The following is a 115,343-nucleotide window of genomic DNA, read 5'->3' as shown; positions in this document are numbered from 1 at the left end:
AATAAAAATGACGGATGAGCTGAGCCTTACCCCGCACGGCTTATACATGCGCCAGGGAAATGCCGAGGAAAAAGTACTGGGTGTGTACGGCCAATATGCCGTTAATCCCGAGTTTGACCTGCTGGCCGGTGCTACCTATCGCTTTGACGACTCCGTGATACCCTTTGCAGGGTTTCATTACAAGAGTTTTGTATTAGGGCTGAGCTATGACGCCAATGTTTCCAACATGCAACGGTTGGTAAACGGCAGCAACAGCTTTGAGATATCACTCTCCTTTATCAGCCGCAAACGCAGGGTGCTGACAGAAGAGTACTTTATCTGTCCCAGGTTGTAAAGGAAGCAAGCACAAAAAACTTTTTAAATGGAACCTCGCATGATAAAATTTATTACACGCTGCTGGCTGATCCTGTTTTTATGGGGCGCTCACACGGCCCATGCACAGTATGTATATGATTACCGGCACACGGCCGATATATACTACAACGCCAAGGATTATTATTCCGCCGCACAGTACTACAGCAAAGCGCTGGGTACTTTCAAGATAAAGCCCGAGAATGTGCTGCCTTATGCCGTGAGCGGAGCCGGCAAGGAAAAGAGCAAGAAGATCAAGGATTATGAAACAGTAGTATACCGGCTGGCAGAGTCTTACCGTCACTACAACGACTTTGGCAATGCAGAAACCTATTACGGCCAGGCTGCCACCTTCAATAACCCGGCCTTTCCGCTGGCCCGTTTCTGGTACGGCATATGTCTCCGCGCCAACGGAAAGTATGAAGAGGCGCTGGAGCAGCTAAAGCAATTCCGCCAGGATTATACCAATGCAGATGAAATAGCCAACCGGGCGGCGCTGGAAATAGCCTCCTGCGAGTTTGCCCTGTCCGAGGCCAAACGGGCTCCCCGCTACAGCATCGCCAAAGTAGACGGCAGTGTGAATGGCGGTGGCGCCAACTACGCGCCGGTAGCGCTGAACAGCAATACCCTGCTCTTTACCTCCTCCCGCCCGGAAACAAACCTGGATGATAAGAAGAAGGAAAACCCTTATGTGAATGATCTCTATATAGCACAGGGCCGCGGTGTGGCGTTCGACAGCAGCCAGAAACTGTCCATCCCCTCCGCCAAAGGTGTGGACCAGGGCGCTGCTGCACTGAGCCCGGATGGCAACACCCTCTATCTTACCCGCTGGACCAGGAACGGCGTAGATAAACATACGGATATCTATACCAGCACCCGGCAGGGAAGCGGCTGGTCCGAACCTAAAAAATTAGGTCCCAATGTAAATGCGGAAGGCTTCAACTCCATGCAGCCTTTTGTAACGGCAGATAATAAATACCTGTTCTTTGTGTCCGACAGGCCAGGCGGCATGGGCAAACATGACATCTGGGTAAGCCAGTTGCAGAACGGCACGCCCGGCGCCCCCAGGAACCTGGGCACCGGCATCAATTCCCGTGAAGAAGACCAGGCGCCTTACTATGACAGCAAGAACGGCATACTCATATACAGCACTAATGGCCGGGTAGGCCTGGGCGGGCTGGACTTTTTCATGAGTAAGGGCAACGGAAGCGACTGGTCGACGCCGGAGAACATGGGCGCACCACTCAACTCGTCCAAGGATGATATTTACTATTCGCCGGTGGACAATGCCAACCCCTTAAGGGGTGGTTATATCAGCTCCGACCGCCAGTCTGTATGCTGCCTGGAGCTGTTCTCCGTGAAGAAGAACGCGAAAATAGCCGGCGGGCAGATACTGGACTGCGATGGTAACCTGCCGCTGACAGGGGCGACCGTTACCCTGCTGGATACCATACGGCAAAAGGTGCTGCAGCAGATCACCGTGGATGAGACCGGGCATTACAGCTTTGACGTGGAAATGCAACAGAATTACAAGATCATGGCGGAAAAGGAGAACTACTTCTCCAAGGCCATCTATTTTAATACCGATGAGCTGACGCACACGGACTCTCTAATGAATCCCACCATCTGCCTGAAGCGCTACGAAATAGGCAAGCCCGTTATTCTTAAAGACATCTACTACGATTTCAACAAAGCCACGTTAAGGCCCCAGTCGCTGATCGTGCTGGATACCGTAGTAGCCATTATGCAGGATAATCCCAACATCATTATAGAAATGGGTTCGCATACGGACAGCAAGGGCACCGATGCCTACAACATCAAGCTGTCACAGGCCAGGGCGCAGTCCTGTGTGGATTACCTGGCCAGCAAAGGCATTCCCGTTTCCCGTATGGTAGCGAAAGGATATGGAGAATCAAGGCCCATTGCCCCCAACACCATGCCTAACGGCAAGGATAACCCGGACGGCCGCCAGTTGAACAGAAGAACCGAATTCAAGGTATTGCGTATACAACCGCAACTGGATTAGTTGCGCTGTTGTTGGTATTTTAACCATATCCTATAAAAACCAAGGAACCACAAAAAAGCAATAGCCGGCATCATGCCGGCTATTGTGTTGATATCATTCTTTACTACCCCTTATGGGCCTGTTTATCGTGCGCCTTTCAGGATGATGTTTTCTGAACATAAGCATGGGTTCAGCGCATCTGCTCATTATTTTATTACCTTTGCCCCTGTTTTACCAATAACTGTTAAACCAACAAGCAAATATGTCGCTCATTGTCGTAGGCTCCATGGCGTTTGATGAAATAGAAACGCCCTTCGGGAAATCAGGAAGGATCATTGGTGGCTCTGCCACCTTTATTGCCTGGACTGCTGCTAATTTCGTGCAGCCCATTAACCAGGTATCCGTTATAGGCGGTGATTTTCCGCAGGCCGATCTGCATGCCCTGGCTGCCAAGGGAGTGGCATTGGACGGCGTACAGATTATGAAGGACCGCCCTTCCTTTTACTGGGCCGGCAGGTACCACATGGATATGAACACCCGCGATACCCTGGTAACGGAGCTGAACGTACTGGGCGATTTTCAGCCGGTGATCCCCGAAAGCTACCAGGGCAGTGAGTTCCTGGTGCTGGGCAACCTTTCCCCCCAGGTACAGATCAGCGTGATCAACCAGTTGCAGGAGCGCCCCAAGCTGATCGTGCTGGATACGATGAACTTCTGGATGGAAACCGCCCTGGATGACTTGAAAAAGGTGCTGACCATGGTGGACGTACTGCTGGTGAATGATGGGGAAGCCCGCCAGTTGAGCGGGGAGTATTCCCTGGTAAAGGCGGCGCGTAAGATACTGACCATGGGTCCGCGTTACCTCATCATTAAGAAAGGGGAGCACGGTGCGCTGCTGTTCCACGAGAACCATGTGTTCTTTGCCCCGGCATTACCGCTGGAAGACGTATTTGACCCCACCGGCGCCGGGGATACCTTTGCCGGCGGCTTTATAGGCCACCTGGCCAAAACCAAGGATATTTCCTTTGAGAATATGAAAACGGCCATTATCGTAGGGTCTGCCATGGCCTCCTTCTGCGTCGAGAAATTTGGCGTCAGCCGGCTCCGTGAGATCACACAGGAAGATATCAGCGCCCGCCTGGAACAGTTTGTGGAGTTGGTGAATTTTGATATAGACCTTGTGTAGAAAGTTCCAAATTCCAAAATCCAAATCCCAGGCGCGTTGCTACCAATTTGGGATTTGGATTTTGGGATTTGGAATTTATTTAAATATTTCATTCAGCACCGCTGCCAGCCTCAATCCCCCTTTCAGCAATTGCTGGTTCAGGCTTTCCTGGAACCAGTAGTTATAACGGTAGCTGAGCTTGTCTCCCTTTTTGGTTTTTGCATATACTTCATCCGCCAGCAGGTGCGATTCAAACATCCAGTCCGCTATGCTGCCGCTTTGCAGCCGGCGTACAGTAGCCGCCGGCGCTATATCCAGCCATTGCGCATATTCCGTATAGCTGAGCTGCTGGAAATCGATCAGGTGCTCATCCCATACCCGGTGCAGGTTGGTGGCCCGGTCAAACCAGTACACCGTGATCCTGTTGCCGCCCTGGTCTTCATCCCGGCCCACGTGCAGGGGCTGGTGCATGTCTCCCAGCAGGTGCACCAGGAAGGTCAGCGCAAACACTTTCTCCGCCCGGGGCGTGGAGGATGATTTTAGCTGCTGTATCAGCGCCTGTGTTTGTGTGTACAGGTTCTCCCCCGTTTGCGCCTGCAGGATGCGGTCAAATGTTGCCCGGCTGGCGTGCGCAGGAAAATCCAGGTAATGCCAGCGGGAGGTGTGATCATACCGGTGGGTGGTATCGGATTTAATAAAGTCGGGCCAGTTGGACACCATAGCCAGGCTTTGGCGGCCCAGCAGCGCCTCAATGGCCTTGCGGGCCCTGGGCGTAAGGTGATGGCTGGCTATTTCCGCCACCACGCGGTGGCCGGTAGGTCCCCAGCAATAGCCGGAGAGCGGTAACAGGGGCAGCAGGATGCCCAGTAAAAGACGGTAAAAGAAAACGGGACGCATACAAAAAATAAAGGACCAAGATAGACAAAATTAGGCGCTCAAATTCCGGGCATTTGTATTTTAACAATGCCCGCAAGCAGGAAAGCTACCAATTTCGTAATTTTGATAATTGCGGTTACAACAAGCGCCGTACGCCATTATGCCATTTAAGATACATTCGCCATATCCGCCCGCCGGGGACCAGCCGGAAGCCATTCGACAGTTGACAGAAGGATTGAAAAAGGGAGAGCCCTTTCAGACCCTGCTGGGGGTGACCGGCTCGGGTAAGACATTTACCATGGCCAATGTGATACAGAATATCCAGAAGCCCACCCTGGTGCTTACCCACAACAAGACCCTGGTAGCCCAACTGTACGGCGAATTCCGGCAATTCTTCCCGGAAAATGCCGTGGAGTATTTTGTATCCTATTATGATTATTACCAGCCCGAGGCCTATATGCCCGTGAGCGACACCTATATAGAAAAAGACCTGTCCATTAACGCCGAGCTGGACAAGCTGCGCCTGCGGGCCACTTCCAACCTGCTGAGCGGCCGCCGGGACATTATTGTAGTGGCCAGCGTATCCTGTATATATGGTATGGGTAACCCTACCGAACTGGAGAACGGGATACTCCGTATCCACCGGGGGCAGACCATCGGCCGCAATACCCTGCTGCACGGCCTCGTCAATTCCTTATACATGCGTACCACCGCGGATTTTACCCGCGGCTCCTTCCGGGTGCAGGGCGATACGGTGGACATTAACCTGCCCTATGTGGATTATGGCTACCGGATCACCTTTTTCGGCGATGAAATAGAGGAGATAGAAAGCTTCGACACCGCTACCGGTAAACGGATAGGCACCATGGAAAATGCAGCCATATTCCCGGCCAACCTGTACCTGGCGCCCAAAGACATGATGCAGCAGATCATTTTCGAGATACAGGACGAATTACTGGCGCAGGTGGAGTATTTCCGTTCCCAGGGCAAGCACCTGGAGGCCCAGCGCCTGAGCGAAAGGGTAAATTATGACCTGGAAATGATCCGCGAGCTGGGCTATTGCAGCGGTATCGAGAACTATTCCCGCTTCCTGGACCGGCGCCTGCCGGGCACCCGTCCCTTCTGCCTGCTGGATTATTTTCCCAGGGATTTCCTGCTGGTAGTGGACGAAAGTCACCAGACCATCCCGCAGATCAGCGGCATGTATGGCGGCGACCGCTCCCGCAAGCTCACGCTGGTGGATTTTGGTTTCCGCCTGCCCTCTGCCATGGACAACCGCCCGCTGAACTTCTACGAGTTCGAGAACCTGCTGAACCAGGTGGTGTTTGTAAGCGCCACCCCCGGCGAGTATGAGCTGAAGCAGACGGAAGGCGTGGTGGTAGAGCAGGTGGTGAGGCCTACCGGGCTGCTGGACCCTCCCATTGAAATAAGGCCCAGCGTGAACCAGGTGGACGATCTGCTGGATGAAATAGACCGCCGGGTACAGAAAGGCGACCGCGTGCTGGTGACCACCCTGACCAAGCGCATGGCGGAGGAAATGGATAAGTACCTGCATCGTATTAATATTAAGTCCCGCTACATCCACTCCGAAGTAGATACCCTGGAACGGGTGGAGATCCTGCGCGACCTGCGCCTGGGTAAAATAGACGTGCTGGTGGGCGTGAACTTGCTGCGTGAGGGCCTGGACCTGCCGGAGGTATCGCTGGTAGCCATACTGGACGCCGATAAGGAAGGTTTCCTGCGCGATGAGCGCTCCCTGACGCAGACCGCCGGGCGCGCCGCCCGTAACGTGGACGGCCTGGTGATCTTTTATGCAGACAAGATCACCGAGAGCATGCAGCGCACCATCGATGAGACCAACCGCCGCCGGGAAAAGCAGATCGCTTACAATACCCAGCATCATATTGTACCCAGGACAGTACGTAAGTCCATAGAGCAGATCATGGGGCAAACGTCTGTGCTGGAGATCAAGAGCTTTGACGAGCGTTCGCCTTACGCCGTGCATGAGGAGGTTTCACTGGTGGCCGAAGATGCTATGACATACGCCAAAGGGGAGGTGGCTACGGCCAAGACCATCCCGCAGTTGGAAAAGGCCATTGCCCGCATTAAGAAAGATATGGAGAAAGCTGCCAGGGACCTGGACTTTATGGAAGCTGCCCGCCTGCGTGACCAGATGTTTGCCCTGCAGCGGGAGCTGGAGGAAATGAAACAGGCCGGTTAGCGATTTTACCCATTTTTCACATTTAATTATTTACAATATATCATCTCAATATACGATTCCCAAAAGATACAACATATAGAATTGAATATATTAGTTATTGATATATTGTTTGTTACAAGCATTTCCCCCGGCTTCCTGTAGCATGCCCGCAGGCTGTGTTAGAAAATTGTTAAACGTAAATTTTACCGCTAAGTAGTAAGTTGATAACTAACTACTTACGTAGTCTTTTTTGCTAAATTCCCGCCTCTGATCTTTCTCCAAATCAAAATCATATTATAGATAAAAATAATTTAGTTGATTTTATGTCAATATTGCCTGTTTTTATTCAATCATTTCTATTTTTATGTGCTTTTGTTTGAGCAATTGAATTAAATAGATACTTTTATTGCAAGAAATTTAAAATTATACGCTATGAAGAAAACTGCCTTTCAGGATTACCTGCCTTTCATTTTTCTGGCCGTTATAGCAATAATTGGTATGTTTTTTCCGACAGCCGCCAATTTTGTTGATGATGCCGGTAAGTACAACTTCGGTGATGTGGCCTGGATATTAGTGGCCACCTCCCTGGTGTTTTTAATGACACCCGGTCTGTCCTTCTTTTATGGAGGTATGGTAAACCGGAAGAATGTCATTAATACCATGATGCAAAGCTTTATAGCCACGGGGCTTATAAGCGTATTATGGGTTGTAGTTGGTTTTAGCCTGGCATTTGGTGATTCTGTAAATGGGCTGATCGGTAACCCCGCTACCTTTTTCTTCTTTAAGGGGGTACCTTCAGGAGAGCCCTGGGCTGCAGCGCCTACTATTCCCTTGCTGCTGTTTGCCCTGTTCCAGATGAAATTTGCCATTATCACCCCTGCGCTGGTGGTGGGTGCTACGGCAGAAAGGATCCGGTACACCTCCTATATATTATTCATGGTATTATTCAGCCTGTTTGTATATGCGCCGATCGCGCACTGGACCTGGCACCCGGAAGGCATCCTGTTCAAGATGGGCGTACTGGACTTTGCCGGTGGCACCGTAGTGCATATCTCTGCCGGTTGTGCCGCCCTGGCTGGCGCCCTGGTATTGAAACGCAGGAAAGATCATATTGAAAAGAAAGAGCTGCAGCCTGCCAATATTCCCTTCGTATTGATAGGTACCGGATTGCTGTGGTTTGGCTGGTTCGGTTTTAACGCCGGCTCCGCAGTAGCTGCCAACCAACTGGCTGTTTCCGCCTTTGCAGTTACTAATACGGCAGCCGCCACCGCTGGTATGGCCTGGGTATTCTTTGATGTGATCCGTGGTCGGAAACCTTCAGCCTTAGGCTTCTGCATCGGCGCTGTAGTAGGCCTGGTGGCCATTACGCCTGCCGCCGGTTTTGTAGCTGTTCCGCAAAGTGTTTTCATCGGTTTTGCCGCCGCTATTGTATCTAACCTGATGGTGTACTGGAAATCCAAAACCAGCATTGACGATACACTGGATGTATTCCCCTGCCATGGTGTAGGTGGTATGAGCGGTATGCTGCTCACCGGCGTGTTTGCCTCTACCGCTATCAACAGCGCCGGCGTAGACGGTTTGTTCTATGGCAACTTTGAGCTGTTCAAGAACCAGTTGCTGGGTATGCTGCTGGTAGTGGCCTACAGCTTCACCGTTTCTTACGCGCTGTTCAAGCTGATCAACTTCATCCACCCGCTGCGTGTAAGCGACGAGGAAGAAGTACTGGGCCTGGATGCTTCCCAGCACAACGAGCATTACCATCCTGCGCCGCTGAGCGTAAATGGTAAGGGCACGCTCCGGGAAGAAGGCATTGTACAACAGTAGTATAATCTATCAAGTAAGCAATACAGTTTCAACATTTAAAAATTAATAATTAATAATGAATAATTAATAGTCGTTACAAGCATGTTTCATGGAAACAGTTATGTCCAGTATTATTAATTATTCATTATTAATTATTAAATGACCCCAGGGGGGCATACCCAAAGCAAGCAAAAGAAAGGTAGCACCAGAAGATTCGAGTTCCACACCATTTTATCAACCAAATTTTTCATTATATGAAGTCGTCATGAATAAAATAGTCATTTAGCACCGGGGCATTGGTGATGATTATTTTATTCATAAAGATAGCGTCATTGAAAGCAATGATGACGCTACAGGGGCTTCATGTGTCAATGAAAAAGTAAAACCTAAACGGATGAAAAAATTTATTATGACTACGTTCGCTGCCTGTATTTTTTTTGCTGCCTTCGCCCAGTCAGCGGACACCACACAGCCACAGGAAGCTTTTAAATTATCCGGTTCGGCGGATGTGTATTATAAGTATAACTTCAACAGGAACCTCACGGACAACAAGACCAGTTTTACCAATTCACATAATTCCTTCGAGCTGGGCATGGTATCCCTGAAAGTGGAGCACGGTTTCAAGAAAGGAAGCATCGTAGCGGATCTGGGCTTTGGCCGGCGTGCCGCGGAGTTTTCCTACAACGATGTGGTGGACAGCAAGAACGGCCTGGCAGTAGCCATCAAGCAGTTGTATGTAGGCTACCAGGCTACGGACAAGATCAAGATCAGCCTGGGCAGCTTTGCCACGCACGTAGGCTATGAGCTGGTAGATGCTTACCTGAACCGCAACTACAGCATGAGCTACATGTTCAGCAACGGCCCCTTCTTCAGCACGGGCGCCAAAGTGGATTATGCGATCACGCCTTACCTGAGCGCCATGGTAGGCGTATTCAATCCTACAGATCTGAAATCCGTTGACTTCAGCGATCATAAATATATTGGCGCGCAGGTAGGCTTTACGCCCACGGAAGCGCCCTTGAAACTGTACCTCAACTACCTGGGCGGAAAAGACACGGCCGGTATCCAGAACCACCAGTTGGACCTGGTAGCCACCTACCAGGTAAATTCAGTGCTGGGACTGGGATACAACGGCACCTACAGCCGCTACCATAATACGATCGAAAAAAATGGCAACGGCGAAGAGCCCGAAAGCGCCAAATGGTGGGGCTCTGCGCTGTATGTCAACCTGGATTTCACCGAAGATTTTGGCCTTACGCTCCGGGGAGAATACTTTGATGACAAGGACCGCCTGAAAACTTTTGCCAGCGCAACGGAAGGCGGCAGGATCATGGCCGGTACCCTTACCTTCAGCTATAAGACCGGCAACCTGGTAATTATGCCGGAATTCAGGATCGACAACGCTTCCAGGGATATCTTCAACAAGCATTCCGGCGAAGCGACCGGCACTACTTCCAATGTGCTGCTGGCAGCAGTGTATCACTTCTGAGATTAAGCCCCCGGCTCATATAAGAAAAGCAATACGTACGTATGTATATACGTACGTATTTTTTGCTATATTGTACGCTAAAACCTACAAAGCATGCTGCAGGCCACCACGTTGAAATTTCTGAAAAACCTGGAAAAAAATAATAATAAGGAATGGTTTGACGAGCACAAGCCTGCTTACCTGGATGCGAAGGCGGATTATGAAAGCATGGTGCAGCAGTTGATAGACGGACTGGCCAGGCAGGATAACGAGATTACCGGGCTACAGGTAAAGGACTGTGTTTTTCGTATATATAAAGACGTTAGATTCTCAAAAGACAAGACGCCTTACAAGGCGAATATGGGCGCCGCCTTTTCACCGGGCGGCCGTAAATCACCCAGGCCGGGCTACTACTTCCACCTGCAGCCTGGTGGCAAAAGCTTTGCCGGCGGCGGCATATGGATGCCTGCTGCGGACGTGCTGAAAAAAGTAAGGCAGGAAATAGATTACAACTTTCCCGAGTTCCAGCAGATCATCAGCAACAAGGACTTCATAAAATATTTTGGAAAGATAGAGGGGGAGGCGTTGAAGACAGTGCCGCAGGGCTATCAGCCGGATAACCCTGCCATTGCGTATCTCAAGCTGAAAAGCTTTACCGTGTGGCACAGTTTTTCAGACGAAGCCTGCATGCAACCTGCGCTGGTGCGCGAAATACTGAAGGTATTTGCCGTGATGCAGCCTTTTGTAAAATTCCTCGACAGGGCGCTGCATGAATAAGCAGGTGCCTGCGTGTACATACTACATCCGGAGAAAAAGGAGAAAAGGCGCCAGCCTTTTCTCCTTCATTCAATCTCTTCTGTTTTTCCCTTAAATTAATTCTTGTGTATCAAAAACTCAAAAGGGCGGGCTTTACGGTTCTTCAATAAGTTTTCTTTGTCCGTTCTGGTATGCGCAAAACGCTGGTTGTAAACATTGGCTACCTCGATGATAGGAATGATACCGTCCAGGGTGTCCTGCTGATCAACAATGTTCATGATGCGGGATACCTGTGAAGAGAAGTTGCTGCTCCACTCTTCCGTGAATTTGTGCATCAGTAATAGCTCGCGATTGGTGTTGGTTTTCATAGGATTAAGGGTGTTTACAGATTAGACAAAATATTCGGTTGCTGCATAGCACTCTCTCTAATATTGGCATAAAATTGGTTTAGTTTCATAGAAGCAAGTCGGCATAGGATTATGATACCAAAATCCAATTTTATACAGCAGTAATCAATACTACTTCCGTGTAATTTTTAATTGCACAGTGCTTTGCATTGTTGATATTTAATTAAAAAGTCCCGGCGTAATGCCGGGACTTTCAATTACTTATACTGAAAAATCGTATATGCATGTATGAAAGTCCGCAGCCCAATCTGAGGGGTTACTGCGGCAGGCACAATACCGGTTATACGAAAACACATTCCATGCAGGAACTGCTTCCGCTTACCCGGCTCAGATCCACTTTTGCTGATGCAGGTATTCTGCTATCTGTACTGCGTTGGTGGCGGCTCCTTTACGCAGGTTATCCGCTACTATCCACAGGTTCAGCGTTTTAGGCTGTGTTTCATCACGGCGTATACGTCCCACAAATACTTCGTCTTTTTCATGTGCATCCTTAGGCATTGGGTACTGCTGGCGGGAAGGGTCGTCTACCACAATTACACCCGGGGTTGCTGCCAATGCTTTACGAACTTCATCCAGTTCGTATTCTTTTTCAAACTCAATGTTCACGGATTCACTGTGTCCTCCCATTACGGGTATACGAACAGTAGTAGCGGTAACGGCTATATGATCATCTCCCATGATCTTCTTGGTCTCGTTTACCATTTTCATCTCTTCTTTCGTGTAGCCGTTATCGAGAAATACATCTATTTGCGGTATAACATTCAGGTCTATCGGATAAGTATATGCCATTTCGCCGCTCACGCCCTTGCGCTCGTTCATCAGTTGGTTCACCGCCTTTACACCGGTACCGGTTACAGACTGGTAGGTGGATACCACCACGCGGTTTATTTTATATTTTTCGTGCAAAGGGCTCAGCACCAGCACCATTTGTATGGTGGAGCAGTTGGGGTTGGCAATGATCTTGTCTTCGGGGGTTAATGCCTTCCCGTTGATCTCCGGTACTACCAGTTTTTTGGAGGGGTCCATTCTCCAGGCGCTGGAGTTATCGATCACGGTAATGCCGGCTGCGGCAAATTTGGGGGCCCATTCCAGGGAAGTGCTGCCGCCGGCGGAGAACAGGGCTACGTTCGGCTGCATAGCAATGGCCGTATCAGCATTTACCACCTTATATGGTTTGCCCTTGAATGTTACTTCCTTACCAACAGACTTCTCAGAAGCTACAGGAATCAGTTCTGTAACCGGGAAATTTCTTTCCGCTAACACTTGTAACATTTTTGAGCCTACCAGTCCGGTAGCTCCTACTACGGCAACTTTCATCTGGAATAATATTTGATTTTTTAGTAATCAGATGGAACCGTGCATCTAATACTCCCTGAACAGGAGCAGTCTCTCATGCCCGGTTTCATTTTGTAATGGAATTTGTTTTTTACATTTTGAATTTTTGGAAGCGCAAAAATACTACGTAATTCTTTATATTCGCAGCCCAACCAACCATTTATTTTTATGCGAGTGCTCACCGTAATGGCGGTGCTGCAGTTGTGCTTCTCTTCTCTCTCTCATTCTCAGATCGTTGAGCATTTTAATGCCCCTCCGGTTCCCTGGCAGGGTACGGATACGGCCTGGCAGGTCAGCAACGGGATGTTGCAGAGTAATTGCCTGCAAACCAACAGCCGTTTCTGGTTATGGACGCCTGCCGGCATCTCCCTCCCTGCTGCCTGGGAATGGTGGATGCAGTTGGATTTCAACACCTCGTCCAATAATTACGTGGATGTGTTCCTGGCGGCGGACAGCAGTGCACTGCTACACCCCGGCCTGTCCGGCTGCTTTGTGCGCATTGGCGGGAAAAATGACGAGGTATGCCTCTATGCCTGCACTCCTGCCGACCGGGAGCGCCTGCTGATAGACGGGCGGGATGGCCTTACGAACAGGAGCGCCTCCGTTCTGAAGGTCAGGGTAACCTGCGACGAGGCGCACCATTGGCGCCTGTGGACAGACAGCACCGGCACGGGACTGCATTATGTGCCTGTGGGCGGCGTTACAGACAGCAGCATTGCCGCTGCGCCGGGCTACGGGATCGTGGTTCGCCAGTCTACCGCCAGCTTTTTCCGGAAGCATTTTTTTGATGAAGTGGAGGTGGCCCGGCTGGTAAAGGATACCCTGCCCCCGGCGCCGGTATCGCTGGCCGTGCTGGGCGACCGGGAGCTGCTGCTGCAGTTCTCCGAACCGGTAGACAGCGTTACCGCCCTGGCCACTGCTGCCTACCAGCTAAGCGGTACGGCGGCACACCCGGTACGGGTAGCCCTGGAAGGTGCCGGCGTGCACCTGTTCTTTGCAGCGCCTTTTCCCGGCGGGGATAGCCTGCAACTGCAGGTGGCGGGTGTGCGGGATGTGGCTGGTAACGAAATGCGCGCGGCGGCCCTACGGTTCCTCTTTTACCGGCCCCGCGCTTATGAAGTGCTGATCCAGGAGATACTGCCGGACCCGGAGCCGGCGCCGGGACCGCTGCTGGCCGAGTTCGTGGAGCTGCGGAATACCAGCGCCTACCCGGTGCAGCTAAGGGACTGGCAGCTTCGTACCAGGGGAGGAACGGTAAGGTTGCCGGCCTGCCAATTGGAGCCGGACAGCCTGGTGCTGCTTTGCCGGAAGGAGATGACCGACCTGTTTGCCGGCAGCGGCGCAGTATTAGGCCTGGATCGTTTCCCGGCATTGTACAACGAGTCCGATACCCTGATGCTATATGACGCAGACGGCGCGGTGATGCACGCCGTGGCTTATAATAAGAACTGGTATGGAGATGAGGAGAAGAAAAACGGTGGCTGGAGCCTGGAAATGATATCGGCGGCAGCACCCTGCACCGGTGCGGCCAACTGGCGTGCTGCGCTGGACCCTGCCGGCAGCACGCCGGGCCGCCCGAACTCCGTGGCCGGGCCCGGGGACACTACAGTGCCCCGCCTCGAACATGCCTCCCTGCAGGATAGCGCAACTATTTTGCTGCGCTTCAGTCATGCACTGGATAGCGCGCAGGCGGCCCAATCGGCCGGGTACCGCCTCCTGCCCGGCCCGGTAAGCATTGCCAGGGCGGTTCCGTTGTCACCCTTGTTCCAGGAAGTACAACTACATTTATCCAACCCCCTGGGCCTGGAAGGCGTGTACACGCTGGAAATGGCCGGACCAACAGACTGTAAAGGCGTACCTGTAACCGCCACTGCCACCCTGGCCCGGGCAGCAGCGCCGGATAGCGGCACGGTGCTGATCAGCGAGCTGCTGTTTGATGCCCGCTCACCTGCCCCGGAATTCGTGGAAATACATAATCCCGGCGCCCGGGCCATTGACCTGCAGCAACTGTATATCGCCCTGCTGGACGAGGATAGCCTTCCGCGCAGCAGCATGGCGGTAGGCACAGCCGGCGGCTTATTGCTGCCGGGGCAGTACCTGGCCCTTACGCGCGATCCGGCCGCCTTGTGCCGTTACTATACCTGCAAGGCATTTGATAATATACTGCAGGTGCCCGCCCTGCCCGCATTTCCCAATGAAGGAGGCACACTGGCATTGTATAACGGAGCCGGCCGCAGGGTGGATATCATGTTCTACTCGCCGGATATGCAACTGCCGCTGGCAGACAATGCCAAAGGCGTGTCCCTGGAGCGGCTCAGCTTCCAACGGCCTGCGCAGGACCCGCACAACTGGCATGCCGCCGCCGCCACCGCCGGCCATGCCACCCCGGGTAGCCCGAACTCCCAGCAACTGCTGCTGCAGGAGCTGCCGGGGGAGGTTACGGTACAGCCGGCCCTTTTCTCGCCGGATAACGATGGCATGGAGGATATGGCCGTTATTACCTGCCGCCTGCCCCGGCCCGGGTTTATTGGTAACATCACCGTATTCGACGCCCAGGGCCGCCCGGTGCGCCAATTGCTGCGCAATAGTGTGCTGGGCAATGAGGATACTATTATCTGGGACGGGCTTGGGGAAAATAAACAGTTGTTGCCTGTCGGTATATATATTATTTTTACTGAAATATTTGACCTGGAGGGAAGGATAAAGCGCTGGAAGCTGCCGGTAGCTTTGGTAAGAAGGATGAGTTAGGAGGTAGGAACCAGGACTTAATTTAATTTTTTATATTTGCGCTCCTAAAAATTTGAACATGCAGTACAGAGAAATTGTTGCAGTGACCGGTTTAGGCGGTTTGTTTCAATTAATAGCCAGTAAACAGGATGGCGCTATTGTCCGTTCCCTGGAGGACAAAAGCACCCGTTTTGTTTCATCCCGCGTCCATAACTTTACCCCGCTGGAAAGTATTGAAGTATTTACCACTGGTGATAATGTAAATCTTGCCGCCGTTTTCAAGGCCATGCAGGAAAAGGAAACTGAATTTCCGCTGGCAGACGCCAGGGATAATAATGCGATCAAAGCTTATTTCCGGAACGTGTACCCCACTTTTGACGAAGAAAAGGTGTACGTAAGCGATATGAAGAAGATGGTAAAATGGTATGCCATCCTCAAAGCCAATGATCTGCTGAAATTTGACGAGATACTGGCGGATGGCGAAGAAGCAGCAGAAGCAGCGGAAACGCCTGCTGCCGAACCTGCTGCAGAGCAGCCGGCCGCTGAAGCGGAAAAGCCGGCCAAAAAGGCCAAAGCGCCGAAAGCTGCCGCCAAAGAGGCAACAGCGGCGGACGCCGGCGACGCTCCTGCTGAAAAGCCCGCCAAAAAAACCAGGGCTAAGAAGGAAGAAGCGCCTGAAGGGGAAGCTGCACCTAAGAAAACCACCCGTAAGAAGAAGACGGAAGAATAATAGAAGAATATTAAATGATAAATGTAAAATTTCAAATGTAAAAGTTGGAGGACATGTCTTAATACAGCTTTACAGTCTTAATAGAACATAGCTACCAACTTTTACATTTTACATTTGAAATTTTACATTTATCATTTCTTCCCCTCTCTTTCCAAGCGTTATGCTTGGAATTTTTTATTTTAGTAAGATGGATACATTAAACGCAAATATTGAGAAACAACCCCGCAAATTTTTGCCGGAGAACTTTACGGTTACCTCCTGGGAAATCCTGCAGCCTTACTTTGAAGCCCTGCAGCAACGCCCGCTGAACAGCGTGCCGGACCTGGAGCAGTGGTTAAAGGACCTCAGCGAGCTGGATGCAGTGGTCAGCGAGGACGCCTGCTGGCGCCAGATCCGCATGACCTGCGATACTACCAATAAACAGTACGAAGAAGCTTTCACTTATTTCTGCATGGAAATACAGCCCCGGCTGCAGCCCTTTGCAGATGCGCTGAACCGTAAGCTGCTGGACAGCCCCTTGACCAAGGAGCTGGGCGCCGGCTATGACACTTACCTGCGCAGCGTGCGCAAGCAGGTAAAGCTGTTCCGCGAACAGAACGTGCCCCTGCTGGCGGAGCTGAGCGTAATGGCCCAGCAGTACGGCGTGGTGTCCGGTAAAATGACCATCGAGGTGAACGGGCAGGAATACACCCTGCAACAGGCCGCCAAGTTCCTGGAGAACAGCGACCGCGCCCTGCGGGAAGAAGTGTTCCGCAAAACCAATGAGCGCCGCCTGCAGGACCGCGATACCCTGGACCAGCTATATACTTCCCTGATAGGGAAGCGCGACCAGGTAGCCCAAAATGCCGGCTTTGCAAACTACCGCGACTATAAATTTGAAGACCTGGGCCGCTTTGACTATACCAAGGAAGACTGCTTCCAGTTCCACGCAGCGGTAAAAGAGCATATGCTGCCCCTGGTAAAGAACATCCTGGAGAGGCAGAAAGCCAAGCTGCAGCTCGATACCCTCCGACCCTGGGATACAGATGCCGAGCCGGCCGGCGTAAAACCGCTGGAGCCTTTTCAAACCGGCGAGGAGCTGATCACCCGGGCCATCGCCTGCTTTGACCAACTGGGGCCCTTCTTTGGCAACTGCCTGCGGGTAATGCAGCAAATGGGCCGGCTGGACCTGGAAAGCCGCAAAGGCAAAGCCCCCGGCGGTTACAACTGCCCCCTGGCGGAAACCGGCGTGCCATTTATTTTCATGAACGCGGCCGGCCAGATGAAAGACCTTACCACCATGGTGCACGAAGGCGGGCATGCCGTACATTCCTTCCTGAGCCATCACCTGCCGCTCAGCGCTTTTAAGGAATACCCGATGGAAATAGCGGAAGTGGCCAGCATGAGCATGGAGCTGTTCACCATGGACTACTGGGATATTTTCTTCAGTGATAAGGAGGAGCTGCGCCGTGCCAAAAGGCAGCAACTGGAGCGCGCCATCACCATCTTCCCCTGGATAGCCACCATTGACAAGTTCCAGCACTGGGTGTACGAGCATCCGCAGCATACGGTGGCAGAGCGTACCGATGCCTGGTTGGGCATCCTCAGGGAGTTCTCCCCGGAAGTAGTGGACTGGAGCGGGCTGGAAAACTACCGGGCCATTGGCTGGCAACGGCAGTTGCACCTGTTTGAAGTACCTTTCTATTATATTGAGTACGGCATTGCCCAGTTGGGCGCTATTGCCATGTGGAAGCAGTATAAGGAGAACAAACAGCAGGCCCTGGACAATTATGTAAAGGCACTGAGCCTGGGAAACACTAAAACATTACCGGAACTGTATGCAACGGCCGGTATCCGTTTTGACTTTTCACCGGCTTATGTGAAGGAGCTGGCGGATTTTGTACAGCAGGAAATGGAGGCGATTGGCTAATATACAGATGTATACTATTTACATTGTTTACATACCCCGCTTACCACTACCTCTACATTATGCGCGGCATAGCCTTTGGGAAGCGTGATGGAAGGTACATCTGTCTCGTCCAGGCAAAGCGTGTTGCCGCATTCCTCGCACCTGAAATGGATGTGATGGTCATGGTGATGATGTTCCGTGCATTCCGACTTGCACAGTGCATATCGCACGGAGGTATCTGTAGTAGGTATCTTATGGATAATGCCTTTATCCAGGAAAGCCTGGAGGGTACGGTAAATGGTTACCCTGTCAAAAGCCTGTCCCTGCAGCTTTTTTTCAAAATCGCCGTGCTCCAGCGCGCCATTACTTTTCATGAACAGATCCAGTATCTTCACCCGCGTTTCCGTAACGCTCAGGTGACTGCTGCGTAGTAACTGGTGGATCTGTTCCCTGTTATTTTTAGTCATGATAAAATTTAATTAGCTTCTTCTTCCATCAGCCGCCCGATGTCCCCGATCAGTTTATCTACATCTGGCTGTTTGGTGCCTTCGTATAATCCTCTCACGCGGCCTTCCCCGTCTACCAGTGCAAACCACTGGGTGTGCACAAAATCTTCCTCGCCGGTATAGGTGCCGTCATCTACCATGTAACCCTGCCGGGCCAGTTTGTACAGCTCTTTTTTGGTGCCGGTCAGGAACCACCAGTTGCGGGCGTCCGCGCCATGTTTGGCGGCGTAAGCCTTTAATACCGGTACGCTGTCATGGTCCGGGTCCACGGTATGGGAAAGGATGCGGAATTCCGGTTTGTCCTTGTAGGCGGCATATACCTTTTCCATGTTCTTGTTCATTTTGGGGCATATACCGGTACAGGTGGTAAAGAAATATTCCGTTACGTATATTTTTCCTTTCACATCGTCATCAGTAATGGTCTTTCCCTCCTGGTTGGTAAACGAAAATCCGCCCACGGTATGGCCCGGGCTACCCAGCACGGGTAGTTTTTCCTTGCCAAAAAAGCTGCCTGTTTCGTCCATGATCACGAATCCTGCGTATCCCAGGAAAGCAATGGTCAGCAGCACAAAGAAAGTAGTATAGAATATCGCCTTTTTTGACATAAGCCCTGCTAGTTGATTACCTGCAAAGGTACGACAAAAACAGTTGGCCGCTACTGTGTTGCTTCCGCTCCGTCCAGGTTGTAATACAGCTCGTAAATATTTTTTTCATTCAGGCGCAGCCGGCCGGTAAAGGTCAGGTAATCATCCGTTTTGAACCGGGGATGTCCCGGTTTCAGTTGCAGGGCCATCACGGATTCCGGGCCGGCGCCTCCGCAAAAGAAGCAGGCGTTATTGGGGTTGGCGGAGAGCACGTAGATGCCGCCCTTTACATCCAGGGGTATCACATAACCGGAAATGCGGATGTAAGCTCCGTTCAGGGATTTGATGCCCCGGCTGAACTGGGGGTACAGCATGGGCATGTCCAGTTTGTCGTCCCAGATCCGGTTGAACACCACGTCTTTCAGTTGCCGCCAGCTAACGGGCCGGGGATCTTTGTCCTGCTCAGGAGCAGGGTCGGGCGGCGGCGCTGTTGTAGTATGCCATGGCAGGGGCGACGCGGCATACCGGTAAGCCGGGGCGGACAGGGCTGCTTCCCGCAGCAGCAGGAACCGCTGCAGGTAACTGCTGCCGGCATGGCGGCAGTAGCGGGACAGGTCGGTACAGGCCACCAGCAGCAGTGCGGCGGCCAGCAGCAGGTAACGTTGTGTGGTATTACGCATGGGACAAAGTTTTTGAAATGTTCAGCCGGAAGGCCCGGATACCGGGCAGCAGGGCGGCCAGCAGGCATACCAGCAATACCAGCAGCGCTATGCCGGCTTCCCCGGCACCGGGCTGCCACCAGTGCTGCAGCACGTAATGGAACTGCTGCGCCAGTCCCGGTTGCAGGGCAGCCAGTATGCCCCTGCTCAGGAGATAGCCGCCGGCAATGCCCGCCACTCCCAGTAAGGCAGCTTCCGTAAGCACTAGCGCCAGCAATCGCGCGCGGCCGGCGCCCAGGCTGCGCAGCAGGGCCAGCTCATAACGCCGCTCCTGTAAGGATTGCAGCAGCATAAAGAAGATGCTGCAGGCGGCCAGCGCCATCAGCAGCCAGCCTATCAGGCGCAGTAGCTGTATGCCGCTGCCCATCAGGGACAGCAGCCGGTTCACCTCGATGGCCGGTACGGCCGCCTGCAGGCGCGTATGGGTATTGATCCAGCGGGGCAACTGCAGTTGCGCCATCGGGTTACGGAATTGCAGCAGCACGGCCGTTACCTGGCGGGCGCTGTCGCTGGCAGGCTCCCCTGCTTCCGTGTGGTGCTCCTCCTCCTCCTGGTGATGATGGTCATGGATGTCCCATACGCTGTTGAGGGAGGTGAGGATCACCTGGTCCAGTACATTACCCGCCGGGGCCAGTATGCCGCTTACCGTGTAAGGATGGCCTTCGTGCACATGCCCTTCTGCGCCCAGGCCATGCATGCCGTTGAACCGGTCGCCAATGCCCAGGTGGTAACGCGCCGCCACGGCGCTGCCCAGCACCGCTTCCATGGAATGGCGGAACATCCGCCCCTGCGCCATCTGTCCGCCGTAGTGGCGGATGTAGTCAGGAGTGGTGCCCACAATCCGGAAGCCCTGGTAGCTGTCGCCCAGCGACAGCGGGATGGCGGCGCGCACCATGGGGTGCTGCATCCAGGGCTGCGCCTCCCGCAGGGGGATATTCCCGGTAGGCGCATCGATATGGTAAACGGATGAAAGGATCAGTTGTAAAGGGCTGCCTTTGGCCCCCAGCACCATGTCAATGCCGGCTACGTTCTGTTCAAACTGCCGGCCGGCCTGTGCCTGTACCAGCAGCAGTAATGCCAGCATGCCGCTGGCGCAGGTAAGCAGCAGCCAACTGGTAATGCTGCGCAGCGGGCGGTGTAATAAGTTGCGGACGGCGATAGTAAGGATCATCATAATGGTAATGCAGCCAGGCCGGCCTGCGGCTCCGGCATTGCGGTTTGTTGATGGAATAATGCTTTCAGGCGGTTGTCGTGTGTAACGATCACCAGCGCCGCCTGCTGTTGCCGGGCCTGTTGCTGCAGCAGCCGGGCCACTGCCATGCAATTGTCATCATCAAGGCTGGCGGTAGGCTCGTCCGCCAGTATCAGCGGGGGCGCCGGCAGCAGGGCGCGGGCGATGGATACCCGCTGCTGCTCGCCCTGGCTCAGGCGGGCAGGGTATTGCCGCAGCAGTTGATGGATGCCCAGAGCGCGCGCCAGTACTGCTACCTGTTTGGATGCGGCCGGCTGCCGGGCCAGGCGCGCTGCCAGCAGCAGGTTGTCCCGCACCGTCAGCGCAGCCATGAAATGGGATTGCTGGTAAACAATGCCGATGTGCCTGCCCCGGAAGCGGTCCATTTGTGCAACCGGTAAGTTGTTAATAACAGTATCGTCTATACGTATTTCTCCTGCGTCCGGCAGCAGCAGCCCTGCCAGCAGGTGCAGCAGCGTGGTTTTGCCGGAGCCGGACGGGCCGGTGATCAGCAGCACCTCCCCGGCGCTGCATTGCAGGGGCGGGAACGTAAATGCCCGCTGCCCGTAATGGTATTGCAGATGCGTGGTTTGCAGCATGGTACCTGGTATTTGATGGCTGCTGTAAAAGTAGTCAAAAAAAATTTATTTGCAACAACGTTGCAAAAAATACATAGTTTTGCGAGGTAAATAAACTGATCATATGCCATATAACCGTTTGCGAAAACTGAACCTGGATGCGCTGGGCATCGGCGCTTCCCTGATCTGCGCCATACACTGCGCCGTGCTGCCGCTGCTGGTCACCATACTGCCCCTGTTAGGACTGGAAATACTGGAGAACGAAAAACTGGAGTACGGCCTGCTGGCCTTTACATTGTTTGTAGGCGGGGCCTCGCTGTTCAGGGGGTACCGCTACTGCTACCATCATGTAAGGCCGCTGCTGTTGTTTGCCCTGGGCTTCCTCCTGTTACTGTCCGGGCATTTCCTGGCAGCCGGTCATTGGGAGCCGGTGTTCATTTCCACCGGCGCGCTGCTCATTATTACCGCGCATACCTGGAACCTGCGGGCCTCCCGGCACTGCAAAGTATGTAACCACGATCACAACAAATAATGAAGATCAATCCAGGCACGATACTGTCAACAAAAATTTCTTACGAATGAAAAAATTACCCGTTACCGTATTGAGCGGTTTTTTAGGCGCGGGGAAAACCACCCTGCTGAACCATGTGCTGCACAACCGCGAGCAGTTGCGCGTGGCCGTCATTGTAAACGATATGAGCGAGGTGAACATAGACGCGCAAATGGTAAAGAACCAGCAGGTGCTGCACCATACCGAAGAACAGTTGGTGGAAATGAGCAACGGCTGTATATGCTGTACGCTGCGGGAGGACCTGCTGCGCGAGGTGGCCGCCCTGGCAGCGCAGCAGCGGTTCGATTACCTGCTGATAGAATCCAGCGGCATATCGGAGCCCCTGCCCGTGGCGCAGACTTTCTGCTACCAGGATGAAAGCAACGGTATAGACCTCAGCCGCGTAAGTCGCCTGGATACCCTGGTAACGGTGGTGGATGCCTATAACTTCAGCCGCGACTATAACAGTATTGCGCTGCTGCAGGACAGGGGCCTGACGGACGATGCGGAGGACCGGCGCACTATTGTGAACCTGCTTACGGAACAGGTGGAGTTTGCCAATGTAGTTGTGCTGAACAAATGCGACCTGGTAACGCCCACCTTGCTGAACACCCTCAAGGCAGTGCTGCGCAAGCTCAATGCCTCCGCGCGCATTATCGAGGCGGTGAATGGCGCAGTGCCTTTGCAGGAGATACTGAACACCGGCCTGTTTGATTTTGAAAGTACTGCTCAGAGCGCCGGCTGGATAGCGGCCCTGGAAACCGACCACACGCCGGAAACAGAGGAATATGGCATTTCTTCCTTTGTATACCGCAGCCGGCAGCCCTTTCACCCGGAGCGCCTCTGGCAGTATGTGAATGAAGCATGGCACGCCAACATCCTGCGCAGCAAAGGGTTGCTGTGGCTGGCCTCCCGGCCGGATGTAGCGGTGAACTGGAGCCAGGCCGGCGGCTCCTTACGGGCAGACAGGGCGGGCTACTGGTGGTGCGCTATTCCCCGTCACCGCTGGCAAATGGAGGGGGCGGACTATGAGCAACTGATGCAACGCTGGCACCCCGTGTTTGCAGACCGTTATAACGAGATCGTGATCATTGGGCAGGAACTGGAGCAGGAGCGCATTCAACAGGAGCTGGATGCCTGCCGTTGCTCCCCGCAGGAAGTAGCGCTGTGGCAGCAGGGGCATGCTTTTAAAGACCCGTTCCCGGCATTATGACCTTTTTTTATAGGCAGTAAAAAGCGTGCTTTTCAAAGCCCGGTGGGCAATAAGCGGATCAAGAGCACGGTAAAATTTAGGCTAACCTAAAAATAAATTTAGAATAACTGTAGTTTAAAATATAATTTTAACGCAGAAAAAATTTGATATGGTTAAATCTATACGCCTGATACTATGCTTATGCCTGCTGACCGTTACTGCCGCACAGGCGCAAAACGCCTCCACCGGGCGGCTGAAAGGTTCGGTGCAGGCGGACGGTAAGCCGGTGCCCTTTGCCAGCATTGGATTTACAGGTATGAAGACCGGTACGGTCACGGACAGCGCCGGGGTATATGAGCTGGCAGCCCTGCCGGCCGGCCGGCATGTGCTGCAGGTGAGCGCGGTGGGTTATGTAAAGTACGCGCAACCGGTGCAGGTGAAGGCTGGTGGCACCACCCGCCTGGATGTGCGGCTGCAGCCCACCGCTTCCAGCCTGAACGAGGTAGTGGTGACCGGAACGCTGAAGCCGGTGTCCAAAATGGAAAGCCCCGTGCCGGTGGATGTGTACACCCCGGTGTTCTTCCGCAAGAACCCTACGCCCAGCCTTTTTGACGCCCTGCAGAATATAAACGGGGTAAGGCCGCAACTGAACTGTAACGTGTGCAACACCGGCGATATCCATATCAATGGCCTGGAAGGTCCCTATACCATGGTGATGATAGACGGCATGCCGATTGTGAGCGCCCTTTCTACCGTATACGGCCTGTCGGGTATTCCCAACAGCCTGGTAGAGCGGGTAGAGATCGTGAAAGGCCCGGCCTCCACCTTATACGGCTCGGAAGCGGTGGCGGGGCTCATTAACATTATTACGAGGGACCCTGCTACCGCCCCCTCGCTCACCGCCGACGTGTTCAGCACTTCCTGGCGCGAGTATAATGCAGACCTGGGCCTGCGCCTGAAAGCCGGCAAGGCCCGGGGCCTGCTGGGGGTAAACTACTTCAACTACCAGCACCCGGTGGACAATAACGGCGACGGCTTTACCGACGTGACCCTGCAGCATCGCATCTCTGTTTTCAACAAATGGATCTTCCCCCGTCGCCATCACCGGGTGGCGTCCCTGGCGGCCCGTTATTACTACGAGGACCGCTGGGGCGGGCAAATGCAGTGGGATTCGCACTGGCGCGGTACAGACAGTGTTTACGGGGAAAGCATCCGCACCAACCGCGTGGAGGTGATCGGCGCTTACCAGTTGCCCCTGCGGGAAAAGATCATGCTGCAGTACTCCTTTAATATACATGACCAGAATTCTGCCTATGGCAACACCTGGTTCCTGGCCAATCAAAAGATCGCCTTTGCGCAATTGACCTGGGACAAGCAGTTGGGCCGTCACAACCTGCTCACCGGTATTCCCTTCCGCTATACTTATTATAATGACAATACCGTAGCTACGCCTTCCGCTACTAATACCTACCTGCCGGGCGTGTTTGTGCAGGATGAGCTCAAACTGCACCCGCATCACACGCTGCTGCTGGGCATGCGGTATGATTATAATTCCGTGCATGGCAACATTTTCACGCCCCGCTTTGCCTACAAGTGGGCGCCTACGGACCAGGATGTGCTGCGCCTCAACTTTGGCACCGGCTACCGCGTAGTGTCTGTTTTCACGGAAGATCATGCCGCGCTGACGGGCGCCCGCACCGTAGTGATCACCGAAGACCTGCGGCCGGAAAAAAGCTGGAACCTGAACCTAAACTATGTGAAGAAGATCAGCCTGAACAATGCCTTCCTGGGCCTGGATATGTCTGCTTTCTACACCCGCTTCAGCAACAAGATCATCCCGGACTATGATACCAGCCCGGACTCCATCATCTACAGCAACCTGAACGGGCATGCCATTTCCCGGGGCCTGAGCCTGAATGCAGACCTGGCCTTTTCCTTCCCGCTGAAAGTGCTGGCCGGCGCTACGCTGATGGATGTGTATACGGTGGAGAATAACGGGGGAAAAACCGTGAAGGAACGGCCCATGCTCACGGAAAAGGTAGCCGCTACCTGGACGGTGTCCTACACCATTCCCAACTGGGCGCTTAGCATCGATTATACGGGTAACCTGTACGGGCCTATGCGCCTGCCCCTGCTGGGCGACCTGGACCCCCGGCCCGCGAACTCGCCGGTGTGGAGCCTGCAGAACATCCAGTTGACCAAAAGATTTGCCGGTGGCTGGGAAGTATATGGAGGGGTGAAGAACCTGCTCAATTTTACGCCGCGTAAAGACGCTATTGCCCGGCCTTTCGATCCATTTGACAAGCATGTTAGCTATGACCGGGACGGGAATGTGCTGCCTACGCCGGATAACCCTTATGCGCTCACCTTTGATCCCAGCTACGTGTATGCGCCTAACCAGGGGATCCGCGGATTTTTAGGAGTGAGGTGGACAGTGGTGAAGTAAAAGGCTACATTTTCAGTCCCAGCTTAATGCCCAGTTGCAGGCTTGGCAGCACGCTTACCAGCCGGCCATCATCCTTTTGTACCGTACCGCTGTTGTTGTTGAAATTGGTGTAGTGGTATACCTTGCTGCGGATACCCAGGCCCAGGTAGGGGTCAAAAACGATCTTGCCGCGGGTAAACTGTCTCCCCAGCAGGAACTGCAGCCCATATACGTTCTTGCTGGCGGATTCTTTGTACATGGCGTCGTTGATCTCTACGTCCTCGTTGGGGTAAAATATCTTTTTGTAGAACAGTACCGGTTGAAAATAGGTACCGCCTGCCCGGGATGCGCCTTCGTAAATGGAAAAGATGTACCAGCGCAGCCCGGCCCGGAAGCCCAGGCCCCGGCCTTCCACGAACTGTTCCGTGCTGATGTCGGGTTTCTTTTGCCCGAAATCTATCTTTTTAGCCAGTATATAGTCCGGGTAATCTGTATAAATGCCGGTAACGCCCAGCTCCACGCTCAGTTTTTCCGTCAGCTCCTGTTCAATATAAATATCCAGTTCATTGATCAGGGTGGTTACGTTGGCTTTTATATAAGTACTGTTGCTGAAGGTAGTAGGTTTGTGCTGTGCCCGGGAGAGCAGGCTGCAGCAACATAGGAATAATAAAACTGGTAGCGTTCTTTGCATAGCATCAGTTAAAAAGCGGCTAACAGCTAACTGTTAACAGCTTCAGTTAAGACAATAATCGTTCCACAATTAGCGGGTACCAGGTATGTTCCAGCAACTGTATTTTCTGCGCTAGGCTGGCCGCCGTATCCTCCGGCAACACTACGCAACGTTCCTGCAGTATGGTAGCGCCGTCGTCATACTTTTCATTCACGTAGTGAATGGTGATGCCGCTTTCTTTTTCGCCCGCGGAGATCACAGCCTCATGCACGAAATGTCCGTACATGCCTTTACCGCCATACTTGGGCAGCAGGGCAGGATGTATATTAATAATACGGTTGGCAAATGCCTGCACCAGGTTGGCCGGCACCTTCCACAGGAACCCTGCCAGTACGATCAGGTCTATCTGCTCCTGCTGCAGCAGCTTTACGTAATGATCGGTATGGAAGAAAGGCTCCTTTTCAATCAGTATGGCCTGAATGCCCTCTTTTTCTGCAATCTGCAGCACACCCGCCCCTGGTTTATTGCACAGGATCAATGTAACCCTGGCCATGTCGGAATGCTTGAAATGATCGATTATCTTTTGAGCGTTGCTGCCTGCGCCTGAAGCAAAAATGGCGATATTTTTCAATGCGGATACAATTTTGCGAGAGCAAAATAAATGAATAATTAATAATTAAGAATTAATAATCGTAACACCAGCCTTTCAACGAAACACCGGTGCTACAAGTATTATTAATTGTTAATTATTAATTCCTACAGGGACTCTCCACAACCCGTGTAAGTCCTATCCTTAAACTGCACCTCTACGGTGTAGGGGCGCATAAAACCGCTCATATCGTCCATGCAGGCACGCTGGCGGATGGTGAGGATCAATTCGGCCTTTTCCGTTTTGGCGGTGTATACCTGCAGGGTATCTGTATTGGGCCGGGGCCGTGGCGTAGGTGCGCGGAGGGAGTCCCCTTCCTGGTTGAGGAAGAAGAGCGTTTTTTGCCGGTCCAGCTCCAGTGTCCAGCCCGGCTCGTTGCCTACCGCCCAGAAATCGGCCCCGGCCGCCGCCTTTTCCTGAAGCCGGGCATAATTGCCGCCGCCTTCCACCGGCCTTAATATATAATTATCTGCCAGCATCCCGGTGATGCGGTGACCTTCCTGGTCCAGGTGATAGAGTTTCCCATCCTGGAACAGGAACCGCTGCGGTTGCTCCCGCAGCAGGCGCACAATGGAGTCGTTCTCCAATTGCCAGCGGCCGGTATCAATGAAGGCCTTGTGGTGGTTACGGTCGCGGTATGCCCGTAATTCCCGGTAGTGATGATCTTCATACAGGCTTAACTGGTAATCAATGCCCGGGCAGTCTGCACAGGGCAGTACACCCTGGTAGCTGCCGGCAGCTTTGGCGGAGGGGCCTGTAATGCCGGCTCCGGGGGAGGCAGCGGCGCTGCTGTCTGCCTGCTCCTGTTCCCGGGGACCGCCGCTGTTGCAGGCTGTTAGTATGCCCAGCATGACTGCTAAAAGAAGGGTTTGGTAATGCATGGGGGAATATTTTTTTAGCGGGTTTATTAAAATTACGTGAATTAGCGGTAAAAATCATGCAGCGGACACACCATATTAATATAGGGAAGCAGGAGCCTTATATAAATATTTTCATTACATGATATTTATCATAAAATAATCCCTTTAAAGTTGTTATGTATAGATAAAACACTCAACAATGCAACTAATAAATTTTTTAATTGTTGATAAATTGTCAACATTGTGTCTTATTTTTGCTGGCACTTTTAAGAAACTAAGGTCAAATCTAAACTTAATAGGCTGTGTATCGTCGTGTTTCCATTCGTTTGCGTAAGCATTTTGTGAGTGTTCTTATCCTATGCGCGGGTCTTGTACTCTCGGTTTCAACAACAGTTAAAGCAGCAGATCCAAGCGCGGGTAAAACACTATTCCAGCAGAATTGTGCATCCTGTCATAATGTACATAAAAGAGTGACAGGTCCTGCGCTGAAAGGGGTACAGGAGCGGTGGCCCAGCGGTGAGCTGTTGCACCAGTGGATCCGTAACTCTGCTGCGGTACTGGCTACCGGGAATGAGTACGCAACAAACCTGTACAACGAGTACAACAAGCAGGCCATGCCTGCCTTCCCTTCTTTTACCGATGAAGATATTGATAATATCCTGGCCTATATAGCACAGGAAAGCACTAAGGAGCAGGGCGGCGCGCAGGCAGGTACCGGTGCTGCTGCCGGTGGTGCAGCCCAGGACTCAGGCGACAACAGCCTGCTGTTCGGCATTATTACCCTGGTACTGGCCATCGTAGCGCTGATACTGATGCAGATCAACAGCAACCTGAATAAGCTGGCTGCTGATAAAGAAGGCGTAGCTACCCCGGAACCTGTACCTTTCTACCGCAATAAAGCCTACATCGCACTGGGCATTGTGGTGTTGTTCATTGTAGGCGGTTACTTCACTATTAACGGCGCTATCGGCCTGGGCCGCCAGAAAGGCTACATGCCGGAGCAGCCCATTCACTACTCTCACAAGGTGCACGTAGGCATGAACCAGATCAACTGCCTTTACTGCCACGCCGGCGCTGAAAAGAGTAAGCACGCCATGATCCCTTCCGAGAATATCTGTATGAACTGTCACAAGGCCATCAGCGAGTACACCGGCCCGGACCTGTTCACCGCAGAAGGCAAGAAGATCAATGGCACCGCGGAAATACAGAAACTGTACGACTACGTAGGCTGGGACCCGCAGCAGCAACAATACACCAAACCCGGCAGACCTATAGAATGGACCCGGATCCACACCCTGCCCGACCATGTATACTTCAATCACTCTCAACACGTAGTGGCCGGCAAACAACAATGCCAGACCTGCCACGGACCTATACAGGATATGGACGAAGTGCACCAGTTTGCCGAGCTGTCCATGGGCTGGTGTATCAACTGTCACCGTACTACCAAAGTGCAGTTCGCCGAGAACAAGTATTACAGCATTTTTGAGAAGTTCCACCAGGAAGTTAAAGACGGCAAGATCGACAGCGTTACCGTTGAAATGGTGGGCGGCACAGAATGCCAGAAATGTCACTATTGATCAATAAGAAACAAGAAAAAAGAAATAAGAAGTAAGAAGTACGAAATAGGAAGTACCACTTAAAATTCGCGCTACCGTCCTACATCCTACTTCATACATCCCATATCAAATTAAAATCATGGAGCAGAAAAAGTATTGGAAAGGCTTGGAGGAGTTGAACGATACCAAAGGGCATCAGGAGATTGTGAAAAATGAATTCCAGGAAGACCTGCCGTTTGCAGAAGGAGAAAGCCTGTTGAACGCTACTACGCCTCGCCGGGATTTCCTGAAGTACCTGGGTTTCACCACCGCTGCCGCTACCATTGCCGCTAGCTGTGAGATACCGGTTAAAAAGGCCATCCCTTATGTTAACAAGCCGGAGGAGATCACACCCGGCGTACCGAACTATTATGCTTCTACCTATGCAATAGACGGTGAATATGTGCCTGTAGTGGTAAAAACCCGCGAAGGCCGTCCTATAAAAATAGAAGGTAACACGCTCAGCTCCGTAACCGGTGGCTCTACTACCGCCAGGGTGCAGGGCGCTGTACTGAGCCTTTACGATACCGCCCGCCTGCGTTATCCTACCATTAACGGTACGGAAACCACCTGGGCAGAGCTGGACAAACAGGTGAGCGCCGCCCTCAACGGGCTGGGTGGCCGCCCGGTAGTGGTGCTTAGCTCCACGATACTCAGCCCCTCTACCAAAAAGCTGATCGGCGAGTTCCTGTCCAAATATCCCGGCTCCCGCCATGTTACTTACGACGCAGTGTCTTACTCCGGTATGCTGCTGGCCAATGAGGCCGCCTACGGTAAAAGGGCGCTGCCTTCCTACCACTTCGAGAACGCAAAAGTGGTAGTAAGCCTGGCCGCCGATTTTCTCGGCACCTGGTTAAGCCCTGCCGAATTCTCCAAACAATACGGCGCTACCCGCAAGATCAACGCTGAGAAGCCGGAAATGAGCAAGCATTTCCACTTCGAAAGCATGATGAGCCTCACCGGCGCCAATGCGGACGAAAGATATACGCACAAACCTTCTGAGACCGGCGCTGTAGCCCTGGCCCTGTATAACGCCCTCAGCGGCGGCACGGTAAGCGGCATTGCAGACAAACGCCTGGCGGAAGGCATACAGAAAGCCGCCAAAGCGCTGCAGGCCAACCAGGGCAAAGCGCTGGTAGTGGCCGGCTCCAATGACGTGAACGTACAACTGATCGTAAACGCCATCAATAACCTGGTAGGCGCTAACGGTACCACCATTGACTGGGCTACTACCTCCAACTACCGCCAGGGCATAGACAGCGATATGGCGCAGTTGGTGAACGACCTGAATGCAGGCAGCATCGGCGCCCTGCTGATCAACGGCGTAAACCCGGTGTACGATTACTTTGACGGTAAGAAATTTGTCGACGGCCTGAAGAAAGCCGCGCTGACCATTACCTTCAACGATAGAAAAGACGAGACTTCCGAGCTCTGTAAATATGCCGCTCCCGACCATCACTTCCTCGAAAGCTGGAACGATGCGGAAGGCAAAACCGGCTACTACAGCTTTACACAGCCTACCATAGCGCCCCTGTTCAAAACCCGCGCCTTCCAGGACTCCCTGCTGGTATGGGGTGGCAACAGCACCTCCAACTGGGTGGATTACCTGAAGGGCGAATGGATGACCAGGCTGGGCGGCCAGGAAGCATGGGATAAAGCCCTGCAGGATGGCGTGATAGAGCCCGCTACGGCTCCCGCCCTGGCAGGCGCTGCCTTTGCCGGCGATGTAGCTGCTGCTACTGCTAAGATCAGCAGCGCAAAGAAAGGCGGCAAGCACGAGCTGGTGCTGTATGAAAAAGTAGCGATCGGTAACGGTAAGATGGCCAACAACCCCTGGCTGCAGGAAATGCCCGACCCGATCACCCGCGCTACCTGGGACAACTACGCCTGCGTATCCAACAAACTGGCGCAACAGTATGGTATGGAGCTGGGCGACGACTACGAGATCAATGCCGGTAAAAAGGTATTGAAGATAAAAGCGAACGGTAAGGAAATAGCACTGCCCCTGCTGATAGTGCCGGGCATGCATCCTGACGTGATCGCCATTGCAGTGGGCTACGGCCGCAACAAGAATGCGGGCAAGGCTGCCGGCGAGGTAGGTAAGAACGCCTATCCCCTGGTAAGCTACAACGGCCAGACCTTTGACTACTTTGCGCCTGATGTAACGGTAGAAGCTACCGGCGAAAAGTACGACATCGGCATGACGCAAACCCACAACAGCTACGAAGGCCGTCCCATCATCAAGGAAACCACCCTCGAAGAGTTCATCAGGCACCCGAAAGCCGTGAACGAAGACCGCGAGGAGCTGGCCAAATACGGTAAGGATTTTCGTGCAGACGCTACTTTATATCCCGACTACCCTTACCCGGGTATCAAATGGGGCATGTCCATAGACCTGAACACCTGCTTTGGCTGCGGCGCCTGTACCATTGCCTGCCAGGCAGAGAACAACGTGTCCGTAGTAGGGAAGGAGGAAGTGATCAAGGCGCACGAAATGCACTGGATCCGCATTGACCGTTACTTCAGCGGCGATGTGGATAACCCGGAAGTAGTGTTTCAGCCCATGCTGTGCCAGCACTGCGATAACGCGCCCTGTGAGAACGTTTGCCCGGTGGCAGCTACCATGCACAGCTCTGAAGGCATTAACCAGATGGCGTACAACCGTTGTATCGGTACCCGCTACTGCGCCAACAACTGCCCGTATAAAGTACGCCGCTTCAACTGGAGGGACTGGAATGGTGCAGACAGCTTCGAGAACAACCTGTACGATGTATCCGATATGAACGACAACCTTACCCGCATGGTGCTGAACCCCGATGTGGTGGTTCGCAGCCGCGGTGTAATGGAAAAATGCTCCTTCTGCGTACAGCGCCTGCAGGACGCCAAGCTGGCCGCCAAGAAAGAAGGCCGCCCGGTGAAAGATGGCGAGGCAAAAACCGCCTGCCAGCAAGCCTGCGCCGCAGACGCCATCGTATTCGGTAACGTGAACGATAAGGAAAGCCGCATCGCCAGAATACGTAACGAAGAGCAGAAAGAAAGGCTGTACTATGTACTCGAAGAGATCCATACCCTGCCTTCTGTTAACTACCTGGCGAAGATCAGGAACAAGGATGCCGCTCCGAAAGCTGCAGCCGGTCATCATGAAGAAGCGCATCACGGATAGGATGCAGGAAGTAAGAATTACGAAGTTTGAAGTAAGTAGAAAAAGCGATCATAAAAAAGATAAGGGCTGAGAGCTAAATGCTACGCAGCTACACAGCTAAAAGCTTTAAGAATCATGCATTTAAAGTACGAATCCACACTGAGAGAACCTTTAGTTGATGGGGTAAAGGATTATCACAAGGTAACCGAAGATATCATCGGCCCCATTGAAGCCAAGCCCGGAAAATTGTGGTATGTGGGCTTTTTCATATCGCTGTCGTTATTGGCCTTCGGCGCGTTCTCTGTATTTTGGGAAGTATACTTCGGGATTGGTGTGTGGAATCTGAACAGAACCATAGGCTGGGGTTGGGATATCACCAACTTCGTATGGTGGGTAGGTATCGGCCACGCCGGTACGCTGATCTCCGCCATCCTCCTGCTGTTCCGCCAGGGATGGCGTACCGGTGTGAACCGTGCGGCAGAGGCCATGACCATCTTTGCGGTAATGTGCGCCGGCCAGTTCCCCATCTTCCACATGGGACGTGTATGGATGGCCTTCTTTGTGCTCCCTTATCCTAACACCCGCGGCCCGGTATGGGTAAACTTCAACTCTCCGCTGCTGTGGGACGTGTTCGCAATCTCTACCTATTTCACCGTATCACTGCTGTTCTGGTACTCCGGCCTGCTCCCTGACTTTGCTACCGTGCGTGACAGGGCAAAGACCAAGCTCCGCAAGCTGCTGTATGGCATCGCTTCTTTTGGCTGGACCGGCTCCACCAAGCACTGGCAGCGTCACGAAGCATTATCGCTGGTACTGGCCGGTTTGTCCACTCCCCTGGTACTTTCCGTACACACCATCGTATCCTTTGACTTTGCTACCTCTGTAATACCGGGCTGGCACACCACCATCTTCCCTCCCTACTTTGTGGCGGGCGCCATCTTCTCCGGTTTTGCCATGGTGCAGACATTGCTGATCATTACCCGTAAAATATTACACCTGGAAGATTACATCACCATCGGTCACATGGAGGCCATGAACAAGGTGATTGTGCTGACAGGCTCTATCGTAGGTTGCGCGTACCTTACCGAGCTCTTCATGGCCTGGTACGGCGCGGTGCCTTACGAGTTCGATACCTTCTATAAATACCGTGCGGCAGGCCCCCTGGGCTGGTCTTACTGGATCATGATGACCTGTAATGTGATCACCCCGCAGGTGTTCTGGTTCCGTAAAATGAGAAGGAATATCATGGTGACCTTCATCATGTCCATCATCGTGAACATCGGTATGTGGTTTGAGCGCTTTGTGATCATCTGTACCTCCCTGTACCGCGATTACCTGCCCTCAAGCTGGTCTTACTACCGTCCGTCCTGGCCAGAGGTGGGCTTCTACCTGGGAACGTTTGGCCTGTTCTTTACCTGTTATTTCCTGTTTGCCAAATACTTCCCGGTAATTGCCGTAGCGGAGATCAAGCATGTGCTGAAGACTTCCGGCGAAAGCTTCAAGAACGATATGACGAAATACGAACAGGAAAGCGCGGATAAGTTTGCGCATGACGTAGCGCATGCACACTAAGCCTTCAATTTGGAATTTGGGCTTTGGAATTAGGAATTTGTTACTTGTTTTCTGGAATTTGAATTTTTTAAAAATATGGCTGCAAAAAAATTTGTTGTAGGTTGTTTTGATGATGAGGCGGTGTTGTTTCCGGCAGTAAAGAAAGTACGTGCCGCAGGGTACAAGATCCATGATGTATACACCCCCTTTCCGGTGCATGGCCTCGATCATGCCATGGGCCTGAGAGAGACCAGCCTGCATACCGCTGGGTTCATATACGGTATTACCGGTACTACCACAGCCCTGTCTTTCATGAGCTGGGTGTTTACCACGGACTGGCCGATGAACATAGGCGGTAAGCCGCACTTCTCCCTGCCGGCGTTCATACCGATCACTTTCGAGCTGACGGTACTGTTCTCCGCCGTAGGTATGGTGCTTACTTTCTGCTACCTGTGCCAGTTGGCGCCGTTTGTAAAGAAGCACGTTTTCCATCCGCGCCAGACCGATGATAAATTTGTAATGGCCATAGAGGTGACCGGCAAGACCGGCGCAGATGAGCTGAAGAATTTCCTCACCGCCGCCGGCGCGCATGAAGTGCATGAGCAGACCGCTGAAACCGGCTGGTGGCTGGGCCGCTTTGACCGTGAGGACCGCCTGTTCAACGAGCAGCCGGCCCCGCTGAACGCATAAAATTTGTAAAACGAAAGACGAAGAACATTCTGATAAATAAACAGATGAAAAGGACTTCCAACATATTAGTATTTGCTGCTTTGGCAGGCGGAGCTTTACTGGCGGCCTGTAACACAGGCGAGAACCACAGAAAGCCCGGCAGGATCTATATGCCGGATATGTATGATTCCCGTGCGTACGAATTTTACAGCCCGCGCCTGGCCGGCCTCAAGCCGGTGGAAGGTACGGTGAAGAGAGGAGAGCTGCTGCCCTACCACGTAAAAGAGGGCGATACTGCGCTGGCCAATACTATAAAGAATCCGCTTACCAACATTACCGAGGCTGACCTGGCAGAAGCAAAACGTATATACAATATCTATTGCGGTATCTGTCATGGCACCAACCTGGATGGTAACGGCCCCCTGTACAAGGGCGGGGAGGGTCCTTTCCCGGCCGCTCCGGCCAACCTGGCTGCCGGCGGTCCCAAGGCGCATTTAACGCAGGGACGCCTGTTCTACGTAATGACCTATGGCTGGAATACCATGGGCAGCTACGCCAGCCAACTGGACCGGGAGCAACGCTGGAAAATTGCCGCTTACATCAAGAGCGTGCAAGGTGAAAAAATAGTGCCTGCCCCGGATGCGGCTCCTGTTACAGAAACGGCATCACCGGCGGCATCCGACGGCGATACCACCCAGGTAAAAGAATAGGCAATAATATTTAGCCAGGTTTAAAACAAAAAAAGAGAAAAAGTTAACAGAACTACATTTGAAACCAATCCGCCGGCTTGCGGAGACGTTCCATCTGACCAAATAAAAAGACAAATTAGCAACAGATGAAAGACCAATTTGTAGTACCAGCAAAATTGAGAACGGCCAGTTTCGTGTTAATGGGCATTGGCGTACTCACATTATTGATCGGTTTAGTGGCCCTGGGAGGCGAGCATGGCGCTACCCGTTTTTGGGCTGGCATCCTGCAGAACAGTACTTTCTTTTTGCTGGTAGCACTGGCCAGCACCTTCTTTATTGCAGCTACTACATTGGCGCATGGCGGTTGGCAACTGGCCTTCCGTCGCGTACCGGAAGCTATCTCCATGGCAGTGCCGGTGCTGGGTGCTATTGTTTTTATCGTGCTGATGATCATCGTGTTCGGTGGCAAGGATCATATCTACCACTGGTTAGATGCGGAGCATGTAAAGCATGACCGTGTGCTGAGCTGGAAATCCGCTTTCCTTAATAAAGGTTTCTTCACTACCGCTACCGTGATCACGATCGGGCTGTGGGCTTTCTTTACCGTGAAGCTGCGCAACATGTCCCTGCAGGAAGATACCTGGGATCTTTCTCCTGATACCGGCCGCCGCATACTGTGGAGGAATACCGTATGGTGTGGCGGGTTTGCCGTGATATTCGCCCTGAGTGTAGGTTCCACTACCCCCTGGTTGTGGCTGATGAGCATAGACGCGCACTGGTTCTCCACCATGTATAGCTGGTACACTTTTGCCAGCACCTGGGTATCTGGGTTGTCACTGATCGCGCTGTTCGTTATTTACCTGAAGAAGAACGGGTACCTTACTTTCGTGAATGAAGAGCACCTGCACGACCTCGGCAAGTTCATGTTTGCCTTCAGCATCTTCTGGACTTACCTCTGGTTCTCCCAGTACATGCTGATCTGGTATGCCAATATGCCGGAAGAAACCGCTTACTTCCAACCCCGCGTATGGGGTGAGTGGCGCCCGGTGTTCTTCCTGAACCTGATCCTGAATTTCATTTTGCCGTTGCTATTGCTGATGAAGCGCGATACCAAGCGTAACTACACGGCAGTAACCTATATAGCCATATTGATTATATTTGGTCACTGGCTGGATTTCTTCCAGATGGTAATGCCCGGAACCGTGCGTGAGTTGCACTTCCCCTGGTACGAGCTGGGGCTGGGCCTGGGTTTTGTAGGGCTGACCATATTCCTGGTCATCAACCAGTTGGCGAAAGCGCCCCTGGTACCCAAGAACCATCCTTATCTGAAAGAAAGCATCGTTCACCACACCTAGGCGTGGGAATAGTAACAACAAAAGCACATTAGATAACTTAATTATTTCAAATAGCAATGTCAGGTTTTTTAGCAGTCTTAGTTGTTGTGCTCATATTCGTAGTCATCTTCCAGATCGCGAAGGCGAGCGAGTATGTGTCCATATTGAAGGGAGAAAAGAAAGCCCGCCAGCAGAACAACCGTATTAACGGCTTTTTGCTGATCGCTTTCCTGGTGTTGGGATTGATAGGAGTATATTACTGTAATGAACTGTTGAAAGGTAAGATATTAGGGGAGCCGGCCTCCGAGCAGGGAGAGTCTATCGACAACATGATCATGTGGACCCTGGTGATCACCGGTGTGGTATTCGTCATTACACAGATACTGTTGTTCTGGTTCGCTTTCAAATACCAGGAAAGGGAAGGCCAGAAAGCCTTTTACTTCCCGCACAATAACAAGCTGGAAGTGATCTGGACCGTGATCCCTGCCATTGCCCTCACCATCCTGGTGGCCATCGGCCTGCGGCACTGGTTCCGCATTACCTCCGAGGCGCCCAAAGACGCCATGATCGTGGAGATCACCGGCAAGCAGTTCAACTGGCTGATCCGTTACCCCGGTAAGGACGGCAAGCTGGGCAGCAAGTACTACAAGAACATTAACGACGCTACCAACCCTGTAGGCCAGGATTGGGACGATAACCTGAACAGGGACGACTTTATGGCTACCGAAATGCACATGGTAGTGGGTAAGCCCGTGAAGCTGATCATTGGCTCCCGCGACGTGGTGCATGATGTGGGCCTGCCGCACTTCCGCATGAAGATGGACGCAGTGCCCGGTATCCCTACTACCATGTGGGTGACGCCTAAATTCACCACCGCCCAGATGAAGGAAAAGACCGGCAACCCGGATTTTGTGTACGAAATTTCCTGTGACCAGATGTGCGGTTCCGGCCACTACTCCATGAGAGCCATTATAGTAGTGGAAACCCAGGAAGAGTTTGATGCCTGGACGGCCAAGCAGAAGTCCCAGTATGAACTGGCCCATGCTGCGGAGGCGCCCGCCGCTCCCGAACAGGAAAAGCCGGCAGCAGACAGCACACAAAAAGCAGTGGCCGCTAATATTCAGTAAGGCGTAAATTTGTAAAATAATACTAAAAGAAGCCGATGCCTTGCACTCCCAGGTGGTAGGCTTTATAATAAACAGAACCGATTATGAGTAACGACGCAACCTTGCACAGTCATCAACAGGAGTTAACGCACGGCGCAGTGGCGCATGACGACCATGGCAACGGGCATGAGCATCATCATGAAGACAGCTTCATTTCGAAGTATGTGTTCAGCATGGACCATAAAATGATCGCCAAGCAGTTCCTGATAACAGGGATCATCTGGGCTATCATCGGGGCCGGGTTTTCGGTAATATTCCGTTTGCAACTGGCTTTCCCGGACACCGCTTTCCCCTGGCTGGAGACCATCCTGGGCCATTGGGCCAAGGGAGGCCGCATTACGCCGGAGGCTTATTATGCCCTGGTAACCATGCACGGTACCATCCTGGTGTTCTTTGTACTGACTGCGGGGCTGAGCGGTACGTTCTCCAACCTGCTCATTCCGCTGCAGGTAGGTGCGCGCGATATGGCCTCTCCCTTTATGAACATGCTGAGCTACTGGTTCTTCTTCCTGGCCAGCATGGTAATGATGGCGTCCCTGTTTGTGCAAACAGGCCCCGCTTCCGGCGGCTGGACGGCTTATCCTCCGCTGAGCGCCCTTGGCGATGCGTCTATCGGTTCCAGGATCGGTATGGACCTCTGGCTCACCAGCATGGCGCTGTTCGTGGTGTCACAGTTGCTGGGCGGCCTGAACTATATTTCCACCATCCTGAACATGCGTACCAAGGGTATGAGCATGACCCGGATGCCGCTGCCGATATGGTCATTCTTCTTTACCGCCGTGCTGGGCGTACTGTCCTTCCCGGTGCTGCTGTCAGGTTTCATCCTGCTGCTGTTTGACCGTCATGCAGGCACCAGCTTCTACCTGAGCGAGCTGTTCGTAGCCGGTAAAGCCCTGTCCAACGAGGGCGGTAGCGCCATCCTGTACCAGCACCTGTTCTGGTTCCTGGGCCACCCGGAAGTGTACATTATCATTCTCCCGGCCATGGGTATGGTGTCTGAAGTGCTGGCGGTAAATTCCCGCAAGCCCATCTTCGGTTACCTGGCTATGGTGGGCTCCCTGTTCGCCATCGCGATCCTGGCCTTCCTGGTATGGGCGCACCACATGTTCGTAACGGGGTTGAATCCCTTCCTGGGCGCGTTCTTCGTACTGTTAACGCTGCTCATCGCGGTGCCTTCCGCCATCAAGGTGTTCAACTGGATCACAACTATCTGGAAAGGGAACATCCGCTTTACGCCGGGCGCCCTGTTCAGCATCGGTTTTGTGAGCACCTTTATCTCCGGTGGTCTGACCGGTATCTGGCTGGGTAACTCCTCTATTGATATTCACCTGCACGACACCTACTTCGTGATCGCGCACTTCCATATTGTAATGGGCGTGTCTGCCTTCTTCGGCATGTTTGCCGGTATTTACCACTGGTTCCCGAAAATGTACAGCCGGTATATGAACAATACGCTGGGCTACATTCACTTCTGGATCACCCTGGTAGGCGCCTATTGCATCTTCTGGCCCATGCACTACGAAGGTATGGCCGGTATGCCCAGGCGGTATTATGACTACTCTAGCTGGGAGTCTTTCAAACAGTTTGTAGAGCTGAACAAGTTTATCAGCATCGTGGTGGTGGCTGTATTTGCTACCCAGTTGCTGTTCGTGTTCAACTTCTTCTATAGCATTTTCAAAGGCCGGAAGCTGACCACTACCAACCCGTGGAACGCTACCACGCTGGAATGGACCACCCCCATTCACCCGGGGCATGGCAACTGGCCTGGCGAAATTCCGGAAGTGCACCGCTGGCCGTATGACTACAGCAAGGATGGAAAGGATTTCATCCCGCAAACGGTGCCGGTATCGCCGGATGAATCGAAACATTGATAAGAATAGTTAGAAAATAGTGTTGCAAGAAAACTCCATAAAATTGTCGTTATCGTATGCAGTAGCCAGCAAAGCAAGGGATTACTTCCAGCTCATGAAGTTCAACCTTACCTTTATGGTGGTGTTCTCCTGTGCCTGGGGCTACCTGCTGGTACCGGAAGTGGAGTTTGGCTTATTGAAAGTTCTTTTATTATTCGCAGGTGGATTGCTGGTATCCGGATCGGCCAATACCATTAACCAGGTATTGGAGAAGAATACGGACAAGCTGATGGCTCGTACAGCCAGCCGTCCTTTGCCGGCGGGTCGCCTTTCCGAGCGGGAAGCCGCACTGGTGGCGGTGCTGACGGGTGCAGGCGGTATTGCCATTATGGGGCTTTGCTTCAACTGGCTAAGCGCTGTGCTGAGCCTGGTATCGCTGATCCTGTACGGGTTTGTATATACGCCCTGGAAAAAATGGAACTCCCTGGCCGTACTGGTGGGCGCCATTCCCGGCGCCATGCCGCCCCTTATCGGGTGGGCCGCCGGTGCAAACCACCTGGGCGAGGGCGGATGGGCCTTGTTTGCCATCCAGTTCCTGTGGCAGTTCCCGCATTTCTGGGCCATTGCCTGGATAGCGCACCAGGATTACACCCGGGCCGGCTTCAAGCTGCTGCCGGCCGCCGGCGGGCCTAATAAGATGACGGCCCTGCAGGCAGTCACCTACGCGCTGCTGCTGATTCCCGCGGGTATTGTGCCTTACCTGCTGAAGATCACCGGCAGCATATCAGCCATCATCGCCATCCTGGCAGGCATATTTTTCCTGTACCGCGCTATTATGCTGTACCGGAAATGCGATGTGCCGTCTGCCCGGAAGCTGATGTTCGGCTCTTATATTTACCTGACAATTGTACAGCTAGCGCTGCTGGCTGATAAAGCATAAAAACAAAGAGGAGTGATGCAGGCAATGAGCGTACAGCGAAAGAAAATACATCCGCATAAATATTCCCTATGGATTGCTATGGGCAGCATTTCCATGATGTTCATAGGGTTTACCAGCGCGTATGTGGTGAAGCGTGCGCAGGCTAACTGGCTGGCGTTTGAGCTGCCGCATATTTTCTGGATATCCACGGCGGTGATCCTCGTGAGCAGTGGCACCATCCAGATGGCGGTAAAGCAGTTCAAGGAAAGGAACATGCGGCGCTACAAGCAATTGATCACCATTACCGCCCTGTTAGGTGTGGTATTTGCGGCATGCCAGTGTTTCGGGTTTGCCCAGATGAGCAACCACGGCTTGCCGCTGAGCGGGCCGGTATCCGCTTCCTTCATCTACGTAATAGTAGGCGTGCACATGCTGCACGTGCTGGGAGGCGTGGTAGCCCTGCTGATCATGTTTGCCAGGGCGTACAGAACACGGGTGCGGGTGTACAGCCCGGTGCCCATAGAGGTAGCCTCGCTCTACTGGCATTTTGTAGACGCCCTGTGGATCTACCTGCTGATATTCCTGAGTATCGCCAGGTAAGCTGAAAAATTATTTAACTGTATAAGAACATAACAACGAATTCAATTAAAAAAATGGATACAGCAGTTACAGCGAAGAAAAAATGGTGGGGTGGAGGATACTCTCCCTTTAACGTGAGCTACGGAAAGTTGATGATGTGGTACTTCCTGATGTCGGATGCTTTTACCTTTGGCGCATTGCTGATATCATACGGAACGATCCGCTTTATGAGCACTTCCTGGCCTGACCCGAACGAAGTGTTCAAGTCCGCCCCGTTAATGGGACATGCCAACCTGCCGCTGGTGTTTGTGAGTATCATGACCTTTATCCTGATCATGAGCTCTGTGACCATGGTGCTGGCCGTACATGCCGGTCATCAGCGGAACCAGAAAGCAGTAACGAAATGGCTGGCCTGGACCATTGTAGGCGGCGCCGCCTTCCTGGCCTGCCAGGCATGGGAATGGACGCACCTGTACCATGAGGGCGCCTGGTGGGGCCGCAATCCCTTCCTGAACGTGGACGGTACACCCGCTTCTACCAACTTTACCAACTTCTTCTTTACCATTACCGGCTTCCATGGCCTGCACGTAACTTCCGGTGTGATACTGAACATCGTGATCCTGATCAACGTGCTGAAAGGCACCTACGAGCAGCGCGGCCATTATGAAATGGTGGAGAAAGTAGGACTGTACTGGCACTTTGTAGACCTGGTATGGGTATTTGTGTTCACCTGCTTCTACCTGCTGTAAACCATAGCAGGCCGGGTGAACCGCTATCATTCGTAACTTTGGATTTTTGAACTGAACTGATTTAAAATAAACAAGCGTAATGGAACATACACAAACTGCAGCAGTAGATGATGCGCGGCATGGACACGGGGATACTTCTACCAAAACCATCTGGAAAACCTTCTGGATATTACTGTGTGTGACAATCGTGGAAGTGGCCCTGGCCTTCCTGCACCTGGAAACCGGTTTTCCCAGCAGGCTGGTGCTGAACGCCATCTTCATCGGCCTCACCATTGTAAAGGCCTTCTTCATTGTAGCGGAATTTATGCACCTGCGCCATGAGATCAAGAACCTGATCCTGACCATCCTGATCCCGCTGATGCTGTTCGTATGGTTTATCATTGCTTTCCTGGCAGATGGCGATTCCTGGAAGAACATGCGCAAGGATCTGTCTCCCGGCACGCCTAAGCAAGCTACTACGGTGACCAATGAAGCCAGTCACCACTAAAGGATTGATTTTGAACGTAAACATATAAAAGTAACTAGGTTATCTCTCGCAGGGCAGTCATAGGAGTTTTGTTGGCAGTGTTGGTTCCGCTCACAGGGTACCTGATAGTAGATCATTACAGTAAAGACGTGGTACCCATACCACGTTTTTATATTCCGGAAAGGGTAGACACCGTGGTGAAGAACGGGGAAGTGCATTACGATACCGTTTTTCATACCATCCGTAACTTTGAGCTGACCAACCAGTTCGGGAACAAGGTGAGCCTGGAGGACCTTTCCGGGAAAGTGCTGCTGGTGGATTTCTTCTTTACCTCCTGCACCAGCATTTGTCCCACGCTTACCAGCAACATGAAAAAGATACAGCAGGCGTATGTACAGAACGATACCCTGCTGCAGTTGCTCTCCTTCTCTGTAGACCCGGTGCGAGATTCCGCAGAACGGCTGCGCAGCTATGCCAACCGCATGGGCATTAACCCGGATAACTGGTGGCTGCTGACCGGCGACAAGAAAGAAATATATGACCTGGCCCGGCACGAATTCTTCGTATCGGTAACCGAGGGCAACGGCGGCCCGGATGATTTTATCCATACCGAAAAGCTGGTGCTGATCGATAAGAACGGCCACATACGCGGCTACTATAACGGGCTGGACAGCAATGCCATCCGGCAGTGCGCCAACGACATTGCCGTGCTGCACCTGGAGAAGGAAAAGAACCGGCCGCCCTTCTGGAAGCGGCTGTTTTCCAGTAGTGAAAAGTGAAAGCAAAGGGAATACTATGAGTATCAAGAACAAGAACCTTAACCTGCCTATTGCCATCGTATCCATCGTGATACCGGTGGTGGTGGCGATACTGTTTTACCTGCCCCGGCCGGAGATGGAAGCAGGCTTCAACGTACAGATACTGCCGCTGTTCCATGCCATCCTGAATTCGGCTACGGCTGTGCTGTTGCTGGCCAGCCTGTATTTCATCAAGAACGGGCATGTACAGGCGCATAAAGTGACCAACTTAACCGCCGTGGTGCTGAGCGCCCTCTTCCTGGTGTCTTATGTTACCTATCATTTCTTTACCGAGTCCACCCGCTTTGGCGACGCCAACCACGACGGGTTGGTGGATGCGGCCGAGAAAGCCATGGTAGGCGGCAGCCGGTACGTGTATTATTTTATCCTGCTTACTCATATTGTGCTGGCGGTGGTGATAGTGCCGCTGGTGCTCTTTACCCTGCTCCGGGGCCTGCAGTCTGATTTTGCGCGGCACCGGAAAATAGCCCGCATCACCTGGCCTATCTGGTTCTATGTGGCCATTACCGGTGTGGTCGTGTATGTAATGATATCTCCCTACTATTAAGGGGCTTCCGTTAATTTCTGTAATTTTGCTGTATGAAGAAGATCGGGCCTTTGTTGATGATATTATTATGCAGCGTGCAGGCAATGGCACAATGCTCCCTGTGCACCAAAACCGCCCAGCAACTGGGCGAAGGCCCCGCCAAAGGGCTGAACAGCGGTATCCTCTACCTGGCGCTCACCCCCCTGCTGATCATTGGCATACTGGGCTTCCGCTGGTGGCGCAGCAACAGGGAACAATGAGGTAAGAAGTAAGAAGCAGGATTGTAGCCCATCAATACCTCGTGCGAACACCGCCTCCTTAGTATTAACTATTCATTATTCATTATTAGTTGGTAACTGGAATTCCGGGCAGTCCACCCGCAAATCGCCGGATTGCAGGGCCGCTTTTACGAGGTTGCAATAGTGGCCGCCGTCCTTTTGGGTATAGAAGCGGCAGTTGAGGCACATGGTCTGCGGGGTGATCACTAACTGCTGGTTCAGGTGGTAGATGAGGGACAGCAGGCATTCCAGCAGTTCCTCCTGTTTGCCTCCTGGCAGCAAGGTGACGGATTCCCGTATAGGGTCGGCAAACTTTTCTATTTTCCGGGCCAGTGTTTTTCCTTCTTTTACCAGGTGCAGGGTATGACTGCGGGAATCGCCGCTCATAGCCTTCCGGACCAGTAACTGCTTGCTCTCCAGTGATTTAATGGCATCGCTGATGGTAGCCTTGGTCATATTAAAATAGGAGGCCAGGAATGTAATGGTCCTTTTAGCGGGCGGGTAGTGTAGTAAAAAAATGAGCAACTGTACCTGTATGGGGCTCAGGCCATGTTGTTTGCCCTCATTCCAGAGCAGCACGCGAAAAGCTTCTGACAGCCGCTCCAATGCGGCTACCACTTTACTGGACACATTACCTGCCTGCTGTACGGGGTTGAATATGGCAACTTTCCCCATGGTACTGTTTTCCTGCTCTTTTTTTGTAACCGGCTAATATACGAAACCTCCACGGATTTTCATGCCACCGGGTGGATAAAGAGGATGCATCGGGGTATTGGAAAAACATAAGCCTGCGAAACAGGTTATATGCGGACAAAAACTTGAGGCTACTAGAACTCCAATGTTAATGGCAGCCCTCAATTTCGTGAATGTAGTAGCCCTGTTGTGCAATGGTTTTTTCCCAGGTAGGCACTACCTCTTCCAGGTGACAGAAACGGCATTCCCGGGCGGATATATATGGGGTGGCCTGTACTTTGGTTTGTAAATAAGCTTTGCCGAAGGTCAATACGTGCTCATAATGGGTGTCGGCAGCAACGATGATGTCAAAATGCATGTAGCCTCCGTTCTTCTTTTTTACATAGGTATCAAAAACAGCAACTTCCATATCGGGTTAGTTTATCAGGGTATGGTACAAGGGTGTATATCGGTGGTTCAGATCAACAGATCTCCTGTGCTGCGGGGTCCGGGTAGGTCCATAGTATTACGCTCAGGCTAACGGCTTTAAACCAGGCTTGATGCATTTTTTCCACTTCTTCCGGCCGGTGACCGTCCTTGGCGAGAAAGGGCCGGATAGCATTGGTAACGGGGTAAATGAAAGTAACCAGGTAACGCAGGAATACAACCGGCACATCCGCCATTTCCGCAGTGGGCAGCGACTGTTGCTGGTATCTTTGCGCAATAGCCTGTTCGTACTGCGACCACTGGGTGTTATAGGGTCGCTGGCAGAGCTGTCTGATCCAGTTGCCAAACCGGGGGCGCAGGGTATTCAGATAATCCGCGTCCGGTTGCCCGTCTCTGGCAAAATAATGTGCCAGGTAATCGTTGGCAACCATGTGATCATACCAAATATCCAGGATCGCTTCTGCCTGATCTGAAAGTATCTCGCCAGCCATCTGCAGGTAACGTTCATCTTCCCGGGTAAACAGCAACATGCGCTTGAGTAAAACGAGGTCACGTAAACTTAAAGTTGATGAGGTCATACCGGCCGACGTACTTTCATAACGCTTGCCATTTATCATAAATATATATTTAATTGGAGTAGCAACACAAATCTGTACCTTACAAATATAATAAGGGTTCCTAACTAAAAAAATTTTTAACAATTCATTCACTGCCCTGTTTTCCCTATATATCAGCAAATTAGTATGTAAAACCTGCTTAATTGCAACTAGTAATATCACGTAACTTCAGGATTGTCCATTTTAGCAATTATTTCTTGTTAACGAGCTGTTAACTCAATTTGTCGTTAAAAATTCGCCATATGTCGTTATGTAGAAGCCATCTGCCTACATGAAGAAAACATGTTATATATAAAAAAACATTGGCATCTATTTGTTTTCGATTGTATTTTTGCCCCCTGCACATTGAAGATCACCCGCACATGAAGCATATTTTTTCTACGCTGACCAGGGGCAGCATACCCGTATCCCCTTCCATGGACCCGGCATTGGCAGACAACCAGACCGCAGCGCCCGCCGGCATCAATCCCGGCAGGGTGCTCTACCTGTCTGTATTAACGGTTGTGAACGCAGCGATCATCAGCCTGATCGCCAAGGTTTTGCTGCTGCTCATCAACCTGATCACCAATGTTTCCTTTCATGGCAGCTTTTCCGTGGAAGAAGCCTCCCCGTTGCATCACCGGCTGGGTGGCTGGGTAGTGCTGGTGCCGGTAGCGGGTGCGGTAGTAGTGGGCCTTATGGCCCGGTATGGCGCCGCGGCTATCCGCGGACATGGCATCCCGGAAGCCATGGAGCAGGTGCTGACCAACAAGAGCCGGATCAAGCCCATCATCACCTTCCTGAAGCCTTTGTCGGCCGCCATTTCTATCGGTACGGGCGGGCCTTTCGGATCAGAAGGACCTATTATCGCTACGGGCGGGGCCTGGGGCTCTTTCATCGGCCAGGTGCTGCGCGTCACGGCGGGAGAGCGGAAGATACTGCTGGCGGCCGGCGCCGCCGCCGGTATGTCCTGCATATTCGGCACCCCCCTGGCCGCGTTGATACTGGCCATTGAGCTGCTGTTGTTCGAGTTCTCTCCGCGCAGTATCATCCCCGTTGTCCTGGGCTGTATTACCGGCGCGGCATTTCACTACCTCTACTGGGGCGGCGCGCCGGTGTTTCCCATGCCGGATGTGGAGGCGCCGGGCAATGCGGCGCTGCTGGCCTATTCTGCCATCGGCGTTGTAATGGGCCTGCTGGCGGTGCTCATTACCAAAGCGGTATACGCCATCGAGGACGGCTTTGAAAAGCTGCCCCTGCACTGGATGTGGTGGCCGGCCATTGGCGGTCTCGTAGTTGGCGTGGTAGGTTATTTTGCCCCGGAAACGCTGGGCGTGGGCTATGAGAACATCCATAACCTGCTGATGGGAAAAGTGACCCTGCAGATGTTATTTGTGCTGGGCGTGCTGAAATTTATTTCCTGGGCCTTTTCCCTGGGCAGCGGCACCTCCGGCGGTACGCTGGCGCCCCTGCTGACCATGGGCGGCGCCTTTGGCGTGTTTACGGCGCTGATAGTGCAGGCTGCCTTTCCGCAGGTGCAGATCAGCTTTTCCATTGCCGCCCTTATCGGCATGGCGGCCATGTTTGCCGGGGCTACCAGGGCTTTGCTTACCTCCATCATATTTGCACTGGAAACCACCCGCAATGCGGACACCCTGCTGCCGCTCATCGGCGCCTGTGCAGCGGCCTGTTTTGTTTCCTACTTCCTGATGCGCAATACCATCATGACGGAAAAGATAGCGCGCCGGGGCATCCTTACGCCGCACACCTATCAGCCGGACCTGCTGGAAGCCATCCTGGTAAAGGAAGCCATGATGCAGCACCTGGTAATGGTGAGCCAGGAAAACACTATCAAGGAATTACGTAACTGGCTATACGAAAATAAACTGGGACCCTGCGAGCTGGCCTATCCCGTGGTGGATGCCCACCAGCAACTGGCGGGTATTGTCCGGACGGCGGATGTGCTGGACCTGAGCATACCTGAGCATGCCAGCGTTACCTACATTATGCACACCAATATGGCCACTGTTCAGGAGAACAGCTCCCTGCGCGCAGCAGTCAACCTGATGGCCCGTCACCAGCAGGACATTCTGCCCGTGGTGGCTTCGCAGCAGGATAGCGCCTTACTGGGGCTTGTTGACTACCGGGCGGTGTTTGCCGCCTACCGGCAGGCCCGGGAAGCGGAAGATACCAGCAGCCGTAATATTTCCATCAAGCGCCAGGTAATGAAAATGCTGATCCGGAACGGGATGTTGAAATAACCGGCGTTCTATGCAGAAACGAACTTCAGCCCCACAATGGAGCCTATCAGCATAACGAGGAAGAACAGGCGCCAGAATGCCGCCGGCTCATGGAACAGCAGCATACCGGCAATGGCCGTGCCGGCCGCCCCGATGCCGGTCCATACGGCATAAGCGGTACCTATAGGAATGCCGTTGCTGATCGCTTTATTCAGGAAGAAAAAACTGAGCGAGATACAGATAGCAAAACTGACGGACGGCCACAGCTTTGAAAAATTTTCCGAGTATTTCAGTGAAATGGTAAAGCCGATCTCAAACAGGCCGCCAATAATAAGAAATAACCAAGCCATAATCTAAGGTTTAAAAATCTCCTACCTCCTACCTCTTACTTCTTACTTCCTCCTTCATACTCCCCCACCAGTCTGTATAAATTAAAAGTGCCTGCCTGCAACTGCTGCAGCACCTGCTGCTGTAACTGTTTCTTGTCCAGGTCTTTCATGCGCCGGTGCTGTATCAGTTGCCAGGCTTTTTCCGTGAGCAGTGCCGCATGCCTGCCGGAATGGTCTGTTTCCTGCTGATGCTTTTCAATGGCCTGTATCAGCGGTGTTATGCCTTCATTGCGCGTGGCCACCGTCTTCAGCACCGGTATCTGCCAGTGGCCGCTGCCCCGCCTTTCGGCAGACAGCAGGCGCAGGTTTTTAACAAACGCATCTGCATGGTCGCGGTCCGCTTTGTTCACCACAAAGATATCAGCTATCTCCATCAGGCCCGCTTTCATGGTCTGTATCTCGTCGCCGGCCTCCGGCACCAGCACTACAACAGTGGTATCTGCAATGCCGGCTATGTCCACTTCGCTCTGGCCCACGCCTACTGTTTCTATGAACAGGTAGTCGAACCCCGCCGCCCGGATCACATCGCTTACTTCAATGATCTTGGGGCTTAAGCCGCCCAACTCGCCGCGGTTGGCCATGGAGCGGATGAATACCTGCGTGTTGTTAAAATGCTGGCTCATCCGGATACGGTCGCCCAGCAGGGCGCCGAAGTTAAAAGGGGATGAAGGGTCTACCGCGATAATAGCTACCCGCTTTTGCTGCTCCAGCAGGGTTTGTATCAGTGTATTCACCAGCGTGCTTTTGCCGGCGCCCGGCGGGCCGGTAATGCCCACCACGCGGGTGGTGCTGCCGCCGGGAAGCTGCTCCAGCAGTTGCTCGTAGCCGGGCGCTTCGTTTTCCACCAGTGAAATGCGGCGGGCCAGCGCCTTTATATCATCCGTATCTGCCAGCTTTTGTAACATATAACCGGGGGCGTTGCCAATTTCCTTGCAAAATAAGGACTTCCCTACTGTTTACGTGCGGTTTTTTATACCTTCGCCCCGGCAGCTTGCAGTGCTGCAAATCTTATGTCAGATGAAAGTAGCGGGATTTACCTTTGTACGCAATGCCGTAAAATATGATTACCCGGTAGTAGCGGCCATCACATCCATTCTTCCTTTATGCGATGAAGTAGTGGTGAGCGTAGGTAACTCCGACGATCATACGCTGGAGCTGATCCAGTCTATCGCTTCTCCCAAAATCCGCATTATCCACTCCATATGGGACGATTCCCTGAAAGAAGGCGGGCGCGTGCTGGCCGTGGAAACCGACAAGGCCTTTGCCGCGGTAAGCCCGGATGCCGACTGGGCCTTTTACATACAGGCCGATGAGGTGGTGCATGAAAAGGATTATGATAAGATCCGCGCCGCCATGCAGCAGTACAGGGATGATCCGCGGGTGGAGGGGCTGCTGTTCAACTACGTGCATTTTTACGGCAGCTACGACTATGTAGGGGATTCCCGCACCTGGTACCGGCATGAGATCCGCGTGATCCGCAATAACAAACAGATCGCTTCCTACCGCGATGCGCAGGGCTTCCGCCGGCAGGGACAAAAGCTGCATGTGAAACCGGTGCAGGCGGATATCTATCACTATGGCTGGGTAAAGGACCCCGCCCTGCAGGCCCGTAAGCAGAATAATTCCCAGCACCTGTACCACGGCAATAATGAACAGGCGCTGCAACAACGGCTGGTGGCCGGGGAGTTTGATTACAGCGGCATTGATTCACTGGCCCTGTTCCAGGGTACGCACCCCGCCGTGATGCAGGACAGGATCGCCGCCAGGAACTGGCAGTTTGAGCATGACATCAGCCGCAAGCATTTTTCCTTTAAGGACGGCCTTTTGTACTGGATAGAGCAGAAAACAGGGAAGCGCCTGTTTGACCATCGCAATTACAGGATCATCAGGGGGTAGTGCGCCCCTTCCTTTGCAATAGCCACAGCTTGGCGTATTTGACCAGCACATAACAGGCGGCCAGCGCCGCCAGCAGGAAGCCGTGCCGCCCCTGCAAAAAGCCGGCCCTGAAAAAATAGCCTTTTATGAATGTGAACCAGGGACTGAACACCAGCTTGAAAATGCTGGCCCGCTTGCCCCGCCGGTACAGGCTTTCCGCCGCCAGGCTGGTGTAGTTGTTGAATTTGGTGAGATAGCTGCTGAGATCATCGTAGCTGTAGTGGTAAAGGTAGCCCGGCAGCACGGTGGTCCTGTCGCCGGCAGGCAGGCCTTCCAGTGCTTCATGTACAGGACTGTCGTTCCATTTTACTTCCTGCCGGTTAAATATCCTCACCTTTTTATCCGGGTATTCCAGGCCATGCCTGGCAAATTTGCCGAAGAAATTATTGAGCCTTTGCAGCACATAGGCGCCTTTGAAGCCCCGTTGCTTTTCCTGCAGGATAGCCGCTGCCAGCGTTTCGGAAAGCGCTTCGTCCGCATCCAGGGAAAGTATATAGTCATGCATGGCCAGTTGTATGCCGGCGTTCTTTTGCGGGCCGTATCCCAGCCAGGGCTGGAACACAAAGCGCAGGCCCGGGTACTGGCGGCAGATGCTTTCCGTGCTGTCCGTGGAGCCGCTGTCCACCACGATGATCTCGTCCGCAACGGGCGCTGCGGACTGCAGGCAGCGGCCGATGTTCTTTTCCTCGTTGTTGGTGATGATCACTACAGAAAGTGTATGCATATCAATACAAGCTTCGGTATATCTCCAGGTAATCGGCCGCCATGCGTTCCCAACTGAACTGCCGGGCATGGGTAATGATGGCGCCGGCCGGCTGCTGCTGCACATAATGCGCCATGCCTTCCTCAAATACCTGCTGCATATGGGCCGGCTCAAAATGGCGGAAGTAATAGGCCAGGCAGCCGCCAACTTCCGGCAGGCTGGTCTTATCGGACAGGAACACCGGCTTGCCGAAGTGCATGGCCTCTATAGGCGGAATACCGAAACCTTCCGCGATAGAAGGGAACACAAAGGCCCGGCAGTTTTTCAGGTACCAGTATTTGTCTGCTTCGCTGATGGCGCCCAGTAGCTTCACCCGGTCTGCAGCGCCGTAGCGCTTAGCCTCTTCCATAATGCGCTGTTTGTAAGCCTCGTTATTGGCCGTGCCGGCAATGATCAGTTCTGTATCATTATGTTGCAGCAGGCAGGGGATGGTATGGAAGTTCTTTTTAGGCATTACCACGCCAATGGTGAACAGGAAGGGCCGCTGCGGCCGGTAGCAGGGCTGGTCAAACCCGGGAAACTCCTTCACGGTAGCGCCGTTGTATACTACTTTGCAGGGTTTGTTGCCTACATCCAGGTAATGCAGCACATCGTCTCCCACGAATTTTGAAATAAAGGTGATGTAGTCTGCCCGGTTTACATTGCGTTGCGCATGGGCCAGGTACATTTTTCTTTTGCCGGGGGTTTTATCTTCATGCATGAAGTTCAGGTCATGAATAGTGAGCACCCTTTTGGTGCCTTTCCGCAGGCTGCGGTAACCAGAGAGCTGGTAGGTGGTGTGCCAAATGTCGTATGTACGCCTGTGCGGCAGGTACAGCTTGTGCATGCTGCGTTGCCACAGGTAGCCCACCTTATTGCCGAAGTGCTTCCCCAGCTTGGGAGGCAGGTAAAAGTTCAGTTGCTCGTCAGGATGTACCTGCTGCAACAGGGCGTTACCCAGTTCATTGCAATAAGTAAAAAGGCCGGTATTGGCATTCTTCATTTTTTCGCAATCTATCAATAGTTGCTTCATCCGGTTTTCCGCTTTATGGGACAGAACATAAGTACCCGCTATGCCCGTTTGCCGGCAAACAGCATATAGCACCCGTTTTCAAGTTCATAATTGTTCCAGGTAAAGCCTACAGATGTAAGGTAGGCGCCCAGGCTGGCCACGTTGCGTTTCTCCCCGTCCAGGTTATGCACTTCAATGGCCATACGGTCTATCTTTTCCCAGAGTTGTGGCGCCGTCTCATAAATAATAGGGTATTCGCTGCCCTCACAGTCCACTTTTACGAGGTCTACTTTGACCAGGTTATTGGAAAAGAGTATTTCAGACAGGGAAATACAGGGTACTTTGGCTGTGTATGTATTGTCCTTTGTAAAATCATTATAAACGGAGGCGGTCACCGAGTTTTCCTCCGGGGTTTCCAGGTGCAGTGTAACGGTAGCCTGCGGCGATCCGGTAACGGCTTTATGATGTAGTTGTACCATGCTTTTGAGTGGCGGGTTCATGTCCAGGTGCCTGGCAAACAACGCACAGTTGGCGGCGATAGCCTCGTAGGCATAAATGCGCGCCTGCTTTTTCCGGGACAGGAGGAACAGGGAAAAATAGCCGGCGTTGCCTCCTATATCTATCACTACGGGATGCTCCGGTAAGGCGGCAGCCAACTGATCCATGTTATAAACATCCGCCAGGAAGATCTCCTTGAACACCAGGTATAGCGACTTGGCAGGGGTGGTAAATGATATGCCTTTATTCCGGATATGAAACACCAGCTTGTTATACGGTACATTGAATTTTCTACTGAAATACAGGTGCCAGTTGGAAATGTTGCGTATAAGATTGGCATATTTTGCAAGCGTGCTGTTTACCATCCCTTAATTTAATCGATTTTTCTTTCAAAGATAGCTTTTCTGTTTTTTTATTGCCCCGCCGCCGGCCATACACTTAATACAGAAAGACTTAATTTTAGGGTTGACGCAGCAACAGGAGCATTACTTATGACCAATTTCATTCCCATATTTCCTTTAGGCATAGTCGTTTACCCGCAGGAGCAACTGAACCTGCACATTTTTGAGCCCCGGTACAAACAGCTCATCAGTGAATGCCTGGCAGAGCAGAAACCTTTTGGCATACCCACGGTCATCAATAAAAAAATAGTGGAATACGGCACTCTTGTGGAAGTGGTGCGCGTGGAAAAGACATACGGGAACGGTGAAATGGACATCGTCACTAAAGGAAGAAGCGTGTTCCGCATACTGGAAGTGATCCGGTCTATCCCGGAAAAGCTATATGACGGAGCTATCGTCAACTACCCGGAGAACCATGCTAAAACCCATGCCCGCCTGCGCCAGCAGGTGCTGCACGCTATACGGGAGCTGCACCATATCCTGCAGATCAACAAGCAGTTCCCTAAAAAAGATGAGGAGCTGAGCGCCTATGATCTGGCCCACCATGCCGGTCTTTCCCTGGAAGAAGAATATGAATTACTGCACCTGTTCCATGAAATGCAGCGCCTGGAATACCTGAAGCGCCACCTGCTAAAAGTGATACCCCTGATGGCGGAAATGGAAAAGCTCAAGGAGCGGGTAAAACTGAACGGTCATTTCCGAAATTTATCTGCGGATGGCCTATAAAAATGGCTGAACGGCCACTTTTTAACGACCTTTTAACAGGAGCGTATTTGGTTTTTTTTGCTTCCCAGCCTAAAAATTAGATATTTGCAGACTCTAAATCAATAACAGATCAACTCAATGCATAGGACCAAAGCTGGCATATTTTGCTTACTGGCTTTTATTTTGCTGATAGCCAACAATGTTGCAGCACAGGATAATTCTCCATATTCCCGCTACGGTCTGGGTGACCTGAATATCAACCAGCATGTGATCAACCGCGGCATGGGCGGCGTTTCCCAGGCCTATAACGATCCACAGTCCGTAAACTTTGTGAATCCCGCCAGCTATTCGAACCTGGTGCTCACTACTTTCGATATTGCAGTGGAGGGCGGCGCCCGTACTATTTCCAATGCAGACAACCAGCGTTTCCGCTCCGGCCTGGGCTCTATTTCCTACATACAACTGGGTATTCCTATCCGCCCGAAACTGGGGGTGGTGATGGGGCTGCGCCCGGTTACCAGGGTATCTTACAACGTACTGCAGAACGGGGAAATTACTTTTTTTGATACCCTGAAGATACCCGTGGCCTACCAGTATGAGGGCAACGGGGGCCTGTACCAGTTGTACGCCGGCGGCGGCGTGGGTATCGGGCCTGTGAGCATCGGCTTTAATGCCGGGTACCTGTTTGGCAATATCGAGAACAGCACCAAGGCCATTTACCCGCCCAGCCAGTACATATTCCCCTCCCGGCATTCCCGGCGGGTGAGCTACGGCAGCTTTTTCTACAATATGGGCCTGCAGTACCGGGCTAAGCTGGGCAATGACCTGGACCTGACCTTTGGCGCTACCGGCAGCCTGAAGCAGACTTTGTCCGCAAGGCGGGAGTCCATGCGCGAAACCCTCATATACGACGCTTCTTCCAACGACTATACCACCCAGGACACCGCTTTTTACGCCAAGGGCGAACGGGGGGATATTACCTATCCCCAGCAATTGGGCGGCGGCATTATGCTGCGCAAGCTGGACAAGTTCACCATCGGGGCGGACTTCACCACCGAAAAGTGGGAGGAGTACCGCAATTATGGCGAACAGGACTCCGTACGCAACTCCTGGAAAATGAGCCTGGGCGGGCAGTTTGTACCCAACCCCCGCGCTACCAGCGGCTACTGGAACAGGGTTACTTACCGGCTGGGTGCTTACTACGGTACCGACTATCTTAAGCTGAACGGGCAGGACATGACCATGTACGGCTTTTCCGTCGGCGCAGGGCTGCCTGTACGCCGGCAGGCTTACTCCAACCAGTTCTCCGTTATCAATGTAGCCTTTGAGATCGGGCACCGCGGCAATAACGAGACCGTGCTGAAGGAAACCTGGTACCGCGTGGTGCTGGGCTTTACTTTGAACGACCGCTGGTTTATTAAGCGGAAATATGATTAATTTGCGGGCTTGAACAGCAATGATTCCTGTATGACCGCTCTCCGGAAAATGATAGGCCCCGCCATCATCCTGCTGGCTTTATATGCCTGTGAAAATGACATGCAGGCCATTATGAAGCTGGACCAGAAAGCCGCTGCGGTAGAGGAGGGCGTGGAAATAGAAAGCTTCTTCAGCCAGGGCGGCAAGGTAAAGGCCAAGCTCACCGCCCCTACCATGGACCGGCACCTGGACCGTCCCGCTTATGTAGAATTCAACGATGGCTTAAAGGTATATTCCTATAATGACAGCCTGCAGGTGGAAAGCACGGTAACGGCCCGCTATGGCAAGTATTTTGAGCATGATGAGAATGTATTCCTCCGCGACAGCGTGGTGGTGGTGAACAAGGAAGGGAAGCGGCTGGACTGCAATGAGCTGAACTGGGACTCCAAACGCGGAAAATTTTACTCCAACAAGGCGGTGCGCATCAGCACTCCTACAGATACTATTTATGGCACCGGCCTGGAATCCAACCAGGACTTCTCCGATTATAATATTATTAACCCCCAGGGCCAGGTACTGGTCCAGGACAGCACCCTGCAATAACGGAACGGCTTACACGAAAAAAGCCCATCCGGTAATCACGGACAGGCTCCTTTCGCTTTAACCTATTTTTTAACCTAAAATTTGACGTATAGGCGTCAATAACTGTGCCAAGCTGTGCCATAGCGCCCCTGTCATACCGGCTTTTTTTGAGTAAATTTCAGGAAATAAACCGTTTGATATGGAATACAGAAGATTAGGAAAAACAGGATTACAGCTAAGCGTATTGTCTTTTGGCAGTTGGGTCACCTTTCACAAGCAGATAGATGACAAATTGGTAGACCGCCTCATGGGTATAGCCTACGATAATGGTATTAATTTCTTTGACAATGCCGAGGTGTATGCCCTGGGAGAGTCCGAGAAAATGATGGGGCGGGTGCTGCGGCAGAAAAAATGGGACCGTACTTCTTATACGGTATCCAGCAAGGCGTTTTTTGGCTGGCGGGGCAAGCAGAACAAGCCTAACCAGACGGGCCTTAGCCGCAAGCACCTGGCAGAAGCCTGCCAGGAGGCGTTGCAGCGCCTGCAGGTGGATTACCTGGATATGTTCTTTTGTCACCGGCCGGACAAGCACACGCCCATAGAGGAGGTGGTATGGACCATGAACCTCCTGATACAGCAGGGAAAGATATTATACTGGGGCACTTCAGAATGGAGCGCACAGGAGATCATGGAGGCGCACATGGTAGCGCGGGAATATCGCCTGATTGGTCCCGCCATGGAGCAGCCCGAGTACAACCTCTTTAACCGCCGGCGGATGGAAAGGGAATACCTGCAGATATTCCGGAATATCGGGTTGGGCACTACTATCTGGAGCCCGCTGGCTTCCGGCCTGCTCACCGGCAAATACAACCAGGGCATACCGGCTGCATCCAGGATGGGTATGGCCGGTTTTGAATGGCTGAAGGACCGGCACCTGGTGCAGGATAAGATAGACCGGGTGGTAAAGCTGGAAAAGGTGGCTGCCGGCCTGGGCACCTCCCTGGCAACGCTGGCCATTGCCTGGTGTATCCGCAACCCGAATGTAACCACCGCCATACTGGGCGCTACCCGGGAGGAGCAGCTAACGGAAAACCTGAAAGCACTGGATATTTATCCGGCCCTTACCCTGGATGTAATGGAAGAGATAGATGGCATTATGGGAACGGCGCCGGAGCAACCGGAGTACTAAGAATGAGGCTGCTCGCAGGTATCTAGTTTACAAGCCGCTTAATATTAATAATTTATAAAATTATTTTCTGAAATAATATGATATTTTTTATAATGGATTAACATAATACCCAATCTTCCATTTTTACGAACTATTTTTCATCGTTCACGGAAATGAGAGAAAAACCTATATATGCTGGTCTATCTTTGATCCAGGTTTTTCATAGGATATGGTTAAAATTATTACAAGGGCGGTATTCTTACCACCCTTTTTCTTTTTATACCCCCGGAAACTCCTTTTGTACGTTCGACCGGCAAATACCGGGATTCACCGGACAATTTGCTTCATACTGTCCGGGCTCTGCCAGGAGGTGTTTTTTCATAAGTTGTTGTATATCAATAATTAGAAGATTTTGACCCGTTTGGGGCTACCAGCAGACCCGGCGGGAGGTCGCTGCGTTTATCTGCAGATTTGATACGTTCCCCAAGAAAAATATAGCATTCACTAGAATGGGGGTGGTGATAATTAAATAAAGATGATCTTTGTTACAGGTTTTTCAATAAAGATATGGTTAAAATTTTTCGGGGCTGTAGTCTTGCAGCCCCGTTTCTTTTTTAAGAAACTGTCATCTGCCGTCTCAACATTTGATTTCATATAAAGTGCAGGCCGTTCCGGATCATTTCCCGAACGGCCTTTTTCTTTTTTACCAGCTACAAGCCAAATGCTACCATCCGTTAAAGGAAAGACTGCGGTTAGTAAGTATCATATGGGCGTGTCGGGCGGAATATTAATTTTGAACTGGTTTTCATAGGATATGGTCAAAAAAAGTAAAGGGGATGTAGTCTTACACCCCCTTTTTATTTAGAGACCTGACTGGTTTTTTAAAACCTGTCAGGTTTACCCCCTGCGTTATAATTTCTCCGGTTTCATCTGCGGGAAGAACAGCACATCCTGTATGGAAGGCTGGTTGGTCATCAGCATGGTCAGCCGGTCCATACCGATACCGATGCCGGACGTAGGCGGCATACCATATTCCAGCGCGCGCAGGAAGTCATAATCTATATACATGGCCTCGTCATCGCCCCGTTCCATCAGCTTTACCTGCTCCTCAAAGCGCAGGCGCTGGTCCAGGGGGTCATTCAGCTCGGTATAGGCATTGGCGATCTCCTTGCCATTGACCATCAGCTCAAAGCGTTCTACCAGCCCCGGCTTGCTGCGGTGCTTCTTGGTAAGCGGGCTCATTTCCACCGGGTAATCAATGATAAAGGTGGGCTGTATATAATGCGCCTCGCATTTCTCGCCGAATATTTCATCCACCAGCTTGCCCTTGCCCATGTTCGGCTCTACATGAATGCCAAGTTGTTTGCACGCATCGCGCAGGGCGTCTTCCTCCATACCGCTAATGTCTATGCCGGTATGTTCCCGGATGGCATCGTACATGGTCACGCGGCGGAAAGGGGCCTTGAAGTCAATGACCTTTTCGCCTACCTGCACCTGGGTGGTGCCGTGCAGGGCCAGGGCCACTTTTTCCAGCAGGGTTTCCGTGGTGCGCATCATCCACTCATAGTCCTTGTAGGCCACGTACATTTCCATTACGGTGAATTCCGGGTTGTGGGTGCGGTCCATACCTTCGTTGCGGAAGTCCTTGGCAAATTCATACACTCCTTCAAAGCCGCCTACGATCAGGCGTTTGAGGTACAGCTCATTGGCAATGCGCAGGTACAGCGGTATGTCCAGCGCATTGTGATGGGTAACGAAGGGCCGGGCCGTGGCGCCGCCGGGTATGGGCTGCAGCACGGGCGTTTCCACCTCCAGGAAACCGAGGTTGTTGTAAAACTCCCGGATGGTCTGGTATATTCTGGTGCGTTTTACAAACACGTCTTTCACCTGCGGGTTAATGATCAGGTCTGCATAACGCTGCCGGTATTTAAATTCCGGGTCGGTAACTGCGTCAAAGGTCTCCCCTTCCTTTTCCTTTACTATGGGCAGGGGGCGGAGGGCTTTGGACAGCATGCTCAGCTCCTTTACATGAATGGAGGTTTCGCCGGTCTTGGTAATAAAGGCATATCCCTTCACCCCGATAATGTCGCCGATGTCTGTCAGCTTTTTCCAAACGTTGTCATACAGCGTCTTATCCTCGCCGGGGCAGATCTCGTCGCGGCGGATATATGCCTGTATGCGGCCGGCATGGTCCTGGATCACGGCAAAGCAGGCCTTGCCCATATCACGTATGCTCATGATGCGGCCGGCCAGGCATACTTCCTGGAACTGGTCTTTGGTAGCTTCCGAATAATGCGTTTTAATATGCACGGAAGTATTGTTCACGGGGTATGCTGCGGCCGGATAGGCATCAATGCCTGAATTTTGCAGCTCCTGCAGCTTTTCCCGGCGTATGATCTCTTGCTCGGATAATTGTGTCATGTATTATTCAAATGGAGTGCAAAAATAAGGGTAATAGTCGATAGTCCATAACCTGCCGCTACAGCGGTCCGCCATGCGCGGGACTTTTTGGCATTAAATTTTCTTTATTGGCAGAGTATGGTGCTGTTATACCGGGCGATAACCCTAACTTTACAATGTGCGAAGGGATAAGATATTTTAAGAAATAACCATGTGAAGCAGGGTGCGAAGTTCTTTAAAAAAATTAACCAGATGAAAACGATCATTGTTCCCACGGATTTTTCCGAGACCGCTTATAATGCGGCGCGTTATGCCCTGGGGCTGGCCGGGCAGATGAGCACTTCCCGCATTGTGCTGTACCATGCATACGAGCTGATAGTACCCATCCCTGATGTGCCTACCTCCGTACCGGTGGTCAACCCGGAAGAACTGCGCAGTGCCAGCCTGGAAGGGCTGGACAAAATGAAACGGGAGCTGGGGCCCCTGATGCCGGAGGATGCGGCGCTGGAATGCAGGGCGGAGAACCACCTGCTGCCGGCCAATATAGACGAGGTGTGCAAGCGGGAGCAGGCAGACCTGGTGGTGATGGGCATTACCGGCGGCAGCCAGTTGGAAGAGATCCTGGTGGGCTCCAACACGATAGACGTGGTAAAGCATACGACCTGCCCGGTGATCATTGTGCCGGCTGACGCCCGTTTTAAACCCATCCGTAGGATCGTGTTTGCCTGCGATTTCAGGAAAGTGGTGGAAACCACGCCCGTACAGCCGCTGAAAAAGCTGCTGGACGTATTCCGGCCGGAGCTGCACGTGCTGAATATAGATCATGAAAGCAAGCACTTCACATCAGATACGCCTTATGAAACGTTGATGCTGGATACCCTGCTGGAAGGCTACAACCCGCAGTTCCATTTTATAGACCATACCAACGTGGTAAAAGGCATTACGGACTTTGCCGAAAAGGAGCAGGCGGACCTGATCCTCATCATCCCGAAAAAGCATGGATTGTTTGAGCATATCTTCAAGCGGAGCCGTACTACACAGTTGGCTTTTCATACGCACATACCCTTGCTGGCCATACACGAGTAATAATATTTTGAGTATTTTTAATATATGAACCATAACATTATGAAGAAAGGGATACTTTTCCTGCTGCCTGCGCTGTTGACCGTACAATTGAGCCAGGGACAGCTTTTGAAGAAACTGGGCAAAGCGCTGGAGGATGCAAAATCCGGCACTACGGGCACTACCTCCACTACCGGCAGCAACGTAACGGAAGCAGAAGCCGGGGCCGGCATTAAGGAAGCCCTGGCCAAGGGGGTGAACGCCGGTATTGCCGCCCTGAGCAAAAAGGACGGTTTCTTTGGTAATGAAGCCTATAAAATGTTCCTGCCGGAAGATGCGGTAAAGATCGAGAAAACGCTGCGCAGTATAGGATTGGGCAGCCAGGTGGATAAAGCTATCCTGCAGATCAACCGGGCGGCGGAAGGCGCCGTAAGCCATGCCGCGCCCATATTTGTAGACGCCATCAAACAGATGTCCGTCACCGATGCGCTGAAACTGATCAGCGGGGGAAATAATTCCGTTACCAACTATTTCAAGGAAAAAACCTCCGACCAACTGAAAACGGCTTTTGCGCCGTCTATCAAAGGCGCGCTGGACAGCACCAGCGCCACCCGCTACTATGGCGATATCGTGAACACGTATAATAAACTACCCACTACCTTTAACAAGGTGAATCCCGACCTGCAGGACTATGTGACCACCCGCGCCGTGGCCGCCCTTTTTGACCAGATCGGCAAGGAAGAGGCCAACATCCGCGAAAATCCCGCCGCCAGGACGACGGATCTGTTGAAGAAAGTTTTCGGTAAATAAGTGTGAGAAGTACGATGTAGGAAGTACGATGTAGGAAGTAAGACGCCTACATCGTACTTCCTACATCGTACTTCTTATTTCCTACTTCCTACATCTTTCTTCATCCCTCATACAACAAGACCTGCCACGCTTCCCGCACCTTGCCCGCTTCCAGTAACTGCTGTGCATAACGGTGCAGTTCCTGCTCCATTTCTTCGGGCGTAATGCTGTAATACTGTATAATATTCTTGAGCTGTTCGTCCTCAAAAGCAGGATCCACGGCGGGCATTTCATGTACATTGCCTAACATGCCCAGGTTGTTGCCCGTAAGGATGCGGCTGTTGCGGATAGCCGCCGGCAATGCATCTACGCCGATGCCCAACTGCAAATTGGGTTTGGGCACTTCAAACACAGCGGCCCCGGAAGCGCGGCAGTAGTAGTCCGCGCCCATACGGCCCACCAGGTCTATCTTATGCGGGTCTATGCGGCCGTGCTCGTTCAGGATATTTTCGCTGATGTGCAGCAGCACCGGTTCACAGATCACCAGGTTACCGGCGCCTCCGCCCTCCCCGGTTTCGATCACCTGCTTCACCACGCATTCCATTTGCACCGGGCTCTCCTTTACCCGGGGCGGCTTTACTTTTTCGGATGGCAGCGCGGTAAACCCGGCTTTCTCAAATTCACTCACCCCCGGGGGGTATTCGCAACTGGCCAGGGAGGCCTGCTGTACCATGGCATAGGTCACTACATTGATCACCACTTCCCTGGTGGCATAGATATTTTCCAGTGTATGCTTGATCGTATTATCGCGCACCCGCCTGGAAGGTGAAAAAACAAGCGTGGGCGGGTTGCTGCCAAATACGTTAAAAAAGCTGAACGGCGACAGGTTGGGCTGTCCTTCGGCATTAACGGTACTGGCAAAGCAAATGGGCCGTGGCGCTACTGCGCCCACCAGGTGGGCATGCAGTTCGGCAGTTTTTACCTGCCCGGGTATTATTTGCAGCATTTTACTTTTACGTTTAATGTTGATAGAACTCCCTTAATACAAAGCTACCGTCTGAAAGCTGATTCAGCGCTTTAATTAAATAATAGCGATGTAAGAATCCCGTTAATACTACCATGTTCTTTCCCTGGTATTGCCGGGCGTATTGGAAGATATGCTTTGCCATGGCCTGGTTTCTCGTATCCCAGAAGCCGGCCCATAAGCGGTATCCTTCCCGGTAAGTGATGGGTGTTCCATCGGGTTTGGAGAAGGTATGGGTGGCAAATTCCGGCCTGTTATTAATGATCTTCAGTAATCCGTGATGTTGTATATCCTGCCTTCTTTTGCAGATGCTGTCTGTTACCGGGTTGTTGAAATTTTCGGGGCTTTTCTCCGCCAGCCGCATTAATGTAGCGGTAACCTCTTTGTACTGCTCGTAGATATCCTTTTCCTCCTTTGTCAGCAGATCCTGTTTATACAGGCTGTCTATCAGCTTTACAGATAAATTATCAGCAGGCACCATGCCTTTTTCCTTCCTGTAATCATTTCTCCCTTCAAAATCAAATGGCAGTCTTTTCGTGCCCGGGTACTTTTTCACATACCGGTTGGAAGCAACAATTTCATTTCCTTTTACGGAGGGATTGGCAAAGTAGTCTTTCGCCATTGCAGCATCCACTTCATGCAGAATAATGTCCGGCTTTACATCATCCAGTATATTGAAAAGTATCTGCGGATGATAGTTCGGCAAGCTGTCATGAATATTGCCAATAATTACGATCCCGGTTTTTTTAAGATGCTGGGCGGATAAGGTTGTACTGATAAAAAACAGGAATATGACCAGTTGTATTGATCTCATTATACTTTCTTTAGCTTCAGCAGGGAAAAATCCGACTCTTCTTTTTCCATGGTACTTTGCAACATCCCTAATCCCTCTATTTCCATTTCCACCACATCGCCCGGCTGCAGCCATTGCTCCTGGTAGTTGGGGTCCTGCAGTTTACCGGTGCCGTTCAGCTCCAGGAAGCAGCCGGTGCCCACGGTGCCGCTGCCGATGATGTCGCCGGGCAGCAGGTTTACCCCGTATGCGCAGCGCTCTATGATCTCGGCAAAGGTCCAGTCCATATCTCCCATGTTGCCTTCGCTTACCTGCACGCCGTTTACGCGGCAGGTCATTTTCAGGTGGTAGTTGTTGCCGGTATGGCCTGGCTTGGGTGGCGCTTTAAAGGCTTCCAGCTCGTCCGGCGTTACCAGCATGGGGCCTATTACGGTGCTGAAGTCCTTGCCCTTGGCCGGTCCCAGGTTCAGCTTCATTTCCTCCATCTGCAGGGTGCGGGCGCTCAGGTCGTTCATGATCATGTAGCCGCCAATGTATTCATCCGCTTCGGCAGCGGTAATGTTGCGGCCCGGCTTGCAGATCACCACGGCTGCTTCCAGCTCAAAGTCCAGCTTGTCAAAATGGTCCGGCATGCAGTATACCTTGCCGGGGCCCTGTATGGCGTTGTGGTTGGTGAAATAGAAGATCGGGTATTGATCGAACTCCGGGATCATGTCTACTTTACGGTTGCGGCGGGCGGCGGCCACGTGCTGCCGGAAAGCGTAACCATCGCGGCAGGAGGTAGGGAAAGGCACCGGCGCCAGCACCTGCACGCTGTCATACGGAATGCCCATGGCGCTACCCACATGCTGCCCGCTTTTCAGTTGCTCGTCCACATGCCGGGCAATGTCTATCACTTCTTCCCACATCAGCAGGAACATCTGCATATTGTTGGGCAGGTCCGGGTGCAGGTCCTGGGTATTGTATAACAGTCCGTTCACTAAAATGGCCAGTTGGTCGGCTTCATCTCTCAGGTAAGTAACAAGCTTCATCTACTAGATAATTTTTTTGCGTTAGGTGTATGATAGCCAAATATATTATTTTTATTTTTGAAGATATGCCACGTATTCCACTCACCATCCTGACCACGTTATTATCCCTGTGCGCATGGGGGCAGCCACGAACGGACAGCCTGCTGGAAAACCTGGTACGGCGGCATGCATCTCCCAACCTGCAGCACGTGCTGCAGCACCCCGACTCTTTTCGCTACCAGCTTATTTACACGCAGATAGACCGTGATAAGCGGAACCGGCCGCATTTCCGGAATTATTATTTTCATGTGGATGCAGACAGTTACTTTAACCCTGCCTCCACGGTAAAGCTGCCCATTGCCGTGCTGGCGCTGGAAAAGCTGCATGAGCTGCGGGTGCGCGGGCTGGACAGGTATACGCCCATGCTTACGGACAGCGCCTACAATGGGCAGGTGACCGCTTATACCGACAGCACCTCGGAGAACGGGCTGCCTTCCATTGCCCACTACATTAAAAAGATATTCCTGGTAAGTGATAATAATGCGTATAACCGCCTGTACGAGTTTGTGGGCCAGCAGGCCATTCATGAAAAATTGTGGGCCAGGGGCTACCCCGGCGTGCGCATTGTACGGCGATTTATGCCCCTGGACGAGGAGGGCAACCGGCATACCAACCCGATCCGTTTTGTGCGGGAGGATGGCAGCCTGGTGTACGCGCAGCCAGCCGCCTATTGCACCCTGCCTTTTGATTTCAGTAAAAAGATACTGATCGGCAATGCGCACATGAACCGGGATGAGCAACTGGTGCACGCGCCTTTTGATTTTACGAAGCAGAACTATTTCCCGCTGGAAAGCCTGCAGCACCTGCTGCAAACCGTGCTGTTCCCGGAATCGGCGCCCCGGTCGCAGCGCTTTAAGCTGACAAGGGACGATTACCGTTTCCTGTACCATTATATGTCCGCCTATCCTTCCGAGGCGGATTACCCGCACTATGACCGGAAGCAGTATTTTGACAGCTACACCAAGTTCTTCATGTTCAAGTCCGGCCAGCGCGAAATACCGCCGCATATACGGGTGTTCAACAAAACCGGCTGGTCCTTCGGCTTTTTAACGGATGTGGCCTATATTGTAGACTTCAAAAACAACGTGGAGTTCATGCTTACGGGCACCCTGTATGTGAACCGCGACGGGGTGCTGAATGATGACCGCTACGAATATGAAACGGAAGGGTACCCATATTTTAAAGAGGTGGGGAACATCATTTACCAGTACGAGCTGGAACGTAAGCGGGAGCACGCGCCGGATCTGAAAAGGTTTGCCAATGCAAGAAAGGACAACTAATATGCAAATGTGCAGATATGCAGATGTGCGAATGTGGGGAATAATATCATTTTTTATCTTCGCCCTCCTTCATCCGCACATCTGCATATCTGCACATCCGCACATCAATGACTCCTCCTGGATCAGGATCAACCAGCTTGGCTATACGCCGCAGGGCGTTAAAGTAGCCGTATGGTGCGCAAAAGCGGCGCAGGATGCCGCTACCTTTACCCTGCATGACGCGAACAGCGATAAAGTAGTTTGGAAAGGCCGCAGCAGCGGTGACTTCGGGGCTTACGGACCTTTTGCCCACACCCGGCGGCTGGATTTTACGGCATTCCGGCGGCCGGGCACTTACTACCTGGCCTGCGGCGGCAGCCGCTCCCCCCAATTTCGTATAGGCCGGGACGTGTACAAAGGCACGGCCGATTTCTGCCTGCAGTACATGCGGCAGCAGCGCAGCGGCTATAATCCTTACCTGGAAGATTCCTGCCATACGCAGGACGGGTTTACCGTGTACGGCCCCATGCCGGATGGCACGCATGTAGACGTAGCCGGCGGCTGGCATGATGCCAGTGACTACCTGCAGTATGTAACCACTTCCGCCAATGCCACCTACCACCTGCTGGCCGCCTGGCGCGATTTTAAACCCGTGTTTGGGGATAGATGCCAGGCCAATGGCACAGGCGGCCGCAACGGCGTGGCGGATGTGCTGGACGAAGCCCGCTGGGGGCTGGACTGGCTGCTGAAAATGCACCCCGCCCCGGACCAGTTGTACAACCAGGTTGCCGACGACCGCGACCATAGCGGTATGCGCCTGCCTACAAAAGACACTACCAGCTACGGCAAGGGCCTGGAGCGCCCGGTGTATTTCTGTACGGGGGAGCCGCAGGGCCTGAAAAAATATAAGAATCGCAGCACCGGCCTGGCATCCACTGCCGGCAAGTATGCCAGCGCTTTTGCGTTGGGCGCCGCACTGTACCGGGATGCAGACAGCAGTTACAGCCGCCTGTTGCAGGGCAAGGCGGCATCGGCGTATGCGCTGGGCGCCGCCCGTCCCGGTGTATGCCAGACGGCACCCTGCGGTGCGCCTTATTTTTACGAGGAGGATAACTGGAGGGACGATATGGAGCTGGGCGCCACCATGCTGGGCAGGTTGTCCGGGCAGCAGGCGCTGCTGCGCCAGGCTACTGACTGGGCCCGGCAGGAACCGCTTACCCCCTGGATGGGGGCAGATACCGCCCGGCACTACCAGTGGTATCCCTTTCACAACTTTGGCCATTATGAGCTGGCGTCGGCCAGCCCGGCCCTGCAGCCCGCCATGATGGGCTACTACCGGCAGGGGATCAACGCTGTTTGGGAAAAAGCCCGGCACAATGCTTTTTACCGGGGCATTCCTTTTATCTGGTGCTCCAATAATCTTACGGTGTCCTTCGCTATACAGTGTAACCGTTACCGTTATCTAACAAAGGATCACCGTTATCGGGAGTTGGAGCAGGCATGTATTGACTGGCTTTTTGGTTGCAACCCCTGGGGCACCGCCATGGTGGCGGGCCTGCCTGCCTCCGGCGATCACCCGGAAGACCCGCACAGTTCCTTCAGCCACCTGTACGGCTACCCGGTTAGCGGCGGGCTGGTAGACGGCCCGGTATACGGCAGCATCTACAAAAGCCTGATCGGCATTACCCTGCATAACGGGGACGAGTATGCGCCTTTCCAGTCTGACCTGGCGGTGTACCACGACGATTTCGGGGATTACTCCACCAACGAGCCTACCATGGATGGTACGGCCAGCCTGGTATACCTGCTGGCCGCGCAGGACTATGAGGCCCGGGATGCATTTACCTGCAGCCACGGCGCCATTATTCGCGGAGACAGCACCCGGCGGCAACTGGCCCTGGTATTTACCGCCGACGAATTTGCCGACGGCGGCGAAGCCATTGCACAGGTGCTGCAAAAGCACCAGGTGCCGGCCTCCTTCTTTTTTACGGGCCGCTTTTACCGCGATCCTGCGCATACGGCGCTGATACAGCGGCTGCGCCGTGCCGGCCACTACCTGGGCCCGCATTCCGACCAGCATTTGCTGTACTGCGACTGGAACAGGCGGGACAGCCTGCTGGTAACGCAGCAGGAGTTCAACACGGACCTGCAGCATTGTTACCAGGCCATGGCAAAACAGGGCATTTCCCGTGGAAGCGCCACCTGGTTCCTGCCGCCCTACGAGTGGTATAATGATACCATTGCCGCCTGGGCCTCCGCCCGGCAACTGCAACTGGTGAATTTTACCCCCGGCACCCTCAGCCATGCGGATTATACCTGGCCACAGCTAAGCCGGTACCGGAGCTGCGACACCATCCTGCAGTCCATTATGGATTATGAAAAGCAGCACCCCGCCGGCCTGAACGGCTTTATGCTGCTGATGCATGCCGGCGTGGATCCCCGGCGCACGGATAAATGCTGGGAGCGGCTTGATAATTTGCTGGCCTGGCTGCAGGAAAAGGATTACAAAATGGTAACAGTCCCCCGCTTGCTACAGGAGCGTAAATAACTGTCCTTTAACTTCGTATATACGGAAATACCCGTTACGTTTATATACAATATTGATGTAATTTTGTGTAAAACCCAGGGGTCTATGAAGTTCGACAAGATAAAGAATAAAGGACAGGCCAGATTGTTTGAAAGTAAGTACCTGGAAATGTTGACCAAAACGCATCCCCTGATCATCTGGGGCATGTACCTGCCCATCATTGGCTGGATGCTGTATTACAGCAACCAGGGGTTAGGGTTCAGTCCGGGCACCATAGCGATGATCTTCTTCGGCGCTATGTTCTTCTGGTCCTTTTTCGAGTACATCATGCACCGTTTCATGTTCCATTTTGCCACTGAAAACCCCAGGCTCCGGCGGGTGGTATATGTCATGCATGGTAATCACCACGAGTATCCCCGCGACAAGCAGCGCTTGTTCATGCCCCCGGTGCCCAGCCTTATATTAGCTTCCGCTATTTTTGCTGCACAGTACCTGTTCCTGCGCCAGTATACGTTCCCCTTCTTCCCCGGTTTCCTGCTGGGCTACCTCATGTACGGCAGCATGCACTACGCCATACATGCCTGGAACCCGCCGTTCAGGTTCATGAAGCCCCTGTGGCGCAACCACCACCTGCATCATTACAAGAGCGATGAAAAAGGCTTTGGTGTAAGTTCTTCCTTATGGGACCGCGTGTTCGGCACCGGTTTTGACCTCAGCAAGGAGCAGGAAGACAAAGCCAGGGTGAAGGAACTGATGTTCGAGAAAAGCGAAAGGCTGAAAGCAGAAAGCTAAAAGCTCATTACTGCGGATAAATTTCGCGAAAATAGCTTTTAGCTTTCAGCTTTTTGCTCCCCTCACCAGTCAGCGTCCGGTGGCCGGGTCTTAAAGGTTTCCCTCGTCCGGATCTTTTGCAGTTGCCTGTCTATCAGCAGGGCGGCTATTTTATGATAAGCGCCGGCGCCCGCATCCTGGTCCAGTATGGTGCGTATCTGGCTTTCCGGTACGTCAATACGGTACAGCAGGAACACGAACTGCTCAAAGTGATGGCTGATGAGCGCTTCCAGCCGCCGGGCCAGTAATGTCTCCAGGGTTTCCCGGCTGACGGTGTCCGGCAGCTCCAGGGCCAGGGTGTCGCCCAGTTCCCTGGCGGCGGTTTGCAGGTATTGTCCGGGAACGGGCGGCATTATTTCATTTGCTTGATCTTATAGGAAGCGTTGGTGATCACTTTTACCGGTACTTTCAGGTCGCGCTTGATGCGTTTGGCTTTATTGGCCTTGTAGGTATAATCGCCGCTCATTTCCAGGTTCTGTACGCAAATGCTGGGCAGCCCGCTGCTGCGGTTGATCAGGTAGTTGCTTTGCATGGTGCCCTCTATTTCCGCGGTGGCCTGTATGCCCTCTTCCAGGGTAAGCGGTTCCAGCTTGTCTGTTTTCACCTTGCCGGTAGCGCCTATCTTGGCTGTCTGGCTGTCCCAGGTCTGCAGGTTCCAGTAAAGGTCCATGCGGCCTACCAGGCCAGTGCGCAGGGGCACGCTTTCTTCCCACTGGGTGCCGGTTTTGATGCCATGGGCCGGGTATATTACCAGTAGCTGTTCCAGCCAGGAGCGGAAGGCATTGGTGCCAAACTGGTCTTTCATCAGCTTTTTATAAGCCTCCTGCTCATCCTTCTTCAGGCTGGTAAAGGCGGCGGAAGCGGCGTCCAGCAGCTTGTCCAGCCCGTCTACTTTGTTGATATAACCAGTATTCTGCAGCTCCACGGTAAAAGGCTGGTCCAGGATGTTCTTCAGTGCGGCCTGGAAAGGCTCTTTGTCGTTTGGCACCTTGGCGTCCACGAAAATATTCTGGTTCTTGCTGTTGAAATTAAATTTCAGCTCCTTATAGCGGAAGGTCAGCACGGTGCGGCCCGGCTGGGCATCCGTTACTTCAATGGCGATGGTGTTGTTAAAATCCCGGGTTACCCGTTGCACCACTTCGTCTACCGTGGTATAGGTTTCGCTGCGGCTTTCCTGCTGCAGCTCAAACTGTTCGCCTGTCTTGAAACTGTAGCCCAGCTCCACGTACTCCTGTGCGGCGGATATGAAGGGAGCCGCCAGGGCCATCAGTGTGAGGAATATCTTCATGTGCTTCATATTTATGATTTCCTATTTCCTGCTTCTTATTTTTCTCATACATATTTTTCAACAACCCCCAGCCCGAACAGTGCAAAATCATATTTGACCGGGTCTTCCGGGTCCATTTCCCGCAGGCGTTCCGTAAGCGCCAGCGCTGTTTTCCAGTTGGACTTGTTCTCACTTATCAATCCCAGGCGGGTGGCCACCCGGGCTACATGCACATCCAGGGGGCATACCAGTTGGGCGGGGGAAATATGCTGCCATAGACCAAAATCCACGCCATTTTTATCTTTCCGCACCATCCAGCGCAGGTACATGTTCAGCCGCTTGCAGGCGGAGTTCTTTTCCGGCGTGGACACGTGCTTGCGGGTACGCTCCGGGTGCTCCAGGGCAAAGAACATTTTATGGAACCCGATCAATCCTTTTTCCACTGTTTCATCCTCCGGGCTCATATGCCCGCTGAAGGCAAATTCCAGGGAAGTAACGTTGGTATAGTAATGTTGCAGGTATTCTATGAAATACAGCAGGTCCAGGCCGTTAAAGGTGCGGTGGCAGAAGGGCATCAACTGCAGGCGCTCCCTGGGCTGGTGGTGGCGTATGTAATCATAGGGAGCATTGTCCATCATGGCCAGCAGCTCCAGGCATTTATTGATAATGGTGGTCCGGTTGCCCCAGGCCAGGGTAGCGGCAAAAAGCCCGGCAATCTCAATGTCCTGCAGTTGGCTGAACCGGTGTGGAATGCTTACCGGGTCGCCGGCAATAAAGTCAGGATGGTCATATTGTGCCGCCTTGGCGTCCAGGTATCGCTTCAGTTCCAGGAATTTCATAGCATCGGTTATAGGGATCATGTGATGGCGTTGTCCAGATCGGCCAGCAGGTCGTCGACATCCTCAATGCCTACGCTCAGGCGTATGAGGGAGTCTACCAGGCCGTTCTGCAGGCGTTCCTCCCGGGGAATGGAAGCATGTGTCATGCTCGCGGGGTGCCCGATCAGGGATTCCACGCCACCCAGGGATTCCGCCAGGGAGAAGAGGTGTGTGCTGCTAAGCACTTTCATAGCGGCTTCCATGCTGTCATTTTTAAGCGTAAAGGACATCATGCCGCCAAACCCGCGCATTTGCTGTTTGGCAACATGGTGGTTGGGATGGTCCTCAAACCCGCACCAGTATACTTTGTCCACTTTCGCATGCCGGCGCAGGAAGTTGGCTACGGCAGCGCCATTCTCGCAATGGCGCTGCATGCGTACGTGCAGCGTTTTAAGGCCGCGCAGTACCAGGAAACAGTCCTGCGGGCCTGGTACGGCCCCGCAGCTATTCTGTATAAAATATAATTGCTGCGCCAGTGCTTCGTCCTTCACCACTACGGCGCCATGCACCACGTCGCTGTGGCCGCCCAGGTACTTGGTGGCGGAATGCACCACGATATGGGCGCCCAGGTCCAGGGGCTGCTGCAGGTAGGGGGAGGCGAAAGTATTGTCCACGCTCAGCAGCAGATTGTGCTGTTGCGCTATCTGCGCGCAGGCGGCAATATCTATCACTTTCATGAGCGGGTTGGTAGGCGTTTCAATCCAGATCATTTTCGTTTGGGCGTTCAGGTACTTATTAATGTTCCCTGCATCCTGCATATCAATGAAATGGAATTTGAGGCCATACCGCGCAAATACTTTGGTGAATATGCGGTAGGTGCCGCCATAGAGGTCGCTGGAAACGATGATTTCATCTCCCGGGTTCAGCAGTTTCATGATGGCGTCGGTAGCCGCCAGGCCGCTGCCGAAGCAGATACCGTAGTTCCCGTTCTCTATGGCCGCGAGCGCCTGTTGCAGGGCGTCGCGGGTAGGGTTTTGTGTGCGTGCGTATTCATAGCCTTTATGCTGCCCGGGCGCGCTCTGTACGTAGGTGGAGGTTTGGTAGATTGGTGTCATAATGGCGCCCGTAGACGGGTCTGGCGCTACGCCGGCATGTATGAGCTTAGTTCCCAGCTTCATTTCTCTAAGTATTTTATAATGAGTTGTTTATTCCCGATGAATGTACCAAAGGTACTAAAAGGCGCTGATAATGAAGTAAAACGGGATTTCTACGCAGGAAGGCTATACGTAGAAATACGTATGCCGGGAGGGGAACTGCAACAGAAATGATCAATTATCATGCTGATACCGGGAAAATTTATACACTTACGAACATTTTTACAGCGTTGGCCAAAACCGGGAAAACCCGTGTATGCATTCCCATTAATTTTGGAACAGGTTTTTCATAGGATATGGTTAAAATTATTACAAGGGCGGTATTCCTACCGCCCTTCATTATTTTATTTCCTTCCCAGTGTTCTTTCGTTGAATTTAACCGGTACTGATACCATCACTTCATCCCAGGCCATTACCAGCCTGGCGCCGCCATCGGCTTTTTCAAACGCCATGGTAAACGCTTCCACAGGGGTATCCAACTTGGTGACCGGTACGGTGGTCCTCAGCAGGTCCATGGAGGCATTATATTTATAAGCGCCCCAGATATCGGTTTCCTTGTTCAGGATAACGGTCCACTTGCTTTCCTGGGGAATGGCGTACAGGGTGTAACGGCCCTTGGGCACCTGCCTGCCGCCGATGTTCACGGGGATGAAGAACTCCACTTCAGTAGCCTCGTTGGCGCCCAGGCGCCATACCTTGCCATATTCTTCCAGGTTCCCGAATATGGTCCTGCCCTTTTTCTGGGGCCGGCTGTACACTACCCGGGCTACCAGCGTACCGGGCTCCCCTTTTACTTTTACAAGGTAAGGATATACCGGCGGGTAGTAGGCCATGTCCATGGGGCTGGCGTCCAGCGGCGGTAATTTTTTATCCTGTGCGGTTGCAGATTTTAACCCGGTACCTAATAACAAGATCATCACGGCAAAGAGAAAAGTTTGCTTCATTGGTGGCATATAGTTTTTTTGAGAAAATAATCAGTATCAAACTTAGTAAAAAAAGACAAGAAGCCAGGCCCGGCTGCCGCTTAACCGCCTGCTTTTATCGCTGTTTTTACGAAAGTTTCCAGTTCAGGAAAAAAGGCGGCATAATATTCCGCCAGCTCCTTATAATGGTTTTCCAGTACGGCAAAGGGCACATCGGCGCTTACATCCAGGTACCTGGCGCGGCGCACCAGCCCGCTAAAGGAGCGGTAAATGCCTTCCTCCGTACGGTAGTTGTACAGCCAGTTCTGGGTGCGCATAAAGTGGAATACCTGCAGAAAATCCGTGGGAAGCTCGCTTTTCCGGTTCTCCAGCAGCCGGTAAACGGATTGGGCGAAATGCCCTAACTGCTCGTCCGTAAAGCGCGTTTCGTCCCTGGCCAGGAAATGATCATACGCCACGTCTATAAATACGGCCCCATAGCGGCCGCAGGAGGCCTGGAACAACCGGGTGGCCGCCCGGGTAAGCGGGTGCTCGTCTGTAAATGCGTCTATGGCGCGGTGTATACGGATGCCCTGCTGTATGTCCTCCCCGTACTGGAGCAACTGTTTGCCTTTCACAAAGTCTGCGATCATATTACCAATGGTCAGCGAAGGATCATTGTAGGAAAGATATGCATGGGCGAGAAAATTCATAGTGGTGTGAAGATCGGCATTTATTAGTTAGCACATGCGCATACCGGCGCCCGGGCGCTTCCGCTCATCCATCACTCTTCCACTTTAACAAAAGCTTAACGCCGGCCGGTGCAACATTCGCGCAGTGGGCGCAAACGCAGCAGGGAAGCCTTGTTCTGAAGGGAAAAGTAACATATTCGTTGTAGGTGTTGCAACATGCATTGTACTGAACTGATCAAGCTATACCATTAGCAAATATTGGGTTGCCGGCGGTTACCGGCCATCTTACCTTTGGTGTATTGATTTAAAACAAATCAACTTTAAAATCTTCCGCCATGAAAAAAATGTTCTTAATGCTATGTGTAGCAGCCGCCTTAACCGGTGGTTCAATCGTGCAGGCCAGCGCCGCCCACATTACAGAAACGGAGGCCACTGCCAGGCTGAAAGAAGCCTTAAACAGATCTTTTGCCAACGTTACCAAGGTACGCTGGTATACGGATGATCACAAGATCTTTACCGCAAAGTTCCTGGCAGGTGAAAACCTGGTGACCGCCTACTTTAATGCAGAAGGCACCCTGCTTTCCACCCGCCGTTATATTACTGAAGACCAGTTGCCGCTGGCCGTGATCACCCGGATACAGAAACGTTATCCGGATACCTGGATCCGTACCGCTGTAGAGTTTGATGCCGGTAACGTTACCACCTATTACGTTACCCTGGAAGGAGCCGAAAACTGGGTAGTAGTAAAGTCCGACAGTAACGGCCAGTTGAGCGTATACCAGAAGCTGAAAAAAGCATAGTCAGTCTCACAGCCATTCTATAAGCTGTCGTTTTGTTCCGGTCCATAGTGGTGTTGCTATGGACCTTTTTTTTGCTGCTAACTAAATCTTACCTTTGCCCCTTGTTTCAGTACTAAATCTTTGAATGATAATGAATAAAGGGCCCATTTCACAGTTTATCCAGCACCATTACCGGCACTTTAATGCCGCCGCGTTGGTAGATGCCGCCAAAGGCTATGAAACGCACCTGCTGGAAGGCGGAAAAATGATGGTGACACTGGCCGGCGCCATGAGCACTGCCGAGCTGGGTATTTCTTTTGCCGAAATGATCCGGCAGGGCAAGGTGGATATCATATCCTGCACAGGCGCCAACCTGGAAGAGGACATCATGAACCTGGTGGCGCATACCCATTATAAAAGGGTGCCTAATTACCGGGACCTGAGCCCGCAGGAAGAATGGGAGCTGCTGGAAAAAGGCTTTAACCGGGTAACGGATACCTGCATTCCCGAAGAAGAGGCTTTCCGCCGCATTCAAAAGCATATCTACAAAATATGGAAGGATGCGGAGAGCAAGGGAGAGCGCTATTTCCCCCACGAGTACATGTACAAGCTGCTGCTGAGCGGAGTTATGCAGGAGCATTATGAAATAGATCCCAGGCATAGCTGGATGCTGGCTGCGGCGGAAAAGAACATTCCTATTATTGTGCCGGGCTGGGAAGACAGCACCATGGGCAACATCTTTGCCTCCTATTGCATCAAGGGCGAGCTGCAGGCGTCTACCATGAAGAGCGGTATCGAGTACATGGTATGGCTGTCTGACTGGTACCGCAAAAATTCCTCCGGCAAGGGCGTGGGCTTTTTCCAGATAGGCGGCGGCATAGCGGGCGATTTCCCCATCTGCGTGGTGCCCATGATGTACCAGGACCTGGAGTGGCATGACGTGCCTTTCTGGAGCTATTTCTGCCAGATATCCGATTCCACCACCTCTTATGGTTCCTACTCCGGCGCTGTGCCCAATGAAAAGATCACCTGGGGCAAGCTGGACATCCATACGCCCAAATTTATTATTGAATCCGACGCTACGATCGTGGCGCCGCTGATATTTGCCTACCTGCTGGGCTGGTAATTTTTAAAGTGCTGGTGTGCTGTATTGGCGCATCAGCACATTTTAGAAGACCCCCTGATCACCAGTTTTCCTTCCAGTACTTTTTTCTCTGTAGCCGGCGGTTTTTGTTCAATGTGACGGATCAGCATTTTAAGTGCTTCCCGGCCTACCTCGTAGCCGGGCTGCACCACGGTGCTGAGGGCCGGGTCCACCACTTCCGCCACGGGATCGCCGTTGAAGCCCACAATGGCAATGTCTTCCGGTACGCGGTATGCCGTTTGCTTCAGGTAGTTAATAGCAATTACGCCCGAGGGGTCGTTGATGGCGAAGATGCCGTCGGGCTTCAGCTTTAGCAGCTTCTTCAGCGCTTCCAGCGCATTGAGCTGGAACTTTTCACAATGCACAATATGTTTGGAGGTATAGGGAATGCCGTATTTCTTCATGGCGTCCTCGTACCCGCGCAGGCGCTCGTCTGATACGGACAGCCCTTTAGGGCCGGCCATGTGCACAATATTGCGCCGTCCCTGCCTGATCATATGCTCCACTGCCTTGAAGGCGCTTTTGTACTGGTCCACTATTACGCGGGAAGCCGTTACATGCCGCAGGTCGCGGTCAAAGAACATGAAGGGAATGCCTTTCTGCTGCAGTTTCAGGAAGGGCGCGGCATCCTGGGTTTGCTTGGACACGGATATCAGCAGGCCGTCTATACGGCAGGACACCAGTTGCCGGATGCCCTCCGCCTCCTGCTGCGCATTTTCATTGCTCTGGCAGAACATCAGGTGATACCCGTGCTCATTGGCCACCTCGTTCATGCCGCTCAGCGCATTGGAAAAGAAATGGGTGGCTATCAGGGGCACAATCACCCCCACAATGCGGGTTTGCTTGTTAATAAGGCTCTGTGCAATGTAGTTAGGCTCATAGTTCAATCCGGCGGCCAGCTCCAGTACTTTCCGCCTGGTATCTTCATTAATGTCCGGCAGGTTTCGCAATGCCCGTGAAACAGTGGATACAGACAGGCGTAGCTTCCTGGCTAAGTCCTTTATGGTTACCTGCTTGTTCTTCATCCTTGATGATGCGGTTTGGTAATAGTTTCGGTTAATTTGAGCAACGGGCCTGTCCAAACGACAAATAAAATAAATTCCCCTTAAGTACGCATACTATATTTCATAAGCGGTACCAACAGATGACGCGGCTACATTTCACCCAAATACAAATGCAATTTAAATTATGTTTTTATCTAATGCAAACGTTACCGGTAACGTTATTTTAACGGCGGCCATGTAAATCCGGGTATGAGCTGCTATTTTGCAGTGCTATACTACACAATGCATTACCTTCCATAGGTGTAATGCAACTTTAATGGATAAAGGCCAAAATATTACGGCCGGGAAAATCATTTCCCGGCTTTTTTATGCCTGCTGGTACCCGGTTTCGCACATTAAACGTATATTGTACCCTTGTAAATTACTACGATATGAAAAATCTGCTTTCACTGTTAACGGTAGCCGCTGTAATCGGTACAAGCGCCTGCCAGTCCGGTTCCAACACAAACAACAATTCATCTGATAGTATGCGCACAAATCAAGACATTGAAACCCTGGTGCCTGCTGCCAACTTTGACAGCACTATTGACGGTAAGCAGGTACAGTTATTTTACCTGAAGAGCAGTGGCGGCGTACAGATGGCCGTTACCAATTACGGCGCCAAAGTAGTGGCCCTGCTGGCCCCTGACCGGGACGGGAAACTGGAAGATGTGGAGCTGGGCTACGACAAGCTGAGCAGCTACGTCAGCACCAATGACCGGTATTACGGCGGCGTGGTAGGCCGGTATGGCAACCGCATTGCCAAAGGCAAATTCAAAGTGGATGGCCAGGAATACACCCTGGCGGTTAATAACGGCGTAAACCACCTGCATGGCGGCAAAGTGGGCTTTAATGATGTGGTATGGGACGCCAAACAACCCAACGACCATACCGTGGAGTTTCACTACCTGTCCAAAGATGGGGAAGAAGGCTATCCCGGCAACCTGGACGTGACCATGACCTATGAGCTGACGGACAGCAACGAATTCAAGATCAGCTATAAGGCCACTACAGACAAGGCAACGGTAGTGAACCTTACGCATCACTCCTTCTTTAACCTGCATGGCGCCGGCAACGGGGATATCAATGACCATGTGCTGATGATCAACTCGGATAAATTTACCCCGGTAGACAGCGGCCTGATACCTACCGGCAAGCTGGAGGATGTAAAGGGTACGCCCATGGACTTTACCACGCCTACGCCTATCGGCGAAAGGGTGAACGCCGATTTTCAGCAGCTCAAGTATGGCAAGGGCTATGACCATAACTGGGTGCTGAACAAAAAAGGCGATGAGCTGTCGCTGGCCGCCACCGTACTGGAACCGCAGAGCGGCCGTTATATGGAAGTATGGACCACCGAGCCCGGTGTGCAGTTCTATGGCGGCAATTTTATGACCGGTGATACCGGCAAGCAGGGCAAAGTATACGTGCACCGCGGCGCGCTGTGCCTGGAAACGCAGCATTTCCCGGATTCGCCCAACCAGTCTGCATTCCCCTCCGTAGTGCTGAAACCCGGCGAAACCTATCAACAGACCTGTATTTATAAGTTCGGTGTAAAGTGATAATTTTAATGCGCGTATATGCGGATGTGCACATCCGCATATACGCGCACCTGTTTTATTTCTCCACGTTATAAACCTATCACTCATGGTACGTAGATTCCTTACACTATGTTGTGCCGTACTGTTAGCAAACATCCTTCACGCACAGCAACAGCCGTTCAACGGGCTGAACATGAACATGGGCAACCTGTTCTATCTTTCCGACGCCAAAACCCGGAGCATCAGCCCGGAAAACTTCAGTGGTGAAAAAGGCAAGGGCGGCATGGCCACCCTGGAACAGGGCCTGGCCCGCAATGCAGCCCGGGACCTGGGCCAGGGATGGAAGGTAAGCCCCTACATCCACATTGAGCCGGGGCAAACTTATACCCTGGCGGAAATAGAAGGGCCCGGCGCTATCCAGCACATCTGGATGACGCCTACCGGCAACTGGCGCTTTTCCATTCTCCGCTTTTACTGGGATGATGAGAAGGAACCTTCCGTGGAAGTGCCCGTAGGCGATTTCTTCGGCATGGGCTGGGGACAGTATGCGCAGCTTAGCTCCCTGGCGGTATGCGTAAACCCGGGCAGCGCCTTTAACTGCTACTGGACTATGCCTTTCCGTAAAAAATGCAGGATCACCATGGAGAACATCAATACGGAGCGAATGACCCTGTACTACCAGGTGGACTATACGCTGACCGATGTACCGGAGAATGCCGGCTATTTCCATGCGCAGTTCCGCCGCAACAATCCCACCAAAGGCGGCAGCTATACGCTGGTGGATGGCATCAAAGGTAAAGGCCAGTATGTAGGCACCTACATGGCCTGGGGCGTGAATAACAACGGCTGGTGGGGCGAAGGCGAGATCAAGTTCTTCATGGACGGCGATAACCAGTTTCCCACTATCTGCGGTACGGGTACGGAAGATTATTTCTGCGGCTCCTACAATTTTGAGAACCGCGCCACCCGCCAGTACCAGGAGTTCAGCACACCTTACACCGGTCTGCACCAGGTGATCCGGCCCAACGGGATGTATGATTCACAGCAACGTTTCGGGTTGTACCGCTGGCACGTTACCGACCCGGTACGGTTTGACAAAGACCTCCGGGTAACCATCCAGGACCTGGGCTGGCACAGCGGCGGGCGTTACCTGCAGCAGCAGTCGGACATCAGCTCCGTGGTATACTGGTACCAGTCGGAGCCGCACAACCCGTTCCCGAAGCTGCCGTCAAAGGATCTGCTGGAGGTGAATTAATTATTTCCTTCTCTGCTCAAAGAAAGTTTTCACTAACTGCAAGCTCTCTTCCCCGCCGGGGCCCTGCTCCAGCCTGGTCTTGGGGTGGAAGGGAGACTGTTGCCCGGTGGAGCGGCGGTAGCTGTGCCGCTCATCCGGGGCAGCGTATACAATGCGGCCTATCTTGCTCCAGTATAATGCGCCGGCGCACATCAGGCAGGGCTCCAGGGTTACGTACAGGGTGGCTTCCATCAGGTATTTGCTGCCCAGGAAGTTAAATGCGGCGGTGAGGGCCAGCATTTCCGCGTGCGCGGTGCTGTCGTTCAGGCGCTCTACCTGGTTGTACCCGCGCCCTATCACCTGGTTGTTGGCCACCACCACGGCCCCTATGGGCACTTCACCGTCGTCAAAAGCCTTGCGCGCTTCTTTCAGCGCCTGCTGCATGAAATATTGGTCGTCCATTAGCCTATTCAATCATTTTAATAAACTGGTCCTCCGTCAGAATGCGGATGGTATTGATCTTCTTGGCCTTTTCCAGCTTGCTGCCGGCATCTTCGCCCACCACCAGGTAGTTCAGCTTGCTGCTGACGCCACTAAGTATTTTCCCGCCCTGCTGCTCTACTTTCTCCTCTGCCTCGCTGCGTTTCAGCTTGGACAGGGTGCCGGTAAAGAGGAAGGTTTGTCCTTCCAGGCTGCCGCCCCCCTGCTGTGAGGACTTGTCGTTCTGCAGGTTCACGCCCAGTTGCTCCAGGCGCGACAGCATTTGTATATTGGCGGCATTGCTGAAGAAGAGGCGGATGGAACCCGCTACTTTCGGTCCTATGTCCTCCAGCTCCAGCAATTGCTCTTCCGTCCACTCCGTATAGTCCGTCAGGTGGTGAATGGCATTGGCCAGTGTTTTAGCGGTAGTTTCGCCTACGTAGCGGATGCCCAGCCCGAATATGAGGCGGTGCAGCGGCTGTGTTTTGGAATGTTCGATAGCCGCCTGCAGGTTGGCCAGCGATTTTTTGCCGAAGCCTTCCAGCTCCTCTATTTTGCTGAAGTCCAGCTCATAAATGCCGGGAATGTCTTTCAGCAATCCCAGGTTGTAAAACTTGCGCACATTGCTTTCACCCAGGCTGCGGATGTCCATGGCGTCCTTGCTTACAAAATGGATCATGCGCTCTATTACCTGCGCTTCGCAATTGATGTTGGGGCAGCGCCATACGGCTTCCCCTTCCGGTTTCTCCAACTGGCTGTGGCATACCGGGCATTTTGTTGGAAATACGATCTCTTCTTCGGAGCCGTCGCGCAGGTCCGCTACGGACTTCACGATATAAGGGATCACGTCGCCGGCTCTTTCCACCAGTACGGTATCGCCTATCTTCAGGTCCTTTTCGCGCACCACATCTTCGTTGAACAGGGAGATAGAGCCTACCGTTACCCCGCCGATGGGCACCGGGTCTATTTTGGCTACAGGGGTGATGGAGCCGGTGCGGCCTACCTGGAACTCTACCTTACGCAGCTTGCTGGTAGCCTGGCGGGCCTTGAACTTGTAGGCCATGGCCCAGCGCGGGTGGTGGGTGGTCATGCCCAGGCGGTCCTGCAGGGCATAGTCATTCACCTTTATCACCAGGCCGTCTATTTCGTAGGGCAGGTTATCGCGCTCCTGCTCAAAGGTGTGGCAGTAGTCGATCACCGCCTGTATGCCTTTTAGTACTTTCTTCTCTTTGGCCGGGCTGCGGAAACCCAGTTGGGACAGCAGCTCCAGCGTATTGCTGTGGGTTTGTATCTCTACAGGCTCCGCCTGGCCTTTTTCCATTACATGGTAGCTCATGTGGTACAGGAAAGCTTCCAGTCCTCTTTTGGCCACTTCGCGCGGGTCCACCATGCGCAGCGAGCCGGAGGCCGCATTCCGCGGGTTGGCCAGTGGGGGCAGGTTCTCTGCGGCGCGCTGGTCATTAAATGCTTTAAAGGTGCTTTTCTTGATCAGTACCTCGCCCCTGATCTCCATGGTCTGGATACCATAGGCGCTGAAGTTGGCGGAGAGGGGAATGGATCGTATCTGCCGGATATTTACGGTAATATCTTCCCCGGATACGCCATCGCCGCGGGTGGCGCCCCTTACCAGCCGGTCATGCTCATATATGAGGGAGATGCTGGCCCCGTCAAACTTGGGCTCTATGCAATATTCTATATCGGTAAGGCCGGAAATTTCGCGTGCTTTGCGGTCCCAGTCTACCAGGTCGTCTGCATTGTAGGAATTGTCCAGGCTCAGCATGGGCACCAGGTGCTGCACGGTAGGGAAGGACTTGCTCAGTCCCTGGGCCACGCGCTGGGTGGGCGAATCCGGGCTTACCAGGTGCGGGTTTTCCTGTTCCAGTTGCTTCAGCCAGGCATATAGCTGGTCATATTCATAGTCGCTCAGCACGGGGTCGCTTTGCACATAGTAGCGCCAGTCGTTGTACAGGATCACGCGCTGCAGTGCTTCCAGCGTTTCCTCGGGGTTGTTGAGCAACTGCTGTTTGGCTAATTTGCCCAGCAGCTCCTTGGCCAGTTTGGCAAGGGCCAATTCTATTTCCTTCGTATACATATTATTCAAAACTGTGCGTAAATTTAAGCTATAGCTTTTATAGACCTGTCAGGTTTTTAAACATCCCTTATGCAACTACGCCTACCTGTTTATTGTTTAGTACTTCTTTGCCTGGGCTGCAATACCCGTAAAAAGGCGGACCTCATTATTCATCATGCGGTTATTTATACGGTAGATGAACAGTTCAGCCGGGCGCAGGCGGTAGCGGTGCGCGACGGCAGGATTGCGGCGCTGGGCAGCGACGAGGAAATATTAGCCGCATACGAGGCGCCGGAAGTGCTGGATGCCGGCGGTAAATTTATCTACCCCGGTTTCATTGACGCGCATGCCCATTTCCTGGGTTACGGCATGAGCCTGCTGCAGGTAAACCTTACCGGCACCCGTAGCTGGCAGGAAGTGATTGAAAGGGTACAGGCATTCATCGCCGCTAACCCTGCCTTGTCGGAGAATGCCGGCTGGGTACTGGGCCGGGGCTGGGACCAGAACGACTGGCCGGAGAAAAATTTTCCTGACAGGGCGCAACTGGACAGCCTTTTCCCGAAGAATCCCATACTGCTGGGCCGGATAGACGGACATGCAGCCATTGCCAACGCGCCCGCGCTGGCAGCCGCTGGTATACAACCCGGGCAAACCCTTACCGGCGGCCTGGTAGAAGTAAAGAACGGCCGGCTTACCGGCATACTGGTAGACAATGCCGTGCGGCTGGTGCAAAGTAAAGTACCGCCTCCTTCCCCGGCGCTGTTACAAAAGGCCCTGCAAAGCGCGGCCGCCAGTTGCTTTGCTGCAGGACTTACCACGGTTGCGGATTGTGGCCTGATGAAAGATGAAGTGCTGTTCATTGACTCCCTGCAGCAACAGCAGCAATTGAAAATGCGCCTGTATGTGCTGCTGTCCGATACAACGCTGAACTATGATTATTTCCTGCCCAAAGGCCCGTACCGGACCGATTACATAAACGTGGCCGGCTTCAAGTGTTATGCAGATGGTGCGCTGGGCTCCCGTGGCGCCTGCCTGCTGCAGGACTATGCAGACATGCCGGGCTGGAAAGGTTTCCTGCTGCGTGACAGCAGCCATTTCGCCCAAAGGGCGGCACAGTTGATCGATACCAGGTTCCAGCTTTGTACGCACGCCATTGGAGACTCCGCCAACCGGCAGGTACTGCGTATATACGCCGGCGTATTAAAGGATAAGAACGACCGGCGCTGGCGCATAGAGCATGCGCAGGTAGTAAATCCAGCAGATGTAGCCATGTTTGGCCGCTACAGCATTATCCCTTCTGTACAACCCACGCATGCCACATCCGATATGTACTGGGCCGGCGACCGCCTGGGGCCGGAGCGCATTCAACACGCCTATATTTACCAGCAGTTGCTGGAGCAGAATGGCTGGTTGCCGCTGGGCACTGACTTCCCGGTGGAAGATATCAGCCCGCTCAAAACTTTCCTGGCGGCGGTAGCCCGCACGGATACCAGCGGCTACCCTGCAGGCGGCTTCCAGGTGGAGCAGGCGCTGACCCGGCAACAGGCCCTGCAGGGTATGACCATCTGGGCGGCCAGGGGCTGTATGGAAGAGGAAAGCCGCGGCAGCCTGGAGCCTGGTAAGCTGGCGGATATGGTAATGCTGGACCAGGACCTGATGGAAGCGCCCATGCAGCAGGTGCTGAAAGCCCGTACCCTGGCCACTTTTAGCGGTGGGGAAAAGATGTATGATGCTAACGCTGCAAAATAAATCAGCTATAGCCATGTTGTTTTTACAGAAAAAATCCTAACTTTTTGTTATCGTTTATATTTTGGCCGGATACCCTGAGCACTGATACAACAACCACTGTAAATAAAAATAATTCCACGTTTATATTTAGCTATAGCTATGCAATCAAAGAATGTCAATGCCCACCTGACCGAGATCAGGGACTACTTTAAAATGGCGGTTTCAGTAGACTGTGTGATATTCGGATTTGATAACGACGAGCTGAAAGTGCTGCTGATAAAGTCCGACCTTAAAGAATATAAAGACATGTGGTCCCTGCTGGGAGATATTGTGCGCCCCGGCGAGGAGCTGGACGCTGCTGCCGACCGCGTGCTGAAATCCCGCACCGGCCTCGATCAAGTGTTTATGGAACAGGTGCAAACCTTTGGCGGCGTGCACCGGCATCCTGCCGGCAGGGTGATCACGGTGGCCTATTACTCCCTGGTGAACATTCAGCACGCCGCACTGAAGAAGCACGGGAACGAGCTGCACTGGCATCCCGTGAAGGCGGTACATGAAATGGCTTTTGACCATAAAGAGATACTGGATTGCTGCTACGAGCGCCTGAAGCATAAGGTGATTGAGCAGCCGGTGGGCTTTAACCTGCTGCCCAGGAAATTCTCCCTGCGCGAGCTGCAGAACCTCTATGAAGCCATCCTGGATGTAAAGCTGGACCGCCGCAACTTCCGCAAAAAATTCCTTTCCATGGACCTCCTCGTAGACCTGAATGAAGAAGAGGATGATGTGCCCCACCGTCCTGCGCGCCTGTACAAGTTCAATTTTGAGAAGTATGACCAGCGAAAGAAAAGGTACCTGGGTATAGGTTTCTGATCTCATGCGGCGCAGCCGCGCCATGGGCGCCTGTTTATGCACAAGCGTAACAGGTACACTTAAAAAAAACCGCGTTCAAATTTTTTTTTAACAAAAATTTAAGTTAAGATTGCGTAGAAAATACACATCCACGTGTTGTTGCCGTTGAAAGCTGGGTCTGAGCAGTTTTTCGCGGGTGAAAGCCAAAGTTTAAACTAAAACCAAAATTCTGAAATCTTTTTCTTGCTGTTATTCGAAAGCAAACTTTTTCGTCTTATTTGAAAACGTATAGTCTCCGGTTGTATTGATCCGTCATACTGTAATGTAGTGAAGTAACCCGTGCGCGGATGAACAGCCATTTAAGACCAGCATACTAAGCTAATTATATAATTCCACGTCATGAAAACTAGCAGTCTACTACGCAATTTTGCCTGGTGTCTTGTTGCCTTACTTTCCCTTGCACAGATCGTATTTGCGCAGGGGAAAGTAATTTCCGGAACGGTAACAGATGCTGATAACCAGGATCCCCTGCCCGGGGTAACCGTCCAGATCAAGGGTACCAGCACCGGTACCATTACTACTGCCGACGGTACTTTTAAGCTCAACAATGTGCCGGCTTCCGCTAAAACGCTGGTGTTCTCCTTTGTAGGGTATGAAACAAAGGAAGTAACGCTGGAGGAGGGCAAAGCCACTTACACTATCACTCTTCAGAACGGGAAGGCCCTGGACGAAGTGGTGGTAGTAGGTTATGGTACGCAGAAGAAAAAGGACATTACCGGCGCTGTCACCAAGGTCACTACCAAGGAGTTTAACACCGGTGTTATTTCCAACCCCCTGCAGCAGGTGCAGGGCAAAGTGGCCGGCCTGGTGATCGTGCAGCCCGGCAGCGACCCGAATGAGAACCTGACCGTAAGGCTCAGGGGCTCTACCTCCCTGGAAGGGCAGCCCCCCTTGCTGGTGGTGGACGGGGTGGCCATTGATGATTTTAACCGCGGTATCAATGCTATTGCGCCCGGGGATATCGAATCCTACGATATCCTCCGTGATGCGTCTTCCGCCGCCATTTATGGTGCGCGCGGCGCCAATGGCGTTATCATCATCACTACCAAAAAGGGGAAGGCCGGCAAAACCACGGTGGAGTATAACGGTTACGTATCTACTGAATCAGTGGCCAACAATATCGATGTGCTGAGCGCCGATGAATGGCGGGCCGCTACTGCCGGCAATGCCACGGCCGCTGCCCTGGATAAGGGGGCCAACACTGACTGGCCCGACGAGATCACGCAGACCGCTTTCTCCCACAACCATAACGTAGCCGTGGGCGGCGGTACAGACAAGTTCAATTACCGCGCCTCTCTCAGCTACCTGGACCAGGAAGGCGTAGTGCTGAACTCCGGCAAGGATATGCTCTCCGCCCGCCTCAATATACAGCAGAAGAGCTTTAACGACCGGCTGACCGTTACGGCCGGTATCAATACCACGGTGACCAACCGGAAGTTCCTGCCTGGCCAGAACCTGGACCCCAAGGCCAAAACCGTAGGGCAAAGCAATATCTTTAACCTGGCCTTTAACTACCTGCCCGTATGGCCGGTGTATAACCCGGACGGAACGTATTACCAGGTGATAGACTTTGACCTGGAGAACCCGCTGTTTGACCTTTTGGAGATCCACAACCGCAGGAAGGACAACTTCTGGCAGGGCCATGCCAAAGCGGACTACGAACTGGTAAAAGGGCTGACCGTAGGCGTTTTCGGGGCCATTTCCCGCTCGAACGACGTGGGCGATTATTTTGAGCCCCGGGTGCCGGAAAAGAACAATAAAACTTTTGGCGCACGCTATAACTATAATAAGCAGGTGACCAACTTTGACATGCACCTGAACTACAAGAAAACCTTTGGCGGCGACAAGCATAGCGTGGATTTCACTTTTGTGCATGAGTACAACCGATTCGTCAACGATGGTTTCGGGGTGCTGGCCCGCGGTTTTCTTATTCCCGACATACTGACCAACAACCTGGGCACCAATACGGATATACGCAATAATGATCCCTTCTCCTATAAAGATGAAGTATTGCTGGCCTCCTTCCTGGGCCGCCTGGTGTACAGCTTCGATAACAGGTACAGCGTTACGCTGAACTACAGGAGGGACGGCTCTTCCAAGTTTGGTCCCAACAACCGCTGGGGTAATTTTCCCTCCGCCGGCCTGGCCTGGACCATCAGCAGCGAGGAATTCTTCAAGAAGCTGGCCGTGGTCAATTACCTGAAGCTCAGGGTCACCTACGGTACCACCGGTAACCAGGAGGATATTGATCCCTATCCCTACCAACTGCTATACGGTGCTTCCGATAAGTTCTATTACGGCGGCGAGGTGCTGCAGGGATACGGCATTAACCAGCTTAATAACCCCGACCTGAAGTGGGAGGTAAGGCACTCGTTCAACATAGGCATGGACTTTAGCCTGTTCAACAGCCGCCTGAACGGTACCGTGGATTATTTCAATGACAAGACCAAGGACCTGCTGTTTAACTACGACCTGCCGCAACCGCCTTTCCTCACCAACCGCGTGGTGGCCAACGCTGCCGATGCGGAGAACAAGGGGATTGAGATCACGCTCAACGGCGATGTGATCCGGAACAGCAAGTTCACCTGGAACGCCGCCTTCAACCTGGGCACCTTGCGTAACAAGATCACCAACCTGTCCGGCAAGTTCCAGGGGGCAGACCTGAGCATTACGGCCCGTAACTATGGTTATGCCGACGGCCGTGGCCTCAGCAACGCTTACATTACCCGCCTGGTGAACGGTCACCCGGCCGGCGTGTTCTGGCTGCACGAATTCGTAGAGCTGCGGGACGGTCATGAGTATTATGCGCATTACGACGACAAAGGACAGCGCGTAGGCCTCATCCGCTCCGATTCCGCAACAGATGCGGACCGCGTGTATATAGATCCTACACCGAAATTTACTTACGGGTTTACCAACTCTTTCACCTATGGCAATTTTGACCTCAGCTTCTTCATAAGAGGCGTACAGGGCGCCAAAATATTCGCCAATACGCTGCTGAACCTTTCCACGGTTACCCGCCTGCCTGGCAACAACGTGGAGAAAAGCGCGCTGACCAACGGCTTCACGGCGCAGCCGCAGCCTTCCACCTACTGGCTGAAAGATGCGTCCTACCTGCGTATGGAGAACCTGACGTTCGGCTACAACTTCAAGCCCGGCAGCCTGAAATACATACAGTCTTTAAGGCTGTACCTGGCGGCCAATAACCTGTTCATTATCACGGATTATCCCGGCATAGACCCGGAGGTGAAAGTAGAAGGCGACCGCCGCTATATAGACAGGAGCTACTACCCGAAAACGCGCTCCTTTACGTTTGGCGTAAATGTTAATTTCTGATCTAAAAATTAAACGAACTGTTATGAACAATAAATTGGTGTGGAAAGCTTTGCTGGCCGGCGGTCTGATACTGGGGGGCATCTCCTGTACCAACCTGGATGCCGATGTTTTTGACCAGGTGGAGCAGGATAATTTCTGGAAAACACCTGAGCAGATCATAGCAGGCATTGGCCCCGCCTACGCCTCCCTCCGGGGATATGCGAACGGCGACGTGTTCAGCCTGCAGGAAGTAAGCAGCGATGAAATTATAGTGCCCACCCGCGGCAGCGACTGGTATGATAACGGCAACTGGCAAAGCCTTTGGCTGCATACCTGGACGCCCAACCTCGGCCCCATTAACGGCGCCTGGGAATTCATCTATTCCGGCATTGCCAAGACCAACCAGATCATGAAAACGGTGAGCGAGCTGCCGGAGCCGCCTGCCAACCTGCCCGAGATAGAAGCGGAGCTGAAGACCCTGCGTGCTTTCTATTACTACCTGGGCCTGGACCTTTTCGGCAATATTCCCATTGTGGCGGATTTCAATACCGATGTATCATCCGTGACCAATAATTCCCGGGCAGAGGTGTTTGCGTTCATTGAAAAGGATCTGAAAGACAACCTGCCCTATCTTTCTGAGAACGTAGATGCGGCTACCTACGGGCGGGTGAACAAATATTTCGCGTTTTCCATACTGGCCAAACTGTACCTGAATGCCGGCGTGTACACCGGCACTGCCCGCTGGCAGGACTGCATTTCCGCCTGCGATTCCATTATAATGGCCAATAAGTATCAACTGGAACCCAATTTTTTCAGTAACTTTTTGGTGCAGAACGAAGGTTCCCGGGAGAACATTTTCGTGATCCCTTATGACGATGCCAAAGGGCTCGGCACCTTTAACATACAGCTATTCACCCTGCACTACCAGAGCAATGAAACGTTTGGCCTGGGCGCTTCCCCGTACAACGGGTTTTGCACCCCCGCCGCTTTCTACAATATGTTTGACGCGGCGGACACGCGGCGCAACATGTTCCTGGTAGGACAGCAGTATGACCGGAGCGGCAATCCACAGGTGGACAAGCAGGTAAACCTGCCCCTGTCATTCGATCCCAACGTACCGGTGATCTCCAGCCCGGAACCATCTTTCCGGATGGCCGGCGCCAGGTCGGTGAAGTACCAGCCTACACCCGGCACCACCGGCGGCATGAACAACGATTTTGCCGTGTTCCGCCTGGCGGATATCTACCTGATGCGCGGAGAAGCGAAATTCAGGAACAACACCGGCGACAAGGGGCTGAGCGATTTCAACCTGGTACGGGAAAGGGCCTTTGGCAACAGCGATCATAACTGGACCCCTGCTACCCTTACGCTGGACAGCATACTGGCGGAAAGGGGCCGGGAAGTGGCCTGGGAGCTGAGCCGCAGAACAGACCTGATACGGTTCGGGAAGTTCCTGGACCCCAGGGTGCCCGCCAAGCAGGCTTCCGCACCCTACCGGGTATTATTCCCGATACCCAAACCGCAATTGGATAAAAATGGCAACCTGAATCAGAATGACGGATATCCAGGATAAAGCACGGACAGGCCTTCCCGCCATCCGCAAGTGGTGGGAAGGCTGCCTGCTGCCTTTTTTACTGGTAGCCTGCTCCCGTACCACCCCGCCTTTATTTGAACAACTGCCTCCTGAAGTGACCAACGTGGATTTTGTGAACCACGTGGAAGACACCGACTCCCTGGGCATACTGGACTATCTCTACTACTACAACGGCGGGGGCGTATCTCTCGGTGATATCAACAACGACGGTCTTCCCGACATTTACCTGACTGCCAACAAGGGCGGCAACCGCCTGTACCTGAACCAGGGCGATTGCCGTTTTGAGGACATTACCGCCAAAGCCGGCGTAGCCGGGCGTGCCGGCTGGACCACCGGCACCACCATGACGGATGTGAACGGCGACGGCTGGCTGGATATCTACGTAAGCACCGTAGGCGGCTATAAAGGGCTGCGCTCCGTAAACCAGCTTTTCATCAATAACCGCAACGGCACCTTTTCTGAACAGGCCGCGCAGTGGGGCCTGAACGGGCAGGGCTTCTGCACGCAGGCGGCGTTCTTTGATTATGACCGGGACGGGGACTTGGACATGTACCTGCTGAAACACTCTGTGCACAGCGTGGGCAACTACAACGATACGGCTATCCGCCGCATTCCTTCCCCCGAAAGCGGGGACCAGTTGCTGCGCAATGACGGGGACCGCTTTACCGATGTGACGCCGCAAAGCGGCATTTACAGCAGCGCAGTAGGCTACGGGCTGGGCGTGGCGGTAGCAGACCTGGACAACGATGGATGGGATGACCTTTACATCAGCAACGATTTTCACGAGAATGACTACTACTACCACAACAACCGCGACGGCACTTTTACGGAAATGAACACCACGGCCTTTGGCCATGAAAGCCGTTTTTCCATGGGATCGGATATTGCCGATATCAATAACGACGGCTGGCTGGACATCATGACCCTGGATATGCTGCCTCCGGATGAAACAGTGCTGAAATCTTCCGGCGGCGATGATCCCCTGGATATCTATAATTTCAAAATGGGCTTCGGCTACCATCACCAGTATTCCCGCAACTGCCTGCAACTGAATACCGGCGCAGGCCGCCGCTTCAGCGAGATAGCCCTGTACAGCGGGGTAGCCGCCACGGACTGGAGTTGGTCGCCGCTGATGGCTGATTTTGATAACGATGGCAGGAAGGATATTTTCATCAGCGCCGGCATCCTGCGCCGCCCTAACGACCTCGACTATATTAAATACATTGCCAATTCGGAAGTGCAGCGCATGATGCTCAGCTCCCGCCGCATGGACCGGGCCATACTGGAGCGCATGCCCGGCGGCAAATGGCATAACTATATTTTCCAGGGCACAGACAGCCTGGTGTTTACGGACCGCTCCATGGAATGGGGCCTGGAGGAGCCGGATTTCTCCAACGGTGCCGCCTATGCGGACCTGGATAATGACGGCGACCTGGACCTGGTAGTGAACCGCATCAATGCCCCTGCCGCCATTTACCGCAACCGCGCGGCTGATCAGACAGGTAATCACTTCCTGCGGCTGCAATTCAAAGGCAGTCCACCCAATACGGCCGGCATCGGCGCAAAGGTGTGGGTTAAAACCGGCAATCGCCTGCAATACGCCGCCCAGCAAACCACCCGGGGCTTCCAGAGCAGCGTGGCGCCGGGGCTGCTGTTTGGCCTGGGTGAAAGTAGTGTAGCCGATACCGTTACCGTAACCTGGCCCACCGGCGCTACCCAGGTGCTGACAAAAGTAAAAGCAGATCAAACGCTGGTGCTGGAGCAGGGCCGGGCCAAAAGCGGGGAGCATTACCGTTCTTTTACCGCCCCGCCGCTCCCGCTTTTTGAGCCGGTGACGGATAGCACCGGGCTGGAGGAGCCGCACCGGGAAAACAGCTTCGTGGATTTTAACCGGCAGTTGTTCATCCCGCACCAGTTGTCCACCGCTGGTCCACCGCTGGCCGCGGGAGATATTAATGGCGATGGCCTGGATGATCTTTTCGTGGGCGGCGCAAGGGGCCAGGCGGGTAAAATGTACCTTCAGCAGCCGGACGGCAGCTTTGTAACGGTGGACGATGCCGTGTTCCGTGCAGATGCCGCCAGTGAAGATGTGGATGCCCTGCTGGTGGATGTAGATAATGATCAGGACCTGGACCTGTACGTGGTGAGCGGCGGCAATGAGTTTACCGGCCAGGCGCCGCAACTGCCGGACCGGCTTTACATTAACGACGGCAAAGGGAATTTTCACAGGTCGCGCAGCCTGCCTGCCCTGTACGGGAATAAATCCGTGGTGAGCGCAGCGGACCTGGATAAGGACGGAGATATGGACCTCTTCATAGGTGGCCGTGCCGATGCGCAGGCCTACGGGCTGCCGGCCGCCTCCTGGTTGCTGGTGAACGATGGCCGGGGACGTTTTACAGACAGCACTGCGGCCCTGGCGCCTGCCCTGGCAAAGGCCGGCATGGTCACTTCCGCTGCCTGGGCCGATGTGGACGGCGATACCTGGCCGGACCTGCTGCTGGCCGGGGAGTGGATGCCGCCCCGCATATTCCGCAATGTAAAGGGCCGGTTCACCGAAATGACTGAAAAGGCAGGACTGGAAAGGCTTTCCGGTTGGTGGCAAAGCATGCTGGCCGCCGATCTGGACGGCGACGGCGCGCCGGAGATCATACTGGGCAACTGGGGCCTGAATTCCAGGCTGAAGGCCAGCGCCGCCTACCCCCTGCGGATGTACGTGGCCGATATGGACGGGAACGGCGCTACGGACCAGGTGCTGGCCTATGCGCACAAAGGTGCCTATTATACCTTTTTAGGCAAGGAAGAGCTGGAAAAACAATTGCCAGCCATCATCAAAAAGAAATATACCACTTACCGCAGCTTTGCCGGGCAGCCCGTTACGCAGGTGCTGGGCGGCATACTGGATACTGCGCAGTTACTGCAGGCTGCAGAGCTGCGTTCCCTGGTGCTGTGGAACAACGGGAAGGGAACATTCACACCGGCTCCATTGCCCGCACAGGCACAGTGGTCGCCGGTAATGGCCTTATATGCCGGGGATGTGGATATGGATGGCCATACGGACATTATTACCGGCGGGAATTTTTACGGCGTGCTGCCCTATGAGGGGCGGTATGATGCCAATGCCGGCTGCCTGCTGAAAGGCAATGGTAAAGGAGGCTGGGAGGTACGCCCTCCTTTGTGGTCCGGGTGGACGCCCACCGGCGAGGTACGGGATATTAAAGTGCTGCGCACCATTAACGGGCAACAATATTATGCAGTAAGCCGTAATAATGATAAATTGCTATTGTTTCGGAAGAAACGCCCATAAATGAAATTTTCATTATTTTAAAGGGTAAGTTCCATCCGGCCGCTAAGAAAGACAGAAGATGTACGGATGAAAAACTGGCACGTTATGTTAAAATATTGTCTCTACCTGTTGCCGCTGCTGCTCATCACAGCGGGCTGCCGGCAGCAGCGCCCTGTGAATAATGAAGTATTGCACAGCCCCCTGTTGTACTCCCAAACTGTAAAACAACTGACAGATGTTGTTGTGCACGATATCTTTTCTCCCCCGGTAGCCAGCCGTATTTACGTATACAGCACCATTGCCGGCTACGAGGTGATAGCGCATTCCGGTAAAGGATACCGCTCCCTGGCGGGGCAGTTGCATGGCCTGGACGCCACCCCCGCTCCCGCAGACAGCGCGGCCATAGATTTCCCGTTTGCTGCGCTGATTGCGCTGAGTACTACCGGTAAAGCGCTTATTTTCTCGGAAGACAAGCTGCAACTGGTGATAGACAGCCTGCAACTGCTGGCCCGGGAGGCTGGCCTGCCCGCTCACAAGCGGGAAGCATCCATTGCATACGGGCAGCAGATGGCTAAAGTGATCCTGGATTGGTGCAAGGAAGATAACTATGCGCAGACCCGTTCCGGCGTAAAATACACCGTTACCGAAGAGGAAGGGCGCTGGACACCCACCCCGCCGGCATATATGTCCGCCATAGAGCCGCAGTGGAACCAGATCCGCACCATGGTGATAGACAGCGCCAATGAGTTTATGGTGCCGCCCCCGCCCGCGTTCAACATGAAGGACAGCGCCAGTGACTTCTATAAAATGACCCGTGAGATCTATGATATGGGCATGACGCTGACGGATGAACAAAAGGCCATTGCAGATTTCTGGGATTGTAATCCCTACAAGCTGAACCTGTCCGGCCACGTGTCCTTTGCTACCAAGAAGATCACGCCGGGCGGCCACTGGATCAACATCTGCGGTATTGCCGCCCGGCAGGCCAAAGCGGATTTCAACAAGACTGTGTGCACGTATGCCAAGGTGGCTATTGCATTGATGGACGCCTTTATTGTTTGCTGGGACGAGAAGTTCCGCAGCAACCTGATACGCCCGGAAACGGTGATCAACAAGTACTGGGATGAAAGCTGGAAGCCTTACCTGCAAACCCCGCCGTTCCCGGAATATACCAGCGGGCATAGTGTAGTGTCTACCGCCTCTGCTACCGTGCTTACCCAGTTATATGGCCCTTCCCTGGCTTTCCGCGATAGCTCGGAACTGGATTTTGGCCTGCCTTCCCGCGATTTCCCCTCTTTCCTGGCTGCCAGCCGGGAAGCTGCTGAGAGCCGTTTGTATGGAGGTATCCACTTCCGCCCGGCGGTGGAAGAAGGCATTGTCCAGGGACGGCAGGTAGGGGAAATGGTGGTAAAGCGGTTAAAGATGGAGCCCTGAGCTTACATATTCCTCCGGTATTGCCCGCCCACTTCATACAGCGCATGCGTGATCTGCCCCAGGGAACAGTGCTTCACCGTTTCCATCAGCTCCGCAAACAGGTTGCCGTTCTGCACGGCCGTTTGCTGCAGCCGTTTGAGCGCATCCCCGCTTTTGAGCGCATGCCTGGCCTGGAAGGCCTGCAGGGAAGTGATCTGGAATTCCTTTTCATCCGTAGTGGAGCGGATCACTTCTGCCGGGATGATGGTAGGGGAGCCGTTCTTGTTCAGGAAGGTGTTTACACCTACAATCGGGTATTGTCCCGCATGTTTTAAGGATTCATAGTAGAGGCTTTCTTCCTGTATTTTGTTGCGCTGGTACATTCTTTCCATGGCGCCCAGCACGCCCCCGCGGGAGGTGATGCGATCAAATTCCGCCAGCACGGCTTCTTCCACCAGCTCCGTCAATGTTTCAATGAAGAAGGAGCCCTGTGTGGGATTCTCATTCTTAGCGGTGCCCAGTTCCTGGTTAATGATCAGTTGTATGGCCATGGCCCGGCGCACGCTTTCTTCGGTAGGCGTGGTAATGGCCTCGTCGTAGGCGTTGGTGTGCAGGGAATTGCAGTTGTCGTAAATGGCATACAGGGCCTGCAGGGTGGTGCGGATGTCGTTAAAATCTATTTCCTGGGCGTGCAGGCTGCGGCCGGATGTTTGAATGTGGTATTTCAGCTTCTGGGAACGATCATTGCCTTTGTATTTGTATTTAATGGCCTTGGCCCAGATGCGGCGGGCCACACGGCCTATTACGGCATACTCGGGGTCCATGCCGTTGCTGAAGAAGAAGGACAGGTTGGGCGCAAAATCATCGATATGCATGCCGCGGCTCAGGTAATATTCCACGTAGGTAAAACCGTTAGCCAGCGTAAAGGCCAGTTGGGTAATGGGATTGGCGCCTGCTTCCGCAATGTGGTAACCGGAAATGCTCACGGAATAGAAGTTGCGCACCTGCTGCTGTATGAAATACTGCTGCACATCGCCCATCAGCTTCAGTGCAAATTCCGTGGAGAAGATGCAGGTGTTCTGCGCCTGGTCTTCTTTCAGGATATCCGCCTGTACGGTGCCGCGCACGGTGCTCAACGCCTGCGCTTTTATTTTTTCATATACTTCCCGGTCCAGCACCTCATCGCCCGCAATGCCCAGCAATTGCAGCCCCAGCCCGTTATTGCCGTTGGGCAGCGCGCCATTATAGCGTGGCAGCGGATGATCTTTGAACTTTTCTTTGATGCGTGCCTGCACCTGTGCTGTCAGCCCGTTTTCCGCGATGTACTTTTCGCACTGCTGGTCAATGGCGGCATTCATGAAAAAGGCCAGGATAATGGGCGCCGGGCCGTTGATGGTCATGGATACCGATGTTTTCGGGTCGCAGAGATCGAAGCCGCTGTACAGTTTCTTAGCATCATCCACGGTAGCGATGCTTACGCCGGAGTTGCCCACTTTTCCGTAAATATCCGGGCGGTGTGCCGGGTCTTCCCCGTACAGGGTTACGCTGTCAAAAGCGGTGCTCAGGCGTTTGGCCGGCTGCTCCAGGGATACGTAGTGAAAGCGTTTGTTGGTCCTTTCCGGGCCGCCTTCCCCGGCAAACATACGGGTAGGGTCCTCGCCTTCCCGCTTCAGCGGAAATACGCCTGCTGCGTAAGGAAACGCGCCCGGTACATTCTCCGTCAGTTGCCAGCGCAGGATGTCGCCCCAGTCCTTGTACTGCGGCAGGCTTACTTTAGGGATGCGGGAATGCGAAAGGCTCTCGGTGTACAGGGGCAGTTTGAGGATCTTGTTCCTTACCTGGAATTCATAATGGTCCGCAGTATACTTTTCCTGTAATGCCGGCCATTCGCTGATCAGTTGCCTGCATTCAGGATGCAACTGCTGCTGCAGGTGCGTTTTGATATTGTTCAATTCTTCGCGTGCCTGCAGGTCTTTCATGGCCAGCACGCCTTCCAGTTGGTATAGCTGGCTGGCAAGGGCGCATTGCTCGTTCACCCACTGGCCGTAATCGTGAATGGCTGCAGTGATCTCCGAGAGGTAACGCACCCTGGCCGGCGGAATGATCTGCGATTGGGTGGTGGTATCGTTGGGGCGCTCATGCTGTAGCGCAGGCCCGAAATGAATATCCTTTTTCCCTGCTATGGCATTCACCAGCTTTTCAAACAATTGGTTAATGCCATGATCATTGAACTGGGAAGCGATGGTGCCTACTACCGGCAGCTCATCATCTTTGGCTGTCCACAGGTTGTGATTGCGCTTGTATTGCTTGCGCACATCGTGCAGGGCGTCCAGCGCGCCGGCCTTGTCAAATTTGTTGATGGCGATCACATCCGCATAGTCCAGCATATTGATCTTTTCCAGTTGGGACGCGGCGCCATATTCCGGTGTCATTACATAGAGGGATACATCGCAGTAATCCGTGATAGCGGTATCGCTCTGTCCTATGCCGGAAGTTTCCAGTATGATGAGATCAAACCCGGCCTGTTTGCAGATGTCCACCGCTTCCTGTATATGCTCGCTCACGGCTTTGTCGCTTTCGCGGGTGGCCAGGGAGCGCATGTAAGCGCGTGGATGGTGGATAGCGTTCATACGGATGCGGTCGCCCAGCAGGGCGCCGCCTGTCTTTTTCTTGGAGGGGTCTACGGAAATAACGGCAATGGTCCTGTCCTCAAAACGGTGCAGGAAGCGTCGCACCAGCTCATCCGTTACACTGCTTTTACCGGCGCCCCCGGTGCCGGTAATGCCCAGCACAGCGCTTGGTTTCCCCGGTTGGGGCTGCCAGTCGGCCAGTTGCTCACTTTCCGCAATGGTAATGGCCTGTGCAATGGTTTTGTACTGCCGGCCGGCCAGTTGCTGCAGTTGCCCGTTCAGCACGGGCACGGTCAGGAAATCGCATTGTTTGATCACATCTTCTATCATGCCTTCCAGCCCCATGTGCCGGCCGTCGTCCGGGGAGTACAGCCGGGTAATGCCATAGGCATGCAGCTCCTCGATCTCTGCAGGCAGGATGGTGCCGCCCCCGCCGCCGAATATTTTGATATGCCCGCAGCCCTTTTCCTGCAGCAGGTCATACATGTATTTAAAGAACTCTACATGCCCGCCCTGGTAAGAGGTAACGGCAATGCCCTGGGCATCTTCCTGGATGGCGCAATCCACTATGTCCGCTGCGGAGCGGTTGTGTCCCAGGTGTATCACTTCCGCGCCTTTGGACTGCATGATGCGGCGCATAATGTTAATAGCGGCGTCATGTCCGTCAAATAAAGCTGCTGCAGTTACGATCCGTATTTTATGTTGTGGTGTATAAGACATATCCGTTTCCCTTTGAATGTGCTATGCGTTGCAATTTACGAAAATAGGCGCTGTAGCGGTGACTGCGGGGAAGAAAGGCGGGATTTAGCACAAAAAACCGCCATGGCTGGCGGCTTCTCTCAATTTACAACGGCACCGGCTCAGGCATTCTGCCCACCGTCCACGTTTATAGTAGCGCCGGTCACGAATGATGCATCGGGGCTGGCCACAAAAGACACCACGGCTGCAATCTCGTCCGGTGAGGCATAGCGTCCCAGCGCCAGCCCGGCTTTTATAGTGGTAGCAAAGTCAGAATTGTCCGGGTTCATATCCGTATCGGTAGGGCCGGGTTGTATCGTGTTCACGGTAATACCCTTTTTACCCAGGTCCCAGGCCCAGCCCCTGGCATATGCAGCCAGGGCCGCCTTGGTGGCGGCATAGTCGGCAAATCCGGCAAACGCCACCCGGTCGGCAAAGGAAGAGCCGATGTTGATCACCCGGCCGCCATCTCCCAGGTATTTGCTGGCAGTGCGCACGGCTGCCGCTACGCCGGTAACGTTTATCGCGTGCAGTCGGGCTACCACATCCAGCGTATCTTCCGCATGATCTACCGGGCTGAATACGGACACACCAGCATTATTCACTATTATATCCAGCCCGCCCAGCCGCTGTACGGCGGTTTCAATGGCGGCTGCAATTGCGGCAGCATCGCCGCTGTCTGCCTGAATGGGCAGCGCTGTGCCGCCTGCTTCTTCTATAGTGGTGGCAAGGGCCAGGGCCTTATCCGTAGCGCTCACATAGGTGAAAGCTACATGTGCGCCATCTGCGGCTAAGCGTTTTACAATGGCCGCACCAATACCGCGGCTGCCTCCGGTAACAAAAGCTACCTTGTTTGCTAAGTTTGACATGATCTGTAATTTTTATGATGAATGAATTCGTTATTTAAAAGAAGGTGGTTCAATATTGCACCAGGTGCAACCCTGCTAGCGGCCCACCGGGGAAATGCTGCATGCGGCCGCCTTGCACCAGCCCGCCCAGGTCTATGCCGGCAAAGCCCATGCTTTCCAGCAGGCGGTGGGTAACGGCTTTAGCGTTTTTGCTGTCGCCGGAGTAGAACACTACCCGCCTGCCGCCATGCTGCTGTGGGTTGGTGGTGATCAGTGAAGGCTGCAGCGTATTGAACACCTTTACCACATTGGCGCCCGGTACTTTTTCTGCTACTATCTCGCTGGAAGTTTTACCGCCCAGGTCCGGCAGGATAAAGCCGGGCATGATCACGGGATTGGTGGGGTCCAGCACTATTTTACCGCTCAGGTCTGGCAGCCCGGCGGTGGCGGCGTCTAGGTGCTTCCAGGGTATGGCCAGCATAATGATGTCAGCCTGCGCGGCCGCAGTGACGGTATCGGCAGTTACACCCGGTAATGCATCTGCAATGGCTTTCAGGGAAGCGGGCCCCCGGCTGTTACTTATGGTTACCTGGTGTCCTGTAGTAGCGGCTGTCTTCGCAAAGGCCAGGCCGATTGCTCCTGCGCCTATGATGCCTATTTTCATGTTTTTCATCGTCTGTTGATTGAATGGGTGATGTATTGTTTGACGATGTAAAATTGCATCAAAAGGGTCCCCTGCTCCAATGACAACTGATAGCAAAAAACCTTGACATTTGTCAAGGTTTCAAAAAGACAGGGGCTTAAGTCTATTTCTTGACGGAGGCGGCTCGTACACGGCTGAGGGTTTCCGGTGTTACGCCTATGTAGGAGGCGATCATGTGCAATGGCACCCGACCCAGGAGGTCAGGATATTTCTCAATAAAGTGCTGGTATTTTTCTTCGGTGGTAAAGCTGATAGCTGCATGAATACGATGATTGGCCGCCACATAGCTGCGATGCACCAGCATGTTCACCATATTGTTAAGGGTAGGTATTTCCCGGCACAGCCGTTCGAAGTTTTCTTTGGTGAACATCACCAGCATAGCATCTTCCAATGCATCAATGTAGTATTCGGAGGGTGTGCTGTTCAGCAGGCTTTCCCGGTCGCCGGCCCACCAATTTTCTGTCAGGAATTTCATAATATGCTCCACGCCTTTCTCATCCACATAGTAGATGCGCAGGCAACCTTTGCTCACAAAGGCATAGTGCTTCCATACATCTCCCTCTTGTAGCAGGTATTGCCTGCGGCGCAGCTTCTTGATAAAGTGCTGCTCCCGGATCATATCCAGTTCCTGCACAGTAAAAGCGCCCTTGGTCTGCAGGTATTGTTGGAAAACTTCAAACATATAAAAAGCAGCACCGTAGCTGCTACCGCAAAGTAGTGAAAATTTACTTGCCGCGATACACCGGTTATTTGTTTAGCAGTTCTTCCTTAACTTTCCTCCAATTCGGTATATTAGCCGGATCAGCTTCAAGGTCCAGTAGTTTTTTTATAGCCCTTGGTAGCCATTCGTCCAGAACCTGCAGGATTTCACGTATGATCTGTTTTTTTCCACTATTTCTTCATTTAAAAATACAAGCCTTTCTATCACAAGAATGATCACATCAGCCGCAGGTACCGGTTTTCAACCTTTACCTTAAAATGGATATCAGCATTCAGCGCTTTGAATATTCTGACGATGGTATCAATAGTGGCGCTATTGGCGCTATTTTCAAGTTTGGATATCTGGGCCTTTTGTACGCCCGCCAGTTTGCCCAATGCCTCCTGTGTCATCTTGCGTTCTCGCCGTGCTTTTTTGATCATACGGCTTAACACATCCATATTAAGTGCATATTCGTATTGCTCTCTTGCTTTGGTGCCGCGCTTGCCAATAAACTCGTCTTTGAGTTCGTCGAGGGAATAGGTATTTAATTTTTTTGCCTTTGTCATAGCTAGTTATTTTTGCCTGGTAAAATAGGCCTGTCTTATAGCATCCGCTTTCACGATTTCTTTTCCCGGCATCTTGTCTGTTTTTTTGATGATGCCGTGAGTAGCTACCACCAGCGTATTGGTCCTGTCTGTTTTATCCCAAAATGCCAGTAACCGGTATTGAAGATTACCATACTTAGTCCTGAATTCCCAAATATCACTGGTCAATTTCTTGAGAAGCCTTGGATCGTTTGTTTGTTCCGTAAGATCTATATTATAGAGTATCTTTTTAACTGCTCTGCTGTCGAGCTCTTTAAAGAATGCCCTTACTTCTTCAAGAAATATTGTTTTGAAATATCTGCTTGGTTTAACCATACAAAAATAACGAAAGTTTCCAAATTTAGAAACTTTCCCATCTGCTTCAGGTTAGTCAGCAGTTAATCCCCCCTTCACACAAACAGCTCCGCCGCTATCCCGTCCGCAAACAGCCGCCCCTCACGGGTAAGTACCAACGAATGTTCTTTTCGCTCCATTTTCCCGGACAGTATAAATTCCCGGCTGCCTGTTTCCAGTTGCCGCCTTGGCTCGTCCCCGAACCGTTCTGCCACCAGTTGCAGGTTGCAGCCGGCCGCGGTGCGCAGGGAGGTCATAATGTATTCGTTCAGCGCCATGGCCGGCGTTAATATTTCGGCTTCAAAGGGCACTTTTCCTTCCCGGATGCCGTTAATGTATACGCTGTTGTTGGACACGTTCCACTGGCGGGAGCGCCCGTTGAAAGAATGGGCGGAAGGGCCCAGGCCCAGGTAATGCGCCCCTTGCCAGTAGCTGCTGTTGTGGCAGGAGTACCAGCCCGGCAGGGCAAAATTGGAGATCTCGTAATGTTCGTAGCCGGCCGCCTCCATCCACTGCATCAGCAGCTCAAAATGGCGGGCGGCCTTATCGGGGTCCACGGGCGGCACTTTATGTTTGCGGATAAAGCTGTCCAGTGCCGTGCCGGGCTCTACGGTGAGTGCATAGCAGGACAGGTGAGGTACGCCCAGGGCAATAGCCTGCCGCACGTTTTCTTCCCAGCCGGCATCGCTCAGGGTAGGGCCGCCATAAATAAGATCGATGCTCAGGTTGCGGAAGCCGGCCGCCTGTGCATCCTGTATGCAGGCCAGCGCCTGTGCACTGTTATGCGCGCGGTTCATCCAGCGCAGGTCTGTTTCATGAAAGGACTGTACGCCTATGCTCAGCCGGTTCACGCCGGCCGCGTGCAAAGCTGCCAGCTTTTCCGGGTGCAGGTCATCGGGGTTGGCCTCCAGGGTGATCTCTGCATCGGGAGTGATATTGAATAGCCGGCGCAGGGCTGTCATCAGCCGGTGCAGGTCGGCATCGGGCAGCAGGCTGGGGGTGCCGCCGCCAAAGTACACGGTGTGCACCGGCTGCCGCTCCAGGTAATGCCGCTGTAACTGCATTTCTTCCAGCAGGCTGGCTACCAGCGCATCCCGCTGTCCCAGGGAAGTGGAAAAGTGAAAGTTGCAGTAATAGCATGCCTGCTTGCAGAACGGGATATGTAAGTAGATGCCGGCCATGGACCACAGACATTTATATTATATTTGCAAACATAAAAATATTCTGGTGCGAAACGGGTTACTATTCCTCTTCATATTAGTATTCAGCGGCTTACAGGTATACGGGCAAACGGACAGTAGCAAAGAACAAACGGTGGACAGCGGGCGGCTGCCTGCCCGGCCCAAAGCGGCGACGCGTGCTCCCCAGGTGGCGGATTCGCAGCAGAATGCCCGGCCCCGTACCGTTACGCGTCCCGTGCGGGCCACCGATACGGTGAAGAAAGCGCCGGTCCGCACGGTTGTTCAAAGGCCCAAACCGGATTCAGTGAGCAATGCCCGTCCCCGCACCGTGGTGCGTCCGCAACAGGCGGCAGACTCGCTGCAAAGGGGGCGTACCGGCACGGCCGGCCGAGCATCGCCGGCTGCCAGCGCGGCTCCGCCGGCCCAGGCAGCCCGCACTGCCACTACCGCCGCTATCGATACCACTGTTACGGCATCGCAGCCGTCTAAGCTACCTTTGAACCGGCCTTCGGCCTATGACAACTTTATGCGTAGCCTGGCAAACAGCAATGTCTTTTTAAAGCCCGACAAACCACGTTATTTCCAGCTCAATCCTTTACGTCCCTACAAGGACCTCGACTGGCTGGTATACCTGATCGGGGGCATTGTGCTGCTCCTGGGTATCATCCGGATGTCCTACCTGAAATATTTTTCAGACCTGTTCAGGGCTTTCCTGAACCCCACGCTCAGCCAGCGCCAGTTAAAGGACCAGCTCTCCCAGTCGCCTTTTCCCAACTTTTTACTGAATACCTTTTTCGCCATCAGCCTGGGTGTGTACTTCTACCTGCTGATGTACCGGCAGCAGTATATTTTTAATGCGGACGCCTGGCTGCTGATACCCGGCCTGGTGCTCCTGGTGGCCCTGGTGTACATCGTAAAATACCTGGTGTTGCGGTTTTGCGGCTGGCTTTTCGGTAATGCCGATCTGGCAGACGCGTATATTTTTATCCTCTACCTGATCAACAAGGTCGTGGGTATTATGCTGGTGCCTTTCCTGGTGATACTGGCCTTCTGCCAGCCGGGAATAGCGCAGACCTTTCTATATATCTCAATATTTTTTATAATCTTACTGGTTGGCTACAGATACATTAGGTCCTATTCAGTGGTAAAGCAGTACCTATCGTTCAGTAAATTGCATTTTTTTCTTTACCTTTGCGCATTCGAAGTAGTGCCAGTGTTGATTTTAACGAAGGTGCTGCTGATCTGGTTAACCGGTAATCCTTGATTACTGCTAAATTGTTAACACAAGAGCAAATTTAAGTATGATTAAAGGCGGGCCAAAAACAGATTTGCAAGTAAAACATCACGTACAGTCGATCCTTATTTCCCAGCCAAAGCCTGAAACTGAGAAATCCCCTTATTTCGACCTGGCTAAAAAATTCAATGTAAAATTGGATTTTTTCCCGTTCATAAGGGTAGAAGGATTGTCTGCAAAGGAGTTCAGGAAACAAAAAATCGATATCCTGAATTTTACAGCGGTCATCTTTACCAGCCGTAATTCGGTGGACCATTTCTTCAGGATCTGTGAAGAGCTGAAGATCAAAGTGTCGCAGGACTGCAAATATTTTTGCAATACCGAAGCCATCGCGCTCTACCTGCAGAAGTTCATTCTTTATCGTAAACGCAAAGTGTTCTATGGGGCAGACGGCTCTACCAAAAGCCTGCTGGAAGTGATGAACAAGCATCGTGACAATGAAAAGTTCCTGTTCCCCAGCTCCGATAGCCAGAAAAAGGATATCGAGGAATGGCTGCGCGCCAATAAATGCGATTACGCTGCCGCTACCCTTTATAAAACGGTATCCAACGACGTAAAGGACATACTGGCTTCCAGGGAATACGATATGATCGTGTTCTTCAGCCCCTCTGGCGTGAAGTCACTGTTCGAGAACGTACCGGAGTTCCAGCAGAACGGCACGCGTATCGGCGCCTTCGGGCCTACCACCTCCGCCGCCGTGGAGCAGGCCGGGCTGCGCCTCGATGTAAAGGCGCCTGCGCCTAAAGCCCCTTCTATGGTGGCCGCACTGGAACAATATCTCGCAGACTTAAGCAAAAAATAATCCTGCGATCTCTGAAAAATAAACGTACTTGCAGGGACGGCATAACGCCGTCCCTTTTTTTATGCAAAAAAAACAGGAAGGGGCCTGTACTGTTGCTGGTTTTGCTGAATATGAGTATATTGGGCAAAGGCCAACTTACCCGGTCAAATGCAGCTTTTTTTTAACCATAGCCTGTGTGAATTGTGAATAAACTAGCCGGAGAAACAAGTCCGTACCTGCAGCAGCACGCGCACAACCCCGTACACTGGTATCCCTGGGGGGAGGAAGCCCTGCAGAAGGCTTTGCAGGAAGACAAGCCTATATTGGTCAGCATCGGTTACGCGGCCTGTCACTGGTGCCATGTAATGGAGCGGGAAAGCTTTGAGGATGAAGCAACGGCCCGCATCATGAACGAGCATTTTATCAATATCAAGATAGACCGGGAGGAACGCCCCGACCTGGATCACATTTATATGGACGCCGTGCAGGCCATGACCGGCGCCGGCGGATGGCCGCTCAACGTATTCCTGACACCGGATAAAAGACCTTTTTACGGCGGCACCTACTTCCCGCCCGTGAAGGCATACAACCGTCCTTCGTGGAAAGAGGTGCTGTTGGCGCTGGCCCAGGCCTTTAAAGAGCGCCGCAGCGATATAGAAGAGCAGGCAAGCAACCTGACGGGCCACCTTTCCCAGTCCAACCAGTTTGGTACCCTGTCTGCCTCCATTGTGAACATTCCCAGGGAGGAGCTGTTCAACCGCGAGCAGTGCGATACCATTTTCCGTAATATCATGGCCCAGGCAGATAAGACCTGGGGCGGTTTTGGCCGTGCGCCCAAGTTCCCCGGCACCTTCACCATACAATACCTGCTGCGCTATCACCACAGTTTTGATGCGCCGGAGGCCTTGCAGCAGGCCCTCCTTTCCCTGGACAAAATGCTGCAGGGCGGCATGTACGATCAACTGGGCGGCGGGTTTGCCCGCTATAGCACGGATGACCGGTGGCTGGCCCCCCATTTTGAGAAAATGCTGTATGACAATGCCTTGCTGGTAGACACGCTTTGCGAGGCCTGGCAGCTTACCCGCAACCCGGTGTATGCGCAGACCATTAAGGACACACTGGCTTTTGTGGAAAGGGAGATGACGGATGCGCAGGGCGGGTTTTACGCTGCCCTGGATGCCGATTCGGAAGGGGAGGAAGGAAAGTTCTACACCTGGAGCAAGGCGGAAGTAGACGCAATACTGGGTGAAAAGTCGCCCCTGTTCTGTGAATATTATGATGTTACCGAACCTGGCAACTGGGAGGGAAAGAATATTTTATGGGTGCAGCGCCCCCTGTCTGCATTTGCAGCGGAAAAAGGACTGGATGCCGGTGCCCTGCAGGAGCAGTTGCACGCAAGCCGGCAGCAGCTCCTGGCTGCCCGCGCCACCCGCGTGCGCCCCGGCCTGGATGACAAGGTGCTCCTGGGCTGGAACGCGCTGATGATTCATGCCTATGCCAAAGCCTATGCTGCACTGGGCGACCCGCATTACCTGGATATGGCCGTACGGGCCATGGATTTTTGCTGGGAGCACATGCGCCGGGAGGGCAATGAGCCGGCTTTTTATCATACCTGGAAAGCCGGCCAGGGAAAGCATCCCGCTTTCCTGGACGATTATGCCTTCCTGGTAAGGGCGCTCATCCTGCTGCAGGAGGTAACCGGCAACCAGGACTGGCTTTCCCGTGCCCGGCAACTGGTGGAGCTGGTCATAGCCCGGTTCTCCGATGAAGCAGGCAGCTATTTCTATTATACTACCGTAGGCCAGCGGGACGTGATCGTACGGAAAAAGGAGGTGTACGACGGGGCCACGCCCAGCGGCAATGCCGTGATGGCCGCCAACCTCTGGTACCTGGCCATTGCTTTCGACAACCGGCACTGGGACGGCCGGGCGCTGGACATGCTGGCGCGGCTGGCGCAAACCGTGGTCCGCTACCCTACTTCCTTTGGCGTATGGGCCTCCACTATCCTGCAGATGGTAAAGGGCACCCGGGAGCTGGCCGTGGTAGGGCCGGAGTACCTGGCCCGGGTACAGGAGGTGAATGACTGTTACATTCCCTTCAAGGTGCTGCTGGGAGCGGAGAAGGATCAGCCGGGCTTTCCTTTGCTGCAGCAGCGGGAGCGTGCGGGAGAAACGCTCATCTATTTATGTGAAAATTATCATTGCATTAAGCCTGTTAATTATATAGAAGAAATAATTAATTTAAAAAAATAATTATTAACTTGCAGTACTATTAAAGGCATAAGGGTGAACAATTGAACAAATGTCAACGGATTTATATAATAAAATGTTAAAAACGACGTTTAATGTTATTGCCGTAGGTACTGATCGGAATTGAAAAAGTTGTACGAAAAGATACTACGGATTAAAAATAATTGTTACATTTGTTATCTTGCACCAATTCAGATGTGGATAAGTCATATGTCAACACTTTTGTGGAAAACTTACGGCAAATTCCGTCTGGTCCTTTGAAAGACTAATTTATCAGATTGAAAGCTACCCTTATGAAGCTTAATTATTCTAGTGGTCTGTTCGCTATTTTGCTGGTAAGCCTCCTCGCAAGCTGCGGAGGTGGCAAAACTCCCAAGAATGCGCAAGGGCAACTTATAGGAGTGAGCCCCAGACCGAGGTATTTCCCTCCTGTACCATATGGAATGGTGTATGTGCCTTCCGGAACTTTTCACATGGGCCCCAGTGACGAGGATGTGAACTATGCGTTCACCGCCCGTAACAAGTCCATCTCCATTTCCGGGTTCTACATGGATGCTACCGAGATCACCAACAACGAATACCGCCAGTTCGTAAACTGGGTACGCGATTCCATTGCCCACATCCTGCTGGGCCATGTGAAAAAAGATGGTGATATAGACATTATCGACTGGAAGCAGAAGATCAACTGGAAAGACCAGGCTACCTATGAAAAGATAGATGCCATGATCTATGCCCCGGAAGACCGGCTCTACAATAAAAAGGAGATCGATGTATATAAACTCGTATACCACCAGGAAACCTTTAACTGGGACCAGGCCAAGCTGCGTGAGAACCACGGCAAGCCCCGCTCACAGTTCATTGTAAAGAAAGACGTGCCCATCTATCCCGACACGCTGTGCTGGATCCGGGACTTCTCCTACGCTTACAATGAGCCGATGACCCGTATGTACTTCTGGCACCCGGCTTTTGACAATTACCCGGTGGTAGGCGTTACCTGGCACCAGGCCAGCGCTTTCTGCGAATGGCGCAGCAAGTTCTGGGAAGATTACCGCAACTCCAAGAAGCTCTTTACGGAAGATAAATTCCAGTTGCCCTCCGAAGCACAGTGGGAATACGCAGCCCGCGGCGGCAGGGAACAAACGCCCTACCCCTGGGGTGGTTACTATATCCGTAACAAAAAAGGATGCCTGCTGGCCAACTTCAAGCCCGGCCGCGGTAACTATCCTGAAGACGGCGGCTTCTACACCGTACGGGCAGATGCCTACTGGCCCAATGATTACGGCCTGTACAACATGTCCGGCAACGTAGCCGAATGGACGCAGGATATCTACTATGAGAATGCGTATTCTTTCACTTCTGATATGAACCCTTACCTCCGTATGGATGTACCCGATGATGCCGTGCCGAAGATGAAGCGTAAATCCGTAAGGGGTGGCTCCTGGAAAGATATCGGTTATTTCCTGCAAACAGGTACCCGTTCTTTCGAGTATCAGGATAGTGCAAAATCATACATAGGCTTCAGATGCACCATCGCCTTCCTGAGCCGTTCCAAGAACGATTTCAACAAGAAGTAAAAATAATAGCCATGTATATTGAGAGAAACCTGATCATGTACGCGCAACGCAAATCTTTGAGCAATAACTATTCCGTAACAACAACTTTAACCTTCATTAACTTTAACCAGATTAAATTTTAACCTATGGCTATGAATCCTAACAAAGCGAAATGGTTGAACTTCTTTGTATGTATTGCAGCTTCCGTAGTAATCATCGGTGCACTGTTCAAACTGCAGCACTGGCGCGGCGCTGATATCGCCCTGATCATGGGTCTGAGCGTGGAAGCGCTGATCTTCTTCGTGTACGCTTTTGTACCGGATACCTCTGCCACCCCGGCACCGGCAGAAGTGGCTTATGCAGGTCACCCCGCTGTGGCTGGTATGGACAAAATGCTCCAGGAAGCAGACATTACACCTGCCAACCTGCAGCGTCTCAGCGAGAACTTCCAGAAATTAGGTACTACTGTAGATAAAATGAGAGACATCAGCGACGTGGTAGCGGCCACCGGCGACTATACCCAGAAAACAAGGGAAGCTGCCAGCGCTATCGGCAACGTGGCTATGGCATATACTACTGCTGCACAGGCGGTTTCTTCCTTCAACAGTGCATCAGAATCCACCAGGCATTTCCATGAGCAGATGCAGGGCATGACCAAAAACCTGGCTTCCCTGAACGCCATCTATGAACTGGAGCTGCAGGACACCAATAATCACCTCAAGGCCATGAACAACTTCTACAAGAACCTGTTGAGCACTTCTCAGGCCATGAGCGGCAGCATCGACGACGCAAGAAGAACGCAGGAGCAGATCACCCTGCTGGCCAAGAACCTCAGCAATCTCAATACTGTTTATGGTAACATGTTGAGCGCTATGCACGGAAGATAAGGTACGCTAATAGTTTTGAGTTAACATCACAGGTAAACAATTAAATCTGAAAACAAACTATGGCACTACCTAAAGATCCAAGGCAGAAGATGATCAACTTCATGTACCTGGTCTTAACGGCCATGCTTGCATTGAACGTTTCTGCTGAAATATTAAACGCATTCAATATTGTAAATAATTCTATCAATACTTCCAACAGCTCTATCACTGACAAGAACAACATTGTATACGACCAGTTTGAAAAACAAATGGGCGAAAACCCGCTGAAAGTAGGCCCCCTAAGGACCAAAGCCCAGCAGGTAAAAAAGCTGTCCAGTGATATGTACGCTTACATTGAATCCTTAAAGGAGAAGATCATCCAGGAAAGCGGCGGCAGGGACGAGAACGGGGAGATCAAATCAAAGGACAACCTCGATGCGCCTACCCGTGTAATGGAAAACCAGAAGCAGGGCCCGGCGCTGGAAGGCAAGCTGAAAGAGCTGCGCACCAGGCTGCTCACCTATATCGATCCGAAACTTAAGGCGCAGTTTGAAAAAACACTGCCCCTGAAGATTGAAGTAAGCAAGCTGAACACCGGGCACGACGGCGTGGGCGTAAAGCCCAAATCCTGGACCACTTACCATTTTAACATGGTGCCCACGATCGCTGCCGTAACCATTCTCGGTAAGTTCCAGAACGATATCAAGAACTCCGAGGCCCTGGTAATTGACGAGCTGTTCCGCCAGATAGACGCCGACAACTTTAAATTCGATAAAGTAAGGCCGTTTATCTCTCTGAACTCCAAGAACCTGATGGAAGGACAAACACTGACTGCACAGATCGCCGTAGGCGCTTACAGCAGCACCGTGAACCCTACCATTACGGTAAACGGACAGACCATCCAGGCTTCCGAAGGGCTGGGCACCTTTACCATGCCGGTGTCCGGTATAGGAGAAAAGACCATCTCCGGTACCATTACCCTGCCTAAGCCTAACGGGGAGATGGAGTCCTATAACTTCACCGAAACCTATAATGTAGGTGCTTCTACCACCTCCATTTCTGCCGATAAGATGAACGTGCTGTACATAGGGTTGCCGAACCCGATCTCTATCTCTGCGGCCGGTGTGCCTGCTGAAAGCGTGAATGCTTCCATCAGCGTGGGCAACATCCGCAAACAGGGAGCCGGCAACTATATTGTCACCGTTACCAATCCCGGCAGGGCCATCATCAATGTAACGGCCAATGTGGACGGTAAAACCAAAAGCCTGGGCAGCAAGGAGTTCCGCGTAAAAATGATACCTGACCCCGTACTGAAGGTGGGTATGAACAAAAGCGGCGTAATGAAAGCTGCCGACTTTAAAGTACAGGGCGGTTTAAGGGCCGACCTGGAAAACTTCGAGTTCGAAGGCGTAAGGTATGATGTAGTAAGCTACCGTGTAGGTATTGAATCCCGCGGCCGCGACTATGTGGAAGGTGACGCTAATTCCGCCTACTTCCCCAGCAGCGTAGTGCCCGCTATCCGCTCTCTGCGTGCCGGCGACCAGGTGTACTTTGATAACGTGAAAGTTAAAGGTCCGGACGGCATTGTACGAAGCATGGGTAATACTTCGTTTAAATTAAATTAACAGTAATAAAATTACTGAACTATGCGAGCAGTAATGTTTAAAAGAATAAGCTGGTGTGCCCTGTTGCTGGTATTCCTGGCTGCAGAAGCGCAGGCGCAGCGCAGGGGTGGAACCACCCGGCGCCGTACCTCCACCACCACCACTACTACGGAAGAAGAAGTAGTGAACCCTGCCACCGGTAACGCGGTAACGCCGCCGCCGGCGCCTGCAGAAGGTGATGCCGCCGCTACTCCCCTGCGGCCCGACGATATCAGCACGCCGGTGGTAGACACCCCGCGCAAGTCATTGCGTGTAGATGGCGTTACCTCCAAGAATTCTGTAAGGGACCGCGTGCCTATTGCCTACGACAATATCCGCGAGGACGACAAGTTCTGGGAAAAACGTATCTGGCAGGTAATAGACATCCGCGAGAAAATGAACCTTCCCTTCCAATACAACGTGGAAGATGAGAATGGTGTGAACCAGCTCTTCGTTAACATATTACTGAGCGCAATCAAATCAGGAGAAGTACAGGCGTTCAATCCTATTGACGACCGGTTTACCACACCTATGTCCTACGAAGAAATTCAGACAAAAACCGCCGGTGAGGAAAGGACCGTACGCAGTATAGACCCTGTAACCGGCGAAGAAAAGCTGGTAACTACCCGCGATGAATTTGATCCCCGCACCATTGTGCAGTACAAGATCAAGGAAGTATGGGTGTTCGACAAGGAAGCCTCTGCTTTGAAAGTACGCATACTCGGCATTGCGCCGATGGTATCCCGTATGAACGAAGACGGCTCGCTCCGTGCCTCCATACCGCTGTTCTGGGTGTATTACCCCGACCTGCGCCCTGTACTGGCTAAATTCGACGTATATAACCAGAATAACGACGCCGCTTCCATGAGCTGGGAAGACCTGTTTGAAATGCGTTTCTTCTCCAGCTTCGTGATAAAAGAGAACAACGCCTACAACCGCGAGATCAAGGACTACATCAAGGATGGTGTAATGCGCCTGCTCGAAGGGGAGCGGATCAAGAACCAGATCTTCAACAAAGAACAGGATCTGTGGCAGTATTGATGCTGAACCGCTAGGTAGCGCAATTGATAAAGCTGCAAGGCCACAAGGTTTGATCACCTTGTGGCCTTGTAGCTTTTATGCCCTACATTTGCAGTAAAACCCCAAACACGGAAATATGCCCGCAAAATTTGACAGTACTGCGTTATTGGATCAGCTACAGCTACAGGTAAAGGGATTATCATCTGCTGTGGAGGAAAAGCTGTTGCACCTGCCCGCCCAGGTGCTGCAGTTACCGCCTGCGCAGGATAAATGGAGCGCCGTGCAGTGCCTGGAGCACCTGAATACCTACAGCCGTTTTTACCTGCCCCACCTGGCTACGGCCATACAACTGGGCCGTGCGCGGCAGTTGCCGCCCGTGCCTGTTTTTAAAAGCAGTTGGCTGGGCAACCTGTTTACCCGCCTGATGCAACCCAAGCCTGATGGCTCCCTGCCGGTACGGATGCCCGCGCCAAAGAATGCGCGCCCTGTGCCCGGCCTGGACGCTGCCCCGGTATTGAATGAATTCATGGTATCGCAACAGCAATTGCTGCAGTTGCTGGAAATGGCCCGCAGCACCAGCCTGCAGCAACTGAAAGTGCCCACGAGCCTGAATGACTGGCTGAAATTCTCTTTAGGGGATACTTTCCGCTTCTTTATCGCGCATGAAGAACGGCATGTGCAGCAGGCGCTGCGGGCTGTTGGCGCCTGAGAGGCGCCAGTGATGATAAATATGTATGCGGGTAAAAAAAATTTTTATAGTTCTGACGGATAATTTAAAACCTGCATGGTTAGGTGGACAGGATTTAATAACCGACCTTAAACGGATAATTTTTTTTCAGTTAAACCTGGCTTTATGGAAACATTACAATCCTGTCAATTTGTTGAGCTTTCCCGGAGTGAATTGATGAATGTCAGTGGGGGAGGGGAATATGACGTTTTATGTGGTCTTATATCAATTTTGCCAGACGTTGAAATCTCATTAGGCGGACAGACCTTTGAGCTAACGCCAACGGACTATGTGCTCAAGGTAACTGATGAAGGGGTAAGCCCTTGCATAAGCGGGTTTATGGGGATAGATATATCAGTATTTTCGGGGCCGCTTTGGCGTATGGGCTAGACTTTAAAATAAGGCGTTGCGTTCCTGTGTTACGCACATAGGAGCACAGCGTGTTAATTAACCGGGTGGAAGTACTTCCATATCAGTTGTGCCTTTGCCGTGCCCACGGCCTGCGTCAGCTCCTCTTCTGAAAGCTGTTTGATACGGTTAACAGAGCGGTAGGTTTGCAACAGTTGTGTAGCCGTAGTGCTGCCGATGCCTTTGATACTTTCCAGCTCATTTTTGAACGTGCCCTTGCTGCGCTTCTGCCGGTGAAAGGTAATGCCGAAGCGGTGCACCTCGTCGCGCACACGGCGTATCAGCTTCAGGCTTTCGCTGTTAAAGGGCAGCTTGATGCTCTCCTTGTCGCCGGGGAAAAAGATCTCCTCCTCGTTCTTGGCCAGCCCCACTACGGTCATGCTGCCAATAAGGTCCAGCTCCCGGATGCTTTCCATGGCCGCACCTAGTTGTCCCTTGCCGCCATCTATGATCACCAGTTGGGGCAGCGGTTCTTCTTCCGCCAGCAGGCGCTTGTAGCGACGGAACACCACTTCCTTCATGGAGGCAAAGTCGTTGATGCCTTCTACGGTTTTTATGTTGAAGTGCCGGTAATCCTTTTTGGAGGCCACCCCGTTTTTGAATACCACGCAGGCGCTTACGGGGTAGCTGCCCTGGAAATTGGAGTTATCAAAGCATTCTATATGCACCGGCAATACCGGCAGTTCCAGGTCGGCCTGTAGCTGGTACAGCACTTTCTTCTTCTCGTCGTCCGTTTTGCCTTCCAGGTGCAGTATCTTTTTGCGCCGCAGCTCTTCCTTGAAATAGTTCACGTTCTTTTCAGACAGCTCCAGCAGCTTTTTCTTATCCCCGCCTTTGGGAATGGTCAGCGTTACCTGCTTTTCCGGGTAGTCCAGCGCAAAGGGAACGATGATCTCCTCCGTATTGCTCTTAAATGCATCGCGCAGGTAGGCAATGGCGTAGGCCAGCACTTCCTCATCGGTTTCTTCCAGTTTTTTCTCCAGGGTAACGGTCTTGGTATCGGCAATGCTGCCGTTCAGCACCCGCAGGTAGTTCACATACGCGTGGTTGCCGTCGCTCAGGATGGAGAACACGTCGGCATGTCCCATACGCGCATTTACGATGGTGGAGCGGGCCTGGTAGGCCTGGAGGCTTTCTATCTTTTTACGCAGTATTTCCGCCTGTTCAAATTCCATGTTGCCCGCGCATGCCTGCATCTGCGCCCGGAACATGCCCAGTACCGGCGACAGGTTGCCTTTCAGTATGTCTCTCACCTGCTGTAGTCCGGCGCGATAGTCATCCTCCGTCTGCAGTCCCTCGCAGGGACCTTTGCAGTTGCCCAGATGGTATTCCAGGCATACCTTGAACTTGCCTTTTCGTATGTTCTGTTCCGTTAAGCTCAGGTTGCAGGTGCGCAGGGGAATGTTATACCGGATCACTTCCAGCAGCTCCCGTACCCGGCCCACAGAGGTAAAGGGCCCCAGGTATTCAGAGCCGTCGCGGGTAAGGTTGCGGGTAAGGAACACCCGCGGGAAAGGCTCGTTCTTGATCACGATGTACGGATAGGTCTTGTCATCCTTCAGGTTGATGTTGTACCTGGGCTGGAACTGCTTGATGAGTGAATTTTCCAACAGGAACGCATCCTGTTCCGAGTTGACGATCGTGAACTCGATGTGGTGGATGCTCTGTACCAGCTTGCGGGTCTTGAAACTGTCGTGGTTTTTTACAAAATAGGAGCTTACCCGCTTCCGCAGGCTTTTGGCTTTGCCTACATACAGCAGTTCCCCTTCCTCCCCGTAATACTTATAGATGCCCGCCTGCAGCGGGATGGTGTGCGATATTTGCTGAAACTCGGCTGCTGTCATAAAACGGTTCAGTTTTTAGGCGCCAGCAGCACCTGCACATCCAGCTCACGCGGCTGCAGAAACGCTATTTTCTGGTAAGTGGTAATGTGGATGTTTTTCAGGTGCTGGTAAAACAGTTTTTGCCGGTACTCATATACCACGTTGCGCACATGGTTAAGCATATGCACCGTAGCTATCCGCCCTTCCTTATCCATGTTCAGGATCACCTGCTCAGGATTGGTGCCGGCGTCCCGGGCGCTGTACATGATGGAGCTGCTGCCGCTGAAGAGGTCTGTTACCGTATCGGTACGGTAGGCGTCTCTCAGGGAGGGCTTGTTAATGTCAGCGTCTATAAAGGGCCTTAGCAGGTGCTGCAGGGCCAGGGTATCCGCCGGCATGATCACCGTATCCCGCTGTCCGTTCAGTGTCACTGTTTTATGCAGTTGCAGGCCCTTTGTTGTTGCCTGAAGGGCCTCCGATTCAAAATATGCTTTCAGGTCGCTGTGTGCCGTACCCGGCGCCGGACGCTGGCGGCCAGGAGTACAGGACGCCAGCATTACCGCCGCCAGGGCTACGCACAGCAGCCTGTATCTGTTTACGTTCATGTGGCAAAATTACTAAAAAAGACCTGTCAGGTTTTTAAAACCCGTAAGGCCTGTAAATACATTGAAGGGGGGCAAAAAATTAATGCGCCGTGAAAACGGCGCATCTGATGCATGAGCAAATCTGTCGAGAGCACTAAAAAACTTAAAACGAATAACCCAGCGTAATAGTTACTCGGTTATACGAATAGTTATAAGTTGTATATGTTCCGAGCGGCTCACCCGTGCGCCAGTCACGGATGGGATACTTGGTGGTCATGCTGGCATAGCTGTATCCGGCAGACAGGTGCAGGGAATTGTTATTCCTCAATCTTATCTTGTGTCCCAGCCCTGCATGTACGTACAGCCCCGGTATTTTCTGCTCCGGATCTTCGTTGCCGATCTTTTGCTCGCCGGAAGGCCAGGGCATGGAGATGCCTGCCCCGGCATAGAGGAACAGGGAATGTGTTTTCCGGCTGAAGTCATACCGGATGTCTGCAAACACAGGCACCGAGCGCAACTCGTAATCGTCCAGGCCGATGCCGATGCCGGCCTGCCACTGCCAGGCAAAGCGGTAGCCTGCAACAGCGCGTAGCACCGCTCCCTCATCCCGGGAAAACTGGGCGCCTGCTTCTATCATCCCGTAAAACCCCTGCCTGCTTACCCTTAGCGGCCTGGGCACGCGGACAACCTGCGCTATCTCCTGCGCCGGGTATACCAGGGTAT

At 52.8% G+C, this 115,343-nt stretch carries 100 protein-coding genes (2 of these 100 cut by a window edge); 58 read left to right on the top strand and 42 right to left on the bottom strand.

What is annotated here, in order from left to right; translation table 11 throughout:
• From LX66_RS04415 to LX66_RS04405, 3 genes are all read left to right on the top strand, one after another.
• Positions 1-334, top strand: partial view of a PorP/SprF family type IX secretion system membrane protein gene (locus tag LX66_RS04415; protein ID WP_145710676.1) — the 3' end only. Its footprint begins 677 nt before the window's first position; the window shows 334 of its 1,011 coding nt (coding positions 678-1,011); the start codon falls outside the window, past its left edge; its stop codon occupies positions 332-334.
• Between the two features lie 39 nt (positions 335-373).
• Positions 374-2,377, top strand: a complete 2,004-nt coding sequence (locus tag LX66_RS04410; RefSeq protein ID WP_158642530.1) for an OmpA family protein — start codon at positions 374-376, stop codon at positions 2,375-2,377.
• A 241-nt stretch (positions 2,378-2,618) separates the two neighbouring features.
• Positions 2,619-3,542: a PfkB family carbohydrate kinase gene (locus tag LX66_RS04405; protein WP_145710674.1), complete on the top strand. Its 924-nt coding sequence runs from the start codon at positions 2,619-2,621 to the stop codon at positions 3,540-3,542.
• 75 nt (positions 3,543-3,617) lie between these two features.
• Here LX66_RS04405 and LX66_RS04400 read toward each other — a convergent pair whose 3' ends face one another.
• Positions 3,618-4,418, bottom strand: coding sequence for a S1/P1 nuclease (locus tag LX66_RS04400; protein ID WP_145710673.1), 801 nt, complete (start codon positions 4,416-4,418; stop codon positions 3,618-3,620).
• A gap of 139 nt (positions 4,419-4,557) precedes the next feature.
• Between LX66_RS04400 and uvrB the strand changes: the two genes are divergently transcribed.
• The 4 genes from uvrB (at position 4,558) to LX66_RS04380 (ending at position 10,645) form a co-directional block, all read left to right on the top strand.
• The gene (uvrB, locus tag LX66_RS04395) at positions 4,558-6,618 is read left to right on the top strand and encodes an excinuclease ABC subunit UvrB (RefSeq protein ID WP_145710672.1); all 2,061 of its coding nucleotides are present in this window, start codon (positions 4,558-4,560) and stop codon (positions 6,616-6,618) included.
• Positions 6,619-7,029: 411 nt separating this feature from the next.
• A complete protein-coding gene (locus LX66_RS04390) occupies positions 7,030-8,421 on the top strand; it encodes an ammonium transporter (protein WP_145710671.1) in 1,392 nt (463 codons plus the stop codon).
• A 388-nt stretch (positions 8,422-8,809) separates the two neighbouring features.
• Positions 8,810-9,889, top strand: coding sequence for a porin (locus LX66_RS04385; protein ID WP_244620291.1), 1,080 nt, complete (start codon positions 8,810-8,812; stop codon positions 9,887-9,889).
• Between the two features lie 93 nt (positions 9,890-9,982).
• Entirely contained in the window at positions 9,983-10,645 is a 663-nt protein-coding gene (locus LX66_RS04380) for a DUF2461 domain-containing protein (RefSeq protein WP_145710669.1), read from the top strand.
• A gap of 95 nt (positions 10,646-10,740) precedes the next feature.
• On the opposite strand, the gene LX66_RS04375 is transcribed toward LX66_RS04380, so the two are convergent.
• Together LX66_RS04375 and LX66_RS04370 are read right to left on the bottom strand one after the other, a co-directional pair.
• Positions 10,741-10,992 (bottom strand): hypothetical protein, encoded by a 252-nt coding sequence (locus LX66_RS04375; RefSeq protein ID WP_145710668.1) that lies wholly within the window; start codon positions 10,990-10,992, stop codon positions 10,741-10,743.
• Between the two features lie 366 nt (positions 10,993-11,358).
• Positions 11,359-12,348 carry an aspartate-semialdehyde dehydrogenase gene (locus LX66_RS04370; protein ID WP_145710667.1) on the bottom strand — a complete coding sequence of 330 codons (990 nt, stop codon included), beginning with the start codon at positions 12,346-12,348 and terminating at the stop codon, positions 11,359-11,361.
• 186 nt (positions 12,349-12,534) lie between these two features.
• Here LX66_RS04370 and LX66_RS04365 point away from each other — a divergent pair, with 186 nt between their 5' ends.
• From LX66_RS04365 to LX66_RS04355, 3 genes are all read left to right on the top strand, one after another.
• A complete protein-coding gene (locus LX66_RS04365; RefSeq protein ID WP_145710666.1) occupies positions 12,535-15,114 on the top strand; it encodes a lamin tail domain-containing protein in 2,580 nt (859 codons plus the stop codon).
• Between the two features lie 58 nt (positions 15,115-15,172).
• On the top strand, positions 15,173-15,823 hold the full coding sequence (locus tag LX66_RS04360) for a DUF5606 family protein (RefSeq protein ID WP_145710665.1): 651 nt from the start codon (positions 15,173-15,175) through the stop codon (positions 15,821-15,823).
• Between the two features lie 187 nt (positions 15,824-16,010).
• Positions 16,011-17,732: a M3 family oligoendopeptidase gene (locus LX66_RS04355; RefSeq protein WP_145710664.1), complete on the top strand. Its 1,722-nt coding sequence runs from the start codon at positions 16,011-16,013 to the stop codon at positions 17,730-17,732.
• Between the two features lie 14 nt (positions 17,733-17,746).
• Here LX66_RS04355 and LX66_RS04350 read toward each other — a convergent pair whose 3' ends face one another.
• From LX66_RS04350 to LX66_RS04330, 5 genes are read right to left on the bottom strand one after another with little or no spacing between them, the layout of a single operon-like run.
• On the bottom strand, positions 17,747-18,178 hold the full coding sequence (locus tag LX66_RS04350; protein WP_145710663.1) for a Fur family transcriptional regulator: 432 nt from the start codon (positions 18,176-18,178) through the stop codon (positions 17,747-17,749).
• Positions 18,179-18,186: 8 nt separating this feature from the next.
• Positions 18,187-18,822, bottom strand: coding sequence for an SCO family protein (locus LX66_RS04345; RefSeq protein WP_145710662.1), 636 nt, complete (start codon positions 18,820-18,822; stop codon positions 18,187-18,189).
• 50 nt (positions 18,823-18,872) lie between these two features.
• A complete protein-coding gene (locus tag LX66_RS04340) occupies positions 18,873-19,481 on the bottom strand; it encodes a DUF3299 domain-containing protein (RefSeq protein WP_145710661.1) in 609 nt (202 codons plus the stop codon).
• Positions 19,474-20,694 (bottom strand): ABC transporter permease, encoded by a 1,221-nt coding sequence (locus LX66_RS04335; RefSeq protein ID WP_145710660.1) that lies wholly within the window; start codon positions 20,692-20,694, stop codon positions 19,474-19,476. The genes LX66_RS04340 and LX66_RS04335 overlap by 8 nt, the downstream gene beginning before the upstream one ends.
• Complete coding sequence (locus LX66_RS04330) at positions 20,691-21,350, bottom strand: ABC transporter ATP-binding protein (RefSeq protein ID WP_145710659.1); 660 nt, start codon at positions 21,348-21,350, stop codon at positions 20,691-20,693. Before LX66_RS04330 ends, LX66_RS04335 begins: the two co-directional genes overlap by 4 nt.
• Positions 21,351-21,453: 103 nt before the next feature.
• On the opposite strand from LX66_RS04330, the gene LX66_RS04325 reads away from it, so the two are divergent.
• The 3 genes from LX66_RS04325 to LX66_RS04315 all read left to right on the top strand — a co-directional run bounded on the left by LX66_RS04325 (position 21,454) and on the right by LX66_RS04315 (position 25,517).
• Positions 21,454-21,861 carry a MerC domain-containing protein gene (locus tag LX66_RS04325; RefSeq protein WP_145710658.1) on the top strand — a complete coding sequence of 136 codons (408 nt, stop codon included), beginning with the start codon at positions 21,454-21,456 and terminating at the stop codon, positions 21,859-21,861.
• A 46-nt stretch (positions 21,862-21,907) separates the two neighbouring features.
• Positions 21,908-23,092: a GTP-binding protein gene (locus LX66_RS04320; protein ID WP_145710657.1), complete on the top strand. Its 1,185-nt coding sequence runs from the start codon at positions 21,908-21,910 to the stop codon at positions 23,090-23,092.
• Between the two features lie 148 nt (positions 23,093-23,240).
• Positions 23,241-25,517, top strand: coding sequence for a TonB-dependent receptor (locus tag LX66_RS04315; protein WP_145710656.1), 2,277 nt, complete (start codon positions 23,241-23,243; stop codon positions 25,515-25,517).
• A 4-nt stretch (positions 25,518-25,521) separates the two neighbouring features.
• Here the strand turns inward: LX66_RS04315 and LX66_RS04310 are convergent, their stop codons facing one another.
• From LX66_RS04310 to LX66_RS04300, 3 genes are all read right to left on the bottom strand, one after another.
• The gene (locus LX66_RS04310) at positions 25,522-26,187 is read right to left on the bottom strand and encodes a hypothetical protein (RefSeq protein WP_145710655.1); all 666 of its coding nucleotides are present in this window, start codon (positions 26,185-26,187) and stop codon (positions 25,522-25,524) included.
• Between the two features lie 46 nt (positions 26,188-26,233).
• On the bottom strand, positions 26,234-26,797 hold the full coding sequence (gene purN / locus LX66_RS04305) for a phosphoribosylglycinamide formyltransferase (RefSeq protein WP_145710654.1): 564 nt from the start codon (positions 26,795-26,797) through the stop codon (positions 26,234-26,236).
• A 125-nt stretch (positions 26,798-26,922) separates the two neighbouring features.
• Positions 26,923-27,696 carry a copper resistance protein NlpE N-terminal domain-containing protein gene (locus LX66_RS04300; RefSeq protein WP_145710653.1) on the bottom strand — a complete coding sequence of 258 codons (774 nt, stop codon included), beginning with the start codon at positions 27,694-27,696 and terminating at the stop codon, positions 26,923-26,925.
• Positions 27,697-27,977: 281 nt separating this feature from the next.
• Between LX66_RS04300 and LX66_RS04295 the strand changes: the two genes are divergently transcribed.
• The 15 genes from LX66_RS04295 to LX66_RS04225 all read left to right on the top strand — a co-directional run bounded on the left by LX66_RS04295 (position 27,978) and on the right by LX66_RS04225 (position 43,991).
• Positions 27,978-29,255, top strand: coding sequence for a c-type cytochrome (locus LX66_RS04295; RefSeq protein WP_407643559.1), 1,278 nt, complete (start codon positions 27,978-27,980; stop codon positions 29,253-29,255).
• A gap of 118 nt (positions 29,256-29,373) precedes the next feature.
• On the top strand, positions 29,374-32,436 hold the full coding sequence (locus LX66_RS04290) for a TAT-variant-translocated molybdopterin oxidoreductase (protein ID WP_211365991.1): 3,063 nt from the start codon (positions 29,374-29,376) through the stop codon (positions 32,434-32,436).
• Positions 32,437-32,550: 114 nt separating this feature from the next.
• Complete coding sequence (gene nrfD, locus LX66_RS04285; protein WP_145710651.1) at positions 32,551-33,987, top strand: NrfD/PsrC family molybdoenzyme membrane anchor subunit; 1,437 nt, start codon at positions 32,551-32,553, stop codon at positions 33,985-33,987.
• 75 nt (positions 33,988-34,062) lie between these two features.
• Positions 34,063-34,656, top strand: a complete 594-nt coding sequence (locus LX66_RS04280) for a DUF3341 domain-containing protein (protein ID WP_145710650.1) — start codon at positions 34,063-34,065, stop codon at positions 34,654-34,656.
• A gap of 44 nt (positions 34,657-34,700) precedes the next feature.
• Positions 34,701-35,345 (top strand): c-type cytochrome, encoded by a 645-nt coding sequence (locus LX66_RS04275; protein WP_145710649.1) that lies wholly within the window; start codon positions 34,701-34,703, stop codon positions 35,343-35,345.
• Between the two features lie 125 nt (positions 35,346-35,470).
• Positions 35,471-36,679 carry a quinol:cytochrome C oxidoreductase gene (locus LX66_RS04270; protein WP_145710648.1) on the top strand — a complete coding sequence of 403 codons (1,209 nt, stop codon included), beginning with the start codon at positions 35,471-35,473 and terminating at the stop codon, positions 36,677-36,679.
• Between the two features lie 86 nt (positions 36,680-36,765).
• Positions 36,766-37,785: a cytochrome c oxidase subunit II gene (locus tag LX66_RS04265; protein ID WP_244620289.1), complete on the top strand. Its 1,020-nt coding sequence runs from the start codon at positions 36,766-36,768 to the stop codon at positions 37,783-37,785.
• A gap of 83 nt (positions 37,786-37,868) precedes the next feature.
• Positions 37,869-39,695, top strand: coding sequence for a cytochrome c oxidase subunit I (locus tag LX66_RS04260; protein WP_145710646.1), 1,827 nt, complete (start codon positions 37,869-37,871; stop codon positions 39,693-39,695).
• Between the two features lie 43 nt (positions 39,696-39,738).
• On the top strand, positions 39,739-40,614 hold the full coding sequence (cyoE, locus tag LX66_RS04255) for a heme o synthase (RefSeq protein WP_244620288.1): 876 nt from the start codon (positions 39,739-39,741) through the stop codon (positions 40,612-40,614).
• Between the two features lie 15 nt (positions 40,615-40,629).
• Positions 40,630-41,193: a cytochrome c oxidase subunit 3 gene (locus tag LX66_RS04250; protein WP_145712019.1), complete on the top strand. Its 564-nt coding sequence runs from the start codon at positions 40,630-40,632 to the stop codon at positions 41,191-41,193.
• Between the two features lie 53 nt (positions 41,194-41,246).
• Complete coding sequence (locus tag LX66_RS04245) at positions 41,247-41,921, top strand: cytochrome c oxidase subunit 3 (RefSeq protein ID WP_145710644.1); 675 nt, start codon at positions 41,247-41,249, stop codon at positions 41,919-41,921.
• A gap of 79 nt (positions 41,922-42,000) precedes the next feature.
• On the top strand, positions 42,001-42,408 hold the full coding sequence (locus LX66_RS04240; protein ID WP_145710643.1) for a cytochrome C oxidase subunit IV family protein: 408 nt from the start codon (positions 42,001-42,003) through the stop codon (positions 42,406-42,408).
• A gap of 77 nt (positions 42,409-42,485) precedes the next feature.
• Positions 42,486-43,166 (top strand): SCO family protein, encoded by a 681-nt coding sequence (locus LX66_RS04235; protein ID WP_244620346.1) that lies wholly within the window; start codon positions 42,486-42,488, stop codon positions 43,164-43,166.
• A gap of 16 nt (positions 43,167-43,182) precedes the next feature.
• Positions 43,183-43,752 carry a DUF420 domain-containing protein gene (locus LX66_RS04230; protein ID WP_145710641.1) on the top strand — a complete coding sequence of 190 codons (570 nt, stop codon included), beginning with the start codon at positions 43,183-43,185 and terminating at the stop codon, positions 43,750-43,752.
• A gap of 32 nt (positions 43,753-43,784) precedes the next feature.
• On the top strand, positions 43,785-43,991 hold the full coding sequence (locus tag LX66_RS04225; protein ID WP_145710640.1) for a hypothetical protein: 207 nt from the start codon (positions 43,785-43,787) through the stop codon (positions 43,989-43,991).
• Positions 43,992-44,066: 75 nt separating this feature from the next.
• Here LX66_RS04225 and LX66_RS04220 read toward each other — a convergent pair whose 3' ends face one another.
• From LX66_RS04220 to LX66_RS04210, 3 genes are all read right to left on the bottom strand, one after another.
• Positions 44,067-44,684, bottom strand: a complete 618-nt coding sequence (locus LX66_RS04220) for a MarR family winged helix-turn-helix transcriptional regulator (protein ID WP_145710639.1) — start codon at positions 44,682-44,684, stop codon at positions 44,067-44,069.
• A 166-nt stretch (positions 44,685-44,850) separates the two neighbouring features.
• The gene (locus LX66_RS04215; RefSeq protein WP_145710638.1) at positions 44,851-45,111 is read right to left on the bottom strand and encodes a DUF2024 family protein; all 261 of its coding nucleotides are present in this window, start codon (positions 45,109-45,111) and stop codon (positions 44,851-44,853) included.
• A 52-nt stretch (positions 45,112-45,163) separates the two neighbouring features.
• Entirely contained in the window at positions 45,164-45,706 is a 543-nt protein-coding gene (locus tag LX66_RS04210; RefSeq protein WP_262713208.1) for a protoglobin domain-containing protein, read from the bottom strand.
• 401 nt (positions 45,707-46,107) lie between these two features.
• On the opposite strand from LX66_RS04210, the gene LX66_RS04205 reads away from it, so the two are divergent.
• Positions 46,108-47,985, top strand: coding sequence for a chloride channel protein (locus LX66_RS04205; RefSeq protein WP_145710636.1), 1,878 nt, complete (start codon positions 46,108-46,110; stop codon positions 47,983-47,985).
• 8 nt (positions 47,986-47,993) lie between these two features.
• Here the strand turns inward: LX66_RS04205 and LX66_RS04200 are convergent, their stop codons facing one another.
• Positions 47,994-48,314, bottom strand: coding sequence for a DMT family transporter (locus LX66_RS04200; RefSeq protein ID WP_145710635.1), 321 nt, complete (start codon positions 48,312-48,314; stop codon positions 47,994-47,996).
• A 35-nt stretch (positions 48,315-48,349) separates the two neighbouring features.
• Positions 48,350-49,258: a methylmalonyl Co-A mutase-associated GTPase MeaB gene (meaB, locus tag LX66_RS04195; protein WP_145710634.1), complete on the bottom strand. Its 909-nt coding sequence runs from the start codon at positions 49,256-49,258 to the stop codon at positions 48,350-48,352.
• Positions 49,259-49,370: 112 nt separating this feature from the next.
• On the opposite strand from meaB, the gene LX66_RS04190 reads away from it, so the two are divergent.
• On the top strand, positions 49,371-50,249 hold the full coding sequence (locus tag LX66_RS04190) for a glycosyltransferase family protein (protein WP_145710633.1): 879 nt from the start codon (positions 49,371-49,373) through the stop codon (positions 50,247-50,249).
• Here the strand turns inward: LX66_RS04190 and LX66_RS04185 are convergent.
• Genes LX66_RS04185 through LX66_RS04175 form a run of 3 tightly spaced genes read right to left on the bottom strand, consistent with a single transcriptional unit; the run spans position 50,239 to position 52,905 of the window.
• A complete protein-coding gene (locus tag LX66_RS04185; RefSeq protein WP_158642528.1) occupies positions 50,239-51,012 on the bottom strand; it encodes a glycosyltransferase family 2 protein in 774 nt (257 codons plus the stop codon). The two genes, LX66_RS04190 and LX66_RS04185, sit on opposite strands and share 11 nt — an antisense overlap.
• Position 51,013: 1 nt before the next feature.
• Positions 51,014-52,063: a glycosyltransferase family 4 protein gene (locus LX66_RS04180; protein ID WP_145710631.1), complete on the bottom strand. Its 1,050-nt coding sequence runs from the start codon at positions 52,061-52,063 to the stop codon at positions 51,014-51,016.
• Positions 52,064-52,101: 38 nt separating this feature from the next.
• Complete coding sequence (locus LX66_RS04175) at positions 52,102-52,905, bottom strand: FkbM family methyltransferase (RefSeq protein ID WP_145710630.1); 804 nt, start codon at positions 52,903-52,905, stop codon at positions 52,102-52,104.
• A gap of 126 nt (positions 52,906-53,031) precedes the next feature.
• Between LX66_RS04175 and LX66_RS04170 the strand changes: the two genes are divergently transcribed.
• The 4 genes from LX66_RS04170 (at position 53,032) to LX66_RS04155 (ending at position 56,833) form a co-directional block, all read left to right on the top strand.
• Positions 53,032-53,667, top strand: a complete 636-nt coding sequence (locus LX66_RS04170) for an LON peptidase substrate-binding domain-containing protein (protein ID WP_145710629.1) — start codon at positions 53,032-53,034, stop codon at positions 53,665-53,667.
• Between the two features lie 117 nt (positions 53,668-53,784).
• On the top strand, positions 53,785-55,083 hold the full coding sequence (locus tag LX66_RS04165) for a hypothetical protein (protein WP_145710628.1): 1,299 nt from the start codon (positions 53,785-53,787) through the stop codon (positions 55,081-55,083).
• Between the two features lie 30 nt (positions 55,084-55,113).
• Positions 55,114-55,665, top strand: a complete 552-nt coding sequence (lptC, locus tag LX66_RS04160) for an LPS export ABC transporter periplasmic protein LptC (RefSeq protein ID WP_145710627.1) — start codon at positions 55,114-55,116, stop codon at positions 55,663-55,665.
• A gap of 178 nt (positions 55,666-55,843) precedes the next feature.
• Positions 55,844-56,833, top strand: coding sequence for a potassium channel beta subunit family protein (locus tag LX66_RS04155; protein ID WP_145710626.1), 990 nt, complete (start codon positions 55,844-55,846; stop codon positions 56,831-56,833).
• An 888-nt stretch (positions 56,834-57,721) separates the two neighbouring features.
• Here LX66_RS04155 and lysS read toward each other — a convergent pair.
• Positions 57,722-59,233: a lysine--tRNA ligase gene (gene lysS / locus LX66_RS04150; protein WP_145710625.1), complete on the bottom strand. Its 1,512-nt coding sequence runs from the start codon at positions 59,231-59,233 to the stop codon at positions 57,722-57,724.
• Positions 59,234-59,464: 231 nt separating this feature from the next.
• Here lysS and LX66_RS04145 point away from each other — a divergent pair, with 231 nt between their 5' ends.
• Positions 59,465-60,298 carry a universal stress protein gene (locus LX66_RS04145; RefSeq protein WP_145710624.1) on the top strand — a complete coding sequence of 278 codons (834 nt, stop codon included), beginning with the start codon at positions 59,465-59,467 and terminating at the stop codon, positions 60,296-60,298.
• 39 nt (positions 60,299-60,337) lie between these two features.
• Positions 60,338-61,084 (top strand): DUF4197 domain-containing protein, encoded by a 747-nt coding sequence (locus LX66_RS04140; RefSeq protein WP_145710623.1) that lies wholly within the window; start codon positions 60,338-60,340, stop codon positions 61,082-61,084.
• 100 nt (positions 61,085-61,184) lie between these two features.
• On the opposite strand, the gene LX66_RS04135 is transcribed toward LX66_RS04140, so the two are convergent.
• Genes LX66_RS04135 through LX66_RS04125 form a run of 3 tightly spaced genes read right to left on the bottom strand, consistent with a single transcriptional unit; the run spans position 61,185 to position 63,911 of the window.
• The gene (locus tag LX66_RS04135; RefSeq protein WP_145710622.1) at positions 61,185-62,069 is read right to left on the bottom strand and encodes a flavin reductase family protein; all 885 of its coding nucleotides are present in this window, start codon (positions 62,067-62,069) and stop codon (positions 61,185-61,187) included.
• Positions 62,070-62,082: 13 nt separating this feature from the next.
• On the bottom strand, positions 62,083-62,901 hold the full coding sequence (locus tag LX66_RS04130; protein WP_145710621.1) for a hypothetical protein: 819 nt from the start codon (positions 62,899-62,901) through the stop codon (positions 62,083-62,085).
• The gene (locus LX66_RS04125; protein WP_145710620.1) at positions 62,901-63,911 is read right to left on the bottom strand and encodes a fumarylacetoacetate hydrolase family protein; all 1,011 of its coding nucleotides are present in this window, start codon (positions 63,909-63,911) and stop codon (positions 62,901-62,903) included. The genes LX66_RS04130 and LX66_RS04125 overlap by 1 nt, the downstream gene beginning before the upstream one ends.
• A 65-nt stretch (positions 63,912-63,976) precedes the next feature.
• On the opposite strand from LX66_RS04125, the gene LX66_RS04120 reads away from it, so the two are divergent.
• From LX66_RS04120 to LX66_RS04110, 3 genes are all read left to right on the top strand, one after another.
• Positions 63,977-65,230: a serine hydrolase gene (locus tag LX66_RS04120; RefSeq protein WP_145710619.1), complete on the top strand. Its 1,254-nt coding sequence runs from the start codon at positions 63,977-63,979 to the stop codon at positions 65,228-65,230.
• 31 nt (positions 65,231-65,261) lie between these two features.
• The gene (locus LX66_RS04115; protein ID WP_145710618.1) at positions 65,262-67,757 is read left to right on the top strand and encodes a glycoside hydrolase family 9 protein; all 2,496 of its coding nucleotides are present in this window, start codon (positions 65,262-65,264) and stop codon (positions 67,755-67,757) included.
• 84 nt (positions 67,758-67,841) lie between these two features.
• A complete protein-coding gene (locus LX66_RS04110; RefSeq protein ID WP_145710617.1) occupies positions 67,842-68,528 on the top strand; it encodes a sterol desaturase family protein in 687 nt (228 codons plus the stop codon).
• 62 nt (positions 68,529-68,590) lie between these two features.
• Here LX66_RS04110 and LX66_RS04105 read toward each other — a convergent pair whose 3' ends face one another.
• The 6 genes from LX66_RS04105 to LX66_RS04080 all read right to left on the bottom strand — a co-directional run bounded on the left by LX66_RS04105 (position 68,591) and on the right by LX66_RS04080 (position 73,421).
• Positions 68,591-68,920, bottom strand: a complete 330-nt coding sequence (locus LX66_RS04105; protein ID WP_145710616.1) for a hypothetical protein — start codon at positions 68,918-68,920, stop codon at positions 68,591-68,593.
• A complete protein-coding gene (locus LX66_RS04100; RefSeq protein ID WP_145710615.1) occupies positions 68,920-69,855 on the bottom strand; it encodes a DUF6263 family protein in 936 nt (311 codons plus the stop codon). Before LX66_RS04100 ends, LX66_RS04105 begins: the two co-directional genes overlap by 1 nt.
• A 44-nt stretch (positions 69,856-69,899) precedes the next feature.
• Positions 69,900-70,694: a TIGR02757 family protein gene (locus tag LX66_RS04095; protein WP_244620287.1), complete on the bottom strand. Its 795-nt coding sequence runs from the start codon at positions 70,692-70,694 to the stop codon at positions 69,900-69,902.
• Positions 70,691-71,830 (bottom strand): cystathionine gamma-synthase, encoded by a 1,140-nt coding sequence (locus LX66_RS04090; protein ID WP_145710614.1) that lies wholly within the window; start codon positions 71,828-71,830, stop codon positions 70,691-70,693. The genes LX66_RS04095 and LX66_RS04090 overlap by 4 nt, the downstream gene beginning before the upstream one ends.
• 320 nt (positions 71,831-72,150) lie before the next feature.
• Positions 72,151-72,750, bottom strand: a complete 600-nt coding sequence (locus tag LX66_RS04085) for a DUF2911 domain-containing protein (protein ID WP_244620286.1) — start codon at positions 72,748-72,750, stop codon at positions 72,151-72,153.
• An 80-nt stretch (positions 72,751-72,830) separates the two neighbouring features.
• Entirely contained in the window at positions 72,831-73,421 is a 591-nt protein-coding gene (locus tag LX66_RS04080; RefSeq protein ID WP_145710613.1) for an acyl carrier protein phosphodiesterase, read from the bottom strand.
• Between the two features lie 314 nt (positions 73,422-73,735).
• On the opposite strand from LX66_RS04080, the gene LX66_RS04075 reads away from it, so the two are divergent.
• Together LX66_RS04075 and LX66_RS04070 are read left to right on the top strand one after the other, a co-directional pair.
• Entirely contained in the window at positions 73,736-74,200 is a 465-nt protein-coding gene (locus tag LX66_RS04075; protein WP_145710612.1) for a hypothetical protein, read from the top strand.
• 130 nt (positions 74,201-74,330) lie between these two features.
• Positions 74,331-75,305 carry a deoxyhypusine synthase family protein gene (locus tag LX66_RS04070; protein ID WP_145710611.1) on the top strand — a complete coding sequence of 325 codons (975 nt, stop codon included), beginning with the start codon at positions 74,331-74,333 and terminating at the stop codon, positions 75,303-75,305.
• A gap of 32 nt (positions 75,306-75,337) precedes the next feature.
• Here LX66_RS04070 and LX66_RS04065 read toward each other — a convergent pair whose 3' ends face one another.
• Positions 75,338-76,348: a LacI family DNA-binding transcriptional regulator gene (locus LX66_RS04065; RefSeq protein WP_145710610.1), complete on the bottom strand. Its 1,011-nt coding sequence runs from the start codon at positions 76,346-76,348 to the stop codon at positions 75,338-75,340.
• A gap of 506 nt (positions 76,349-76,854) precedes the next feature.
• On the opposite strand from LX66_RS04065, the gene LX66_RS04060 reads away from it, so the two are divergent.
• Together LX66_RS04060 and LX66_RS04055 are read left to right on the top strand one after the other, a co-directional pair.
• Positions 76,855-77,928 carry an aldose epimerase family protein gene (locus LX66_RS04060; protein WP_244620285.1) on the top strand — a complete coding sequence of 358 codons (1,074 nt, stop codon included), beginning with the start codon at positions 76,855-76,857 and terminating at the stop codon, positions 77,926-77,928.
• 85 nt (positions 77,929-78,013) lie between these two features.
• A complete protein-coding gene (locus LX66_RS04055) occupies positions 78,014-79,162 on the top strand; it encodes a glycoside hydrolase family 172 protein (RefSeq protein ID WP_145710608.1) in 1,149 nt (382 codons plus the stop codon).
• Here LX66_RS04055 and LX66_RS04050 read toward each other — a convergent pair whose 3' ends face one another.
• Both LX66_RS04050 and ligA read right to left on the bottom strand, forming a co-directional pair.
• A complete protein-coding gene (locus tag LX66_RS04050; protein ID WP_145710607.1) occupies positions 79,163-79,603 on the bottom strand; it encodes a nucleoside deaminase in 441 nt (146 codons plus the stop codon).
• Between the two features lie 4 nt (positions 79,604-79,607).
• Entirely contained in the window at positions 79,608-81,713 is a 2,106-nt protein-coding gene (ligA, locus tag LX66_RS04045; protein WP_145710606.1) for an NAD-dependent DNA ligase LigA, read from the bottom strand.
• A 69-nt stretch (positions 81,714-81,782) separates the two neighbouring features.
• Between ligA and LX66_RS04040 the strand changes: the two genes are divergently transcribed.
• The 6 genes from LX66_RS04040 (at position 81,783) to LX66_RS04015 (ending at position 93,955) form a co-directional block, all read left to right on the top strand.
• Positions 81,783-83,441 carry an amidohydrolase gene (locus LX66_RS04040; RefSeq protein ID WP_145710605.1) on the top strand — a complete coding sequence of 553 codons (1,659 nt, stop codon included), beginning with the start codon at positions 81,783-81,785 and terminating at the stop codon, positions 83,439-83,441.
• Between the two features lie 138 nt (positions 83,442-83,579).
• A complete protein-coding gene (locus LX66_RS04035; protein ID WP_145710604.1) occupies positions 83,580-84,290 on the top strand; it encodes an NUDIX hydrolase in 711 nt (236 codons plus the stop codon).
• Positions 84,291-84,668: 378 nt separating this feature from the next.
• A complete protein-coding gene (locus tag LX66_RS04030) occupies positions 84,669-87,665 on the top strand; it encodes a SusC/RagA family TonB-linked outer membrane protein (RefSeq protein ID WP_145710603.1) in 2,997 nt (998 codons plus the stop codon).
• 22 nt (positions 87,666-87,687) lie between these two features.
• Complete coding sequence (locus LX66_RS04025; RefSeq protein ID WP_158642527.1) at positions 87,688-89,217, top strand: RagB/SusD family nutrient uptake outer membrane protein; 1,530 nt, start codon at positions 87,688-87,690, stop codon at positions 89,215-89,217.
• Positions 89,198-92,542 (top strand): VCBS repeat-containing protein, encoded by a 3,345-nt coding sequence (locus tag LX66_RS04020; RefSeq protein WP_145710601.1) that lies wholly within the window; start codon positions 89,198-89,200, stop codon positions 92,540-92,542. The genes LX66_RS04025 and LX66_RS04020 overlap by 20 nt, the downstream gene beginning before the upstream one ends.
• Before the next feature lie 84 nt (positions 92,543-92,626).
• Positions 92,627-93,955 (top strand): vanadium-dependent haloperoxidase, encoded by a 1,329-nt coding sequence (locus LX66_RS04015; RefSeq protein ID WP_145710600.1) that lies wholly within the window; start codon positions 92,627-92,629, stop codon positions 93,953-93,955.
• A 2-nt stretch (positions 93,956-93,957) separates the two neighbouring features.
• On the opposite strand, the gene LX66_RS04010 is transcribed toward LX66_RS04015, so the two are convergent.
• The 7 genes from LX66_RS04010 to hemW all read right to left on the bottom strand — a co-directional run bounded on the left by LX66_RS04010 (position 93,958) and on the right by hemW (position 101,672).
• Positions 93,958-97,284, bottom strand: coding sequence for a methylmalonyl-CoA mutase family protein (locus LX66_RS04010; protein WP_145710599.1), 3,327 nt, complete (start codon positions 97,282-97,284; stop codon positions 93,958-93,960).
• A gap of 140 nt (positions 97,285-97,424) precedes the next feature.
• Entirely contained in the window at positions 97,425-98,171 is a 747-nt protein-coding gene (locus LX66_RS04005; protein ID WP_145710598.1) for an SDR family NAD(P)-dependent oxidoreductase, read from the bottom strand.
• Positions 98,172-98,220: 49 nt separating this feature from the next.
• The gene (locus tag LX66_RS04000; RefSeq protein WP_262713207.1) at positions 98,221-98,910 is read right to left on the bottom strand and encodes an NADPH-dependent F420 reductase; all 690 of its coding nucleotides are present in this window, start codon (positions 98,908-98,910) and stop codon (positions 98,221-98,223) included.
• A 46-nt stretch (positions 98,911-98,956) separates the two neighbouring features.
• The gene (locus tag LX66_RS03995) at positions 98,957-99,535 is read right to left on the bottom strand and encodes a Crp/Fnr family transcriptional regulator (protein WP_145710596.1); all 579 of its coding nucleotides are present in this window, start codon (positions 99,533-99,535) and stop codon (positions 98,957-98,959) included.
• 254 nt (positions 99,536-99,789) lie between these two features.
• Positions 99,790-100,119 (bottom strand): helix-turn-helix domain-containing protein, encoded by a 330-nt coding sequence (locus tag LX66_RS03990; RefSeq protein ID WP_145710595.1) that lies wholly within the window; start codon positions 100,117-100,119, stop codon positions 99,790-99,792.
• Positions 100,120-100,125: 6 nt separating this feature from the next.
• A complete protein-coding gene (locus LX66_RS03985) occupies positions 100,126-100,473 on the bottom strand; it encodes a type II toxin-antitoxin system RelE/ParE family toxin (protein ID WP_145710594.1) in 348 nt (115 codons plus the stop codon).
• 74 nt (positions 100,474-100,547) lie between these two features.
• Positions 100,548-101,672 carry a radical SAM family heme chaperone HemW gene (gene hemW / locus LX66_RS03980; protein ID WP_145710593.1) on the bottom strand — a complete coding sequence of 375 codons (1,125 nt, stop codon included), beginning with the start codon at positions 101,670-101,672 and terminating at the stop codon, positions 100,548-100,550.
• A gap of 46 nt (positions 101,673-101,718) precedes the next feature.
• On the opposite strand from hemW, the gene LX66_RS03975 reads away from it, so the two are divergent.
• From LX66_RS03975 to LX66_RS03935, 9 genes are all read left to right on the top strand, one after another.
• Complete coding sequence (locus LX66_RS03975; protein WP_158642526.1) at positions 101,719-102,936, top strand: DUF4271 domain-containing protein; 1,218 nt, start codon at positions 101,719-101,721, stop codon at positions 102,934-102,936.
• A 166-nt stretch (positions 102,937-103,102) separates the two neighbouring features.
• Positions 103,103-103,768, top strand: a complete 666-nt coding sequence (locus tag LX66_RS03970; protein WP_244620284.1) for a uroporphyrinogen-III synthase — start codon at positions 103,103-103,105, stop codon at positions 103,766-103,768.
• 182 nt (positions 103,769-103,950) lie between these two features.
• On the top strand, positions 103,951-105,999 hold the full coding sequence (locus LX66_RS03965; RefSeq protein ID WP_145710590.1) for a thioredoxin domain-containing protein: 2,049 nt from the start codon (positions 103,951-103,953) through the stop codon (positions 105,997-105,999).
• A gap of 290 nt (positions 106,000-106,289) precedes the next feature.
• Positions 106,290-107,570: a T9SS ring complex lipoprotein PorK/GldK gene (gene porK / locus LX66_RS03960; RefSeq protein WP_145710589.1), complete on the top strand. Its 1,281-nt coding sequence runs from the start codon at positions 106,290-106,292 to the stop codon at positions 107,568-107,570.
• A gap of 131 nt (positions 107,571-107,701) precedes the next feature.
• The gene (porL, locus tag LX66_RS03955; RefSeq protein ID WP_244620282.1) at positions 107,702-108,436 is read left to right on the top strand and encodes a type IX secretion system motor protein PorL/GldL; all 735 of its coding nucleotides are present in this window, start codon (positions 107,702-107,704) and stop codon (positions 108,434-108,436) included.
• Positions 108,437-108,495: 59 nt separating this feature from the next.
• Positions 108,496-110,040 carry a type IX secretion system motor protein PorM/GldM gene (gene porM, locus LX66_RS03950; RefSeq protein ID WP_145710587.1) on the top strand — a complete coding sequence of 515 codons (1,545 nt, stop codon included), beginning with the start codon at positions 108,496-108,498 and terminating at the stop codon, positions 110,038-110,040.
• 21 nt (positions 110,041-110,061) lie between these two features.
• On the top strand, positions 110,062-111,099 hold the full coding sequence (porN, locus tag LX66_RS03945; RefSeq protein WP_145710586.1) for a type IX secretion system ring subunit PorN/GldN: 1,038 nt from the start codon (positions 110,062-110,064) through the stop codon (positions 111,097-111,099).
• 115 nt (positions 111,100-111,214) lie between these two features.
• On the top strand, positions 111,215-111,787 hold the full coding sequence (locus LX66_RS03940) for a DinB family protein (RefSeq protein WP_145710585.1): 573 nt from the start codon (positions 111,215-111,217) through the stop codon (positions 111,785-111,787).
• A 144-nt stretch (positions 111,788-111,931) separates the two neighbouring features.
• A complete protein-coding gene (locus LX66_RS03935) occupies positions 111,932-112,195 on the top strand; it encodes a pepsin-like aspartyl protease (protein ID WP_145710584.1) in 264 nt (87 codons plus the stop codon).
• Positions 112,196-112,248: 53 nt separating this feature from the next.
• Here the strand turns inward: LX66_RS03935 and uvrC are convergent, their stop codons facing one another.
• The 3 genes from uvrC to LX66_RS03920 all read right to left on the bottom strand — a co-directional run.
• On the bottom strand, positions 112,249-114,057 hold the full coding sequence (gene uvrC / locus LX66_RS03930; RefSeq protein WP_145710583.1) for an excinuclease ABC subunit UvrC: 1,809 nt from the start codon (positions 114,055-114,057) through the stop codon (positions 112,249-112,251).
• A gap of 8 nt (positions 114,058-114,065) precedes the next feature.
• Positions 114,066-114,641, bottom strand: a complete 576-nt coding sequence (locus LX66_RS03925; protein WP_145710582.1) for a hypothetical protein — start codon at positions 114,639-114,641, stop codon at positions 114,066-114,068.
• Positions 114,642-114,783: 142 nt separating this feature from the next.
• Positions 114,784-115,343, bottom strand: the 3' portion of a protein-coding gene (locus LX66_RS03920; protein ID WP_145710581.1) for an LSm family protein. It continues 205 nt past the right edge of the window; only the last 560 of its 765 coding nucleotides appear in the window; its start codon lies beyond the right edge, outside the window; its stop codon occupies positions 114,784-114,786.

The sequence above is a fragment of the Chitinophaga japonensis genome, from assembly GCF_007830125.1.
Classification (GTDB): Bacteria; Bacteroidota; Bacteroidia; order Chitinophagales; family Chitinophagaceae; genus Chitinophaga; species Chitinophaga japonensis.
This window is presented reverse-complemented; position numbering and strand designations above follow the sequence as displayed.

What these genes read in the sequence shown, in the direction of transcription:
- LX66_RS04410 (WP_158642530.1), top strand. Translation starts at nt 374, where the DNA reads ATGATAAAATTTATTACACGCTGCTGGCTGATCCTGTTTTTATGGGGC.
- LX66_RS04405 (WP_145710674.1), top strand. Translation starts at nt 2,619, where the DNA reads ATGTCGCTCATTGTCGTAGGCTCCATGGCGTTTGATGAAATAGAAACG.
- LX66_RS04400 (WP_145710673.1), bottom strand. Translation starts at nt 4,418, where the DNA reads ATGCGTCCCGTTTTCTTTTACCGTCTTTTACTGGGCATCCTGCTGCCC.
- uvrB (WP_145710672.1), top strand. Translation starts at nt 4,558, where the DNA reads ATGCCATTTAAGATACATTCGCCATATCCGCCCGCCGGGGACCAGCCG.
- LX66_RS04390 (WP_145710671.1), top strand. Translation starts at nt 7,030, where the DNA reads ATGAAGAAAACTGCCTTTCAGGATTACCTGCCTTTCATTTTTCTGGCC.
- LX66_RS04385 (WP_244620291.1), top strand. Translation starts at nt 8,810, where the DNA reads ATGACTACGTTCGCTGCCTGTATTTTTTTTGCTGCCTTCGCCCAGTCA.
- LX66_RS04380 (WP_145710669.1), top strand. Translation starts at nt 9,983, where the DNA reads ATGCTGCAGGCCACCACGTTGAAATTTCTGAAAAACCTGGAAAAAAAT.
- LX66_RS04375 (WP_145710668.1), bottom strand. Translation starts at nt 10,992, where the DNA reads ATGAAAACCAACACCAATCGCGAGCTATTACTGATGCACAAATTCACG.
- LX66_RS04370 (WP_145710667.1), bottom strand. Translation starts at nt 12,348, where the DNA reads ATGAAAGTTGCCGTAGTAGGAGCTACCGGACTGGTAGGCTCAAAAATG.
- LX66_RS04365 (WP_145710666.1), top strand. Translation starts at nt 12,535, where the DNA reads ATGCGAGTGCTCACCGTAATGGCGGTGCTGCAGTTGTGCTTCTCTTCT.
- LX66_RS04360 (WP_145710665.1), top strand. Translation starts at nt 15,173, where the DNA reads ATGCAGTACAGAGAAATTGTTGCAGTGACCGGTTTAGGCGGTTTGTTT.
- LX66_RS04355 (WP_145710664.1), top strand. Translation starts at nt 16,011, where the DNA reads ATGGATACATTAAACGCAAATATTGAGAAACAACCCCGCAAATTTTTG.
- LX66_RS04350 (WP_145710663.1), bottom strand. Translation starts at nt 18,178, where the DNA reads ATGACTAAAAATAACAGGGAACAGATCCACCAGTTACTACGCAGCAGT.
- LX66_RS04345 (WP_145710662.1), bottom strand. Translation starts at nt 18,822, where the DNA reads ATGTCAAAAAAGGCGATATTCTATACTACTTTCTTTGTGCTGCTGACC.
- LX66_RS04340 (WP_145710661.1), bottom strand. Translation starts at nt 19,481, where the DNA reads ATGCGTAATACCACACAACGTTACCTGCTGCTGGCCGCCGCACTGCTG.
- LX66_RS04335 (WP_145710660.1), bottom strand. Translation starts at nt 20,694, where the DNA reads ATGATGATCCTTACTATCGCCGTCCGCAACTTATTACACCGCCCGCTG.
- LX66_RS04330 (WP_145710659.1), bottom strand. Translation starts at nt 21,350, where the DNA reads ATGCTGCAAACCACGCATCTGCAATACCATTACGGGCAGCGGGCATTT.
- LX66_RS04325 (WP_145710658.1), top strand. Translation starts at nt 21,454, where the DNA reads ATGCCATATAACCGTTTGCGAAAACTGAACCTGGATGCGCTGGGCATC.
- LX66_RS04320 (WP_145710657.1), top strand. Translation starts at nt 21,908, where the DNA reads ATGAAAAAATTACCCGTTACCGTATTGAGCGGTTTTTTAGGCGCGGGG.
- LX66_RS04315 (WP_145710656.1), top strand. Translation starts at nt 23,241, where the DNA reads ATGGTTAAATCTATACGCCTGATACTATGCTTATGCCTGCTGACCGTT.
- LX66_RS04310 (WP_145710655.1), bottom strand. Translation starts at nt 26,187, where the DNA reads ATGCAAAGAACGCTACCAGTTTTATTATTCCTATGTTGCTGCAGCCTG.
- LX66_RS04300 (WP_145710653.1), bottom strand. Translation starts at nt 27,696, where the DNA reads ATGCATTACCAAACCCTTCTTTTAGCAGTCATGCTGGGCATACTAACA.
- LX66_RS04290 (WP_211365991.1), top strand. Translation starts at nt 29,374, where the DNA reads ATGGAGCAGAAAAAGTATTGGAAAGGCTTGGAGGAGTTGAACGATACC.
- nrfD (WP_145710651.1), top strand. Translation starts at nt 32,551, where the DNA reads ATGCATTTAAAGTACGAATCCACACTGAGAGAACCTTTAGTTGATGGG.
- LX66_RS04280 (WP_145710650.1), top strand. Translation starts at nt 34,063, where the DNA reads ATGGCTGCAAAAAAATTTGTTGTAGGTTGTTTTGATGATGAGGCGGTG.
- LX66_RS04275 (WP_145710649.1), top strand. Translation starts at nt 34,701, where the DNA reads ATGAAAAGGACTTCCAACATATTAGTATTTGCTGCTTTGGCAGGCGGA.
- LX66_RS04270 (WP_145710648.1), top strand. Translation starts at nt 35,471, where the DNA reads ATGAAAGACCAATTTGTAGTACCAGCAAAATTGAGAACGGCCAGTTTC.
- LX66_RS04260 (WP_145710646.1), top strand. Translation starts at nt 37,869, where the DNA reads ATGAGTAACGACGCAACCTTGCACAGTCATCAACAGGAGTTAACGCAC.
- LX66_RS04250 (WP_145712019.1), top strand. Translation starts at nt 40,630, where the DNA reads ATGCAGGCAATGAGCGTACAGCGAAAGAAAATACATCCGCATAAATAT.
- LX66_RS04245 (WP_145710644.1), top strand. Translation starts at nt 41,247, where the DNA reads ATGGATACAGCAGTTACAGCGAAGAAAAAATGGTGGGGTGGAGGATAC.
- LX66_RS04240 (WP_145710643.1), top strand. Translation starts at nt 42,001, where the DNA reads ATGGAACATACACAAACTGCAGCAGTAGATGATGCGCGGCATGGACAC.
- LX66_RS04230 (WP_145710641.1), top strand. Translation starts at nt 43,183, where the DNA reads ATGAGTATCAAGAACAAGAACCTTAACCTGCCTATTGCCATCGTATCC.
- LX66_RS04225 (WP_145710640.1), top strand. Translation starts at nt 43,785, where the DNA reads ATGAAGAAGATCGGGCCTTTGTTGATGATATTATTATGCAGCGTGCAG.
- LX66_RS04220 (WP_145710639.1), bottom strand. Translation starts at nt 44,684, where the DNA reads ATGGGGAAAGTTGCCATATTCAACCCCGTACAGCAGGCAGGTAATGTG.
- LX66_RS04215 (WP_145710638.1), bottom strand. Translation starts at nt 45,111, where the DNA reads ATGGAAGTTGCTGTTTTTGATACCTATGTAAAAAAGAAGAACGGAGGC.
- LX66_RS04210 (WP_262713208.1), bottom strand. Translation starts at nt 45,706, where the DNA reads ATGACCTCATCAACTTTAAGTTTACGTGACCTCGTTTTACTCAAGCGC.
- LX66_RS04205 (WP_145710636.1), top strand. Translation starts at nt 46,108, where the DNA reads ATGAAGCATATTTTTTCTACGCTGACCAGGGGCAGCATACCCGTATCC.
- LX66_RS04200 (WP_145710635.1), bottom strand. Translation starts at nt 48,314, where the DNA reads ATGGCTTGGTTATTTCTTATTATTGGCGGCCTGTTTGAGATCGGCTTT.
- meaB (WP_145710634.1), bottom strand. Translation starts at nt 49,258, where the DNA reads ATGTTACAAAAGCTGGCAGATACGGATGATATAAAGGCGCTGGCCCGC.
- LX66_RS04190 (WP_145710633.1), top strand. Translation starts at nt 49,371, where the DNA reads ATGAAAGTAGCGGGATTTACCTTTGTACGCAATGCCGTAAAATATGAT.
- LX66_RS04185 (WP_158642528.1), bottom strand. Translation starts at nt 51,012, where the DNA reads ATGCATACACTTTCTGTAGTGATCATCACCAACAACGAGGAAAAGAAC.
- LX66_RS04180 (WP_145710631.1), bottom strand. Translation starts at nt 52,063, where the DNA reads ATGAAGCAACTATTGATAGATTGCGAAAAAATGAAGAATGCCAATACC.
- LX66_RS04175 (WP_145710630.1), bottom strand. Translation starts at nt 52,905, where the DNA reads ATGGTAAACAGCACGCTTGCAAAATATGCCAATCTTATACGCAACATT.
- LX66_RS04170 (WP_145710629.1), top strand. Translation starts at nt 53,032, where the DNA reads ATGACCAATTTCATTCCCATATTTCCTTTAGGCATAGTCGTTTACCCG.
- LX66_RS04165 (WP_145710628.1), top strand. Translation starts at nt 53,785, where the DNA reads ATGCATAGGACCAAAGCTGGCATATTTTGCTTACTGGCTTTTATTTTG.
- lptC (WP_145710627.1), top strand. Translation starts at nt 55,114, where the DNA reads ATGACCGCTCTCCGGAAAATGATAGGCCCCGCCATCATCCTGCTGGCT.
- LX66_RS04155 (WP_145710626.1), top strand. Translation starts at nt 55,844, where the DNA reads ATGGAATACAGAAGATTAGGAAAAACAGGATTACAGCTAAGCGTATTG.
- lysS (WP_145710625.1), bottom strand. Translation starts at nt 59,233, where the DNA reads ATGACACAATTATCCGAGCAAGAGATCATACGCCGGGAAAAGCTGCAG.
- LX66_RS04145 (WP_145710624.1), top strand. Translation starts at nt 59,465, where the DNA reads ATGAAAACGATCATTGTTCCCACGGATTTTTCCGAGACCGCTTATAAT.
- LX66_RS04140 (WP_145710623.1), top strand. Translation starts at nt 60,338, where the DNA reads ATGAAGAAAGGGATACTTTTCCTGCTGCCTGCGCTGTTGACCGTACAA.
- LX66_RS04135 (WP_145710622.1), bottom strand. Translation starts at nt 62,069, where the DNA reads ATGCTGCAAATAATACCCGGGCAGGTAAAAACTGCCGAACTGCATGCC.
- LX66_RS04130 (WP_145710621.1), bottom strand. Translation starts at nt 62,901, where the DNA reads ATGAGATCAATACAACTGGTCATATTCCTGTTTTTTATCAGTACAACC.
- LX66_RS04125 (WP_145710620.1), bottom strand. Translation starts at nt 63,911, where the DNA reads ATGAAGCTTGTTACTTACCTGAGAGATGAAGCCGACCAACTGGCCATT.
- LX66_RS04120 (WP_145710619.1), top strand. Translation starts at nt 63,977, where the DNA reads ATGCCACGTATTCCACTCACCATCCTGACCACGTTATTATCCCTGTGC.
- LX66_RS04115 (WP_145710618.1), top strand. Translation starts at nt 65,262, where the DNA reads ATGTGGGGAATAATATCATTTTTTATCTTCGCCCTCCTTCATCCGCAC.
- LX66_RS04110 (WP_145710617.1), top strand. Translation starts at nt 67,842, where the DNA reads ATGAAGTTCGACAAGATAAAGAATAAAGGACAGGCCAGATTGTTTGAA.
- LX66_RS04105 (WP_145710616.1), bottom strand. Translation starts at nt 68,920, where the DNA reads ATGCCGCCCGTTCCCGGACAATACCTGCAAACCGCCGCCAGGGAACTG.
- LX66_RS04100 (WP_145710615.1), bottom strand. Translation starts at nt 69,855, where the DNA reads ATGAAGATATTCCTCACACTGATGGCCCTGGCGGCTCCCTTCATATCC.
- LX66_RS04095 (WP_244620287.1), bottom strand. Translation starts at nt 70,694, where the DNA reads ATGATCCCTATAACCGATGCTATGAAATTCCTGGAACTGAAGCGATAC.
- LX66_RS04090 (WP_145710614.1), bottom strand. Translation starts at nt 71,830, where the DNA reads ATGAAGCTGGGAACTAAGCTCATACATGCCGGCGTAGCGCCAGACCCG.
- LX66_RS04085 (WP_244620286.1), bottom strand. Translation starts at nt 72,750, where the DNA reads ATGAAGCAAACTTTTCTCTTTGCCGTGATGATCTTGTTATTAGGTACC.
- LX66_RS04080 (WP_145710613.1), bottom strand. Translation starts at nt 73,421, where the DNA reads ATGAATTTTCTCGCCCATGCATATCTTTCCTACAATGATCCTTCGCTG.
- LX66_RS04075 (WP_145710612.1), top strand. Translation starts at nt 73,736, where the DNA reads ATGAAAAAAATGTTCTTAATGCTATGTGTAGCAGCCGCCTTAACCGGT.
- LX66_RS04070 (WP_145710611.1), top strand. Translation starts at nt 74,331, where the DNA reads ATGAATAAAGGGCCCATTTCACAGTTTATCCAGCACCATTACCGGCAC.
- LX66_RS04065 (WP_145710610.1), bottom strand. Translation starts at nt 76,348, where the DNA reads ATGAAGAACAAGCAGGTAACCATAAAGGACTTAGCCAGGAAGCTACGC.
- LX66_RS04060 (WP_244620285.1), top strand. Translation starts at nt 76,855, where the DNA reads ATGCGCACAAATCAAGACATTGAAACCCTGGTGCCTGCTGCCAACTTT.
- LX66_RS04055 (WP_145710608.1), top strand. Translation starts at nt 78,014, where the DNA reads ATGGTACGTAGATTCCTTACACTATGTTGTGCCGTACTGTTAGCAAAC.
- LX66_RS04050 (WP_145710607.1), bottom strand. Translation starts at nt 79,603, where the DNA reads ATGGACGACCAATATTTCATGCAGCAGGCGCTGAAAGAAGCGCGCAAG.
- ligA (WP_145710606.1), bottom strand. Translation starts at nt 81,713, where the DNA reads ATGTATACGAAGGAAATAGAATTGGCCCTTGCCAAACTGGCCAAGGAG.
- LX66_RS04040 (WP_145710605.1), top strand. Translation starts at nt 81,783, where the DNA reads ATGCAACTACGCCTACCTGTTTATTGTTTAGTACTTCTTTGCCTGGGC.
- LX66_RS04035 (WP_145710604.1), top strand. Translation starts at nt 83,580, where the DNA reads ATGCAATCAAAGAATGTCAATGCCCACCTGACCGAGATCAGGGACTAC.
- LX66_RS04030 (WP_145710603.1), top strand. Translation starts at nt 84,669, where the DNA reads ATGAAAACTAGCAGTCTACTACGCAATTTTGCCTGGTGTCTTGTTGCC.
- LX66_RS04025 (WP_158642527.1), top strand. Translation starts at nt 87,688, where the DNA reads ATGAACAATAAATTGGTGTGGAAAGCTTTGCTGGCCGGCGGTCTGATA.
- LX66_RS04020 (WP_145710601.1), top strand. Translation starts at nt 89,198, where the DNA reads ATGACGGATATCCAGGATAAAGCACGGACAGGCCTTCCCGCCATCCGC.
- LX66_RS04015 (WP_145710600.1), top strand. Translation starts at nt 92,627, where the DNA reads ATGTTAAAATATTGTCTCTACCTGTTGCCGCTGCTGCTCATCACAGCG.
- LX66_RS04010 (WP_145710599.1), bottom strand. Translation starts at nt 97,284, where the DNA reads ATGTCTTATACACCACAACATAAAATACGGATCGTAACTGCAGCAGCT.
- LX66_RS04005 (WP_145710598.1), bottom strand. Translation starts at nt 98,171, where the DNA reads ATGTCAAACTTAGCAAACAAGGTAGCTTTTGTTACCGGAGGCAGCCGC.
- LX66_RS03995 (WP_145710596.1), bottom strand. Translation starts at nt 99,535, where the DNA reads ATGTTTGAAGTTTTCCAACAATACCTGCAGACCAAGGGCGCTTTTACT.
- LX66_RS03990 (WP_145710595.1), bottom strand. Translation starts at nt 100,119, where the DNA reads ATGACAAAGGCAAAAAAATTAAATACCTATTCCCTCGACGAACTCAAA.
- LX66_RS03985 (WP_145710594.1), bottom strand. Translation starts at nt 100,473, where the DNA reads ATGGTTAAACCAAGCAGATATTTCAAAACAATATTTCTTGAAGAAGTA.
- hemW (WP_145710593.1), bottom strand. Translation starts at nt 101,672, where the DNA reads ATGGCCGGCATCTACTTACATATCCCGTTCTGCAAGCAGGCATGCTAT.
- porK (WP_145710589.1), top strand. Translation starts at nt 106,290, where the DNA reads ATGAAGCTTAATTATTCTAGTGGTCTGTTCGCTATTTTGCTGGTAAGC.
- porL (WP_244620282.1), top strand. Translation starts at nt 107,702, where the DNA reads ATGAATCCTAACAAAGCGAAATGGTTGAACTTCTTTGTATGTATTGCA.
- porM (WP_145710587.1), top strand. Translation starts at nt 108,496, where the DNA reads ATGGCACTACCTAAAGATCCAAGGCAGAAGATGATCAACTTCATGTAC.
- porN (WP_145710586.1), top strand. Translation starts at nt 110,062, where the DNA reads ATGCGAGCAGTAATGTTTAAAAGAATAAGCTGGTGTGCCCTGTTGCTG.
- LX66_RS03940 (WP_145710585.1), top strand. Translation starts at nt 111,215, where the DNA reads ATGCCCGCAAAATTTGACAGTACTGCGTTATTGGATCAGCTACAGCTA.
- LX66_RS03935 (WP_145710584.1), top strand. Translation starts at nt 111,932, where the DNA reads ATGGAAACATTACAATCCTGTCAATTTGTTGAGCTTTCCCGGAGTGAA.
- uvrC (WP_145710583.1), bottom strand. Translation starts at nt 114,057, where the DNA reads ATGACAGCAGCCGAGTTTCAGCAAATATCGCACACCATCCCGCTGCAG.
- LX66_RS03925 (WP_145710582.1), bottom strand. Translation starts at nt 114,641, where the DNA reads ATGAACGTAAACAGATACAGGCTGCTGTGCGTAGCCCTGGCGGCGGTA.